At 37.5% G+C, this 115,343-nt stretch carries 109 protein-coding genes, 2 tRNA genes, 2 pseudogenes and 3 other annotated features (1 of these 116 running past the window's edge); of the genes and pseudogenes, 24 read left to right on the forward strand and 89 right to left on the reverse strand.

The genetic code is table 11. The annotated features are described in order from the left end of the window. The 4 genes from safA to nadB form a co-directional block, all read right to left on the reverse strand. The coding region (safA, locus tag CN326_RS00270) for a SafA/ExsA family spore coat assembly protein (RefSeq protein ID WP_141524941.1) at nucleotides 1-380 on the reverse strand (380 nt) is incomplete at its 3' end. Between the two features lie 279 nt (nucleotides 381-659). Beyond that, a complete protein-coding gene (gene nadA, locus CN326_RS00275) occupies nucleotides 660-1,766 on the reverse strand; it encodes a quinolinate synthase NadA (protein WP_098305036.1) in 1,107 nt (368 codons plus the stop codon). Between the two features lie 30 nt (nucleotides 1,767-1,796). After that, entirely contained in the window at nucleotides 1,797-2,630 is an 834-nt protein-coding gene (nadC, locus tag CN326_RS00280) for a carboxylating nicotinate-nucleotide diphosphorylase (RefSeq protein WP_098305038.1), read from the reverse strand. Nucleotides 2,631-2,651: 21 nt separating this feature from the next. Then, the gene (gene nadB, locus CN326_RS00285) at nucleotides 2,652-4,178 is read right to left on the reverse strand and encodes an L-aspartate oxidase (RefSeq protein WP_098305040.1); all 1,527 of its coding nucleotides are present in this window, start codon (nucleotides 4,176-4,178) and stop codon (nucleotides 2,652-2,654) included. 136 nt (nucleotides 4,179-4,314) lie between these two features. Between nadB and CN326_RS00290 the strand changes: the two genes are divergently transcribed. From CN326_RS00290 to CN326_RS00300, 3 genes are all read left to right on the forward strand, one after another. Then, a complete protein-coding gene (locus CN326_RS00290) occupies nucleotides 4,315-5,457 on the forward strand; it encodes an IscS subfamily cysteine desulfurase (protein ID WP_098305042.1) in 1,143 nt (380 codons plus the stop codon). Continuing rightward, nucleotides 5,454-5,999, forward strand: coding sequence for a transcription repressor NadR (locus CN326_RS00295; protein ID WP_098305044.1), 546 nt, complete (start codon nucleotides 5,454-5,456; stop codon nucleotides 5,997-5,999). Before CN326_RS00290 ends, CN326_RS00295 begins: the two co-directional genes overlap by 4 nt. A gap of 90 nt (nucleotides 6,000-6,089) precedes the next feature. Continuing rightward, nucleotides 6,090-6,737, forward strand: a complete 648-nt coding sequence (locus tag CN326_RS00300; protein ID WP_098305046.1) for an MOSC domain-containing protein — start codon at nucleotides 6,090-6,092, stop codon at nucleotides 6,735-6,737. 32 nt (nucleotides 6,738-6,769) lie between these two features. Here CN326_RS00300 and pheA read toward each other — a convergent pair whose 3' ends face one another. The 24 genes from pheA to CN326_RS00420 all read right to left on the reverse strand — a co-directional run bounded on the left by pheA (nucleotide 6,770) and on the right by CN326_RS00420 (nucleotide 31,612). Further along, complete coding sequence (gene pheA / locus CN326_RS00305) at nucleotides 6,770-7,624, reverse strand: prephenate dehydratase (RefSeq protein ID WP_098305048.1); 855 nt, start codon at nucleotides 7,622-7,624, stop codon at nucleotides 6,770-6,772. 96 nt (nucleotides 7,625-7,720) lie between these two features. Continuing rightward, a complete protein-coding gene (locus CN326_RS00310) occupies nucleotides 7,721-9,628 on the reverse strand; it encodes an ABC transporter permease (protein WP_098305050.1) in 1,908 nt (635 codons plus the stop codon). Between the two features lie 49 nt (nucleotides 9,629-9,677). Continuing rightward, nucleotides 9,678-11,591, reverse strand: coding sequence for an ABC transporter permease (locus CN326_RS00315; RefSeq protein ID WP_098305052.1), 1,914 nt, complete (start codon nucleotides 11,589-11,591; stop codon nucleotides 9,678-9,680). Then, the gene (locus CN326_RS00320; RefSeq protein WP_098305054.1) at nucleotides 11,566-12,342 is read right to left on the reverse strand and encodes an ABC transporter ATP-binding protein; all 777 of its coding nucleotides are present in this window, start codon (nucleotides 12,340-12,342) and stop codon (nucleotides 11,566-11,568) included. Before CN326_RS00320 ends, CN326_RS00315 begins: the two co-directional genes overlap by 26 nt. 93 nt (nucleotides 12,343-12,435) lie before the next feature. Further along, a complete protein-coding gene (locus tag CN326_RS00325) occupies nucleotides 12,436-13,518 on the reverse strand; it encodes a sensor histidine kinase (protein ID WP_098305056.1) in 1,083 nt (360 codons plus the stop codon). After that, nucleotides 13,508-14,215: a response regulator transcription factor gene (locus tag CN326_RS00330; protein ID WP_098305058.1), complete on the reverse strand. Its 708-nt coding sequence runs from the start codon at nucleotides 14,213-14,215 to the stop codon at nucleotides 13,508-13,510. The genes CN326_RS00325 and CN326_RS00330 overlap by 11 nt, the downstream gene beginning before the upstream one ends. Before the next feature lie 145 nt (nucleotides 14,216-14,360). Then, entirely contained in the window at nucleotides 14,361-15,647 is a 1,287-nt protein-coding gene (gene obgE, locus CN326_RS00335; protein WP_098305059.1) for a GTPase ObgE, read from the reverse strand. Next, a complete protein-coding gene (locus CN326_RS00340) occupies nucleotides 15,647-16,195 on the reverse strand; it encodes a sporulation initiation phosphotransferase B (RefSeq protein ID WP_098305061.1) in 549 nt (182 codons plus the stop codon). The genes obgE and CN326_RS00340 overlap by 1 nt, the downstream gene beginning before the upstream one ends. A 65-nt stretch (nucleotides 16,196-16,260) precedes the next feature. Next, entirely contained in the window at nucleotides 16,261-16,551 is a 291-nt protein-coding gene (rpmA, locus tag CN326_RS00345) for a 50S ribosomal protein L27 (protein WP_017150650.1), read from the reverse strand. A 3-nt stretch (nucleotides 16,552-16,554) separates the two neighbouring features. Next, the gene (locus tag CN326_RS00350) at nucleotides 16,555-16,899 is read right to left on the reverse strand and encodes a ribosomal-processing cysteine protease Prp (protein WP_098305063.1); all 345 of its coding nucleotides are present in this window, start codon (nucleotides 16,897-16,899) and stop codon (nucleotides 16,555-16,557) included. An 11-nt stretch (nucleotides 16,900-16,910) separates the two neighbouring features. Further along, complete coding sequence (gene rplU / locus CN326_RS00355; RefSeq protein ID WP_098305065.1) at nucleotides 16,911-17,219, reverse strand: 50S ribosomal protein L21; 309 nt, start codon at nucleotides 17,217-17,219, stop codon at nucleotides 16,911-16,913. Nucleotides 17,220-17,233: 14 nt separating this feature from the next. Beyond that, nucleotides 17,234-17,311 (reverse strand) — a sequence feature (ribosomal protein L21 leader region). Between the two features lie 77 nt (nucleotides 17,312-17,388). Beyond that, nucleotides 17,389-18,771: an Rne/Rng family ribonuclease gene (locus CN326_RS00360; protein ID WP_098305067.1), complete on the reverse strand. Its 1,383-nt coding sequence runs from the start codon at nucleotides 18,769-18,771 to the stop codon at nucleotides 17,389-17,391. 62 nt (nucleotides 18,772-18,833) lie between these two features. Continuing rightward, nucleotides 18,834-19,694, reverse strand: a complete 861-nt coding sequence (locus CN326_RS00365) for a M50 family metallopeptidase (protein WP_098305069.1) — start codon at nucleotides 19,692-19,694, stop codon at nucleotides 18,834-18,836. Continuing rightward, entirely contained in the window at nucleotides 19,687-20,427 is a 741-nt protein-coding gene (locus tag CN326_RS00370; RefSeq protein WP_098305071.1) for a M23 family metallopeptidase, read from the reverse strand. Before CN326_RS00370 ends, CN326_RS00365 begins: the two co-directional genes overlap by 8 nt. A 254-nt stretch (nucleotides 20,428-20,681) precedes the next feature. After that, nucleotides 20,682-21,479 carry a septum site-determining protein MinD gene (minD, locus tag CN326_RS00375; protein WP_098305073.1) on the reverse strand — a complete coding sequence of 266 codons (798 nt, stop codon included), beginning with the start codon at nucleotides 21,477-21,479 and terminating at the stop codon, nucleotides 20,682-20,684. A 2-nt stretch (nucleotides 21,480-21,481) separates the two neighbouring features. Beyond that, nucleotides 21,482-22,168 carry a septum site-determining protein MinC gene (minC, locus tag CN326_RS00380; RefSeq protein WP_098305075.1) on the reverse strand — a complete coding sequence of 229 codons (687 nt, stop codon included), beginning with the start codon at nucleotides 22,166-22,168 and terminating at the stop codon, nucleotides 21,482-21,484. 35 nt (nucleotides 22,169-22,203) lie between these two features. Continuing rightward, nucleotides 22,204-22,746 carry a rod shape-determining protein MreD gene (gene mreD / locus CN326_RS00385; protein WP_098305077.1) on the reverse strand — a complete coding sequence of 181 codons (543 nt, stop codon included), beginning with the start codon at nucleotides 22,744-22,746 and terminating at the stop codon, nucleotides 22,204-22,206. Nucleotides 22,747-22,758: 12 nt separating this feature from the next. Beyond that, nucleotides 22,759-23,613 carry a rod shape-determining protein MreC gene (gene mreC, locus CN326_RS00390; protein ID WP_098305079.1) on the reverse strand — a complete coding sequence of 285 codons (855 nt, stop codon included), beginning with the start codon at nucleotides 23,611-23,613 and terminating at the stop codon, nucleotides 22,759-22,761. Nucleotides 23,614-23,661: 48 nt separating this feature from the next. Beyond that, nucleotides 23,662-24,678 carry a rod shape-determining protein gene (locus tag CN326_RS00395; protein WP_098305081.1) on the reverse strand — a complete coding sequence of 339 codons (1,017 nt, stop codon included), beginning with the start codon at nucleotides 24,676-24,678 and terminating at the stop codon, nucleotides 23,662-23,664. A 171-nt stretch (nucleotides 24,679-24,849) separates the two neighbouring features. Beyond that, on the reverse strand, nucleotides 24,850-25,527 hold the full coding sequence (radC, locus tag CN326_RS00400; RefSeq protein ID WP_098305083.1) for a RadC family protein: 678 nt from the start codon (nucleotides 25,525-25,527) through the stop codon (nucleotides 24,850-24,852). 13 nt (nucleotides 25,528-25,540) lie between these two features. Continuing rightward, nucleotides 25,541-26,101 (reverse strand): Maf family protein, encoded by a 561-nt coding sequence (locus CN326_RS00405; protein ID WP_098305085.1) that lies wholly within the window; start codon nucleotides 26,099-26,101, stop codon nucleotides 25,541-25,543. A 312-nt stretch (nucleotides 26,102-26,413) separates the two neighbouring features. Further along, nucleotides 26,414-27,382 carry a stage II sporulation protein B gene (locus tag CN326_RS00410; RefSeq protein ID WP_098305087.1) on the reverse strand — a complete coding sequence of 323 codons (969 nt, stop codon included), beginning with the start codon at nucleotides 27,380-27,382 and terminating at the stop codon, nucleotides 26,414-26,416. Nucleotides 27,383-27,538: 156 nt separating this feature from the next. Continuing rightward, on the reverse strand, nucleotides 27,539-28,849 hold the full coding sequence (locus tag CN326_RS00415; protein ID WP_098305089.1) for a bifunctional folylpolyglutamate synthase/dihydrofolate synthase: 1,311 nt from the start codon (nucleotides 28,847-28,849) through the stop codon (nucleotides 27,539-27,541). A gap of 117 nt (nucleotides 28,850-28,966) precedes the next feature. Beyond that, entirely contained in the window at nucleotides 28,967-31,612 is a 2,646-nt protein-coding gene (locus CN326_RS00420; RefSeq protein WP_098305091.1) for a valine--tRNA ligase, read from the reverse strand. Between the two features lie 39 nt (nucleotides 31,613-31,651). Next, nucleotides 31,652-31,882: a binding site (T-box leader), on the reverse strand. A gap of 254 nt (nucleotides 31,883-32,136) precedes the next feature. Here CN326_RS00420 and CN326_RS00425 point away from each other — a divergent pair. Continuing rightward, on the forward strand, nucleotides 32,137-32,331 hold the full coding sequence (locus CN326_RS00425; RefSeq protein WP_098305093.1) for a hypothetical protein: 195 nt from the start codon (nucleotides 32,137-32,139) through the stop codon (nucleotides 32,329-32,331). 86 nt (nucleotides 32,332-32,417) lie between these two features. Here the strand turns inward: CN326_RS00425 and ysxE are convergent, their stop codons facing one another. The 8 genes from ysxE to hemA form a co-directional block, all read right to left on the reverse strand. After that, nucleotides 32,418-33,443: a spore coat protein YsxE gene (gene ysxE, locus CN326_RS00430; RefSeq protein WP_098305481.1), complete on the reverse strand. Its 1,026-nt coding sequence runs from the start codon at nucleotides 33,441-33,443 to the stop codon at nucleotides 32,418-32,420. Nucleotides 33,444-33,596: 153 nt separating this feature from the next. Then, nucleotides 33,597-34,586, reverse strand: a complete 990-nt coding sequence (spoVID, locus tag CN326_RS00435) for a stage VI sporulation protein D (RefSeq protein WP_098305095.1) — start codon at nucleotides 34,584-34,586, stop codon at nucleotides 33,597-33,599. A 134-nt stretch (nucleotides 34,587-34,720) separates the two neighbouring features. Further along, nucleotides 34,721-36,010 carry a glutamate-1-semialdehyde 2,1-aminomutase gene (gene hemL, locus CN326_RS00440; protein WP_098305097.1) on the reverse strand — a complete coding sequence of 430 codons (1,290 nt, stop codon included), beginning with the start codon at nucleotides 36,008-36,010 and terminating at the stop codon, nucleotides 34,721-34,723. Further along, a complete protein-coding gene (hemB, locus tag CN326_RS00445) occupies nucleotides 36,010-36,999 on the reverse strand; it encodes a porphobilinogen synthase (RefSeq protein WP_098305099.1) in 990 nt (329 codons plus the stop codon). Before hemB ends, hemL begins: the two co-directional genes overlap by 1 nt. Nucleotides 37,000-37,034: 35 nt before the next feature. Next, nucleotides 37,035-37,796: a uroporphyrinogen-III synthase gene (locus tag CN326_RS00450; protein WP_098305101.1), complete on the reverse strand. Its 762-nt coding sequence runs from the start codon at nucleotides 37,794-37,796 to the stop codon at nucleotides 37,035-37,037. Between the two features lie 4 nt (nucleotides 37,797-37,800). Beyond that, on the reverse strand, nucleotides 37,801-38,730 hold the full coding sequence (hemC, locus tag CN326_RS00455) for a hydroxymethylbilane synthase (protein ID WP_098305103.1): 930 nt from the start codon (nucleotides 38,728-38,730) through the stop codon (nucleotides 37,801-37,803). Between the two features lie 15 nt (nucleotides 38,731-38,745). Next, nucleotides 38,746-39,579, reverse strand: coding sequence for a cytochrome c biogenesis protein (locus tag CN326_RS00460; RefSeq protein ID WP_098305105.1), 834 nt, complete (start codon nucleotides 39,577-39,579; stop codon nucleotides 38,746-38,748). A gap of 16 nt (nucleotides 39,580-39,595) precedes the next feature. Continuing rightward, nucleotides 39,596-40,933, reverse strand: a complete 1,338-nt coding sequence (hemA, locus tag CN326_RS00465) for a glutamyl-tRNA reductase (protein WP_098305107.1) — start codon at nucleotides 40,931-40,933, stop codon at nucleotides 39,596-39,598. Between the two features lie 486 nt (nucleotides 40,934-41,419). On the opposite strand from hemA, the gene CN326_RS00470 reads away from it, so the two are divergent. Together CN326_RS00470 and CN326_RS00475 are read left to right on the forward strand one after the other, a co-directional pair. After that, nucleotides 41,420-41,872 carry a MarR family winged helix-turn-helix transcriptional regulator gene (locus CN326_RS00470; protein ID WP_098305109.1) on the forward strand — a complete coding sequence of 151 codons (453 nt, stop codon included), beginning with the start codon at nucleotides 41,420-41,422 and terminating at the stop codon, nucleotides 41,870-41,872. A gap of 2 nt (nucleotides 41,873-41,874) precedes the next feature. Further along, complete coding sequence (locus CN326_RS00475) at nucleotides 41,875-42,291, forward strand: organic hydroperoxide resistance protein (RefSeq protein WP_098305111.1); 417 nt, start codon at nucleotides 41,875-41,877, stop codon at nucleotides 42,289-42,291. 24 nt (nucleotides 42,292-42,315) lie between these two features. On the opposite strand, the gene ysxC is transcribed toward CN326_RS00475, so the two are convergent. From ysxC to CN326_RS00510, 7 genes are all read right to left on the reverse strand, one after another. Beyond that, nucleotides 42,316-42,912, reverse strand: a complete 597-nt coding sequence (ysxC, locus tag CN326_RS00480) for a ribosome biogenesis GTP-binding protein YsxC (protein ID WP_098305113.1) — start codon at nucleotides 42,910-42,912, stop codon at nucleotides 42,316-42,318. Beyond that, nucleotides 42,909-45,239 (reverse strand): endopeptidase La, encoded by a 2,331-nt coding sequence (gene lon, locus CN326_RS00485; protein ID WP_098305115.1) that lies wholly within the window; start codon nucleotides 45,237-45,239, stop codon nucleotides 42,909-42,911. The genes ysxC and lon overlap by 4 nt, the downstream gene beginning before the upstream one ends. A 215-nt stretch (nucleotides 45,240-45,454) precedes the next feature. Then, on the reverse strand, nucleotides 45,455-47,125 hold the full coding sequence (gene lonB / locus CN326_RS00490) for an ATP-dependent protease LonB (protein WP_098305117.1): 1,671 nt from the start codon (nucleotides 47,123-47,125) through the stop codon (nucleotides 45,455-45,457). A gap of 250 nt (nucleotides 47,126-47,375) precedes the next feature. Beyond that, on the reverse strand, nucleotides 47,376-48,641 hold the full coding sequence (gene clpX / locus CN326_RS00495) for an ATP-dependent protease ATP-binding subunit ClpX (RefSeq protein ID WP_098305119.1): 1,266 nt from the start codon (nucleotides 48,639-48,641) through the stop codon (nucleotides 47,376-47,378). A gap of 265 nt (nucleotides 48,642-48,906) precedes the next feature. Further along, entirely contained in the window at nucleotides 48,907-50,190 is a 1,284-nt protein-coding gene (gene tig, locus CN326_RS00500) for a trigger factor (RefSeq protein WP_098305121.1), read from the reverse strand. 328 nt (nucleotides 50,191-50,518) lie between these two features. Next, entirely contained in the window at nucleotides 50,519-51,523 is a 1,005-nt protein-coding gene (locus CN326_RS00505; protein ID WP_098305123.1) for a hypothetical protein, read from the reverse strand. A gap of 225 nt (nucleotides 51,524-51,748) precedes the next feature. Then, nucleotides 51,749-51,997 (reverse strand): hypothetical protein, encoded by a 249-nt coding sequence (locus CN326_RS00510; RefSeq protein ID WP_098305125.1) that lies wholly within the window; start codon nucleotides 51,995-51,997, stop codon nucleotides 51,749-51,751. A gap of 303 nt (nucleotides 51,998-52,300) precedes the next feature. On the opposite strand from CN326_RS00510, the gene CN326_RS00515 reads away from it, so the two are divergent. Continuing rightward, the gene (locus CN326_RS00515; protein ID WP_098305127.1) at nucleotides 52,301-52,915 is read left to right on the forward strand and encodes a PH domain-containing protein; all 615 of its coding nucleotides are present in this window, start codon (nucleotides 52,301-52,303) and stop codon (nucleotides 52,913-52,915) included. Between the two features lie 593 nt (nucleotides 52,916-53,508). On the opposite strand, the pseudogene CN326_RS25345 reads toward CN326_RS00515, so the two are convergent. From CN326_RS25345 to CN326_RS00550, 7 genes and pseudogenes are all read right to left on the reverse strand, one after another. Beyond that, nucleotides 53,509-54,303, reverse strand: a pseudogene (locus CN326_RS25345) (COG4705 family protein); the annotation flags it as partial. A gap of 368 nt (nucleotides 54,304-54,671) precedes the next feature. Then, nucleotides 54,672-54,745, reverse strand: a tRNA-Arg gene (locus CN326_RS00525). A gap of 1 nt (nucleotide 54,746) precedes the next feature. Continuing rightward, nucleotides 54,747-54,820, reverse strand: a tRNA-Gly gene (locus CN326_RS00530). A gap of 101 nt (nucleotides 54,821-54,921) precedes the next feature. After that, the gene (locus CN326_RS00535) at nucleotides 54,922-55,428 is read right to left on the reverse strand and encodes a metallophosphoesterase family protein (protein ID WP_098305129.1); all 507 of its coding nucleotides are present in this window, start codon (nucleotides 55,426-55,428) and stop codon (nucleotides 54,922-54,924) included. A gap of 16 nt (nucleotides 55,429-55,444) precedes the next feature. Beyond that, a complete protein-coding gene (locus CN326_RS00540; protein ID WP_098305131.1) occupies nucleotides 55,445-56,056 on the reverse strand; it encodes an XTP/dITP diphosphatase in 612 nt (203 codons plus the stop codon). Nucleotides 56,057-56,066: 10 nt separating this feature from the next. Further along, on the reverse strand, nucleotides 56,067-56,804 hold the full coding sequence (rph, locus tag CN326_RS00545; protein ID WP_098305133.1) for a ribonuclease PH: 738 nt from the start codon (nucleotides 56,802-56,804) through the stop codon (nucleotides 56,067-56,069). Between the two features lie 125 nt (nucleotides 56,805-56,929). Beyond that, nucleotides 56,930-57,967, reverse strand: a complete 1,038-nt coding sequence (locus CN326_RS00550; RefSeq protein WP_098305135.1) for a GerMN domain-containing protein — start codon at nucleotides 57,965-57,967, stop codon at nucleotides 56,930-56,932. A 608-nt stretch (nucleotides 57,968-58,575) separates the two neighbouring features. Between CN326_RS00550 and nirB the strand changes: the two genes are divergently transcribed. The 5 genes from nirB to CN326_RS00575 are packed head-to-tail and all read left to right on the forward strand — an operon-like array spanning nucleotide 58,576 to nucleotide 63,950. Continuing rightward, nucleotides 58,576-60,981, forward strand: coding sequence for a nitrite reductase large subunit NirB (gene nirB, locus CN326_RS00555; RefSeq protein WP_098305137.1), 2,406 nt, complete (start codon nucleotides 58,576-58,578; stop codon nucleotides 60,979-60,981). A gap of 12 nt (nucleotides 60,982-60,993) precedes the next feature. After that, complete coding sequence (nirD, locus tag CN326_RS00560) at nucleotides 60,994-61,311, forward strand: nitrite reductase small subunit NirD (protein ID WP_098305139.1); 318 nt, start codon at nucleotides 60,994-60,996, stop codon at nucleotides 61,309-61,311. 59 nt (nucleotides 61,312-61,370) lie between these two features. Beyond that, nucleotides 61,371-62,795: a uroporphyrin-III C-methyltransferase gene (locus CN326_RS00565; RefSeq protein WP_098305141.1), complete on the forward strand. Its 1,425-nt coding sequence runs from the start codon at nucleotides 61,371-61,373 to the stop codon at nucleotides 62,793-62,795. Continuing rightward, on the forward strand, nucleotides 62,792-63,523 hold the full coding sequence (locus CN326_RS00570; protein WP_098305143.1) for a sirohydrochlorin chelatase: 732 nt from the start codon (nucleotides 62,792-62,794) through the stop codon (nucleotides 63,521-63,523). The genes CN326_RS00565 and CN326_RS00570 overlap by 4 nt, the downstream gene beginning before the upstream one ends. Then, nucleotides 63,495-63,950, forward strand: a complete 456-nt coding sequence (locus CN326_RS00575; protein WP_098305145.1) for a precorrin-2 dehydrogenase — start codon at nucleotides 63,495-63,497, stop codon at nucleotides 63,948-63,950. The genes CN326_RS00570 and CN326_RS00575 overlap by 29 nt, the downstream gene beginning before the upstream one ends. Nucleotides 63,951-64,158: 208 nt before the next feature. On the opposite strand, the gene racE is transcribed toward CN326_RS00575, so the two are convergent. Continuing rightward, nucleotides 64,159-65,013 carry a glutamate racemase gene (gene racE, locus CN326_RS00580; protein WP_098305485.1) on the reverse strand — a complete coding sequence of 285 codons (855 nt, stop codon included), beginning with the start codon at nucleotides 65,011-65,013 and terminating at the stop codon, nucleotides 64,159-64,161. 289 nt (nucleotides 65,014-65,302) lie between these two features. Beyond that, on the reverse strand, nucleotides 65,303-65,527 hold the full coding sequence (gene gerE / locus CN326_RS00585) for a spore germination transcription factor GerE (protein WP_020060005.1): 225 nt from the start codon (nucleotides 65,525-65,527) through the stop codon (nucleotides 65,303-65,305). 297 nt (nucleotides 65,528-65,824) lie between these two features. Between gerE and CN326_RS00590 the strand changes: the two genes are divergently transcribed. The 3 genes from CN326_RS00590 (at nucleotide 65,825) to CN326_RS00600 (ending at nucleotide 69,084) form a co-directional block, all read left to right on the forward strand. After that, a complete protein-coding gene (locus CN326_RS00590) occupies nucleotides 65,825-67,648 on the forward strand; it encodes an APC family permease (protein WP_098305147.1) in 1,824 nt (607 codons plus the stop codon). A gap of 336 nt (nucleotides 67,649-67,984) precedes the next feature. Beyond that, nucleotides 67,985-68,173 carry a PspC domain-containing protein gene (locus CN326_RS00595; RefSeq protein ID WP_098305149.1) on the forward strand — a complete coding sequence of 63 codons (189 nt, stop codon included), beginning with the start codon at nucleotides 67,985-67,987 and terminating at the stop codon, nucleotides 68,171-68,173. Between the two features lie 275 nt (nucleotides 68,174-68,448). Further along, entirely contained in the window at nucleotides 68,449-69,084 is a 636-nt protein-coding gene (locus CN326_RS00600; protein ID WP_098305151.1) for an NAD(P)-dependent oxidoreductase, read from the forward strand. A 43-nt stretch (nucleotides 69,085-69,127) separates the two neighbouring features. Here CN326_RS00600 and CN326_RS00605 read toward each other — a convergent pair whose 3' ends face one another. Beyond that, nucleotides 69,128-69,559, reverse strand: coding sequence for an Rrf2 family transcriptional regulator (locus CN326_RS00605; protein WP_098305153.1), 432 nt, complete (start codon nucleotides 69,557-69,559; stop codon nucleotides 69,128-69,130). A gap of 191 nt (nucleotides 69,560-69,750) precedes the next feature. Here CN326_RS00605 and CN326_RS00610 point away from each other — a divergent pair, with 191 nt between their 5' ends. Next, entirely contained in the window at nucleotides 69,751-70,566 is an 816-nt protein-coding gene (locus CN326_RS00610; RefSeq protein ID WP_098305155.1) for a 5'-nucleotidase, lipoprotein e(P4) family, read from the forward strand. Nucleotides 70,567-70,587: 21 nt separating this feature from the next. On the opposite strand, the pseudogene motB reads toward CN326_RS00610, so the two are convergent. After that, a pseudogene (gene motB, locus CN326_RS00615) lies at nucleotides 70,588-70,761 on the reverse strand (flagellar motor protein MotB); the annotation flags it as partial. 378 nt (nucleotides 70,762-71,139) lie between these two features. Here motB and CN326_RS00620 point away from each other — a divergent pair. After that, on the forward strand, nucleotides 71,140-71,922 hold the full coding sequence (locus CN326_RS00620) for a M15 family metallopeptidase (protein WP_098305487.1): 783 nt from the start codon (nucleotides 71,140-71,142) through the stop codon (nucleotides 71,920-71,922). A gap of 17 nt (nucleotides 71,923-71,939) precedes the next feature. Here CN326_RS00620 and CN326_RS00625 read toward each other — a convergent pair whose 3' ends face one another. The 4 genes from CN326_RS00625 to CN326_RS00640 all read right to left on the reverse strand — a co-directional run bounded on the left by CN326_RS00625 (nucleotide 71,940) and on the right by CN326_RS00640 (nucleotide 75,767). Next, nucleotides 71,940-72,392 (reverse strand): acyl-CoA thioesterase, encoded by a 453-nt coding sequence (locus CN326_RS00625; protein WP_098305157.1) that lies wholly within the window; start codon nucleotides 72,390-72,392, stop codon nucleotides 71,940-71,942. Nucleotides 72,393-72,579: 187 nt separating this feature from the next. After that, nucleotides 72,580-73,341: a succinate dehydrogenase iron-sulfur subunit gene (gene sdhB, locus CN326_RS00630; RefSeq protein ID WP_098305159.1), complete on the reverse strand. Its 762-nt coding sequence runs from the start codon at nucleotides 73,339-73,341 to the stop codon at nucleotides 72,580-72,582. After that, nucleotides 73,334-75,127 (reverse strand): succinate dehydrogenase flavoprotein subunit, encoded by a 1,794-nt coding sequence (gene sdhA / locus CN326_RS00635; RefSeq protein WP_098305161.1) that lies wholly within the window; start codon nucleotides 75,125-75,127, stop codon nucleotides 73,334-73,336. Before sdhA ends, sdhB begins: the two co-directional genes overlap by 8 nt. A gap of 13 nt (nucleotides 75,128-75,140) precedes the next feature. Next, nucleotides 75,141-75,767: a succinate dehydrogenase cytochrome b558 subunit gene (locus CN326_RS00640; protein ID WP_098305163.1), complete on the reverse strand. Its 627-nt coding sequence runs from the start codon at nucleotides 75,765-75,767 to the stop codon at nucleotides 75,141-75,143. A 346-nt stretch (nucleotides 75,768-76,113) separates the two neighbouring features. Between CN326_RS00640 and CN326_RS00645 the strand changes: the two genes are divergently transcribed. Next, a complete protein-coding gene (locus CN326_RS00645; protein ID WP_301287849.1) occupies nucleotides 76,114-76,518 on the forward strand; it encodes a YslB family protein in 405 nt (134 codons plus the stop codon). 125 nt (nucleotides 76,519-76,643) lie between these two features. Here the strand turns inward: CN326_RS00645 and uvrC are convergent, their stop codons facing one another. From uvrC to CN326_RS00720, 15 genes are all read right to left on the reverse strand, one after another. Then, on the reverse strand, nucleotides 76,644-78,425 hold the full coding sequence (gene uvrC / locus CN326_RS00650; RefSeq protein ID WP_098305167.1) for an excinuclease ABC subunit UvrC: 1,782 nt from the start codon (nucleotides 78,423-78,425) through the stop codon (nucleotides 76,644-76,646). 15 nt (nucleotides 78,426-78,440) lie between these two features. After that, nucleotides 78,441-79,850, reverse strand: coding sequence for a glycosyltransferase family 39 protein (locus CN326_RS00655; RefSeq protein WP_098305169.1), 1,410 nt, complete (start codon nucleotides 79,848-79,850; stop codon nucleotides 78,441-78,443). A 47-nt stretch (nucleotides 79,851-79,897) separates the two neighbouring features. Then, the gene (locus CN326_RS00660; protein ID WP_098305171.1) at nucleotides 79,898-80,803 is read right to left on the reverse strand and encodes an FTR1 family iron permease; all 906 of its coding nucleotides are present in this window, start codon (nucleotides 80,801-80,803) and stop codon (nucleotides 79,898-79,900) included. Nucleotides 80,804-80,821: 18 nt separating this feature from the next. Then, nucleotides 80,822-81,577: a hypothetical protein gene (locus CN326_RS00665; protein WP_098305173.1), complete on the reverse strand. Its 756-nt coding sequence runs from the start codon at nucleotides 81,575-81,577 to the stop codon at nucleotides 80,822-80,824. Between the two features lie 64 nt (nucleotides 81,578-81,641). After that, nucleotides 81,642-82,388 (reverse strand): glycosyltransferase family 2 protein, encoded by a 747-nt coding sequence (locus CN326_RS00670; protein ID WP_098305175.1) that lies wholly within the window; start codon nucleotides 82,386-82,388, stop codon nucleotides 81,642-81,644. Next, nucleotides 82,385-83,860 carry an alkaline phosphatase family protein gene (locus CN326_RS00675; RefSeq protein WP_098305177.1) on the reverse strand — a complete coding sequence of 492 codons (1,476 nt, stop codon included), beginning with the start codon at nucleotides 83,858-83,860 and terminating at the stop codon, nucleotides 82,385-82,387. Before CN326_RS00675 ends, CN326_RS00670 begins: the two co-directional genes overlap by 4 nt. Next, nucleotides 83,848-84,825 (reverse strand): lysylphosphatidylglycerol synthase transmembrane domain-containing protein, encoded by a 978-nt coding sequence (locus tag CN326_RS00680; protein ID WP_309247642.1) that lies wholly within the window; start codon nucleotides 84,823-84,825, stop codon nucleotides 83,848-83,850. Before CN326_RS00680 ends, CN326_RS00675 begins: the two co-directional genes overlap by 13 nt. Then, a complete protein-coding gene (locus CN326_RS00685; protein WP_098305179.1) occupies nucleotides 84,743-85,690 on the reverse strand; it encodes an SDR family NAD(P)-dependent oxidoreductase in 948 nt (315 codons plus the stop codon). The genes CN326_RS00680 and CN326_RS00685 overlap by 83 nt, the downstream gene beginning before the upstream one ends. A gap of 86 nt (nucleotides 85,691-85,776) precedes the next feature. Further along, a complete protein-coding gene (locus tag CN326_RS00690) occupies nucleotides 85,777-86,949 on the reverse strand; it encodes a hypothetical protein (RefSeq protein WP_098305181.1) in 1,173 nt (390 codons plus the stop codon). Nucleotides 86,950-87,120: 171 nt separating this feature from the next. Beyond that, the gene (trxA, locus tag CN326_RS00695; protein ID WP_098305183.1) at nucleotides 87,121-87,435 is read right to left on the reverse strand and encodes a thioredoxin; all 315 of its coding nucleotides are present in this window, start codon (nucleotides 87,433-87,435) and stop codon (nucleotides 87,121-87,123) included. Nucleotides 87,436-87,657: 222 nt separating this feature from the next. Next, nucleotides 87,658-88,635 carry an electron transfer flavoprotein subunit alpha/FixB family protein gene (locus CN326_RS00700; protein WP_098305185.1) on the reverse strand — a complete coding sequence of 326 codons (978 nt, stop codon included), beginning with the start codon at nucleotides 88,633-88,635 and terminating at the stop codon, nucleotides 87,658-87,660. A 31-nt stretch (nucleotides 88,636-88,666) separates the two neighbouring features. After that, entirely contained in the window at nucleotides 88,667-89,440 is a 774-nt protein-coding gene (gene etfB / locus CN326_RS00705; protein WP_098305187.1) for an electron transfer flavoprotein subunit beta, read from the reverse strand. Nucleotides 89,441-89,518: 78 nt separating this feature from the next. Then, nucleotides 89,519-90,292 carry an enoyl-CoA hydratase gene (locus CN326_RS00710; protein WP_098305189.1) on the reverse strand — a complete coding sequence of 258 codons (774 nt, stop codon included), beginning with the start codon at nucleotides 90,290-90,292 and terminating at the stop codon, nucleotides 89,519-89,521. 16 nt (nucleotides 90,293-90,308) lie between these two features. Further along, the gene (locus tag CN326_RS00715) at nucleotides 90,309-90,896 is read right to left on the reverse strand and encodes a fatty acid metabolism transcriptional regulator FadR (protein ID WP_429706457.1); all 588 of its coding nucleotides are present in this window, start codon (nucleotides 90,894-90,896) and stop codon (nucleotides 90,309-90,311) included. A 108-nt stretch (nucleotides 90,897-91,004) separates the two neighbouring features. After that, a complete protein-coding gene (locus tag CN326_RS00720; protein ID WP_098305193.1) occupies nucleotides 91,005-92,690 on the reverse strand; it encodes a long-chain-fatty-acid--CoA ligase in 1,686 nt (561 codons plus the stop codon). A gap of 514 nt (nucleotides 92,691-93,204) precedes the next feature. Here CN326_RS00720 and CN326_RS00725 point away from each other — a divergent pair. Both CN326_RS00725 and CN326_RS00730 read left to right on the forward strand, forming a co-directional pair. After that, nucleotides 93,205-93,708 carry a DinB family protein gene (locus tag CN326_RS00725; RefSeq protein ID WP_098305195.1) on the forward strand — a complete coding sequence of 168 codons (504 nt, stop codon included), beginning with the start codon at nucleotides 93,205-93,207 and terminating at the stop codon, nucleotides 93,706-93,708. 127 nt (nucleotides 93,709-93,835) lie between these two features. Continuing rightward, entirely contained in the window at nucleotides 93,836-94,294 is a 459-nt protein-coding gene (locus CN326_RS00730) for an NUDIX hydrolase (protein ID WP_098305197.1), read from the forward strand. A 252-nt stretch (nucleotides 94,295-94,546) separates the two neighbouring features. On the opposite strand, the gene CN326_RS24440 is transcribed toward CN326_RS00730, so the two are convergent. The 7 genes from CN326_RS24440 to CN326_RS00765 all read right to left on the reverse strand — a co-directional run bounded on the left by CN326_RS24440 (nucleotide 94,547) and on the right by CN326_RS00765 (nucleotide 100,669). Then, nucleotides 94,547-94,705 (reverse strand): hypothetical protein, encoded by a 159-nt coding sequence (locus tag CN326_RS24440; RefSeq protein WP_098305199.1) that lies wholly within the window; start codon nucleotides 94,703-94,705, stop codon nucleotides 94,547-94,549. Between the two features lie 294 nt (nucleotides 94,706-94,999). Next, a complete protein-coding gene (locus CN326_RS00740; protein WP_098305201.1) occupies nucleotides 95,000-95,692 on the reverse strand; it encodes an ABC transporter permease in 693 nt (230 codons plus the stop codon). A gap of 32 nt (nucleotides 95,693-95,724) precedes the next feature. Next, the gene (locus CN326_RS00745; protein WP_098305203.1) at nucleotides 95,725-96,420 is read right to left on the reverse strand and encodes an ABC transporter permease; all 696 of its coding nucleotides are present in this window, start codon (nucleotides 96,418-96,420) and stop codon (nucleotides 95,725-95,727) included. After that, nucleotides 96,413-97,336, reverse strand: a complete 924-nt coding sequence (locus CN326_RS00750) for an ABC transporter ATP-binding protein (RefSeq protein WP_098305206.1) — start codon at nucleotides 97,334-97,336, stop codon at nucleotides 96,413-96,415. Before CN326_RS00750 ends, CN326_RS00745 begins: the two co-directional genes overlap by 8 nt. Before the next feature lie 124 nt (nucleotides 97,337-97,460). Beyond that, entirely contained in the window at nucleotides 97,461-98,396 is a 936-nt protein-coding gene (locus tag CN326_RS00755) for a HAMP domain-containing histidine kinase (protein WP_098305208.1), read from the reverse strand. 1 nt (nucleotide 98,397) lies between these two features. After that, on the reverse strand, nucleotides 98,398-99,093 hold the full coding sequence (locus CN326_RS00760; protein ID WP_098305210.1) for a response regulator transcription factor: 696 nt from the start codon (nucleotides 99,091-99,093) through the stop codon (nucleotides 98,398-98,400). 124 nt (nucleotides 99,094-99,217) lie between these two features. Further along, complete coding sequence (locus CN326_RS00765; protein WP_098305213.1) at nucleotides 99,218-100,669, reverse strand: RNA-guided endonuclease InsQ/TnpB family protein; 1,452 nt, start codon at nucleotides 100,667-100,669, stop codon at nucleotides 99,218-99,220. A gap of 541 nt (nucleotides 100,670-101,210) precedes the next feature. Between CN326_RS00765 and CN326_RS00775 the strand changes: the two genes are divergently transcribed. The 3 genes from CN326_RS00775 (at nucleotide 101,211) to CN326_RS00785 (ending at nucleotide 102,449) form a co-directional block, all read left to right on the forward strand. Beyond that, nucleotides 101,211-101,804 carry a hypothetical protein gene (locus tag CN326_RS00775; protein WP_098305215.1) on the forward strand — a complete coding sequence of 198 codons (594 nt, stop codon included), beginning with the start codon at nucleotides 101,211-101,213 and terminating at the stop codon, nucleotides 101,802-101,804. A 276-nt stretch (nucleotides 101,805-102,080) separates the two neighbouring features. Beyond that, nucleotides 102,081-102,254, forward strand: a complete 174-nt coding sequence (locus tag CN326_RS24445; RefSeq protein ID WP_098305217.1) for a hypothetical protein — start codon at nucleotides 102,081-102,083, stop codon at nucleotides 102,252-102,254. Then, a complete protein-coding gene (locus CN326_RS00785) occupies nucleotides 102,255-102,449 on the forward strand; it encodes a YwbE family protein (protein ID WP_098305219.1) in 195 nt (64 codons plus the stop codon). It begins immediately after the preceding gene. A 62-nt stretch (nucleotides 102,450-102,511) separates the two neighbouring features. On the opposite strand, the gene CN326_RS00790 is transcribed toward CN326_RS00785, so the two are convergent. From CN326_RS00790 to zapA, 6 genes are all read right to left on the reverse strand, one after another. Beyond that, a complete protein-coding gene (locus tag CN326_RS00790) occupies nucleotides 102,512-103,711 on the reverse strand; it encodes a class I SAM-dependent rRNA methyltransferase (RefSeq protein ID WP_098305221.1) in 1,200 nt (399 codons plus the stop codon). 271 nt (nucleotides 103,712-103,982) lie between these two features. Continuing rightward, entirely contained in the window at nucleotides 103,983-105,068 is a 1,086-nt protein-coding gene (locus CN326_RS00795) for a nitric oxide synthase oxygenase (RefSeq protein WP_098305223.1), read from the reverse strand. Nucleotides 105,069-105,308: 240 nt separating this feature from the next. Beyond that, complete coding sequence (locus tag CN326_RS00805; RefSeq protein WP_098305225.1) at nucleotides 105,309-107,669, reverse strand: endonuclease MutS2; 2,361 nt, start codon at nucleotides 107,667-107,669, stop codon at nucleotides 105,309-105,311. A gap of 20 nt (nucleotides 107,670-107,689) precedes the next feature. Then, nucleotides 107,690-109,408 (reverse strand): DNA polymerase/3'-5' exonuclease PolX, encoded by a 1,719-nt coding sequence (gene polX / locus CN326_RS00810; RefSeq protein ID WP_098305227.1) that lies wholly within the window; start codon nucleotides 109,406-109,408, stop codon nucleotides 107,690-107,692. A gap of 55 nt (nucleotides 109,409-109,463) precedes the next feature. Beyond that, nucleotides 109,464-110,003 (reverse strand): CvpA family protein, encoded by a 540-nt coding sequence (locus CN326_RS00815; RefSeq protein WP_098305229.1) that lies wholly within the window; start codon nucleotides 110,001-110,003, stop codon nucleotides 109,464-109,466. 1 nt (nucleotide 110,004) lies between these two features. Further along, the gene (gene zapA / locus CN326_RS00820; RefSeq protein ID WP_141524942.1) at nucleotides 110,005-110,274 is read right to left on the reverse strand and encodes a cell division protein ZapA; all 270 of its coding nucleotides are present in this window, start codon (nucleotides 110,272-110,274) and stop codon (nucleotides 110,005-110,007) included. Nucleotides 110,275-110,547: 273 nt separating this feature from the next. Between zapA and rnhC the strand changes: the two genes are divergently transcribed. Then, nucleotides 110,548-111,486 carry a ribonuclease HIII gene (gene rnhC / locus CN326_RS00825; RefSeq protein ID WP_098305233.1) on the forward strand — a complete coding sequence of 313 codons (939 nt, stop codon included), beginning with the start codon at nucleotides 110,548-110,550 and terminating at the stop codon, nucleotides 111,484-111,486. A 344-nt stretch (nucleotides 111,487-111,830) separates the two neighbouring features. On the opposite strand, the gene CN326_RS00830 is transcribed toward rnhC, so the two are convergent. From CN326_RS00830 to pheT, 3 genes are all read right to left on the reverse strand, one after another. Further along, nucleotides 111,831-112,298 (reverse strand): hypothetical protein, encoded by a 468-nt coding sequence (locus CN326_RS00830; RefSeq protein ID WP_098305235.1) that lies wholly within the window; start codon nucleotides 112,296-112,298, stop codon nucleotides 111,831-111,833. A 123-nt stretch (nucleotides 112,299-112,421) separates the two neighbouring features. Next, nucleotides 112,422-113,813, reverse strand: a complete 1,392-nt coding sequence (gene asnS, locus CN326_RS00835; RefSeq protein WP_098305237.1) for an asparagine--tRNA ligase — start codon at nucleotides 113,811-113,813, stop codon at nucleotides 112,422-112,424. Nucleotides 113,814-113,863: 50 nt separating this feature from the next. Next, nucleotides 113,864-114,117: a binding site (T-box leader), on the reverse strand. Between the two features lie 143 nt (nucleotides 114,118-114,260). Further along, nucleotides 114,261-115,343 carry the 3' portion of a phenylalanine--tRNA ligase subunit beta gene (pheT, locus tag CN326_RS00840; protein ID WP_098305274.1) on the reverse strand. 1,338 nt of this gene lie beyond the right edge of the window, so 1,083 of the gene's 2,421 nt are visible here — the last part of the coding sequence; its start codon lies beyond the right edge, outside the window; its stop codon occupies nucleotides 114,261-114,263.

Raw genomic sequence — 115,343 nt, forward strand, 5'->3', positions numbered from 1 at the left:
TGTATAGGCTGCTCCTTTTGAACTTCTTTTTGTGGTTTCAATTGCATTTCCTTCTGCGGTTTTTGCGCTGCTGGTTTTTCTGTAATTGGTCCAGCTTGTGGAACGGCCTCCTCCTCTTCTTCTATACCAAGAGGTTTAGGCGCAACTGGAAATTCTTTTTGCTGCACTTCTTTTACATATTCTTTTGGAGGGACTGAACCAGCACCTGGATTTTTTTTAATCGAAACACTGTTAGATGGTACTTTAATTTTCATGCCCGGCATAATTAAGTCTGGATTACTGAGCTGTGTATTCGCGTTTTTTAATGCTTCAAAATCCACCCCGTACTTTTTCGCAATTTTCCAAAGGGTATCCCCTTTTTGCACGATATGAATTTTCAAATTTTCCCCCTCCTGTATAACTTATCTATAATAAAGTGAAACTTCCATCAGTGGAGGTTTTCTTCATCCCCCACTGACGGTTAGTTGAACCAATCAGGCTTTTACGGACAGTTATCTCCACCTATCTTCTTCGCTTTTCTCTGAATCTTAAGGTGGGGGTCTTACTGTCCGTTAATGCGGGATAAAAACGGATATTAACACAATGATTGCTTCAACACAATGTATGCTCATGAAAGAAGAATTATGTACAAAAGAAAAAGCAACGGAAATCCGTTGCTTCTATGCTCGCTCTAACATTCTGTTTAGCGCAAGTACTGCTTCTTCCGTTATTTTTTTATCTACTTGAATTACATTTACATGCTCGCCGCGCTCGATTGCTTCAAGTGCCCATAGTAAATGTGGTAAATCAATGCGATTCATCGTTAAGCACGGGCACATGAATGGATTTAACGAAATAATCTCTTTATCTGGGTGCTGCTGAATAATACGATTGACTAAGTTCATTTCTGTACCGATTGCCCACTTACTTCCGGACGGAGCTTTTTCAATCATATCAATAATATATTTTGTTGAACCTGCATAATCAGAAGCTGCAACAACTTCATAACAGCATTCTGGGTGAACAATAATATTCATATCTGGATGATTTTTTCTTACACTTTCAATATTCTTCACAGTGAAATTTTGATGGACGGAACAATGCCCTTTCCATAAAATAACCTGAACGTCTTCCATATTCCCATCATATTCTAATGAATCTGTGTGCGGATCCCAAACAGCCATTTTTTCCAATGGTACACCGAGGTCATACGCTGTATTACGTCCTAAATGTTGATCTGGTAAGAATAAAATACGTTCTTTTTGTGTAAACGCCCATTTCACCATCTCTTTCGCATTAGAAGATGTAACTGTCGCGCCGCCATTTCGGCCGCAAAATGCTTTGATTGCAGCAGTTGAGTTTACATATGTTAACGGAAGCATTGTATCTCCGAATAATTGCTGCAATTCTTTCCAAGCTCGCTCTGTTTGTTCGATATCAGCCATATCGGCCATGGAACAACCAGCTCGCATATCAGGAAGAATGACAATTTGTTCATCTGTTGTTAACATATCAGCTGTTTCTGCCATAAAATGAACACCGCAAAACACAATATATTTTGCTTCTTTATTGCGCGCTGCTACTTGCGCAAGCTGCAGGGAATCTCCCGTTGAATCTGAAAATTGAACGACCTCATCTTTTTGATAATGATGCCCCGGAATGAAAAGCTTTTCCCCTAACTTTTCTTTAATCTCACGTACACGCGCTTCCATTTCTTTAATTGCCATTGTTTGATAACGCTCTGGTAACATTGTTTCAATCGGTTGCACTGTTTCTAAAATACTCATCTGTGAAGTCCCCCTCTTCCCTTCTCACAATCACACTTCAATATTGAAACTAATATCTAATGCTTTAACAGAATGAGTTAATAATCCTAACGAAATGTAATCTACACCTGTTTGACCATACTCTGCTAAATTTTCAATCGTAATTCCACCAGAAGCTTCCGTAACAATCGCACTTGGGACAAGCTTACAGTATTCACGTACTTCTTCTGGCATACGATTATCAAACATAATAATGTCCGCCCCGGCAGCAACTGCTTCTAACACTTGTTCTTTCGTTTCTGTCTCTACTTCTACTTTCACCATATGTCCAAGTCGCTCTTTCACTGCTGTTACCGCTTTTGTAATCGAACCAGCGAACGCAATATGATTATCTTTAATCATGACACCATCATATAATCCAAAGCGATGATTATAACCACCGCCGCATACAACAGCATATTTATCAAACATACGAAGTCCTGGCATTGTTTTTCTCGTATCACAAATGCGTGTATGATCGCTTCCTAGTGCAGTAACTGCTTTTCTTGTCATCGTCGCTACGCCGCTCATACGCTGAATAACATTTAACACAACACGCTCAGCTGTTAATAAAGAAGCAATCGGTCCTTGTACAGTGGCAAGGATATCTCCGTTTTTTACCATATCTCCGTCTTTTGCATGGAGTGTAACTTCAATCCGATTATCTAATAACGTAAAACCTTCCTTAATTACATCGGCCCCTGCAAAAACACCCGTATCCTTTACTAGGAACGTTCCCCGCGCTTGCAAGTCATTTGGAAAAATAAACTGCGATGTTACATCTCGCTCCCCGATATCTTCTAGAAAAAATTGTTTCAATGCCTCTTTTACTTTTAATGTATTCATAGAACCCCTCTTTTCCCTTTGCTATGCTAATTGTAACTTTTTCTTTCTCATTACAATTTCGTGCACCTCATTACTACGCTTTGGAAAATCACTGCGATAATGACCGCCAATACTCTCTTTTCTTTGCATTGCAGCTTTTGTTAGTAACTGACAAACAGTTAACATATTGATAATCGTTATATCCTCATTTGTAAGGGTTTCATATGAGAGCGGCTTGTTATATATTTCATACTGCTCCAGCCATTGCTTCGCATACAATAAGCCTTCTTCTGTACGGACAATGCCAACATATTTCATCATCATCTCTTGTATTTCTTCTTTTTGCGGTAACTGCATATGTTGTAAATCGCCTTGTATCATTACGTGGCTAGTCACTATTTGTGACCCGATATTTGCTAAAATGTGTTCCCCTACACGTTTTCCAAATACAAGGCCTTCTAATAACGAATTACTCGCAAGGCGGTTCGCACCATGTACGCCATTACATGCGACTTCACCCACTGCATATAAACGGTTGATCGATGTTTCCCCGTTACAATTTGTTTTTACACCGCCCATATGAAAATGAGCACCTGGTACAACTGGAATATACTTATTTTCCAGGTTAACGCCATTCTTTTTACATAAAAAAGAAACGGTTGGAAAACGTTCTTCAAAATTTGAAATAGATGAGATATCTACATACACCGTTTCACCAGCTAACATTTGTTCATGGATGGCACGCGCGACCACATCACGCGGTGCAAGGTCTTGTTGTTCATGAATACGCGTCATAAACCGCTCTCCTTTTGCGTTTCGAAGAATAGCTCCTTCTCCGCGCACTGCTTCTGACACAAGACCGCAACAATCCCCATTTACATATAACATCGTTGGATGAAACTGTACAAATTCTAAATCAACAAGCTCTCCCCCAGCTCTATATACCATCGCTAACCCATCACCCGTAACAGTACGATCATTAGAAGTAAACGCATATACTCCGCCAATACCGCCTGTTGCCAGCACAACACACTGTGCGTAATATTTTTGTATATTTCCTTCACTATCACGTGTAACAACACCGTGACAAGTTTGATTTTCTATCATGAAATCCAAAACCATTTCTTGTTCAACAACCGTCACATATGGAAGTACTTGCTCTGCAAGATGCTCTAGCAAATTTTTCCCGGTCGCATCTCCGCCAGCATGTAAAATACGTCGTTTTCGATGCGCACCTTCTTTTCCAAGGTGTAATCCTCGTTCATCACCGTCAAAGCGCATACCGTTATCTAATAAAGTTTTCATTTCTCTCGGCCCTTGCTCTACTAAATAACGAACAGCTTCCGGATTGTTATAATGACACCCTGCTGTAAGCGTATCTTTATAATGATCATCTGGATGATCGTATGAAGCAACTGCTGCCGCAATCCCGCCTTGCGCCAAATTTGTATTGTTATTCCGTCTCGTTTTCTTTGTGATAATCATCACATTCTTTTCGTGACAAATTGTTTGCGCAACGCGCAGCGCCGCAACCCCGCTTCCGATAATTAAGACATCTGCATTTGGCATTTTCATTGCCCCCTACTTTACACTTTTCAACTGTCTTGACACCTATATTTACATATATTTAAAATAATGACAAGAGCTTTTTATAAAATGACAATAAAAACGAAAAGAAAATCTTATAAAGAAAGGGCTATGCTCTATGATATATATGGATTATGCTGCAACAACACCTATGAGTAAAGAGGCGCTAGAGACGTATACAAAAGCCGCTGAACATTATTTTGGAAATGAACAAAGCTTACATGATATTGGCGGTACCGCCTCCTCTTTATTACAGTCTTGCCGCCAAGCATTTGCTGCTATGATTAGTGGGAAAGAACAAGGTATCTTTTTTACGAGTGGCGGATCAGAGTCCAACTATCTTGCGCTTCAATCATTACTAAATGCTCGAAACGGCAAGCATATCATTACAACACCTATGGAACATGCCTCTATCCGAAATTACTTTCACCTTCTTCAAGAGCAAGGCTATGAAATTACCGAAGTCCCTGTGGATAGCTGTGGCATGATTCAACTTGATGCACTCGAGCGTTCTATTACCGAACACACTGTGCTTGCCAGCATACAACATGGAAACTCTGAAATTGGAACGCTGCAACCAATTGCTGAAATTGGAGCCATTCTCAAAAAACATAACGTCTTATTTCATACAGATTGCGTGCAAACATTTGGGAAAATACCAATCGATGTAACTAAGATGAACATTGATAGTCTCTCTGTTTCTGCTCATAAAATTTACGGCCCGAAAGGGGTGGGAGCATGCTATATAAATCCACAAGTTCGTTGGGGGCAAGTGTTTCCTGGCACCTCTCATGAAAAAGGGTTTCGTCCCGGCACCGTGAATGTTCCTGGCATCGCTTCGTTTATTACAGCAGCGCAGCACATGTTAAAGAATCAACAACTGGAAGTAACTCGTTTACAAGAATTACGAGCATACTTTATTCAGCAATTACAAGCCATTTCACACGAAATACAAGTTGAAGGCCATTCTACTTCTTGTTTACCACATATCATTGGGGTTACAATAAAAGGAATAGAAGGACAGTATACAATGCTAGAGTGCAATCGCCGCGGTATTGCGATTTCAACAGGAAGCGCTTGTCAAATCGGGAAACAGGAGCCTTCTAAAACGATGCTTGCGATTGGAAAAAAACATGACGAAGCGAAGCAATATGTCCGCTTTTCATTCGGACATCAAACAACAACAGAACATATTGATGCAACAATTCATGCACTTATAGCAATTGGAAATCAATTTAATAGAGGGGTTAATAGGAAATGAATCAAAATGAACAAAAAAAGATTTTAGGTGAGGAAAGAAGACAGCTCATTTTACAATGGCTCCTCGCTGCAAGTAAACCGTTATCCGGCAGTGAATTAGCAAAGAAAACAAACGTAAGCCGTCAGGTTATCGTACAAGATATTTCTTTATTAAAAGCACGAAACGAACCCATTATAGCAACGGCACAAGGATATTTATATTTAAAACCGTCAGAAAAACAACATACTACATTCGAACGCACTATCGTTTCTCAGCATGAGCCATCACAAGTACGCCAAGAGCTTACGATACTCGTTGACCATGGAGTTACAATTAAAGATGTAAAAGTTGAACATCCAGTGTACGGAGATTTAACTGCCTTGATTCTGGTAAGTAACCGATTTGAACTTGAACAATATTTAAAAAAGATCGAAGAAACAAAAGCGACTTATTTATCTCAACTTACAGATGGAATTCATTTGCACACAATTGAGGCAGATTCTATTGAAAAATTAAATGCAGCTTGTGAAGCGTTAGACAGAGCTGGATTTCTTGTTTATTAAAAGACGCACAGAGAATTTTACTATCTCTGTGCATTTTTTTATTTTTATCCATGCTACAATAGAAAAAAATGATGGGAAGGGAGAGAATATATGGGAATCGAACTCATTCACTTTAGCATCGGAAAACCAAAAACAATCCAATATGCAGAAGATAAAGAAATGACAACCGGCATATGTAAACGGCTTGTTGAGGATGCTTTTTTATCAAAAGATGGATTTAAAGGAGACGGTGTTGCGGACTTACGTTTTCACGGAGGGCCCGATCGTGCCGTTTGTGTCTACCCTTATGAACATTATGAGCTGTGGGAAAACGAGTTTCATACATCACTTCCTACATCTGCATTCGGAGAAAATATAACAGTCACAAATATGTTGGAACAAGATGTTTATATTGGGGACATCTATCAGCTTGGAGATGCAATTATTCAAGTAACGCAAGGAAGAATCCCATGTAGTACAATTTCGAAAAGACTCGGCATTCCTGGTATTTTACCTCGCATTGTCGAAACTGGCTATACAGGATATTTATGCCGCGTTTTGCAAGAAGGAACGGTTCGAAAAGATTCACAAATTACATTACTCGAACGTCATCCATACCAAGTTTCTATTCTATTTGCAAATGAAGTCTATTTCCGAGGACAAAAAGATGTAGAGAGCATGGAAAAGATTATCGCGGTTCCCGAACTCGCAGAAGATTGGCGAAAATCATTAACAGCACGACTCGCAAAATTAACATAAAAAATCCCATTGCATATGCAACGGGATTTTTTCTATACCCAATAAGAAGAATAACTCCCAAGTAACGTAACCGAAAAGCCAAGTGCTTCTAACTCCATTCTTACTCCCGGAAGCAGGACATCATCATACTCTTTCTCTACATCAATTAAGAAAAAATAATTGCCAAGCCCTGTTTTCATCGGACGAGATTCAATTTTGGAAAGGTTTAATTTTCTCCACGCAAATGCGGATAACACTTGATATAATGCACCTGCATAATCTGAAGGTAACGTTACCATGAGCGTTGTTTTCTTTCCGCGTTGCTCTCCATTTCTCGGCAATTCCACTTGTTCATTCTTATGCAATACAAGAAAACGCGTATGATTATTTTTATGCGTATGAATATCACGCTGTACAATGGATAATCCATATTTTTCAGCCGCTGCCTCATTTGCAATTGCAGCAATTTTTTCTTCCGGATGTTCCATTACAAACTGCGCGGCAGCACTCGTTGATGTCATATCACGCACCGTCACACCTTTTAATTCTTGATTTAAAAACTTATGACACTGCGCAATCGCATGCGGATGAGAATGTACCGCATATACGTCTTGCCATACTTGTACGTGCTGCGGATGAACGAGCAAATGTTGTCGTACAGGCACTGTAATTTCACCAACAATTGGCAATGTTTGCTCATGTACAAGATAATCAATCGTAATATTTACGGAGCCCTCAATTGCATTTTCAAGCGGTACAACTGCAAAGTCTACAACATCATTTGCTGCTGCATCTATACAATCCGGAATGGTTCTATATGGTACATGTTCAGCCTCAGGAAAGAAGCGACTCACCGCCATATTTGTAAATGTTGCTTCTGGTCCTAAATAGCCAACTCGAATCGTCATCTTGTCTCCTCTTTTTCGTTTTCTTACTGTTATACCATAAACCCTCCTATTCTTCTACCTATTTTTTGAATATTAAAACAAAAAGACTAGCAAGAGCTAGCCTATATGTTTCATATATTCTTTTTGCGCAAAGAAGAAATATAGTATACATGCGATGAGATAAACTACAATGACCTCTAAAACGAGCCCTAATGATTTAGATATAAAAAAGGCAACGTAGTACGTATGCAAGGCAACTGCACTATGTATGCTTCCTAGTAAAACAGGGAAAAAGAATAGAATCCCTAGTTGCCAACGTGAAATCTTATATATTTCTTGCTTTGTCATCCCTATTTTTAAAAGAGCTTGATATTGCATGCGGTCATATTCAATATTATGAAACCATTTAAAATAAACTGTGCTACAAGACGCAAGAAAAAAGAGTACACTAATGAATGAACCGATAAATAATACGAGATTCCCTCCGTCTTTCGTCGTCTTATATATGAGCATATTATTGCGCGTTATCCCTTCCGTGCTTTTTGAAATGTGAGCTTGTAATTCTTCGCCTAACGCTTCTATATTCTCCCAATCTCTTAATTCATATCCGCTATATACATATTTTTCATGATCAGGAACCTGACGAGAAAGCTTCTGAAAATCTTGATTATGCATAATAAGAAACCTTCCACTACGCTGATTAGTATCTGTATTAAATACATTTCCTTCATATGCTCCGTTATATGCAAATTGATATATTTCTTCTAACACTTTAAAATTTATGTACTTCTTATGATGCCGAGGCGGAACATCATAATTACCATAATAAACAAATGTTACTGTTCCTTCTTTCGGATGCACCTGCTGCTTCGACTGCCTTTTTGCTTCTCTATTATACTCATCTTCGCTGATCACAGTTGCATAAGACTCTTTATCAGAATCTAACTGAAATGTTACCGGGATTCCAACAAACGTTACATAACGAAAATCATTGACACCGTGCTTACGGAACAGATTTTCAACCGTTTCTTTCTCCATTACTTCCTTAGAACCAATTCCTTTTTCAACATATGAGAAAGCATGAGGCTGATTGTAACGAAATTGTTCTTTCATACTTGAAAAAAATAAATAGACAGAGCCTGTAGCTGTTACTACTATCGTTGTTAACATAGATAAAATAAAGAAAAAACGTCGATTATCTTTTACTGTATGTAACAATTGATTAACAACGAATAAATAAGGATATCGATACATCACACTCTTTCTACTTTTAATCCCTTGTAATACTTGAATCGTACCATGTGTACATACAAAATACGTACCAATTGTCGTTAAAATGGAAACAGGTATAAAATACAAAGCAATATTCATCATCGTCACTTTTGTTGTTAAACCATAGCCAATTCCTATACAGACGAAACCGAACCACCAAAGCCACTTCTTACTCTTTGCGTCCTTTTTTCCTTCCTCAATTTCCTTTAATAAATGAATAATTTCGATTTTCCATATACGTAGTGCACTAAAAATTGATAAAAAAAGAAACATAGTACTGTATGCGATAATCGTTATAACAACAGCTTTTAGACTAAAAATAAACGACAATTGATTCGGCATATTAAGCAATAAACTAAAAATCATAAAAAATAGCTTTAAAAATAACAGACCAATCCCAATCCCGGCAAAGCTCGCAATGAGCCCAACTGCCATTTGCTCCATTATCATCATACATATGACATTCACTTTCGTAGCTCCCATTAATATAAATAGCCCAAATTCTTTTTTGCGAGATTGTATAAAGATCGAACTAGAATAAAGAATGAATATAATGGAAAAAGCAATTACAATCACATCACACACCATAAGGCCCGATTGTACTCCCTTATACACATCACTTATGTGAGGATGCAAAATAATAGATGTATACATAAAAAAAGCAAATACAGAAAAACAACTGCTTAAGAAAAATATTTTATAGTTGTGCCAATTCCCTCTAACATTTTGAAAAGTAAGTTGGTAAAACTTCACCTTTCCACCCCCTTTACAACCCCTTACATACGTAAAAAGCTAGGAACTCCTAGCTTTTTACATGCTTCAAATACCCTCTTTGTGCAATTGCAAAATATAATGCTGATGCTAGTACGTATGCTGTAATAATAACTGCTCCTGACTTCCATAAGTCTAAATACAACATGTTCCCTAACGTATATAATGCAAACCCACTGTGCAGAACACCTATCAAAATCGGAATAAAGAAGATTGCCCCCATTTGTCGCACTGCAATTGTACGAATTTCTTTATCTGTCATCCCGATTCTTTTTAATGAATTAAACTGGATACGGTCCTGTTCTTTATCATTAAACCATTTAAAGTACGTCATACTGCAAGCGAAAAAGAAAAACAGTATTGTTACAAAAAAGCCAATAAACATGGTGATTGAAGCATTTTCTTTTACTTCTTTATATATTAAACTAGCATTCGAAAACGCTCTTTGTTTTTCCGGAGCAATTTGATTTTTCATATCTGTCGCAAGCCCCTCTGTTGCCTTCCAATTATCGATTCCATATCCGTAATATTTCTCTTTCTCTTCATTTGGAACGAAACTCGCGTACTTTGCATAATCTTTCTCATTCAATACTAAAAAGCCAATCTCATTAAATACATTTTCTGTATAAAGTTGATTTAATTTGATGCTTTGCGGTTGATTTTGAACCGTGAATTCAAACGGTTTATTCTGACCTACTTGTATAAAGTCATTTATCATCCCTTCTATAACAAGGGTGCCAGTTCCAGTCGCATTATGGATTTCTTCCTTCTTTTGCGCCTTTGCTTCTTTATTAAACTCTTTTTCAGATATGATCGATAAGTCAAATTCTCGCTCTTGGTCCATCATATTTACTTTCATTTTCCCTGGTACGATCTCAAGCGTAGCTTTTCGCGCATCTTCAAATCCATGCTTCTGCAACAATGCTTGTACATTTTTCTCATCAATGATTTCGTTCGATCCAATGCCTTTTTCGGTATACGCAACCGCATGCGGATGTTGTGAAACCACTTTATTGGTCATATCTTCAAAAAAAACATATAGCGTACCTAACGCTGACGCCACAACTGCTGTAATAATCGAGATGACAAATAGAAAACGAGCATTATCTTTCATTTTGTAAATTAAATTACTTAATACAAACAAGTTTGGCTGCTGATAAAAAAGCGACTTTCTTTTTTGCAGCGCTTTTAGCAAAACAACACTTCCTTGTGTGAATAAAAAATATGTTCCGACAATTGTTAACCCGACAATTGGTAAAAAGTATGTAATAAAATTCATGAACGTTACGCGGAAACAAAGAACGTAAGCGACAATAATACATAGTAAACCGGCTAAGAATAGCCATGTGAAAGAAAACGGCTCCACTCTTTGTTTTCTCGCATCCCGGATTAAATCAACAATTTGTAATCTCCATATCGTCCATAACCCTAGTAGTGATAATACGAAAAAGAGAACGAGATACACACTAGCTGTAATCGTAATCGCTTTTCCATTCCATACAAATGGCAATGATGTTTCAATTCCCACCGCAACACTTACGGCTTTAAAAAAAAGCGGTAAGCCAAGCATACCAAGAGCAATACCAATGACAAGGGAAATGCATCCTAGTATCATTTGCTCTAGTATAATCATTCTTCCTAATTGCCCTTTTGTTGCACCCATTAATGTTAATAATCCTAATTCTTTTTTTCGAGCCCGTAAAAAGATAGAGTTTGAATATAAAATGAATAGGGCTGAAAAAATAACAACAATATAATTCGATGCTTCTAACCCTTTTTCTACACGCATTTTCTGACTAATGTTACCGCCTACCACATCAGGATGATAAATAAACGAAGCATACATAAAGAACACAATAATCGATAAACAGCTACTAATTAAAAACGCTTTATAATTCCGCCAATTACTTTTGACATTATTAAACGCGAGCTGCCGAAAGCTCATGGTGCTCTCCTCCTAACATCGCAAGTACATCTAATATTTCTTGGAAAAAGGCTTGCTTTGTTTCGCCTTTATGAATCTCTGAAAAGATTTCGCCGTCACGAATGAACAAAATACGTTCGCAATAGCTTGCAGCAACAGGATCATGCGTTACCATCGCAATCGTCACTTGCTTCTCTTCATGAAGTTCTTGCAGAGCACCCATTAACGATTTTGCTGATTTGGAGTCTAAGTTTCCTGTTGGTTCATCGGCTAAAATTAAAGTTGGTTGATGAATAATAGCTCGGGCCGCTGCTGCACGTTGTTGCTGACCGCCTGATACTTCATACACCCTTTTATGTAAAATTTCTTCGATATTTAGAAATTTTGCAATCTCTAATACTTTCGCATCAATTTCTTTCACAGGACGGTTTGCCATCACAAGCGGCAAAATGATATTTTCCTTAATTGATAGCGTATCAAGCAAGTTAAAATCTTGGAAGATGAATCCTAAGTGTGTACGGCGAAACGCTGCAAGCTTAGCAGCACGCATTTGACTTATTTCTTCACCGTTCATATAGACATGACCAGATGTTGGCTTATCAATGGTTGCTAGTAAGTTTAGAAGCGTTGTTTTCCCGCTTCCTGATGGCCCCATAATGCCGACAAATTCACCTTCTTCAATTTTAAAGTTAATATTATTTAGTGCTGTCGTCGTTATCGAACCTTTTGATTGATATACTTTTGTTAAACCTTTTACTTCAAGAACACTCATTTTACATCCCCCTATGTACTTTCTTCTTACTTTTACTATAGAAAAAACGAGGGAAAGTAACGAGTGATTTCCCTTACAAAACGGTTTGTTATCTTACAATTTTGTCATTTTCCTCATCATTTGATGATATCCTTTATCTTTCGAGAACTCGAACGTAAATGTTGTCCCCTCATCCTCTATCGACTGCACAGAAATTCCGTGGCTAAGATGATCACAAATTTGCTTTGTAATATATAATCCCATACCTGTCGCTTCTCTTGTTTTCCGTCCATTGACCCCTGTAAAAAATGGCTCGAAAATTCGCTTTATATCTTGTTTTGGAATCCCTATTCCGCTATCACAAATATGTAATGTAATGACACTTTCTGTTTCTTCTATCTGAAATGTAATCTCCTTTTTCTCTTTTTCTGTAATTCTTGTATACTTCAGTGCGTTCATCACAATTTGATTAATTGCAATACTGAGCCACTTTTGGTCCGAAGCTACCATATACTGCTCTTTATCCAACATGACTTTCGGATATACAGAATACTGAATAAATGTTTTTTTATGCTGGTTAATACTATCACGAACAATGTCCACCACATTGACTTCTTCTATTTTATAATCTTTCCCAAACTGCTCAAGGCGTGCCATATGAAGTGCTAAATCTAACCCCTGTAAAATACGATTATTTTCTTCACGAATACTTTCAATCGTATCTCTTGCTTCGCGGTGCGTTTGTCCAAGCTTTTGCAGCAATAATTCAATGACAGATACCGGCGTTTTCATTTGATGAATCCACTGGTTCATAAAGATCGTTTGCTGCTCTCCTTTTACCTGTTGTTCATGCACTTCATTCATATATTGTTGTCTCAAAAGAGAAAAGGCTTCCACAATCGCTTCTTGTTCGTATGAATATGACGAACTAATCGATAAAGAATGATGCAGCTCGTGTCCCTCTGCAATGTAATGTTCTACCTTTTGCAAGAAAGCTTGTCTTTTCCGGTAATCATACATAAGAAAGAAAGCAAAAACGACGATCGATAATAAAAATCCATATAGCCAAGTAGTCCAATTTATAGATTGTTTTTGCAAAGAAGCTTGCAGCTGCAAGACAAGACCAAATAGAACCACACTCATGATGTAAGAAACAAGCAATGCTGCACGGTCCATCACATACTTTTTAAGATTCATGTTCATTCACCCAGTTCGTTAGGAGCGCATATCCATAGCCCCGTTTCGTAACAATTGCATCTACAATGCCAATCTCCTCTAACTTTTTACGAACACGCTTTACATTTACAGTTAAAGTATTATCATCAACAAAAGCAATTTCATCCCATAACGCCTCTAATAATTCTTCTCTCGTTACATATTGATCCGCTTGCTTCATTAAGCATTCTAATAAATAATATTCATTTTTTGTAAGCTCCACTTGCTTTCCTTGCCACTCTACCATATGCTGTGCTGGAAATAAAAGTAACCCACTGACTCCAAAATAATCACTTTCTGTCGATGAAGCATATTCACCGTACACACGGCGCAGTGCACTTTTTACCTTTGCCATGACAATATCTAAATGAAATGGTTTCGTAATGTAATCATCTCCGCCATTTTCAATTGCCATCACTTGATCCATTTCTCCCGTACGTGCGGACACGAAAATAATCGGCGCATTGGAAATAGTACGAATTTGACGGCACCAATAAAAGCCGTCAAAGTATGGTAAATTAATATCAAGTAAAACTAAATGAGGATTCACTTTTGCAAATTCATCTTTTATATGACGAAAATCTTGCACGCGAACTGACTGATAACCGTATTTCTCTAGATGTCCTTCTAAAATATCAGCAATTTTCAGATCATCTTCTACAATTAATATTTTATACATGTAATCTCCACTCCCTTTTTAAAAGCACATGAAGACACCATTGCTACGTGTCTTACATCTACCCATTTTCCATTATAAGGGTAAATTTCCATTTGAGGAGATTTTTTTACTTTGATAAAAAAAAGACTGCCGTATTTCGGCAATCTTAATCGATAAATTCAAATTCATATTCAAGAATTTTTACAATATCGCCATCTTTTGCACCGCGCGCGCGAAGTGCTTCATCAATGCCCATACCGCGCATTTGACGAGCGAATCTGCGCACAGATTCATCACGAGTAAAGTCTGTCATCTTGAATGTTTTCTCAATGTCATAACCAGAAACGACAAATGTACCGTCGCTTTCACGTGTAATCTCAAATTTAGAACCTTCAGCCTCAAATTTGTACATTACACTTGCATCGGATTCACTGATCACTTCATGCACTGGGAATTCTGGTGTTGTTTCTATTAGATTTGCTACTTCAAATAGTAAATCTCGAACACCTTGACGCGTTACCGCAGAAATAGGGAAGATTTTAACTTCATCGCCCACTTTTTCTTTGAACGCTTGTAAATTTTCTTCTGCATCTGGCATATCCATTTTGTTTGCAACAACAACTTGTGGACGCTCTGTTAGACGCAGATTATATTCTTTTAACTCGTTATTAATCGTTACGTAATCCTCATATGGATCGCGTCCTTCTAAACCAGACATATCAATCACATGAACAATAACGCGTGTACGCTCAATATGACGTAAAAATTGGTGTCCAAGTCCAACACCTTCGTGTGCACCTTCAATCAATCCTGGAAGGTCTGCCATAACGAAGCTGCGTCCATCACCTGTTTCAACTACTCCAAGGTTTGGAACAATTGTTGTAAAGTGATATTCGGCAATTTTCGGACGTGCCGATGATACAACAGACAATAATGTTGATTTACCAACACTTGGGAAACCAACAAGTCCAACATCAGCTAACACTTTCAATTCTAGTACTACCTCGCGCTCTTGACCTGGCTCCCCGTTCTCAGCGATTTCTGGAGCTGGGTTCGTTGGCGTCGCAAAACGTGAGTTACCACGTCCACCGCGTCCACCGCGTGCGATAACTGCTGATTGCTCATGCGTTACTAAATCCGCAAGAATTTGACCAGTAGCTTCATCTTTTACAACTGTTCCCGGCGGAACCTTTACAATTAAATCATCCGCTTTACGGCCATGTTGGTTTTTACTCATTCCATGTTGACCGCGATCTGCTTTAAAATGACGCTGATAGCGGAAATCCATTAATGTACGTAATCCTTCGTCTACAACGAAAACAACATCGGCACCTTTACCACCATCACCGCCTGCTGGGCCACCTTTTGGAACATATTTCTCACGACGATATGCAACCATTCCGTTTCCACCGTCGCCGCCTTTTACATATATCTTGACCTGATCTACAAACATTATCTCACCACACTTTTTTCTAGTAGTTGTAATATAACCGAGATTTCTTCCTCTCGCACTGTATAAGAAATGGAAAACCATTTATTATGCTGATTCGCAAGCCATTCTTGTATTTCTTGTACATCTGTTAGCTTGCCACGAAAATCAAAAAAGAAACGAGCATCCTCATCTTCACATTCAACTGTGATACAAACATAATTTTCAACATAAACGTCTAAACTATGCTCAAGCATTTGGAAAAATTGAGCCGTCCATATAGAAACGCTCTCATCTAGATGTGATAAATTATGTATCTTTCCTAATACTTCGTACTCCAACAAGCACGGGTGCCGTTTCCAATTATATGTTAAAATCCATTCTGAAAACTTGGGCATAGAAAGCCCTATCAGATTCGATTCTTGTCTCGCTTCTTGGACAAAACGATTGATGAGCTCATGAATTTCTTCCACTCTTCCAAGCGAAAGATTTCCTTTAATCATCTGCATACGATTGAGCCAATCATGCCTCGAGTGACGCAGCGCATCTATAATTGTCCATTTTTCCTTCATCCATATACCCCTTTAATATAGAAAAACTCTAACCTGCACCCAGGTTAGAGCTTTCCGTGAGTTTCTTATGCCTCTTGAGCAACAGGATATACGCTCACTTGTTTGCGGTCACGGCCAAGACGCTCGAAGCGTACTACGCCGTCAACTTTCGCGTATAATGTGTCATCGCCACCACGACCAACGTTAACACCTGGATAAATTTTTGTACCGCGTTGACGGTAAAGAATTGAACCACCTGAAACCATTTGACCATCTGCGCGTTTAGCACCAAGACGTTTTGACTGAGAGTCACGACCGTTCTTTGTACTACCCACACCTTTCTTAGATGCGAAAAACTGAAGATCTAATCTTAACATACGTTACACCTCCTGCACTTTTTCTATTAATCGGATATATTTTCCGTAATCAAGTTCGATCGTTTTTAGCGAAACAACCATGCCCTCTAATAGAAAACATGCTTTTTCTCTTATAGAATCATCTAGATCACTAGGCAATTCATACATCAAGAATCCGCCATCTTTTCCAAGTTCAATAGTTGCTTGCACATTACAAAGTGATTCCACAGCATTTATCACACCAAACACAACCGCCGTTGTTCCAGCGCAGACAAGATCTTGTCCATGCGGCGCAAAATTAGCGTGTCCGGTCATTTTAAATGATTGGATACTTCCTAATTCCGTGCGATTAATCGTAATTTTAATCATGACAACCCGAATTAAGCGTTGATTGCTTCAATCACTAATTTCGTGTATGGTTGACGATGACCTTGTTTTTTACGATTGTTCTTTTTCGCTTTGTATTTGAAAACGATGATTTTCTTAGCGCGACCTTGTTTTTCAACTTTCGCAGTAACTGTTGCACCTTCTACAACTGGGCTACCAACTTTAACAGCTTCGCCACCAACGAAAAGAACTTTGTCAAAAGTAACAGTTTCACCAGCTTCTACGTCTAATTTCTCTACGTAGATTGCTTGACCAGCTTCAACTTTAATTTGTTTTCCACCTGTTTCGATAATTGCGTACATAATTGCACCTCCTCATAATTACTAAGACTCGCCAAAACGAGGTAGACATACAATGTCATTTTGTAACCTGTCCTGTGCGGTTGTAGCATATAGCCGTTTAGGTGCTATAAACTATAACATAGAGATGTTATCACGAAACACAGCCTATTGTCAATGAATGTTCTACTAACTATTTTTTCCGTGCACATATCTCTTCCTTTGTTCCAAAACGCTGAATCGTGTAACGCACGGCTGCATCATCAATAAAATAAATTTGAAACGATATATTACGGTGCAATTCTTTCTGAAAAAAGATTTGCTGCACATTAGGATGAGCAGCGATAAGAACGGCTTCGTCATCTGTTCCATTATAAGCGATCAGTTCTCTCTCTAGCTCGTATGCTACTGTTTCATGTGATAAAACATAACCGCTACTTTGACAAATCGTACAATCTGCTAATAGCACATCACGAAGCGATTGTTTTTTTCGTTTTCGTGTCATTTCTAAAATACCAAGCTCTGTAAATCCTAATACTCTCGTATAAGTATGGTCTTTTTCTAAGTGAGACTTTACGATTTCTCTTATTTTTTCTTTTTCTTCGCGGCGCTTCATATTAATAAAATCTATTAAAATCATCCCGCCAATATCGCGAAGTCGCAGTTGCCGTGCAATTTCTTTCGCTGCCATTTCATTTGTACGCAGTACTGTATCTTGTAAATTCTGTTTCCCGGTGAATTTACCCGTATTCACATCGATTACAGTCATCGTTTCCATTTGTTCAATGAGTAAATAGGCTCCATTTGGAAGCCACACAACCTTTTGCAGTGCTTTTTCAATTTCACGATCAATTCCATAGCGGGAAAATAAGGGTGTCTTCTCATTAAAAAAGGTAACTTTCTCCGCACCTATTTTCTCTTCGAATTCTTGTATCATACTGCGCTGATCTACAATCACTTCTGAAACAGTCTCTACTGGTATCTCTTGAAGGATACGATCTAAAAAACTAGAAGGAGAATGAACAAGAAGCGGTGCTTTTCCTTTTTGTTCTTGCTTTTTCACAAGTTCAAATTGAGATTGAAGATGGCGCATCTCCGCTTGTACTTCTTCTATTTGCACTTTCTCACATGCAGAACGGAAAATAAATCCTCCTTTTTCTTCAAGCGCAAGAAGTTGTTCTCGTTTCTTCGCATCTTTTATTTTCCGGGAAACGGCAAAAACTGTGTCATAGGGCATATACACGACATATTTCCCGGTAAATTCTATATTCGCTGTTATTTTTGGCCCTTTCGTATCAATTGCTTCTTTCACAACCTGCACGAGAAGCGCTTGTCCTTCATGTAACCGCGTAGATGATGGCACGTTTTCATACGACAAATAAGCCTGCTTCTCCAAACCAATATTAACAAAGGCAGCATTCATACCAGCTATCGTTCGCATAACACGCCCAATATATATATTTCCAACAATTTGTTCTTGTTCATTTCGTTGCCATAAAAGTTCTACAATCTCTTTCTCTTCTTCAACAGCAACTCGTTTTTCCGAACCGATGTAGTTTATGTATAGCTTCTTCAAAGTATATTCCTCTCTTTATCCTTTTTTTATACCATAATAAAAGGTTAGTGTTATCGTCAACACTAACCAATTAACTCTTCTACAGATGATGTTGTTCTTTTTTCTGTAAAATATGCGTAAAGTAATTCATTTTCATCTAGTGTATATTGATTTTTATGATCTCCTTGTATGATAATTGAGTGTTTATATCCTCTCCGAAACTGTGTGAAAATATGATATAGGCTCGTTTCTTTTTCAACTGTAATAGCTGTAACTTTTGCAATTTCTCGTTTTTTCCCGTAGTAGCGCTCTAATAAGAATCTCATAAATGCATAACGGCGTTGTTTCCATTCTTGAAATAAAGAGAATACTAAAAAAAGAAGTAATGTCCACATCATTACATTCTTGCTATTCCAGAAAAGTTGCAGTCCTAATACAGCACTAAAACAAGCAATTGATATTTTCATCATGATGTTATGTGCCTGTAAAAATGGAAAGCGATATGACAATATATTCAGCACAATCTTCCCTCCATCAAGAGGCCAAATCGGCAATAAATTGAAGCACAAAATAATCATGTTATTCCACATAAAAAAATGATAGAAGTCTTCTCCCATCCAACCTACTTTATACAACAAATAAGCAGCGGCTAACATCCATACATGTTGAATAGGCCCCGCTATAATGACAATCAATTCTTCTTTTAACGGCTTATTTCCATGCTCATCAAGCTCAGCCACCCCGCCAAATGGCAATAACTGAATTTGTTTAATACGCCATTTAAAATGGGCCGCCGCTATCGCATGACCTAACTCATGAATAAAGACAATGAAAAATAAAATTAACAATTCTTTAAAACGAGCTGTAAAAATCGCAATCGCCATAATTCCCCAAAACAATGGATGAATGGTAATTTTTGATAAAACCTCACTGTATTTACTCAAATGAAATCACCTGAATTGGATCAATAAATTTTTCATTCTTTTTAAAAGCAAAATAAAATTTCCCATTTTTACCAGTTGTCTCATTCGCAACTGTTCCGATTTTTTGTTTTTTCGCTACATAATCATATAACTTAACTGATGTTTCTCCTAAATTTCCATACCATGATTCCGTACCATCTGCGTGTTGAACTTGAACGATATTTCCAAATTCTTCTTTTTGGCCAACAAAAACAACAATTCCCTCATTTACTGATTCCACAATTGCATTTGCTGCTGTTTGTACAAATACACCTTGTCCGTTTGCATGAAAGTTTTGCATCACTTTCCCTGAGGTGGGAACAGCATAATCCTTTTCTTTCTGAACCGTTTTCTTTTCACTAGAAGGTAAAAAAGATAACGGCTTTCCAAATTGCGATTCATACCACTTAGAAACAGATGCAAATTGAAACTCTTTTTCCATCGCTTGTTTGACAGTTGTACGCGTTCCTTCAAGAGAACTCGTTGTATTTTTAAATAAGATTGCTACAACAAGAACAAGAATTGCAGATAGCAGTAACTTAAAGAGAAATACCTCTTTTCGAAAAAGCGGGTGTGTTTCTTCTCCTTCTTCAATAAGAAGCGGTGTATACTCTTGCTCTTCATATGAAAATAACTCATCTTCTTCTCTTTTTTCCTGCTGTGCTTTCCTCTTAGCAATACGTTTTTTAATTTCTTCTACTCGTTTATTTCTCATCCTGTCCCCTTCCTCTTTCAATCAATTTGTACATATGTATGAGTTGTCCGGGGAAGATATTCATGGGAATGAAGTGAAACTTCCATCAGTGGGGGTTTTTTCATCCCCTACTGATAGTTAGTTGAACCAATCGGGCACACAGCAGTTGTCCCCCTCTTATCTTCCTCGCTTCTCTCTAGATCTTGAGGTGGAGGTCTTACTGCCCAAAAATAGCGGGACAAAAAGAAAGCACTCCGCATATATGCGAAGTGCTCTTAACGTATTCCGAAGAATTTTTTCATTTTCGTGAAGACCGATTCTTTTTCATTTTCAAATGGCTGTAATGGTACATTTTCCCCAAGTAAACGTCTTGCAATATTTCGATAAGCAATTGATGCTTTTCCATTTGGTTGCAATGCTACAGGCTCTCCTGTATTCGTTGCTCGAATAACTGCATCATCATCTTCTACAACACCGAGTAACTCGATTGAAAGAGTACGCACAATTTCATCTACATCCAACATATCCTGTTCATGTAGCATATGACTACGCACACGGTTAATAATTAACTTCGGTGGCTCGATATCTTCTTTTTCCAATAGTCCGATAATCCGATCGGCATCACGCATTGAAGATACTTCTGGTGTTGTAACAACAATCGCTTTATCGGCACCTGCCACAGCATTTTTAAAACCTTGTTCAATGCCAGCTGGGCAGTCAATTAATATGTAATCATAGTCTTGACGTAATTGCTGTATTAATTCTTCCATTTGTTCAGGTGTTACCGCTGATTTGTCGCTCGTTTGCGCTGCAGGTAATAAATAGAGTTCATCAAAGCGCTTATCTCTAATAAGAGCTTGGGGTAAACGACAACGCCCTTCAACAACATCAACAAGATCATATATAATGCGGTTTTCCAGCCCCATTACTACGTCTAAATTTCGCAGACCGATATCTGTATCAATTAAACATATTTTTTTCCCAGATAACGCTAAGGCTGTTCCAATGTTTGCAGACGTTGTAGTTTTTCCTACTCCGCCTTTTCCAGATGTAATAACTATTGCCTCTCCCACAGCTATACAATTCCCCTTTCTAACCTTGTTAAATTAGGTCTAAGATGAGTGAGAAGTTGAATGCGATCGACAACAATGTAATTGTTCTCATTAATGTAGGCACATTCTGCCCCTTCCGCCCCGTCTTCTTTCTCTTCAGGAGCGCGCGTTGTTACGTCGCTAATCCGAAGTTGCATTGGATTCATAACAGAAGCTGTAATAACAGCTTCTGCATCCCCGTAATATCCAGCATGTGCAATACCTCGTAATGCTCCAATAATAAAAATATTTCCTCCAGCGATAACCGTCCCGCCTGGATTTACATCTCCAATTAATAATAAATCGCCTTTTACATGCAATATTTGACCTGAACGAACAATCTTTGAAACAGAAACAATCTCTGTTTCTTCTTTCCATGCCAATGCTTGTTCTTTCGTTACAACATCACTCTCAATAGAATCTACAACTAAATTCTTTTTATTGCGAATTAATGTACGCAATTCTTCCTGCTGTCCTTCTGTCACATAACGATTCCCAACTTTGACCTGTACTTCAATTAACGAGCGTCCATCCCCCTCGTAATAATGGGTTGAAAGCTTTTCGTCAAGTTCTTGCAGCAATTCGCGAAATGAACAGGAATCATCAAGATGTAATGCTAAACCATCTTTCGTTCCTTTTATAGTCACATATTGTTGCTTTTTTTCTGTCACCAATGCTCACCCCACCGATTCAATTCGACATAAAATCAGAAAATCCTTTTTTCTTTTTCTTCCATGGCTTCTGAAAGACGTAAAATATATCGTCTCAGTGGGAAACAAAACAGTAGTAAAAAAATTCCGTTTAATAACAACGTTGGAAGAAGACGATCTGTGAAAAAGATATGCGCTGGCATATGAACACGACCAATTAGTGTCAAAAATCCATACACATAATATTCCAGCGCGGTGATGCTCGCTAATACAATACAGAACACAATAAAAAGATTAAGTTGTAAAATTCGCATTGCATGATATACAAGATAAGCTAAAATCGGATAAGCAAATATATACACACCAACTAGCTCTGTATGCACCATATCAAACAAAAATCCAAATAATAGTCCATAGTAAATACCTTGTACAGAATTAAAGTAAATTGTAACAAAGCATAAAACAATCAGAAAAAAATGCGGAGCTGCAATTGTATTCTTCCAAAAAAGACTTGTTGGCACAATGGTGGAAAACATATTCTCAAGTACAAACACGAAAAGAAGTAGAAGAGGAAGAATTGCTTTTTTTATAATCTCCATCTCTTCCCCCTCCTATTTCCCTAAATCCACTGACGGCATAACTCGTTGTGCGACCATAACATTATCTACATCATTTAAATCCGCCGCAGGTTTTACATAAGCTGTTTGTGTTAATCCGTACTCATCTGATGTCACATCGACGATTTGTCCAATAACCAGTCCTTCCGGGAACACCCCGCCGTAGCCAGAAGTTACAACCATTTGATCCTTCTCTACTGGTACACCAGATGGGATTTTTGTAAAGATAAGCTGTTGCTTCTCTTTATCGTATCCTTCAATTAACCCGAAAACACGTTTATCTCCTTGTACAACAGCTGAAATACGATTTGTTCTATTTAATGAGCTTACTAACTCAACTGTTGAAGTGAATTGTGAAACGCTTTTTACTTTTCCGACTAAACCTTTTGATGTAATAACAGCCGCATCTTTTTGAATACCTTGTTGTGCCCCTTTATCAATTGCAATTAGGTCATACCATTTATCTGGATTGCGAGAAATGACAGTTGCTTGAATTGGATTATAATCACGAAGCGAATCTTTTTTTCCAACAATGTCACGAAGCTCTGCATTTTCTTTCTCTAAGTCTTTCACCTTTACGGACAATTCTGCATACTTGTCCAAGTTTGCTTTTAATTCTTTATTTTCTTCATACGTGCGCTTTACATCTTCTACGTTCTCAAAGAATCCGGCAACATAGTTCGCTGGCTTTTGAAATACACGTTCTACAACTCCTACGGTATCTTTTACAAACTGCTCTGGCCATGTTAGATTTTTCCGTTCTTTCAATGAGATTCCGATCAATGCCACGAGAAGAATAATACTAACTAACAAAACAATTAATCTTTTGTTTAAGAAAAACTGTGGCACGTTCACACCCTCTTAAATTTACTAATTTTTATGCTGAAATAATGGATTTTATCGAGCAGTTTTGAAAAGATGGATGTTGTCTAACGCTTTACCTGTTCCAATTGCTACGCAATCTAATGGATTTTCTGCAACAAGAACTGGCATATTTGTTTCTTCGCTAATTACTTTATCTATGTTACGAAGCAAAGCACCACCACCTGTTAAAACAATTCCGCGATCCATAATATCTGCCGCTAATTCTGGCGGAGTTTTTTCTAATGTATTTTTCACAGACTCAAGAATCGCATCTACTGTATCTTTTAAAGCTGATGCAATTTCTTCTGGGCGAATTGTTATCGTTTTTGGTAATCCTGTCACTAAGTCACGACCGCGAATGTCCATTGGTTCAACATCTTCTACTTCACCAGCAGAGCCGATTTCTAATTTTAATGCTTCTGCTGTTCGTTCCCCAATCATTACGTTGTAGCTTTTCTTAACATATTGAATAATTGCATCATCCATTTCATCACCAGCAACACGAACAGATTGGCTTGTTACAATACCACCTAGTGAGATAATTGCAACTTCTGTTGTACCACCACCAATATCAACAACCATACTTCCTGTTGGTTCCCAAACAGGTAAGTTCGCACCAATTGCTGCTGCAAATGGCTCTTCAATTGGATATGCATCACGTGCGCCTGCTTGACGAGTCGCATCAATTACTGCACGTTTTTCAACAGCTGTAATACCAGATGGCACACATACCATTACATAAGGCTTGCGAGAGAAGAAGCCGTTTGATTTTTGTGCTTGTTGAATATAATATTTCATCATTGTTGCTGTTGTTTCATAATCAGCGATAACACCGTCTTTCATCGGACGAAGTGCTACAACATTTCCAGGTGTACGACCAATCATTTGTTTTGCATCGTTACCAACTGCAACAATTTGTTTTGTATCTGTTTGCAAAGCCACAACAGATGGCTCGCGTACAACGACACCTTTCCCTTTTACGTATACAAGCGTATTCGCTGTTCCTAAGTCTATTCCAAGGTCACGAGTAAAACCACCAATTCCAAACATATCATGTATCTTCCTTTCTAATTTAACAAAAGTACTTTATTTGTTCTTTTAAATACTATTATATTTATATAAAACATAACGTTTTTACATGTTCTTTGTTATAGTGTAGACGAAAGCCTACAAAAAACCCATAACTCACATTATAAAACAAAATAAAGAAAAAAAATAGTCTTAAATATGACCTTTATCTTTTAAACTAACAAATTTATGGTCACCAATAATAATATGATCGAGAATTTCAATCCCGATAATCTTCCCGCATTCTACAAGTCGTTTCGTTACTTCAATATCTTCCCGGCTTGGTGCGGGATCGCCTGAAGGATGATTATGAAGGCATATAATAGAGGCAGCAGCGCGGCGGAAAGCTTCCTTGAAAACCTCGCGCGGATGCACAATTGATGCATTCAAACTTCCAATAAATACCGTTTGTCGATGCATCACTTGATTTTTCGTATTTAAATATAGACACACAAAATGTTCTTGTTGTAAAAAACGCATCTCCTCCATCATGTAGCGTGCGCAATCTTCTGGATTACGAATGCTATATCTATTCTGATACTCTAATCGTACCATTCTTCGTCCAAGTTCAAAAGCAGCAATAAGTTGGGATGCTTTTGCCATCCCAACCCCGTGAATGCTTGTCATTTCTTCGATTGTTGCATCTTTTAACATTCGTAATCCATCAAAATGATGCAAAATTCGATTCGCTAATGTTAAAACCGACTCCTCTTTTGAACCCGTTCGAAGTAATATAGCGAGAAGTTCTGTGTTTGATAAGCTGCTTGCTCCTTCTAGCAATAAACGTTCCCGTGGTTGATCTTCTTTCACAACGTCACGAATGCAGCTCATACCTCAGCCTCCTTTACATATTAAATTGTTTTAATTCACGTACAACACGTGCAATTGGCAGGCCAACAATCGCATAATAATCACCTTGTATATGATGAACAAAAATAGCGCCTTTTCCTTGTATACCATAGCTACCAGCTTTATCAAGCGGCTCTTTCGTTCGTACATATGCCTTAATTTCTTCTTCTGTTAATTCCCAAAACGTTACTTCTGCACGCTCATAAAATGTCACTGTTTTTTCTTTTGAAATAAGAGCGACTCCTGTATAGACTTCATGTGTTTTCCCTGATAAAAGCTGCAGCATTTCTTTCGCTTCATTCTCATCTACTGGTTTTCCCAAAATACGCGACTCGTACGTAACAATTGTATCAGCACCAAGTACAACACAGTCTTCGTAATTCTTTGCTACAGCAGATGCTTTTTGCAATGCAAGCGACATCACGATATCATGCGGTGATGAATATGCTCCAATTATTTCTTCTACATCGCTAACTACAACGTCAAATGGCATATCCACTAGCTCAAGCAATTCTTTGCGCCTTGGTGAACCGGACGCTAAAATAAGTTTTTTCATACGTTCTCCTTTCGTTTTCCAAATTAGCAGGAAGATACAACATAACCATACTAAATGTATATATTCTCCTCAAATTTTGAAAATATCGTTTTTCTTTAAAAAAATATAAAAGAAAGGAAAGAAGTTTAAACTCTCCTTCCCTTTCTTCAGCTTAAACAGATGATAAGAAAAAATAAAACCATCTTCTGATAAAGTGAAACTTCCATTAGTGGGGGATTTTTTCATCCCTCACCTATCTTCTTCGCTTCTCTCTGAATCTTGAGGTGAGGGTCTTACTGCCCGCAAATAGCGGGATAATGAGTTAAACCTTATCTAATTATTATACGTTTTTGTTTTTTGCGAAACTATTTTTTCATAAGAAAGAAAGCTATCTACTAAAACTTGCTGCAATTTTGTCATTGTTGTCACATCTTGTTTTCCCTCTTGTATTGTCTGCACAACCACTGATGCATACGTAAATAATTTTTTTATATCATCCCGCTTCAATGCCGTTTCCTCTTTTTTTATTGCCTTCCACTCATTTTCAATTTGTTCTATATTTGTTTTATTTATTTTATTTCCAGAATGCATCGCAGCTGCTTGTTGCAGCAATTTTCCATACAATGATTGTAGCTTTTCAAAAAACGATCCGTAGTCTTGATCCTGTTTTAGAAGTGCTTGATCCGCAATCTCCCATTTCTTTTTCATCACTGATATATCTTTTTGTTTATATTGCTCCATCATCTGCATAACAGATTGCTCGTCATGTGCCATTCCAAGAACGAGTAAATATTTATCTCCTGACTGCATAACTGCTCCAGGGATTCCTTTTTCTTGTAACTCCTTTAACGATGCCTGTCCTTTTTCTTTCGTAGAAAATACCCCGCCCTGCACAAAATATATAGTAAGCGGTGATAAAGCTGCTGATGCTGCTTTATTTTCTTCTTTTTTCTCATTTGTTGATTGTTTCGTCTCATTTTTCTCTGTAACATTTGCTACTGGGGCTGTAGTTTCACGAACTGTTTCTTGACCTGTTAACAGATGCAGCATTCCCATTCCAAATCCCGTCCCAATTACAATCGCTGTGGATACTGTCAAAATGAAAGTATTACTCCATCCCTTTTTCCCTTTTTTCATGGAAGATAATACATTTTTTTGAAACGGAACAACATTATTTGTCACTGTATTCTCTGGCAGCACCCACTCAAACTCTTCTTTCTTTTGCTCATGCTCTTTCTTTTCTACATAATTGGCTTCCGTTCCATTCACTTTAATTGAAATTGTTCGCGATTGCTTGTCCATACCCCCACTCCTTACTTCTTATCATTGCCAGCATCGTATCATACTCGTTTCAAAAAAGAACGAGATATTTGTCATAGAGATTCGTCAAATTATCCTATATTGTTATCTTATATGTATGCCTACGTCTTTATTTGTAGAACTAAAAAACTAGACAGTTTATTTCTGTCTAGTTTTTTGCATAACGTATTTACGAGCTTCTGATATGAAATAAAGAGAACCTGTTAATATGAAAACATCCTCTTCTTGCAGAGAAGCCATTGTTGTATCAATCGCTTCCTGCCAATTCTTAAAAATATGTTTCGATTCTCGTTTTGAATAAGCAGCAAGTGCCTCAGCGGAAATTGCACGATCAAACGTAAACGTCGTAAAGATCATTTCATCTGCAATTGTTTCTAGCTGTCTAACCATTTCATCCAATTGTTTATCCCCAAGCGCTGTAAATAAAACAATAATTCGCTTTTCACTATAGTGGGCACGAACAGTTTCTACAAGGCTATACACTCCTTCTGGATTGTGAGCGCCATCAATAATGACATGTGGGTGAGTAGATAGTTGTTCAAAACGTCCAATCCAATATGCCTCAGTTAATCCTTTTCGAATATGCTCCTCATCAATTAAGAACGCCTGATACACTTTTAAGTACGTAATCGCCATAAGCGCAAGTGCAGCATTTTGCACTTGATGCTGGCCTTTCATGGAAATGAAAAGGTCTTCATATGTATGGAATGGAGACGAGAATGTAAATTGTTCACCTTGCTTATCTGCAGAAAGATGTTCCACTTTAAATTGATTCCCAAGTTCATATATGTTAGAACGTTTTTCATTCGTGATAGTACGAATTACTTCTAACGCTCCACCTTGCTGCACACCTGTTATAACAGGAACACCTGATTTCACAATTCCCGCTTTTTCAAATGCGATATCTTCTAGCGTATCTCCTAAAATATGCATATGATCATGACCTATATTTGTAATAATACTCAGTACAGGATGAATGACATTTGTTGAATCAAAACGCCCTCCAAGACCTGTCTCAAATAAAACGATGTCACACGGATTTGTCTTTCCAAAATAATAAAGCGCCATAACAGTAATAATTTCAAATTCTGTCGTTTCGCCTAAATCCGTTTTATCTAACTTTTCCACAACAGGTTTGACTATATTTACGAGATCTGTAATTTCTTGATCTGTAATTGGCATTCCGTTTGTACTAATCCGTTCATTAAACGTTTCGATATACGGTGAGGTAAAGGTTCCTACTTTATACTCTGCCTCCTGTAACATATAGCGCATATATGTGAGAGTAGAACCTTTTCCATTTGTTCCCGCAAGATGAACACATTTTATATGTCGCTCTGGATTTCCAAGTTCCTCTAGCATCCATCGCATGCGTTCTAACCCTGGTTTAATCCCAAATTTTAAACGACTATGAATCCAGTCGATTGCTTCCTCATATGTATGTATCATGTATGTTATTCCCCTTTCAAATCGGCAAAAAAACGAACCAAGACAACAGAGTATCTCAGCTCTATTATACGCAAATAAAAGAGACTCACCAATATAGTGAGTCTCTTTCGAATAACTTTATTTTTGAAGATCAGCTAGACGTTGGCGAACTGCTTCACGTTTTTCTAGATAATCTTGTTCCTTCGCGCGTTCTCCCTCAATAACTGCAGCTGGAGCTTTTGCTACGAATCCTTGATTTGAAAGTTTCTTCTGTACACGCTCTACTTCTTTGTCAAACTTCTCAAGTTCTTTTTCAAGACGTGCTTTTTCTTCTTCAAGGTTAATCAAATCAGCTAATGGTAAGAATAACTCTGCACCTGATACGATTGCAGTCATCGCTTTTTCCGGTGCTTGTAAATCCGTTTGAATTGTTAATTCACTTGGATTACAGAAACGTTCGATGTAAGAGCTATTTTTCGTAAGCTGCGCTAGTACTGCTTCGTCTTTTGCTTTAATTTGCAATTGAACTTTTTTGCTCATTGGCGTATTTACTTCAGCACGAATGTTACGAACAGAGCGAATGATATCAACTAGAAGGTGCATTTCTGCTGCTGCTTCTTTGTCTTGTAAATCTTCACGAACTGTCGGCCATGCCGCTACTGTAATAGATTCGCCTTCATGAGGTAAGTGCTGCCAAATCGTTTCTGTTACGAATGGCATGAATGGATGCAATAGGCGCATCGTTTGATCAAGTACATATGCTAAAACAGAACGAGTTGTTTTCTTCGCTGCTTCATCTTCACTGTATAACGGAAGTTTCGCCATCTCAATGTACCAGTCACAGAAATCATCCCAAATGAAGTTGTATAATGAACGGCCAGCTTCACCAAACTCATATTTATCCATATTACGTGTTACACTTTCGATTGTTTCATTTAAGCGAGTTAAAATCCACTTATCTGCAACTGATTTTTCACCAGTTAAATCGATATCTTCGTATTTCATGTCATCCATGTTCATTAATACGAAGCGTGATGCATTCCAAATTTTATTAATGAAGTTCCAAGTAGATTCTACTTTCTCCATGCTGAAGCGTAAATCTTGGCCTGGTGCACTTCCTGTTGATAAGAAGAAGCGCATTGCATCTGCACCGTACTTATCAATAACATCCATTGGATCAATACCGTTACCAAGAGATTTACTCATTTTACGTCCTTGCTCATCACGAACTAAACCGTGAATTAATACATCTTTAAATGGACGCTCTCCTGTAAACTCTAAACCTTGGAAAATCATACGAGATACCCAGAAGAAGATGATATCATAACCAGTTACTAAAGCATCTGTTGAATAGTAACGTTTGAAGTCTTCTGCATCTTCATTCGGCCAACCAAGTGTTGAGAACGGCCATAATGCTGAGCTAAACCATGTATCAAGTACGTCGTTATCTTGGTTCCAGTTTTCAATATCTACTGGTGCTTCTGTACCTACGTATACTTCACCAGTCTCTTTATGATACCAAGCTGGAATGCGGTGACCCCACCATAATTGACGAGAAATACACCAGTCGTGAATGTTTTCCATCCAGCGTAAGTATGTGTTTTCAAAACGCTCTGGTACGAACGTTACTTTTTCTTCTTCTTTTTGTTGAAGTTCAATCGCTTTTTCTGCAAGTGGTGCCATTTTTACGAACCACTGTGTTGATAAGTAAGGCTCAACAACTGCACCGCTGCGCTCACTATGACCTACTGAGTGCATATGAGGCTCGATTTCTACTAATACGCCAGCTTCTTGTAAATCTTTTACTAACTCTTTACGGCATTCGAAACGATCCATACCATTATACTTACCAGCTTTTTCGTTCATCGTTCCATCTTCGTTCATTACTAAGATGCGTGGTAAGTCATGACGGTTACCTACTTCAAAGTCATTCGGGTCATGAGCTGGTGTAATTTTCACAACACCTGTTCCGAAATCTTTTTCTACGTACTCATCAGCAATAATCGGAATCTCACGGCCAACGATTGGAAGTGTAACTGTTTTTCCGATTAAATGTTTGTAACGATCATCTTCTGGATGAACTGCTACCGCTGTATCACCAAGCATCGTTTCTGGACGAGTTGTTGCAAGACGAATGTGACCAGAACCGTCTGTTAACGGATAGTTCATATGATAGAATGCACCTTGAACCTCTTTATGAATTACTTCAATATCAGAAAGAGCTGTGCGTGTTGCTGGGTCCCAGTTGATGATATACTCACCGCGGTAAATTAAACCTTTTTCGTATAATTGAACGAATACTTTATTAACAGCATCAGATAAACCTTCATCTAATGTGAAACGCTCACGAGAATAATCTAGTCCTAAACCGACTTTCCCCCATTGCTGACGAATGTGAGAAGCGTATTCTTCTTTCCATTCCCACGCTTTTTCAAGGAATTTCTCACGGCCAAGATCGTAACGTGAAATACCTTCTTCACGAAGTTTTCCTTCTACTTTCGCTTGTGTTGCAATACCAGCATGATCCATTCCTGGAAGCCATAATACATCGTAACCTTGCATACGCTTTGTACGAGTTAAAATATCTTGAAGCGTCGTATCCCAAGCATGACCTAAGTGCAGCTTACCAGTTACGTTTGGAGGCGGGATTACAATTGTATACGGTTGTTTCTTTTCATCTCCTGTTGCTTCGAAATATTTGCCTTCAAGCCACCATTGATAACGGCCTTCTTCAACGGACATATGATCATATTTAGTCGGTAAATTCTTTTCCGTGTTTGACATTATTTTCCCTCCTTCAAAATAAAAAAATGTCCCTCATCCAAAAAGGACGAGGGACATCGCGGTACCACCTTTATTTACAAACAAATTCAAAATTTGCTTATACTCTTAATTTGATAACGGACAAATCCGTCTTTTCCTAATGAGATGACTCCGTTCAGAAAAGATGCTCCAGGGCTACCTTCTAACATGACTATCTAGAGAATCTTCCAGCTAATAATTCTCCTCTCTGCAGACGTTTAATGTTATACTCTTCCCCTTCAATGCATTTATATAATTGTTATTTATTATATACAATAGTGTAAAAAACGAAACTACATTCGTCAAGATAAAAATATTTTTCGACTTACATCTACAATTATTAATTCTATTTTCAATCAGCTTAGCCAAGTTTTTTATAACATATGCAAAGAAAATGGAAAAGTGTAGCACAAGCACATTAGACGCTTATCCTGCATAATGTAATATCACATTTATTCTTCTCTTATGATTGCATCCTAGAGGAGTTTCTAATACGGAGGACCATTATGCGACGCTTTCGACGCACGTATAACTTTTCAGCCCCTTCATGGCTAAGAAATATACAAACGATGTTTTCTGACTTTGCAATCCCGCTCACGATTTTCCAAGGCATTCGCACTTTACTTCTCCCTACGTTTTTAGATTTCGTCATACTTGTTATTTTCATAGCAGTAACGGTTCGCTTACATTTTCAGCCGTAACCTCTTCTTGAGGCTACGGCTAATTTTATTCTGCTATTCGCGAACAGTAAGACCTCCACTGATGGAAGTTTCACTTTATGTTAATTTTACTGCGCTTTTTGCGCAGCAGCTTGAAGCTGTGCAACAAAATACTCAATATTACTTATAAGCCAATGCGCTTGTTGAAGCATCGTTACATCATTTAGCTCCTGTGCTCCATTGCGCACATTTCGAGCGTTTATATATGACTGCACTTGCTTTATAAATGTTTTGGGATAAGCTAAATATGCAAACATAAGTAACTTTTCTTCCTTTGTAAACGCAAAATTATTTTGATAGATTTGGTACCATTCATATCGATCATTTCTTGCAATTGGATATGTGTTAAAGGAACGTGAATAGAACTGAACGATATCTTGAACTGGGGTAGCAAACTGCGCATCTTCTAAACTAATAAAATAGCCGTTTCGCTGATAATCAAATAAAAAGTGATTCATGGAAACATTGCCATGAATAAATGAAATGCGTGTTTTTTCTTTTTCTTTCATCGCTTCATGCCATTCTGTAAACTGTTTCTTTGCAAATTCATGAGCACGCAGCGCCTGATGAAAGTACGTACAATACTGCAATTCAAACGGAGACATATACCACTTTGCTTCAGATTCAACTAAAAACTTCTCTAATAGGGCTCCATCTTCTTCCCAACGGTTTGAAATAGTATCAAAATGTTCCTGAAGCACTTCTTCCTTCACTTCTTCCTCTCGCATCGTTCTTTTGTGCATCAAAGCAAGTGTTTGAAACATTTTATGATACTGATCATTCTCTTCACCTTGTCCTTCTGCACTTCCTAGCCAAGGCATTAAATAATAACTATATTCACCATCATTGAACACATGACTTCCATCTTTTGCATGATAAATCGGCGCAAAATTCGTAAAGCCCTTTTCCCGTAAAAATTGAACATGATACATAAGATTACTTCGTTCTAATTTCCGAGATGGTAATTTTTTTAACGCATATGGACCTTGGTTCGTATAAATTTTTGTTACATTCCCATATTCCTCAATATGTTCAGGAGCTAATTGATATAGCTGCAAAATAGAAGCATAACGGTCTCGTAATTCCATGTCCATACGAACAACGACCCTTTCTCCAAGAGCATAAAGTGAAACTTCCATCAGTGGGGGGCTTCATCCTCCACTGATGATTAGTTGAACCAATCGGGATTTTACTGCCCAAAAATAGCGGGATAAAAAAGAAAAGAGGTGAGGAAGATTTCTCTTCACTCACTTTGTTTTCACTTTTGGCACTGGTATATACAAAATTTGTCCTGCTGTTAAATAAATATCATCCGTTTGATTTACACGGTGTAAATGCTGTACGGAAGTATCATAACGCTCTGCAACGGATTCAATCGTATCGCCTTCTTGCACAAAATACAATCGCAGCTTTGTAAATTCATCTTCCGGCTGCTTTGCAAATAATTTTGTTAAATATAACGCATTTTCATCTCGCTGTGAGTATGAAATTTCTTCTTGCGCCTCTTCATTGGCAGCTTCCTGTTTTACTTTCGGTTCCTTACGTCCAAAAAACAGCTGCGGTGCGACTTCTTCTTGTTTTTCCTCCTCTTCCTCGACTTCTTGCCCCTCTTCTAGATCAAGCTCTGGTTCTTGACGAGCTTCTAACTGAAATGGCTCAAAGGCATAATCTTCCCACTCATCAGTCTCTACCGCTTCTTCTTCCTCTTCTCTTATTTCTTCTCCCTCTTCCTCTTCCTCTTCTTGTATTTCTTCCTCTTCCTCTTCTTGTATTTCTTCCTCTTCGTATATTTCTTCCTCTTCACGCTCTTCATTACACAATCCGTGAATTGAAATATCTGCTAAAAGCTGCAAACAGCCATTGTCCAACAATTCATAATCAAATTCTTCAATATCCACATATAAATCTTCGACTTGCTTCACACGTCCTCTTGGAATAGAAATCTCCAATGGAAACGAATGTACTAATTCATTTATACCATCTTCACGTGTTTCCACATAATCTACAGTGCGAACTGGTGATAATTCTCGCAATGAAAAAACCTCTATTTCTTCCTTTGCAATATATTCTCCTGTTAAATCTAGCTGTCCACATACAACAATTTCATATTCACGTTCCTCTATAACAACATCAGGATCTAACGAAATAGAAAGTAACTCATTGACTTCCTGTCCTTTTTGAAACCAGACAGATTCTTTTAACGAAAACCGTAATGAAGTTTGTTGATCTGCTGCCACTTCGTATTCCCCCTCTCAAACTATATGTCATTACAGGTTTATGTGAGAAACAGAGACTTTATGAATAAAAAAATCGCCCTCACTTGAGAGCGATTTTTGTCCCACATATTTAACAAAATAAAAGAACTAACAAATTATCCTTTTAATTTAGACATAGCCATTTCTGCCGCTGCAATAGTTGCTTCAATATCAGCATCACTATGTGCAGTTGATAAGAACAACCCTTCAAATTGAGAAGGTGGTAAGAATACACCTTGTTCTACCATTTCACGGTAATATGCTGCAAAATATTCTAAATTAGACGTTTTTGCTGTTTCATAGTTAATAACCTTTTCATCTGTAAAGAAAATACCTACCATGGAACCAGCACGATTAATACAATGCGGAATATCATATTTTACAGCTACTTCATGTAAACCTTTTTCAAGCATTTCCGCTTTACGTTCAAATTCTTTATAGCTCTCCGGTGTTAATTGGACAAGCGTTTCATATCCAGCTGTCATCGCTAATGGGTTACCAGATAGTGTACCAGCTTGATAAATCGGTCCACTTGGTGCTACTTGCTTCATAATTTCAGCCTTACCACCATAAGCCCCAACAGGAAGTCCCCCGCCAATTACTTTACCTAAACATGTTAAATCAGGTGTTACACCAAAATATCCTTGTCCACAATTATAAGCTACGCGGAAGCCTGTCATAACTTCATCAAAAATAAGAAGTGCACCGTATTCTGTTGTAACATCACGAAGTCCTTGTAAAAATCCTGGGAGCGGCGGTACAACGCCCATATTTCCAGCTACCGGCTCTACAATGACACACGCAATATCATCACCGAACTGTTCAAAAGCATATTTCACACTCTCTAAATCGTTATACGCAACAGTAATCGTATTTTTCGCAACACCTTCTGGCACACCAGGGCTATCTGGTAAACCAAGCGTAGCAACGCCAGAACCAGCTTTAATTAAAAGGGAATCACCATGCCCATGATAGCAACCTTCAAATTTCAAAATTTTATTACGCCCTGTGTAACCGCGTGCTAAGCGAAGCGCACTCATTGTCGCTTCTGTTCCAGAGTTAACCATACGTACAATTTCAATAGACGGTACACGGTCGATTACAAGCTGTGCTAATTTATTTTCAATTTCTGTTGGCGCGCCGAAGCTTGTCCCTTTTTCTACTACCGCTTTTAACGCCTCAACAACCCGGTCGTTGGAATGTCCATGAATAAGCGGACCCCATGACAATACATAATCAATGTATTCATTTCCATCAATATCATAAACTTTAGAACCTTTTCCACGATCCATAAATAATGGATTCATACCGACAGATTTAAATGCACGCACTGGGCTATTTACACCGCCTGGCATTAAATCTTTTGCCGTTTCAAACGCTTCAATCGATTTATCAAAACTTTTCATTATCGTGCGCTCCCTTCTTGTAACCATCTCGCTGCATCTTTTGCATGATATGTAAGTATTAAGTCTGCTCCGGCACGTTTCATACTTAATAATTTTTCAAGAACAATGTCTTTTTCATTGATCCAGCCATTTTGTGCTGCCGCTTTAATCATTGAGTATTCACCGCTCACATTATACGCAACAACTGGAAGATTAAAGTTATTTTTCACATCACGAATAATATCTAAATAGGAAAGTGCTGGCTTCACAATTAAGAAGTCTGCCCCTTCCATCACATCTGACTCAGCTTCGCGGAACGCTTCTAGACGATTCGCTGGGTCCATTTGATATGTTTTACGATCACCAAATTGCGGCGCACCATGTGCAGCATCGCGAAACGGTCCATAAAAGGCAGACGCATATTTTACTGCGTATGACATAACTGGAATATGCGCAAAGCCGTTTTCATCTAACGCATGACGAATAGCCGCTACAAATCCATCCATCATATTAGATGGTGCAATAATATCCGCACCTGCTTTCGCTTGACTTACTGCTGTTTTTGCAAGAACCTCTAACGATTCATCATTTAAAATAATTCCGTCTTCAATTACACCGCAATGGCCATGACTCGTATATTGGCATAAACATGTATCTGCGATTACAACTAATTCTGGGAATTTCTCTTTAATTTGTGTAATTGCTCGCTGCACAATACCATGTTCACAATACGCAGAAGAACCAACTTCATCTTTTTCAGCAGGTAAACCGAATACGATAACTGAACGAATACCTAAATCGACAACTTCTTGCATTTCTGCTTGCAGATGGTCTAAAGAAATTTGATATACACCTGGCATAGAGGAAACTTCATTACGCTTGTTTTCCCCTTCTAAAACAAAAATTGGATAAATGAAATCTTCTGTATGTAAATGTGTTTCACGCACAAGAGCACGCATACTTGCACTTTGTCGTAAACGACGATGACGCTTAAATTGTAAAGGATTCATAACTTTCCATCTCCAATTCTTAAAGTTTCACTTTATTATACATTTTTATAATAATATTCTGAAATGCATTGTAACATAGCTTCAATTGTATATTCTTTCGGAATGAGAAGATTTTGAAAATGTTTACGCGCTTCTCGTTCTGTAACGGGACCTATACAAGCAATTGTACATTCTTTTATCCATTCTCTCCAGTTTTCACCCTCAAGCAATGCGATAAAACTCTGCACAGTCGATGGACTTGTGAAGGTAATCACATCGATTTCTCCTGATTGCAGTGCATCGATTAGGTGCCCCCGCTTTTGTACATAGACGGCAGTTTCATATACAACAAGCTCACGTACGATAGCACCATGACCTCGCAATGCTTCCGGTATCACATCTCTTGCAAGATTTCCTTTTGGCAGTAATACACGCGTCCCGCTTCCTATATGACTCACAAATTCTTCCGCAAATGCTTCAGCTACGAATGCTGTTGGTACAAAATGGACAGTATAGCCGCGTTTCTCTAATTCTTTCTTTGTTTTCACACCAACTGCAGCAATTTTAAGGGTATGTGGTAACGATTGCTTCATACCATCTAAAAAGAAATTCACACCATTTTTACTTGTGAAAATAATCCAGGCATACGTGATTATTTCATCACGCATTTGTTGAAATTGTTCATGCGCGGCTGCCGTTATATGCAAAAGCGGAATTTCTAATGGAATTCCGCCCTGCTTTCGCACTTCTACACTCATTTGCTTCGCCTGTTGCTTAGCTCTCGTAATTAGCACTGTTTTTCCACAAAGAGAAGGCATATTGCTAGTTTTGCCCCTGATTTGCTAAAGCAATAAGTTCCTTCGCTCCTTGCCCGATTAACAAGTCTGCTGCTTGTTCTCCAACTTCTTGGGAACTTTCACCAATAACAACTTCTTTCAATAAGACAGTTCCATCTGCAGATCCAACGAGAGCTGTTAATTCAATTTGGTCATCTTCTTTCAGCGTTGCATATCCAGCAATCGGCACTTGGCAGCCGCCTTCTAACTTATGAAGAAATACTCGTTCTGCTTCAACTGTTTTCGCAGTTACACTATCATTCAGATGACTTAGTAATTGTAATAAATCAGCATCATCCTCTCGGCATTCAATGGATAACGCACCTTGTCCAACAGCTGGTACACATGCCATTTCATCTAAGTATCCTGTAATCACATCATCCGCCCAGCCCATTCGCTTTAATCCTGCTGCTGCTAAAATAATAGCATCGTAATTTTCTTCTTTTAGCTTACGAAGTCTTGTATCAATATTTCCACGAATCCATTTTATTTGTAAATCCGGGCGCGCTGCTAACAACTGCGCACTACGACGTAAACTGCTTGTACCGATAACTGCTCCTTCTGGTAACTCATCAAATGATTCACCATTTTTAGAAATAAACGCATCACGTGGATCCACACGTTTTGGAATACATCCAATTGTTAATCCCTCAGGAAGTACTGCCGGCATATCTTTCATGCTATGAACAGCCATATCAATTTCTTTTGTAAGCAGCGCATGTTCAATCTCTTTTACGAACAATCCTTTTCCGCCTACTTTCGAAAGTGTCACATCTAAAATAACGTCACCTTTCGTTACAATTTCTTTCACTTCAAATTCATATGGCAATCCTAGTGCTTTCAATTGATCGATAAACCAATGTGTTTGCGTTAATGCCAATTTACTTTTTCTTGATCCTACAATAATTTTGCGCATATTTTTCTCTCCTCATTATAAGTACCAAAAATGGAAATTCGATAAACTACTAAATAGAAAAATATTAATTAACATGATGAGAAATGCCCCAATGTTCCAACTTGCAATTTTCTTCCCCTGCAATGTATCTGATCCACGCAAATAAATACCCGCACAGTACACAAATAAAACGACGAAAGAGCCGATTACCTTCGCGTCATACCAATGAAAATTATCTAACTTCGTATATCCCCATATACACCCAAGCAAAATGGATAAGAAAAAAAACGGGACAGAAAATAAATTCAAACCGTATGACATAGAATCAAGCTTTGGTAAATTTCCTAAACGTCTTAATCTTGCATTCCATTTTTTTTGTTTTAATAAGCGATATTGAATTAAATACATAATGGAAAAAATAAAGGAAACTGTAAATGTTGCATAGGAAATAATCGCCATACCAACATGCACATAGACAAGCTCCGATACCAATTGATTTGCCAACACCGGCGACATTTGTCCAAGCGGAGTAAAAATAGAAACAGCGCTTACACCAAATGCAATCATATTTGTAAAAAAGACTAAAAAATCAATACGCATAAATCGGTTAATAACTAATGATAATGTAATTAATAGCCACACATAAAAATAAATACCCGATAGCAACGTTAAAACAGGATTGATTTTCGCTTCTGTTGCTCGAAGTAACATAAATATAGAATATAATACCCATACAACAGAAAGTAACCAAAAGGCAATCCGATTTGCCTTTCGGTTACTTTGAAAATAATCTATGAAATATAAACTCACGCTGCAGGCATATAAAATAATGGCAATATGATAAATAATGCTATTGTTTAAAACACCCATCCATTTATCCTTTCCATTACAAAGATGGAGCGGATACTGTCCACTTCTCTGTCTGTTTCCATTCTGCTTTGTTTTCTTCTACTGCTTCTTTCGCATTTAAATCAAAAATTTTCGCAAATAGAGCAAGTTTTGCTTGTGCATCTTCTTCAGCTGCCAATTCTTTCGCAATTAAAATTGGATCTTTTAACAATTGATTAATAATACTTTTCGTATGCTTACTAATCACTTTTCGCTCACGCTCTGTTAGCGTTGGAATCTTTCGTTCAATGCTTTGCATTGTTTCACTTTGAATCGCTAATGCCTTATCACGAAGTTCCGAAATTAATGGTACGACACCAAGCGTATTCAGCCATGATTTAAATAGAATCATTTCTTCTTCAATCATAATTTGAATTTTTTCAGCTTCTTTTAATCGCTCGGCACGATTCGCTTCCACAACGCCTTGTAAATCATCAATGTCATATAAGAAAACACTTTCTAACGCATCAATTGCTGGATCAATATCCCGAGGCACCGCAATATCCACCATAAAAAGTGGACGACCAGAGCGCATACCCTCTACTTTGGACATCATTTCTTTCGTAATCACATATTCAGAAGCACCTGTTGAACTAATTACAATATCAGCTTCTAACAATGCACATTGTAACTGATTTAATGGCTTTGCACGTCCCATATATTTTTCTGCCATCGTTTCTGCTTTTGCAAACGTACGATTCATAACAGTCACTTTATGAGCACCGCTTCCGTATAAATTTTGCAGTGCTAATTCGCCCATTTTCCCCGCACCTAGAATAAGAACATGGCAATCTTTCAAATCACCAAAAATTTTCTTTCCAAGTTCAACAGCTGCATAACTTACCGACATAGCATTGCCGCCAATTGTTGTTTCAGAATGCGCGCGTTTTGCTAGTGTAACGACTTGTTTAAACAATTCATTAAATATCGTTCCTGTCGTTTTTACTTCTTGTGCTAGTAAAAAGCTATCACGAATTTGACCTAAAATTTGCGTTTCTCCAACTACCATTGAATCTAATCCACATGTTACGCGGAATAAGTGATCGGTAGCACCATCTTGTTCAAATATAGACAAATATGGTGAAATTTCTTCTATTTCAAGCTGAAACCAATCAGCCATAAATTTCTTAATATAATAGCGTCCTGTGTGTAACTGATCTACCACAGCATAGATTTCCGTTCGATTGCACGTTGATACAATGACATTTTCTAATACACTTTTTTGTTTTTGTAACGTTGTCATTGCTTGCTCTAACTCTGCTGCCTGGAACGTTAGTTTCTCACGAATTTCTACAGGGGCTGTTCGATAGTTAACACCAACAACAAGAATATGCACGCAGCATGTCCCCCTTCAACCCATTTTTCATCTTATCTACTATCATAATACAACTTTCCTCTTTTAAATCTGACAATCGTGTGAACATCATCCCATTTTATCCCTTCCTTAACTGACAATAAGACATCTACCGGAATAAGTAAAGAATGAAAGAAGAAAGGTGAGGAAAACTTTTCATAAAGACCGATGCATACAACTACCCTTCCAGGTGAAGACACTCCTGAAAAAGAAGTTTCACTTTATATTAATTATAAGATAATAACTCTATCTGTACGTTACCAAAAAAAATTGTCGGAATCAAGTAATGGAAACTATTCCATACATGCTGAAAGCTTATCTTTTACTAGCTTCTTTCAATTCAAAGAAAATATGTATGATTATACCAACTGATAGATTTTCTTTTTTGTTTGACATTTCATTTTTTATATTTTATATTAGTTTTGTAAAATTAAATTGTGCACAATTAAAAAAAAGGGGGGGATACTCATGCACAAGAATCCTTTACATCTAGATAATCAACTTTGTTTTTCTATTTACGCATGTTCTAGAGAAGTCACACGTTTTTATCGTCCTTATTTAGAAGAAATGGGCATTACGTATCCGCAGTACATTACTTTGTTAGTATTGTGGGAACAAGACGGAATAACAGTAAAAGAAATTGGTGAACGATTATTTTTAGATTCCGGAACATTAACGCCTATGTTAAAAAGAATGGAAGGGTTACAACTTGTTAAACGTGTTCGTTCAAAGGAAGATGAACGAAAAGTATGTATTGAACTAACAGAGCAAGGATCTGCTTTAAAGAAAAAAGCATGTTCATTGCCACAAACAATGGCATCACATTTAGGAATTACAACTGAAGATTATACAACTTTATTAATTCAATTAAACAAATTAATTGAAACAATGAAAACAATAAATGATAGAAAAGAGGAATAAACATGGAAACATTATACACTGCTACTGTAAAAGCAACAGGTGGACGAAACGGAAAAGTAATCTCTGAAGATGGTGTATTAAACCTTGATGTAAAAATGCCCAAAGCATTAGGCGGTATGGGCGGCGAAGCAACAAACCCTGAACAATTATTTGCAGCAGGTTATGCAGCTTGCTTTGATAGTGCATTACAGCTTGTTATTCGTACGAAACGCGTAAAAGCAGAAAGTACGGAAGTAACGGCTCACGTAGCAATTGGCAAAGATACAGATGGGGGATTCGGATTAGCTGTCACATTAGATGTACGTGTAGCTGGTGTATCTCACGAAGAAGCAACACAATTAGTAGAAGCTGCGCACGGAGTATGCCCATACTCTAAAGCAACAAGAGGAAATATGGAAGTGACATTAAACGTACTATAATACACAAAAAACGTGTGACAAATGTCACACGTTTTTTGTATTTGTAAACTTATGAATCGCTTTCCACGCTTCTTCTTTCCCAAGACCTGTTTCTGAAGAGAATAATACAACTTCATCTCCTGGTTCTACATCAAGCGTTTCTTTCACAACTTTTAAGTGCTTTTGCCATTTTCCCTTTGGAATTTTATCGGCTTTTGTTGCAATAATGATTGTTGGAATTTCATAATGCTTTAAGAAATCATACATCATCACATCGTCATTTGTCGGCTTGTGACGTAAATCAATAACAAGAACAGCTGCATCTAGCTGTTTTCTTGTTGTAAAATACGTTTCGATCATCTTACCCCATGCTGCTCGTTCTGACTTCGATACTTTCGCATATCCATAACCTGGTACATCCACAAAATGCATCATGTCATTAATAATGAAAAAGTTTAGTGTTTGCGTTTTTCCTGGTTTAGAAGAAATGCGCACTAATTTTTTTCGGTTTAAAATTTTATTAATAAAGGATGACTTTCCAACATTGGAACGACCTGCTAATGCGATTTCTGGTAAATCACCATCAGGGTATTGTTCTGGTTTGACTGCACTAATGACAATCTCCGCTTTTGTTACTTTCATTTTTTCACTCCTACTAATGCATGCTCTAGTACCTCATCTAAATGAGAGACTGGCACAAACGTAAGGTTTTCCTTTACGCTTTCTGGAATATCGTCTAAATCTCTCTCATTTTCTGCAGGTAAAATAATTTTCGTTAACCCTGCACGATGCGCACTTAACGTTTTCTCTTTCAATCCACCAATTGGTAACACACGGCCACGAAGTGTAATTTCACCCGTCATTCCTACTTCTTTACTAACAGGAATTCCTGTTAATGCTGAAATAAGAGCCGTTGCTATCGTAATGCCCGCTGATGGTCCGTCTTTCGGTACAGCACCTTCGGGAACATGAATATGGATATCATGTTTTTCATGAAAATTAGGGTCAATATGCAATTCTTCTGCACGCGAACGAATATAACTAAATGCCGCTTGTGCAGATTCCTTCATTACATCCCCAAGTTTCCCTGTTAAAATTAACTTCCCTTTACCCGGAGATACTGATACCTCTATTGCAAGCGTATCTCCTCCAGCTGATGTATACGCTAAACCTGTTGCCATACCTACTTGATCCTTCGTTTCAGCTTGACCATAACGATATACACGCTTTCCAAGCAACTCTGTAATATTCTTTTCCGTTACAACAACGCGCTTACGCTCTTCTGTTACAACAATCTTTGCTGCTTTTCGGCAAAGCTTTGCAAGCTGACGCTCTAACGTACGAACACCTGCTTCACGTGTATAGTAACGGATAATTTCAAGAAGCGCTTCATCACGTACTTGTAAATTTCCTTTTTTCAAGCCATGTTCCTTCAATTGTTTCGGAAGCAAATGCTCACGGGCAATATGTACTTTTTCAAGTTCTGTATAACCAGCAATTGAAATAATCTCCATACGATCTAGAAGTGGACCTGGAATGCTTGCCAGCGTATTAGCTGTTGCAATAAACATAACTTTCGATAAATCATATGGCTCTTCGATGTAATGATCACTAAAGTTATGATTTTGTTCTGGATCTAATACCTCTAATAATGCTGCTGAAGGATCTCCTCGAAAATCATTCGACATTTTATCAATCTCATCTAATAAAAAGACCGGATTGATTGTCTTTGCCTTTTTCATTCCTTGAATAATACGACCTGGCATCGCACCGACATACGTACGACGATGGCCACGAATCTCAGACTCATCACGGACACCGCCAAGTGAAACACGAACAAAATTACGATTTAATGAGGTCGCAATCGATTTAGCTAACGATGTTTTCCCAACCCCTGGAGGACCGACTAAACAAAGAATAGGTCCTTTTAATGAATTCGTCAGCTTTTGCACTGCTAAATATTCAAGTACTCGCTCTTTTACTTTTTCAAGCCCATAATGCTCTTCATTTAAAATTTTTTCAGCGCGCATAAGATCTATACGATCTTCTGTTGCCTCAGTCCAAGGAAGAGATAATAACCAATCAATATAATTGCGAATCACACCGCTCTCTGCTGAACTTGCCGGCAATTTCTCATAACGATCTAGCTCTTTTAAAGCTGCCTGCTGCGTTTCTTCTGGCATTCCTGATTCTTCAATCTTTTCACGAAGCTCTTCTACTTCGCCGCCTTTTCCTTCTTTATCACCAAGTTCTTTTTGAATAGCTTTCATTTGCTCACGTAAGAAGTACTCTTTTTGTGTACGCTCCATAGAACGCTTCACTTGCTGACCAATTTTCTTTTCTAAGTTCAATAACTCTTTTTCATCTTGAATAAAAGAAATAAGTGTATGTAATCGTTCTTTCACCGCAGTGATTTCTAAAATCTGTTGCTTTTGCTTCATTTTGAGAGGCAAATGAGATGATACGAGATCAGCTAATCGACCTGGTTCATCAACATCAACAACTGTTGCAAAAGTTTCATCTGAAACCTTCTTAGACAGCTTAATATATTGCTCAAAATACTCAATTAATGTACGCATGAGTGCTTTTTCTTCTAAATCGCCCTCTTCTTCTTCCATTAATGTACGGACATTAGCTGTAATTACATCATCTTCTTCGATGAACTCTGTCATTTCTACTCTATGTAAACCTTCTACAAGGATACGCATCGTCCCGTTTGGCAATTTGAGCATTTGCTTTATTTTTGCTAACGTACCTACTTTATAAATATCATCTTCTTTCGGATCATCGATATTCACGTCTTTTTGCATCGCTAAAAAAATTATATTTTCATCTACAGCCGCCTGCTCGAGCGCTTGTATCGATTTATCACGTCCTACATCAAGATGCAGAACCATCGTCGGATATACGAGAACGCCTCTTAATGGTAGGAGGGGCACGATTCTTTCGTTCGCATTCATATTAGACATAGCACCTCCATAAATATCTTTGTTTCCCTATTTTATATTACAATAAAGCCTTATGCAATCTCAGAGACTCGATGCTCTATTGCTCGTTAAAGAAAAAGGGACTTCGCTTAAGCATATAACAACTTAAACGAAGCCTAGGATATTCTGCTCTAACAGGCAGTAAAGTTAGCGTCCCTCCCATATGAGCCCCATTGGTTCACCTAACCCTTTACCCTTTACATCGATTGCACGTCACCTTCATCTAAAGAAAGCAATGTATCGCCTGTTGGCTCAATTTTCTCTTTTACAAATGCTAATGCAAATACTTCTTTTAATTTTCGCACAGGAACGATTTCAATACCTTTGATTGTGTAAAGAAAAGGCTGCATATTTTCTGCTGGGATTAGCACTTTCTTTGCCCCAGCTTTTTTCGCTGCTTTTACTTTTGCGTAAACGCCACCAACTGGTTTTACTTCTCCGTGAATACTAATTTCTCCAGTCATGGCTACTTCATTATTGATATACATGCGATGAACGGCAGAATATACGCCTGTTGCAATTGCAATGCCGGCAGATGGTCCATCAATTGGAATACCGCCTGGAAAGTTAATATGTATATCATATCCTTCAGGTAACAAATCCAGCGAACGAAGGACAGTTACAACATTATCAACAGAACCTTTTGCCATACTTTTACGGCGAATTGATTTCGTTTGATTACCGATACTTTCTTCTTCAACAATCCCTGTTACCACAACGGATCCATTCTCTTTTGCTGGAATTGCTGTTACTTCTATTTCAAGTAGTGCTCCTGTATTTGGTCCATATACAGCCAGGCCATTTACAAGACCAATTTTCGGAATTGGATATACCCGCTTTTCGTATTTCGGCGTCAGTTGGCTTGAATGAATGACCCATTCAATATCCTCATCCTTTATAAAAGATCGCCCTTCATTAATTGCCATTCCAGCAGAAATTTGCACAAGATTAATGGCTTCTCTTCCATTCCGTGCGTACATTCCAATCATTTCTATACCCTGTTCACCTAGCTCCATATCCACCTTTTCAGCAGCATTTTTCGCTACTGCTTCGATTTCTCCTGTATCTAGTTCACGAAAAAAGACTTCTAAACAGCGTGACCGAATAGCCGGAGGAATTTCATCCGGAGAACGTGTTGTTGCGCCAACAAGGCGAAAATCAGCTGGTAATCCCTTTTGGAAAATATCGTGAATATACGTTGGAATGAGAGAATTCTCTTCACTATAATATGCACTTTCCAAAAATACTTTGCGATCCTCCAGCACTTTTAACATTTTATTCATTTGAATTGGATGCAACTCCCCAATCTCATCAATAAATAAAATACCTCCATGCGCATCTGTGACCGCCCCTTTTTTCGGTTGCGGAATACCTGCTTGCCCCATCGCTCCAGCACCTTGATAAATCGGATCATGAACAGAACCAATTAACGGATCAGCAATCCCCCGCTCATCAAACCGAGCCGTTGTGGCATCCAGCTCAATAAATGTTGCAGTGATTCGAAATGGAGATTTCGAGTTTTTCTTTGCTTCTTCTAATACGAGCCGAGCCGCTGCTGTTTTTCCAACTCCTGGCGGTCCATATATAATGACATGTTGCGGATTTGGGCCGCATAGCGCAGCTTTTAATGATTTAATACCGTCTTCTTGTCCAACAATATCAGCAAAAGACGCTGGACGAACTTTTTCAGCAAGGGGTTCTGTTAAAGAAATTTCCCGCATTTTTCGAAGTTGCTCTAGCTCTTTCTTTGATTCTCTATCAATTGAAACTTTTTGTGTTCGCTGGTTTTTGAGTAAATGCCAAAAATATAATCCGACAATTACACCAAAGACAAGTTGAACGATTAAAAAAATATTTGTCCAGCTCATACTCATTTCCTCCCGCTATGTTTTACTTATCAGTATCCCCTGGGAGGAAACACGCTAAACATAATAAGAAACAGCAATTATACAATTGCTGTTTCTTATCGTTTATACTGCTATTCACCGACAGTAATATCCCCACCTCGAAATTCAGCAAAAAGCAAAAAAGTTAGGTGGGGATCAATTACTGGTATATATCCGATTCGTTCTACTCATAATCAGCAGGGATGAAATCCCCGCTGATTAAGGTTTCACTTTATGCAGATGTTTTTGTATCTTGTTCAAGTATAGTACCATCTTGAAGCACTAATTTTGGCGTAGCATTCTCTGCTACTGTTTCTTTTGAAATCACACATTTCTCAATATCCTTACGAGATGGGAGTTCGAACATCACATCAAGCATAAGACCCTCAATGATTGAACGAAGTCCACGCGCACCCGTTTTACGTTCAATTGCTTTTTTCGCAATTTCGACAAGGGCACCCTCTTCAAACTCTAATTCAACATCATCAAGTTCCAATAACTTTTGGAACTGTTTCACAAGTGCATTTTTCGGTTTTGTTAAGATATCAACAAGAGCACCTTCATCAAGCGGCTCTAAATTCGCAATAACCGGAAGACGACCAATAAATTCTGGAATTAATCCAAATTTTAATAAATCTTCTGGCAATACATGCGATAAAACATGCTTTTCTGTTACATCAGCATTTTTCTTCTCAGAACCGAAACCAATCACTTTTTCACCAAGACGGCGTTTAATAATTGGTTCAATGCCATCAAAGGCACCGCCACAAATGAATAAAATGTTTGTTGTATCAATTTGAATAAACTCTTGATGTGGATGCTTACGACCACCCTGCGGAGGAACGCTTGCTACAGTACCTTCTAAAATTTTAAGAAGTGCCTGTTGCACACCCTCACCAGATACGTCACGTGTAATTGACGGATTTTCTGACTTACGTGCCACTTTATCAATCTCGTCAATGTAAATGATCCCTTTTTCCGCTTTCTCTACATCATAATCAGCTGCTTGAATAAGTTTTAGTAGGATGTTTTCTACATCTTCCCCAACGTATCCCGCTTCTGTTAAAGATGTTGCGTCAGCAATTGCAAATGGAACATTTAAAATACGTGCTAACGTTTGTGCCAGTAACGTTTTACCGCTACCAGTTGGTCCAATTAAAGCAATATTACTTTTCGCTAATTCTACATCATCAATTTTGCTGTTAGAATTAATGCGCTTGTAATGGTTATATACCGCTACCGCTAAAGCCTTCTTCGCTTGATCTTGTCCGATTACATATTCATCCAAAATTTCACGAATCTCTACTGGTTTCGGTACATCTTTGAATTCTACTTCTTCATCTTTTGCAAGCTCCTCTTGCACGATTTCTGTGCAAAGTTCTATACATTCATCACAAATGTAGACACCAGGACCTGCAACAAGCTTTCGAACTTGCGTCTGTGTTTTACCACAGAAAGAACATTTTAATTGCCCTTTTTCATCATTAAATTTAAACATATTTTCACACCCCTTACAAAGTGCTAATACCTTGCCTTCGTATGTACACGATAAATGTATCGTATGTAAATACATATTATGTCACTACGTGGCGAGAAATACAAATAATATGGTTAGTTATGTACAATTAAAAAAATTTTGAAACTTTTGAAATATGTATATTCGACTTTCGAAGAATCTTTTCCTTCTTCATAATAAAAATGGTTTACAAATATATTTATATTTATAAAACAAGGCACGAGCAATGTCGCGCCTTGTTATTTTATTATGCAGTCTTGCTGTTATCTACTAAGAAATCTACTGCTTTACGAACTTGAAGGTCTTCTTTTACACCCTCAACGTTACCAAGAGCTTGTTTCACAGCGTCTACTGGCATGTTGTACATTTCAGCCATTTTTTCAACTTCTGCATTTACTTCTTCTTCTGTTACTTCAATGTTTTCAGCTTTGATGATTGCTTCAAGAACAAGGTTAGTTGTTACGCGTTTTGCTGCGTCTTCTTGCATTTGTTCTTTTAATTTTGCTTCATCAGTACCTGTGAATTGGTAGTAAAGCTCTAAGTTCATGCCTTGGTAGCTTAAGCGTTGCTCGAATTCGCGAACCATGCGATCTAACTCAGTTTCGATCATTGCTTCTGGAATGTCAATTTCTGCATTTGCAGCAGCTTTTTCTACTACTTCGTCACGAAGTTTGTTATCAGCTTCTTGTTTTTTGTTCTCTTCTAAGTTTTCACGAAGTTTTGCTTTTAACTCGTCAAGAGTTGCTACTTCTTCGTTTGCATCTTTCGCGAACTCATCATCTAAAGCAGGAAGTTCTTTCACCTTAATTTCATGAACTGTTACTTTAAATGTTGCTGGTTTACCAGCTAGTTCTGCTGCATGGTATTCTTCTGGGAATGATACTTCCACTTCTTTTTGTTCGCCAGCTTTTAGACCAACTAATTGCTCTTCAAATCCTGGGATGAATGTATTAGAGCCGATTGCTAAAGAGTAGTTCTCGCCTTTTCCACCTTCGAATGCTTCGCCATCAACGAAACCTTCGAAGTCGATTACAGCTGTATCACCGTTTTCTACAGTGCCATCTTCTTTAACTGCAAGCTCAGCTTGACGCTCTTGTAAAGATTTTAATTCATTCTCTACATCTTCATCAGTTACAGTAGTATCAACTTTTTCTACTGTTAAACCTTTGTACTCGCCTAATTTCACTTCAGGTTTTACAGTAACTTTTGCAGTGAAAATTAAGTTTTCGCCTTTTTCGAATTTCTCGATGTCGATTTCAGGGTGAGCAACTGGGAAGATACCAGTTTCATCAATTGCTTCTCCGTATGCTTTTGGTAAGATGATATCTAAAGCATCTTGGTATAAAGATTCTACACCGAAGCGTTGTTCGAATAGAGGACGAGGCATTTTTCCTTTACGGAAGCCCGGTACATTAATTGTTTTTACAACTTTTTTGAACGCAGCGTCTAAAGAGTTGTTTACTTCTTTAGCATCAACTTCGATTGTTAAAACGCCAGCGTTACCTTCTAATTTTTCCCATTTTGCAGCCATTTATTCTTTCCCTCCAACTATAATAATGTATGCACATACCTTTAAAGATCGAGGCATTTTTCGTTTCTGATAAAGAAACAACAAACACTCTGTAAAGCTGATGTATTCAGCTTTACCATCCGTTATGAAAACTTCGGACGTATCATTCTCAATCTACTATTTGCCAAAAAGACAAATACGGTATATTTTGTTCGAGAATAATATGAAACATATAAGTAAGAGAATATTTGTTTCTATTCTCTTATAAAAAGGCAGATTTCAGCCCTTTGCAACCCTTACATTATAACATAGAATACTCTCGTTTCAATAACCGAAACATTCTTTTTCATTATACTGGCATAAATCCTTCTTTCTCAATACGTAAAAACCACTGATATGCAACATGATATTCTTCAAGTGTAATATCATACTCTCGAAGAAGCTCATCCTCATGAATCTGCATTCCAAATCGTTTTCTTCCAACTCTCTCTAAAACAGCTGCCCATAACTTGTCTTTCTCTATTAAGAAAGGAAACGGAAAGATGCTTGTTTGCATTTCTTTCCAATATGCAACAATCGCCTCATACATCGTTGGATTATCATGCTCTAAGCGATCAGACAATATATGTAACACTTCTTCTGTATCATATGGATTATAAGATAAATTAGCCGGTATGACCGTTATTGTCTCACCGAATTTCTCCACATCTATGCTTTCTTGTATTCGATTTTCCATTAATATGTATAAGATAGAAGTTTTAATATACGGGTGTTTCGTTTCATCTAGTAAAAATGTACGCAGCGCCGGCAACGCGCTTTCGATATTTCTATTCGCAAGCTCATTTATCGCCCGCAATTGCTTCCCATAATCACCTTTAAGCAAAGCGTCGGCAAACGCAGGTTCATCAAAAAATACGTCATTGTCTATTTCTACTACTTCTTCACCATCTAGCATGCTCTTTGCAAACAATGCAAGTTGTGCTAATTTCTCTTTTTGCTCTTCTGTTATTTCTTTCGTTTGTAAAACGGACTGTACCGTTTCAATAATGCCCTCATAATCATTTATTTGCACTAAAATTGTAACATATGTCTCGAGAATATCTTGAAATAAGAGTTCCCCTGTTTCAAGCAATTCCTCGCATCGCTCTTTCGCTTCTTTCGTTTCCTTTAATTCTAGTAAACAAATAACTGAAGCCAATTCTGATTGTTCTGTCTGTGCCCCGTACTGGCGCAACATTTCGAAGCATGTTAACGCTTCTTCAAACCGACGTTCACGCAATGCAATAAATCCTTCGTCGATAAATCGCGCTGACAACTGCGGAAACAATACGACCGTACTTTCTTTTTTATCCATACGCTCGCCTCTTTTTTTAGATTTTCAATACACTTCAAAGTTAATATAACAAATGATAGTTCAGAACACAATCTTTGGAATCTGTTCGTTTTTACTGAGAAAATACCGATTTTTGCTATATAAAAATCGAATATATTGCCTAGAAATACGAAAATAGAACTTTTATAGCACATGAGGATTCTACGAGAGAAAATAAAAAACTCTCAGCTACCGGCGCGAAGAGTTTTAATGGAAAGCTTTTATAATAGTAGGATATACAAAGAGGGTTATCATTTGAAGAACAATAATTGTCATCACGATAATGCTAAAAAAGAAAATAGACTTACTACGTTTCATTAATACTATAATAATCATTATCGTACTGATGATTAAACACATAAAAAATACACTTATGCTTGAACTTAATAATCCAATTGGAAACATAAATAATAAAACAACACTACAAATTCCAATAATACCAAGTAACCATTCCATCCCTTATCCCCTTAAATCTTTATTTATGCAATTAATTGTTTTATCACATTAATCATATTCATCAATTTATCATAGGCAACAACTCCAAAAGCAATTGATAAGGCTGTTATAGCTAAACCTTTCACTATTTCTTCCCCTCACTTCGTCTATGTTGCCTTTATTATAAAATTTTTAGAAATAGTTACCATCGAATTTTCTTACATATACCTTACAGAATTGTAAGATTCCTCAAAAAAACACTTCTCTCATGTTATAATAAACTCGAAATGATTCAGAAATTTCAAAACGAAAGGGCGATATACAATGTTTAAAAAAGTAGCAGCTGATATGCTTGGTTTAAGTGATATTGGGTCCGTTATTACCCCTGCTGATTACGATAAAGTAGATGCTGATGATTATGTCATGCATGAAGAAAACGAAAAAATTTATTTTTTAATCAAATCAAAAACAGATGAGTATTGCTTTACAAATACAGCTCTTATTCATGTTGACGGAACAAGTGCGGTAAGTAAGAAACGTACACTTCGCCGTTATAATTACAACACTCATAAAATTTCTAACGTTCTACTTGAAACAGCAGGGACAGTAGACTTAGATATTGAGATTAAATTTAATATGGGCGGAGAGCATTACTCCATCGACATACATAAAAAACATATTGAAGAAGTAAAAGATTTATATAAGGCACTTCTGAAGATCGCAGAAATCACTTACGAAAATGATATCGCAACGCAATACGCACATAAGAGCCTAGAAATGGCATCTTCTACATTAGGCAACGTAAGAAATGCCGAAGTAGATCTAGCAGCACAATTTAAAGAAATTAATCAAATTGCGTTCAATTGGCTTGTTGATACAAAAAAACAATATAATGTAAAAGATTTTGGCTTTGTATTTGAGAAGTTTATTAACAATTAACCTAAACTAATTTTGCTTTTAATTCTTTTTCTAATAACTATAGTTTTTCTTTAAAATTCATTGAAAACATAAAAAACTGCACCCCAATTGTTAGTTGTGTCTAACAATTGGGATGCAGTTCAAATTTGCGATTCCTAAAATTTTTATTTATTCGCTCCGTTTATGACACTAAGCGAATTGTTAAGTGCAGATTTGCACTTGTTGACATCAGGGTTTGATGAACGAACGGCTGCTAATACACTGTCAATAGTTCCATCAATTTTAGTCCATGTTGTGCCATCTATTTTTCTAAGTTTAGGCTCCGCTGCGTCCCATTCATGTTCCAAATCGTCAGCCCCTTTTTTCGCCGTAGTAAAATCATTTGAGTTTACATGGTTTAGCATATCACTTTCAATTTTAACAAAATCCGTTAATTGTCCAGCTAATGTAGTTTGTGCAGAGCCGGCTTGCGGCGCTATATTATTACTGCGCCAAACATAACCGCCTATGCCAACAACTAAGAAAATGCACAGTACCACAATGGTTTGTGTCAAAACATTTTTCTTGTTTCCATTCGCTTGGTTTGTTTCTGCTGTATCACTTTTTGCCTTTGTATCAACTTTTGTAACAGCAAGAAAAATGATTATCGCTAAAATAGCTATAAGAAAAATTACACTAGTAACTGTTGTCCCCAAACCTAACCCGCCATTATTTTTTGGTTGAGATAGGTAATCCCCTAATGATGCTCCGAGTGGACGAGTAAGAATATACGCAATCCAAAACGCTAATACTCCATCAAGTTTCAAAAATTTCCATGCTAAAAATACACAACCAATTATAATAATGACTATTATTCCTGTGTAAAGATAACCAAGACCGAGTTGTTCGGAATATAAGTCTCCGACTGCTGTTCCAAGTGCAAATGTGAAAAGAATGGTAAGCCAATAGAAAACTTCTCTTTTTCTTGTATAAACCGAGTGTATCGAGAGTGTTTTTTCACTGAGATACCAAAAAAGAAAAGTTAAACCTAGCAGCACGGAGAAAACTACCGTACTAACCTCAAGAGGTACTCCCATATTGTCTGTCAAATTATCAGTTACCAACGTTCCAAATACGCTTATAAGAACAACAGTGAGCCAATAAATGCCTGGAACATATTTAGTTGCTCTGAATTGAAGGTACAATACAACGAAAAATGCTATTCCCATAATTATGGTAGTGAGAGTTAAACCAAATCCAAGGTTGAAATTTAAGAAATCAGCAAATGTTTCACCGACAGTTGTACATAAAATTTTGATGATCCAGAAGAAGATCGTGACTTCTGGAACCTTACTCAACATCTGCCGGCCTAGTGACGGGGCGGCAGCGACTTCATCAGAAACGGAAAATTTTTTTGCCAATGAACTCATCTCCTTTTTATTGTATTTAAGCCGATAATCAATGTCTCAAACCATTTCATGATTCTCGTTTATTCATTTGATGGCTATTATAAGATCTAGTCCCAACTTTAATATCTTTTAATGAAATTCGTCTGAAAATCAAATTAAATCTAAATGAGAAATTTATTAAAAATTACTGTAGCATCATGAAAAAGGAAAGCATTCTTCATAACAAGTTCTCTTCTAAAGGACAAAAGTTAAAAAACAAATAAAATAACAATTATTAACACTAAAAAAAGCATCNNGATGCTTTTTTTAGTGTTAAATAGCACAATTACTATTTCTTATTTAAACCAAACAAAAAACCTTGTCATCAAAAGATAACAAGGTTTTTTTAGCGTCCCAGGAGAGATTCGAACTCCCGACCGACGGCTTAGAAGGCCGTTGCTCTATCCTGCTGAGCTACTGGGACATGGAGCGGGTGAAGAGAATCGAACTCTCGACCAGAGCTTGGAAGGCTCTTGTTTTACCACTAAACTACACCCGCATGATATGAAATTTTTGCTAATGTCTCATCGACAGTTTTTATTATATTATTATCAATAATCAAAGTCAACATTTTTTTAAAATAGGGTGAAGAAAAGTTTTTCACCCTATTTTAAACGTTTTTTCCGCTACAGTTGCACCATCTAATGTAAGAAAACGAATATCTATTTCGCTTTCTTGTATTTCGAGTAAAGCAAATGTTTTTTCTCTTCGCGAGCGCGGCAAGAGAATACTTCCTGGATTGATAAACAATATATCATCTATGATTTCTACTCCCAATATATGCGAATGACCGAAGCAAACAATATTTGCCTCAGCTTCTTTCGCACGATATAAAAGTGTTTGCAGCGTCATTTTAATATTGTATAAATGGCCATGCGTTACAAGAAAACGTGTGCTTTGCACATCTGTGATGATGTCATTTGGAAAATCACCAACAAAATCACAATTTCCTTTCACCACATGAAACCCTTCTAGTTCAGAATGATGAGATGTTAATTCAGAATCACCGCAATGAATCATCACATCTACGTTTCCCTCATACCGCTCTTTTAATTGCTTTAGCTCTTTCACAGAACCGTGACTATCGCTCACAATTAACGCCTTCATCGGTTTCGCTCCCTTATTATTCTTCTCCTAAAAACCATACTGGAATTTTTTCTTCTAATTTACGAAGAGCACGCCCGCGATGACTAATTTTATTTTTCTCATCGGATGACAATTCTGCCATTGCGCTTTTGTATTCTTCTACATAAAAGATTGGATCATAACCAAAGCCATTTTCCCCGCGCTGTTGTTCTAAAATCTTCCCTTCACACGTTCCGTTTACAATCAATGGTTTTTTATCTTCTTGTGGAAACGCAACGGCTAATGCGCAATAAAAACGCGCTGTCCGTTTCTCCATTGAAATATCCTTTAATTCTTCTAGAACCTTTTGAATGTTAGCTTGATCATCCTTTTCCTCTCCTGCATAACGAGCCGAACGAACCCCTGGTTTCCCCTGCAAGGCATCTACAATTAAACCTGAATCATCTGCAATGACAATTTCATCTAGCTGTTTACACAGATGTTCCGCTTTTAAAATGGCATTCTCTTCAAACGTTTCACCAGTTTCTTCTACTTCTTCAATATGAGGAAAATCATAAAGTGATTTTACTTCTAAATCAAACTTTTCAAATAGCTCCGCAAATTCACGTACTTTCCCAGCATTCTTTGTCGCTACTACAACTTGTTTCATATTTTTACCTCTATTCCATATGAGTTACAATATCGCCTAACGCTTCTTTTTGCATTTCAATAAGCTGTAAAATTCCATATTCTGCTGCATCAAGCAATTCATTCAATTCACCGCGGCTAAATGTCGCTTCTTCTCCTGTACCTTGCACTTCAACAAAATGCCCTTTGCCTGTCATAATGACATTCATATCGACATTTGCCTTAGAATCTTCTGCATAATTTAAATCTAACACAACACCATGTTCATCAACGATTCCAACAGACGTTGCTGCCAAGTAATCCTTCACTGGAATTTTTGATACTTTTCCTGCTGTTACAAGCTTCTCAAACGCTAATACCATCGCAACATACGCACCGGTAATAGAAGCAGTTCTCGTTCCACCATCAGCTTGAATGACATCACAGTCAATCCAAACCGTCTTTTCACCGAGCGCTTCTAAATCAACCACAGCACGTAATGCTCGTCCTATTAAACGTTGAATTTCCATTGTGCGCCCTGTTACTTTTCCTTTACTCGATTCACGAATGGTACGCTGTTCTGTTGCACGAGGAAGCATGGAATACTCAGCTGTAACCCATCCCTTTCCTTCGCCCCTCATAAACGGCGGAACCCTTTCTTCAATCGTTGCTGTACAAATAACTTTCGTATCACCAACTTCAATCAATACTGATCCTTCTGGATGTTTTAAATAATTCGTATGAATATGTACACGGCGCAAATCTGATGCTTGTCTACCATCTACTCGCATAAAAATAACCCCCTTATAACTGCTACATGTTAGTATAGCCAATTTAAAAATTATGTTATGTATGACAATAAAAGAAGGGGAGTTCCCCTTCTTTTCATAAATTAAGTATATCAAATTATTTCTGTTTAAAAACTACCTGTGTTCACGTTTTGCGGACGAGCGACTGGTTTTATTAATTTATCACCTTTCTCTGTAACAAGATTCGCTTTTCCATTCACTTGAATTAACACATTTTCTACTCCTTGTTTTTCCGTTAAAGTTAATACAAGAGACTGGAGTACATAGTCAGAAATCATACTTTTACCTTTATTCCCATAAATATTTTCATTAAAGTTTAGCGTCACCGTTCCTTTTTCAAGTTTCGGCTCATTGATTAGCTTCACATCTGGATTAAAGTCGTATGTTAACGCCGATTGATGCGCTGGTCCTTTTACAAGTTCATTTACAATTGTCGCGACTTCATTTTCTTTTCCTTCTGCAACGCGGCGCGTTACTGGTACATAATAATTTTGTTTATTATTTTGCGCCAAGAAATACAACGTAACTGGTTTTGTGTTTGTAATATCAGCCACTTGCTCATCATCAAAGTTAATGCCATTTGCCCGGCTTAATCCATTACCAATCGGCGTACCAGCAACAGGCATCTTCGCTAAATCTTGCCCATTCATACGAAACTTCACATTCTTCACTTCTTTAAACTGCGTTAATGTCCAAGTAACTGCTTCTACAATACGGCGTTCTTCTTCTTTTTTATAATTTTTCAGTTCTTTAGAAAAATCAACAACCGCTGTCCCGTTTTTCACATCAACTGTCATTTCAGTATCTGCGGGAAGTACAGCTTGAAATCCATTTGGCAATAAATTTGTTACTGGTCCATCTTTCACTAAATATTGTAATGATTGCTTAATGACCGCATTATTTTTCGGAGCAGGTAACTGCACCGTTTGCGGCACAACATAACCATTTTTATCTACGAGATATAAATCTTGTTTTATCGTTTCCCCTTGCTTCGCTGTTTCTTTCTTCTCACCGTCTGTATAGGTAACTTTCTTAGGTGGATCAATTTGCTCTGTTTCTTTTTCCTTACCAAACAATCCGCATCCTGCTAATAAAACTGTACTTAATGTAGCACAAACAAGCCATTTGAAAGTCGATTTAGGCATACGCTTTCCTCCTAAAAATCTAAGTTTGTACTACATGTATACGAGCTCAACTTTCACTTTAGAACAAGCGATGACAACTTATCTCTTCTAAAAAATACCTGCGCAAAGTTTTATATCATGGTCAAAAACTTACTCCTTACCTCTATTGGAATATTTTCAGTCTCTTTACTAACGTCTCCGTATTATTCTTTCGCGATAAAGTGAAACTTCCATCAGTGGGGCTTTATCCCTCACTGATGGTTAGTTGTACCAATCGGGCTTTTACGGGCAGTTCCCCCACCTATCTTCTTTGCTTCTCTCTGAATCTTGAGGTGGGGGTCTCACTGCCCGTTAATGCGGGATAAAGTGAAATTTTCATTAGTTGAGGCTTCATCCCCCATCCATCTTTTTTAGTTTCTCTGAATCTTGAAGTGTGGTCTTACTACCTACAACTAGTAAGATAAAATTATCAAATGTAAAAGGAGATTACAGCAAATTATGTGCAAATTTGAACAATTTATGAATCCTCCAAAACTGTGATAAATATCACATCTCCTTATTTTCTAAAACTTTTATAATACAAGTATCAAAGTTTGTTAAATATTTCACATATAAGAAGGGACATGAATATGAAAACACGTTTAGTCATGATTGGGAATGGTATGGCTGGAATACGCTGCATCGAAGAAATTTTAAAACAAAACAATACGTTATACGACATTACCATTTTTGGAGATGAACCGCACCCGAACTACAATCGTATTATGCTCTCCCACGTCCTACAAGGAAAAACAAATATGCAAGATATCATTATGAACGAATACAGTTGGTACGAAGAAAATGATATTACGTTGTATACAAATGAAAAAGTACTTCATATTGATCGGGAAGAACAAGTCATTGTTACAGAAAAGAATCGTCTTGTTATGTACGACAAGCTCATTATCGCAACAGGCTCCAGTGCTTTTATCTTACCTGTGGAAGGTTCAAATCTCCCTGGTGTAACAGGATTTCGCACAATCGAAGATACACAATTTATGATGGATACGGCTAAGCAATATAAAAAAGCAGTTGTCATTGGCGGCGGATTACTTGGTTTAGAAGCCGCACGAGGGCTTATTGATTTAGGAATGGACGTGCATGTTGTTCATTTAATGCCACACTTAATGGAGCAACAACTTGATGCTAAGGCAGCTTCATTACTGCGTGAAGACTTAGAATCACAAGGTATGAAGTTCCTTATGGAAAAGAAAACGGTAAAAATTCTTGGTACAGACCACGTTGAGGGCATTCAATTTGCAGATGGCGATATTGTAAATTGTGATTTAATCGTCATGGCTGTTGGAATACGCCCAAATACACAGTTAGCAAAAGACGTTGGTTTACTTGTGAACCGCGGCATTATAGTCAATGACTATATGCAAACAAATGACCAATTCATCTATGCGGTTGGTGAATGTGCAGAGCATAAAGGGATTGCCTACGGTCTTGTTGCACCGCTCTATGAGCAAAGTGCTGTATTAGCAAAACAGATTACAAATACACAAACAGATGGATATACAGGCAGCATCGTCGGTACACAACTGAAAGTTGCGGGATGCGATTTATTCTCCGCTGGTCAAATTTATGAAGATGAGGTAACAAAAGCAATCTCCATATTTGACGAATGTACACGTTCCTATAAAAAAGTACTAATCCGAGACAATAAAGTTGTTGGTGTTGTTTTATATGGTGATACAGCTGACGGCACACGCCTCTTCAGCATGTTAAAAAAAGAAGAAGATATACAAGAATATACATCAGCTTCTCTTCTTCACAAAGCTGGTGAAGATAGCGGGCTTGATATTGCAAGTATGAGTGCTGATGAAACTGTTTGCGGATGCAACGGTGTCACAAAAGGAGCCATTGTTCACGCTATTTTAGAACAAGACCTAACGACATTTGAAGAAGTAAAAGGATGCACAAAAGCTGCAGGATCCTGCGGTAAATGTCGCCCAGTTGTTGAACAAATTCTATCTCATACACTTGGAGATAATTTTGATGCTTCTACTCAGGCTGCAGGTATGTGTGGGTGCACAACATTATCTCGCGATGAAGTTGTAGCAGCAATTCATGAGAAAGGTTTAAAATCACCGAAAGAAGTGCGAAACGTCCTTGACTTCGCGCACGAAGAAGGCTGTTCAAAATGCCGGCCTGCATTAAATTATTATTTACGTATGGCCTGCCCAGAAGAGTATGCCGATGATAAAGCATCCCGCTTCGTTAACGAAAGAATGAATGGAAATATTCAACATGACGGAACATTTTCTGTTATTCCACGTATGTACGGCGGCGTTACAACAGCAGATGATTTAATGAAAATTGCAGAAGTTGCGAAGAAGTACGACGTTCCACTCGTGAAAATAACAGGCGCAAGCCGCATCGGTTTATATGGGGTTAAAAAAGAAGATTTACCAAAAGTGTGGGCCGACCTTGGTATGAACTCTGGCTATGCCTACTCGAAGTCCCTTCGCAATGTAAAATCCTGCGTTGGATCTCGTTTCTGCCGCTTCGGTACAAAAGATTCATTAGGACTTGGCATGTTACTTGAACAGTCATTAGAAATGGTAGATACACCACATAAAATGAAAATGGGTGTAACAGGTTGCCCGCGTAACTGTGCGGAAGCATTAACGAAAGACTTCGGTGTCGTTTGTGTTGAAAATGGCTTCCAACTTTATATCGGTGGTAATGGCGGTACAGAAGTGCGTGAAGCTGATTTTGTAATGATTGTCCCTTCGGAGGAAGATGTACTTCGCATTGCCACAGCTTACGTACAATACTATCGTGAAACTGGTATTTACGGCGAACGTACAGCTCCTTGGGTAGAGCGAATGGGCTTACACCACATAAAAGAAGTACTGCAAGATGAAAATATGGTCGCTATGCTATATGAACGTTTCCAAAAAGCACGTAGCACATATGAAGAGGCTTGGGGACAAGCACTAGAAACGCAATCATTAAAAACGATGTATGAAGTAGAGATTGTAAAGTAAGGAGCGATTCGTATGTTACAAACGAAAGAAAAAATAAAAATCATGCATGCTGTAGATCTTCCCGTACAAATTGGTAAGGAAGTGCGAATAAAGGATATGTCTATTGCTTTATTCCGCCTTGCAAACGGCGACATTCGTGCTGTAGAAAATCGGTGCCCTCATAAAAATGGACCTTTAGCGGAAGGAATTGTTTCTGGTGAATTTGTCTTTTGTCCACTGCACGATTGGAAAATTTCATTACTAACAGGTGAAGTACAAAAACCTGATGATGGTTGCATTCAAACGTATGAAGTACAAGTTATTGATGGCGATATTTATATATACATGTAGCTTATATAAGGAAGCCTCTTCTCGGCTTCCTTTCCAGTAAAAACAGATGAGGTGTAGAGATGAACGGATACGTATATTTAGTCGGTGCAGGACCTGGTGATGAAGGGCTTATTACAAAAAAAGCGATGGAGTGTTTACAAAAAGCAGATATTGTTTTATATGACCGCTTATTGAATCAAAATTTACTGCGCTATACGAAGTCAACATGTGAGCTTGTCTATTGCGGAAAAATGCCAACAAATCATATTATGCGCCAAGAAATGATTAACGCTCATTTACTTCAATCTGCCAAAGAAGGTAAGACCGTTGTTCGCTTAAAAGGCGGAGATCCCTCTATCTTTGGCAGAGTTGGTGAAGAAGCAGCCGCTTTAGCAGCAGAAAACATTCCATATGAGATTGTACCAGGTATTACATCTAGCATCGCCGCTAGCGCGTATGCCGGCATCCCTCTCACCCATCGCGATTACAGTAATAGTGTGACATTACTAACTGGTCATACAAAGGGACCGATTCAGGATCATGTAAACTACAACTCACTCTTAAATAGTGATACTGTTGCCTTTTACATGGGCATTAAAAATTTACCAATCATTTGTGAAAACTTATTACAAACAGGAAAGAAAAAAAATACACCAGTAGCAGTCATTGAATGGGGTACAACAGGAAGACAGCGAGTCGTTACAGGTACTCTATCCACAATTGTTGACAGAGTCAAAAAAGAACACATTTCAAATCCTTCCATGACAATTGTTGGAGATGTCGTATCCTTGCGAAAACAAATTGCTTGGAAAGAACATAAGCCACTACACGGAAAAAAAGTTTTGCTCGCCTCTTCATCAAATAAAATAAGTAAAGCAGAGCAAAAGTTACAAGAAGCCGGAGCAGAGACATATCAGATTCCAACTTTCAAAAAACAAGAATACACATTAACACAGGAACAACTCCGTGAAATATTTGACGCTAAACGTCTTGTTTTTTGTTCAGCCGAAAGCGTAGCAATTTTGTTGCAATCATGTGCACAACATCGTAAAGATGTTCGTTCCTTGCAGGGGGAACTGCAGTATATGAATAGCGGCACTCAAGAGGCACTTATGCAATATGGACTCTTCGGTGAACCAGCAAAATTTTCTACAGAATCAACTGTGTATTTAGGGCGAAACATCAATCGAATTGCCGTTATTCAAGAAAAAACTGGCCCCGGTTCTTATATAATGACACATGAATATAAAATAGATCATCGTTTTGATGAAATTCATACACGTATGCTCTCTGAATTTACATGGGATAGCATTGTATTTGAAGGACGCGCCGCAATTGATACATTTATAGCAGAAGCTAAACGCCTTGGTTTCACGCATATTTTCAATTTACCATTCTCGTATACAGATGAACTCACTTTGCAGTATGCAAATAAAGTCGGATTACAGAACATTGATTATGAATTACAAGCTATTTTTAATGAGAAAGAAGTGGCGGCACAATGAAAGGGATTGTTTATATCGGGCACGGTAGCCGATTACAAGAAGGAAATGAACAATTCATTCACTTTGTCCAGTCCGTTATAAAGGAGCGGAGTGAAAATATCCAAAAAATTGGCTTTCTTGAACTCACAACACCAACTGTCCAGGATGCGATTACAGAAGCGGTTCTAGACGGGGCAACTGAAGTTTTACTTGTCCCTGTTTTATTATTTGCAGCTGCTCATTATAAACGTGACATTCCTTTTGAAATTGAGCAAATACAAAAGCGCTATCCGCATATTACATTTTCAGTTGTCCCACCTTTTAGTACACACCCGTTCATGATTGAACTTGTAATCAAAAGAATACAGGAAGCCATGCACACACAAGGTAGCGAAATTCTACTCGTCGGCCGAGGTAGTAGTGATCCTCAGCCTATACATGAATTGCAGCAAATCGGAGCAGCAGTTGAGCGAAAAATCGGCATGCCCGTTTCCTGCTCTTTTTTAACAAAAGGAGCACCTTCTTTTACCGAAGAACTCAATGGCATAGCATCATCAGCTCAACATGTATATGTCATGCCATACCTTCTCTTTACTGGATTACTACTTCGGAAAATTGAGCGCCATGCACACACATATACGAACGTTACAACATGCAACTGCCTTCAATTTGATCCCTATATGAAGTCCGCATTATTAGAACGAATGGAGGAATATATACATGTGCAACCTATATCCTCTTATATTTAATCTACAAGGTAAAATCGTTGTCATCATCGGCGGTGGCAAAATCGCATACCGAAAAGCGGTTGGATTAAAGGATACAGGAGCCATTGTCACTGTTGTGAGTCCAGACATTTGTGAGGAAATGGAGAAGCTCTCCTATATTACATGGAAACAAAAAGCATTTACAGAGGAAGATATAAAAGATGCTCATCTCATTTATGCTGCAACAAATCATCACGATGTAAATATGATGGTCAAACAAGCAGCACATGATTTTCAGTGGGTTAATATCGTAAGTGATGGTACGCAATCATCTTTTCACACACCCGCAATTATTCGAAATAACGAGTATATTGTAAGTATATCTACTTCAGGTAAAGATCCAGCATTTGCAAAACAAATCAAACAAAAACTAACAGCTGTTCTTTCACAACTTATAAAGTTCAACTAATCAGACTCTTACGAGCAGTAACTTTCATTCACCCTTGAACTACACTACAACCCAAATAATGAACTTTCCCTCAAAGTGGCTACTATTCGGGGTACAATTCAGTAAAACCAAAGACCATCCTTTCATTTTCAGATACACACTGAATAAGGATGGTCTTTTTGTCTTTTTATATTATTCTCTTAATTTGATAGCTATGAAAACAGCCTCTTTATAAAATGATATGCTTCACATTCTCAATTGGTTGCCCAAACCATTTGGAAGCAATTTCTTTAAACACATCAATTTCTCCTGTTGTTAAAAAAAGATGATCACTTTGCTCTTCTCTGTCATGCAGCATCTTACTATGATATAAAATGGTGCTCACTTCACGAGCTGTTTCATCACCTGAACTAATCAATTGCACAAAATCACCCATGACCCGTTTAATAACTGGCCCTAAAATTGGATAATGCGTACATCCTAAAATCAGCGTATCGATTTCAGTTTGCTTCAATGGTTGTAGCGTTTCTCTTACCACTTCATACGTCATTTCACTCTCAAAATTCCCGCTTTCTACAAGCTCAACGAACGGTGGGCAAGCTAAACTCTCTACTAATACGCGGTTGTTAATTGATTTTAGTGCCTCTTCATACGCACCACTTTTCACTGTTCCAATCGTACCTATTACACCAACATGGTACGTATTTGTCATTTTAAGTGCAGTGCGCGCACCGGGGTGGATTACCCCTACCACTGGGATAGACAATTTTTTTTGCATTTCTTCAAGTACAACTGCTGTCGCAGTATTACAAGCAATGACAAGCATTTTAATATCCTGCGCCAATAAATACTCTGTCATTTCCCATGTGAATTGTCTCACTTCTTCACGCGATCGCGGACCGTACGGGCAACGTGCTGTATCTCCTAAATATATAATTCGCTCTTTCGGTAATTGCCGAATTAACTCTTTCGCTACTGTTAATCCACCAACACCTGAATCAATTACACCAATCGCTCTATTCAAAACAATCGCCCCGTTTTCTCTTTCATCATCTAAGCGTACATTCCCAAATCGTGCACTCATCATCAGTACAACATACATAGACTAATAGAAGGTTCACTTCATCCCATTCTAACAGGCAGTAAAACTTCCAATTCAAGATTCCGAGAAATCAAAGAAGGGAGGAAGAAGATAACTGCCCATAAGAGCCCGATTGGTAAGAGCTTTCCATCAGTTTGGAAATAAAGATCCCCCACTGATAGAAGCTTCACTTTATGTACATGTTAGACCTTTTTATTCTCCTCCTTTTTCTAGTAATTTGCAAGATACAAAAATAACCGGCTTTTCCTTATATAAAAGCCGGCTTCATCCCTTATAATTCAAGCTCTCCCATACGAAGGAGCTCAACAACCGCTTGTGAACGTCCCTTAACCCCTAGCTTTTGCATTGCATTTGATATATGGTTACGTACGGTTTTTTCACTAATAAAAAGTTCACTTGCAATTTCTTTTGTTGTTTTATCTTGAACAAGTAACTCAAACACTTCTCTTTCTCTTTTTGTGAGCAACGGTTTGGATTGATATTCTTTTTCCTTCAATTGGTATAACCCTCCTTGCTTAAGCCAGAGCTGTATATGTGTAAGTTGGGTGTTTATTTAGTCATGATATTGTATGAATAGAGGTAAGTGGTGGTGAATAAAAACAAAGAGAAATTCCATATTTTAATTATAAAAAAGTTGTTTGTATTTCATTTTTATTCTTCTCTGTTTTATACAATGTCCCATTAAATAAAAACTCCCCATTTATTACCTCTTTCCTTACTAAATATTTGGCTACAAGACGCTCATACTACATAGTATCTATTCATGGAAATTTTGCATATTGGTGGTGTAAATATGTTTTCTACAGTCAAAAGATTTTTAATTGGGAGACCGTTAAAATCAACAGCATTAGGAGAGCAGAAGTTAAATAAATTAAAAGCGCTGGCTATCCTGTCTTCTGATGCGCTTTCCTCAGTTGCATATGGAACAGAACAAATATTAATTGTTCTTGTAACAATTGGAGCAGTTGCATTTTGGTACTCCATTCCTATCGCTGTCGGTGTTTTAGTTCTATTGGCAGCACTTATTTTATCATACCGACAGATTATCTATTCTTACCCACACGGGGGCGGAGCTTATGTAGTTTCTAAAAGAAATCTAGGCGTAAATGCAGGCCTCATCGCCGGTGGGTCATTGTTGGTAGATTATATCCTTACCGTAGCAGTAAGTGTATCAGCAGGAACAGATGCCATTACATCTGCGTTTCCGACTTTACATCGGTACACCATTCCTATCGCTGTTATACTCGTTATTCTTATTACAATTCTCAATCTTAGAGGGGTAACGGAATCTGCCTCTGTATTAGCTTATCCTGTCTATCTCTTTGTGCTAGCGCTCGTTATTTTAATTATTGTTGGGATGTTTAAAATTACATCTGGACAAGCACCGGCCACTTTGCACACACCTATTGGTACGGCAGTACCTGGAATTACATTATTCTTCTTATTAAAGGCATTCTCATCCGGGTGTTCTGCATTAACGGGTGTTGAAGCAATTTCCAACGCCATTCCAAACTTTAAAGAACCCGCTGCTAAAAATGCTGCCAATACATTAGTCATGATGGGAGCGATTCTTGCCGTTTTATTCACTGGCATTACCTTTTTAGCATATTGGTACGGCATTGCTCCTAAACATACTGAAACTGTTGTTTCTCAAATCGCTTCCAATGTATTTGGAAGAAACTTTGTTTACTACTTTATTCAAGGAGCAACTGCTCTTATTTTAGTGTTAGCTGCCAATACCGGATTCTCAGCATTTCCATTGTTAGCTTACAACTTAGCATCAGATAAATATATGCCTCGCATGTATTTGATGCGTGGTGATCGCTTAGGGTATTCAAACGGTATTATCACACTCAGTTTTGCTTCCGTTATTTTAATTATTACGTTTCATGGGAAAACCGAACATTTAATTCCATTGTATGCAGTGGGTGTATTTCTCCCTTTCACCTTGTCACAAACAGGTATGATTATAAAATGGATTCGGGAAAAACCAGAAGGGTGGTTACCAAAATTACTCACTAACTTATTAGGAGCACTCATTTCCTTAACCGTACTGCTCATTTTCTTTGTTACAAAATTTATGCAAGTTTGGGCCATTTTCATATTTTTACCCATTATTGTATTTACCTTCCATCGTATTTATAAACATTATGACGCGGTAGGTGAACAACTACGTATAAACCCTAATGAATCACCTCAAAAAATCGAGGGCAACGTCGTCATCGTACCTATTGCTGGAATTACAAAGGTAGTGGAACAATCGCTCAATTACGCTGAATCTATTGGAGATACTGTCATCGCTGTTTACGTGGCCTTCGACAAAGAAAGCGAGATTAAAATGCAGGAGAAATGGAAGGCGTGGCAACCCAATATTCGTCTTGTTACAGTGGTTTCTTCTTACCGAAGCTTAATGAGACCCATAAAAAAATTAGTAACTACAATTCAAGATAAAGCAAACGAGGAACATTATGCAGTTACCGTTCTCATCCCACAATTTATTACGAAAAAAAATTGGCATAACTTTTTGCATAACCAATCGAGTGTTTTACTAAGGATATATCTTTTGTACAAAAAGAATGTTATTGTTTCAACTGTCCCGTATCGATTTAAAAAATAAAGATGCTTTATCCTTATAGAAAACCAAAAGCAATGATTAAAAATAGATCATTGCTTTTGGTTTATTATTTTCCCATGCAAACATACAAAATAAGAAAAAACAGTAACCATATAAAGCGAATCTTCCATCAGTTCTCCATCACCTATCTTCCTTACCCCTCTCTGAATCTTGAGGTAGTGGTCTTACTGCCTACAAGTAGCGGGATAAAACTGTAATCTTCCCCTAAAAACCATAATATAATTCGATAGCCCCTACTTTTTCCATATAGGATAAAAACATAAAACATTCACTTCTACATAAAAAAATGATGAATAATGAAAAGGAGAGGATTTCATTATGGATAAAAAACTATGCAAATCTTCAACAGATAAAGTGTTTATCGGTGTTTGTGGTGGCTTAGGAGAATATTTCGGTGTGGACACAAATATGATCCGTATTCTGTGGCTGATCGCAATCTTATTTTTCGGAACAGGCTTTTTAGCTTATTTCATTCTTATGTTGCTTATGCCACAATCTCATGAATAAAGTGACCGGTATCTTTTATGTATTTTAAGGTGAATCTTTCATTGTTAAATGTAGAACTGCTATTTCATTCCTATTCTTATAAAACGAAAGAAAACAGCATAATTATCTTTTCCGCAAGTTGCTTTTTACTCAATATAAAAGCAACTTGTTTTTATGTTGACAAAGAATAATAGTTGTAACTATAATAGTTACATAAAGTTGTAACCAAATTAATTACAACTAAATTAAAAATAAATGCATTTTTATATAAAACAAAGTGGAAAAGGAGAATGATTATGAAACTTGCAGTAGTAGGCGCAACTGGTAACATCGGAAAGCAAATTATTGAAGAAGCTTTAACACGTGGACACGAGGTAACAGCGATTGTTCGCGATGCATCTCGCGTAGAAACAGCACATGAAAATTTACATGTTGTAACAGGTGATATTTTCAATGCAGACAGTATTGCAAAAGAAGCAGTAAATCACGATATTTTAATTAGCGCATTTGGCCCTAAACATGGTGAAGATGAGAAACTTGTAGAAGCAACGCACTCTTTATTAGAAGCAGCAAAACAAGCTGGTGTTTCTCGTCTTGTAGCTGTTGGAGGCGCAGGCAGCTTAGAAGTAGCGCCTGGTTTACAAGTTGTTGATACACCAGACTTCCCAGCAGAGTGGAAACCAATCGCATTAGCACACCGCGATGCTCTAGAAGTATATAAACAATCCGATTTCAACTGGACGAATTTAAGTCCTGCTGCGATGATTGAACCTGGTGAGCGTACAGGCAAATATGTCACAGGAACAGATCAACTATTAACAGACGAAAACGGTGAGAGCCGAATTACAATTCCAAACTACTCTGTTGCTTTATTAGACGAAGTAGAAAACCCACAATTTTCTCGTCAACGTTTTACAGTACGTAACGCATAATGAAAAAGAACCTAGCCTTCCATCAATACAAGGCTAGGTTCTTTTATTGTTGTATCTTCTCTTCTAAATTTGTAACGAGCTGTTTTACCTTTACATTTGCAAGGACATTTTCCATCGCGTCTTGCGCTTGCAACAATATAATTTCTAACACAGTTTGAATATTAGCTCCAACTGGGCATTCCACATTTGGATTATCGTGAAAAGAAAATAAATGCCCTTCTTCTACAACTTCAACCGCTTTATATACATCAAGTAACGTAACTTCATTTAAATCACGAGCTAAGGAAGTACCACCTTTTCCAGCTTGTACATCAACTAATCCCGCTTTTTTTAACATTCCTGTAATTCGGCGAATAACGACTGGGTTTGTATTGACACTGCCAGCAATCCATTCAGATGTACATCGAGATTTTTTATCGACTTCTAGCAATGTTAACATATGAACAGCTACTGTAAAACGACTACTAATCCCCACTTGTATCCCCCTCCTTTATGTTCATTCTCTCTCATCTATTTAAAAATAACGTATCCTTTATTATATACTATTTTCCTTCATCATATAAAGTAAAAAACATTATACATACTATGTATAGACTCATAATTGTAACAGAAAAATATATTGGAAGTCCCTTGAAAATATTCACATACACACCTAGGAGGATACGTATGCAAAACAAACGAAAGTTTGCAACTCTACTATCTGTTGCATTATTATCAACATCCTTGACAACTTACGAGGTTACAGCAAAAAAAGCAACAGTCAAACTAACAGATCAACAAATAATGGCCAATTTATGGTATCAAACAGCTGGTGAAGCAAAAGCATTATACCATCAAGGCTACAACATCGGCACACTTAAGCTAGATGCTGCTCTTGCAAAAGGGACAAGCAAGAAACCAGCTGTTGTACTAGACTTAGACGAAACCGTTTTAGATAATAGTCCATACCAAGCAATGACAATAAAAACAGGAAAAGGCTATCCTTATAAATGGGATGAATGGGTTAATCAAGCAGATGCAGCAGCTCTTCCTGGTGCACTTGATTTCTTAAAATATGCAGAATCAAAAGGTGTAGACATTTATTACATTTCAAATCGTAAAACAAATCAACTAGATGCAACCGTTAAAAATTTAGAACGCATTGGTGCCCCGCAAGCAAAGACAGAGCATATTTTACTACAAGAACCGAAAGAACAAGGAAAAGAAAAGCGTAGAGAACTCGTTTCAACAACGCATGATATCGTCTTATTATTTGGTGACAATTTATCAGATTTCAGTGGATTTGATGCAAAATCTGTACAAGATCGTAATAAAGCAGTAGAAGAAACGAAAGACCAATTTGGCGAGAAATTCATTATTTTCCCAAATCCAATGTACGGCGATTGGGAAGGCGCTTTATATAACTATGACTTAAAAAAATCAGATGCAGAAAAAGATAAAATTCGCAGGGACAACTTGAAATTATTCGAAGTAAAAGAATAAGGGACGGCACTACGCCACCCTTTATTTTTTATCTTTTATAAGAGGTAAAATAAATAATTCTACTCGTCTATTTTTCACTCTTCCTTCCGGTATATCATTCGGTGCGACAGGACGATATTCTCCGTAGCCAATTGCACTAAATTTTTCCGGAAGCAGTTGTTTATTTTGGAGCAATACTTGCATAAAATTAACAGCGCATTAAGTGCAGCTTCTTTCAAAAACATTTCTAATACAACGGCAACTATCCCAAGGATAATTCCAATGATTGATGCCAAATTCATCGTTGTTCCCTCCTAGATTATTCGATACAATAAGAAGCTACATATCATAACATAATCGTTACATCTATCTATATATATTATACATGAAATAGAATTCATAAAAAGTTGCAATGTGTCATTTTAAACAAAATCATGAAGAAATCGACTTTTTTTTACAAATTTTTTTCAATTTTGTTACATGAGGGCTCCTTTATTCCTTTTTATATACGATAGACTTATAATATAAAAAGATAATAAAGTACAAGTATTTTAGAAAGGAATAAATCGGTTAAAAATTATGAAAAAAACAATTATGAAAAGAACAATCTTAATTTCAATTATGATTCTCATTGTTATTTCTTTAATAAATTTTGGTTCCAAAGCTTTTACAGGAAATATACATAATCAAGCAGAAGCAGTTGAAACAAATCAGCATGCTGAACATCCAAAAGAGAAGATTCCTCCATTCCCAAAAGCAAGCGCAACAGCTAAAAAAACCGATGATCAATATTCACTTGTAACTAACACTGATTCATTACTCGTTTTAGTAAACAAACATCGCAAACTCCCAGATTCCTACACACCACGCGATTTAACAAAACCAAATGTTCCATTTCTCAGTCTGGAAGATAAGGAAAAAACATTACTCCGCAAACCGGCAGCGGATGCCCTAGAAGAAATGTTTAAAGCAGCAAAACAGCAAGGGATTGAACTTACTGCAGTATCTGGATTTCGTTCTTACAAACGACAACAGTCATTGCATAATACGTATGTAAAGCGTCAAGGAAAAAAAGCTGCTGATGCATTAAGCGCCATTCCAGGGACAAGCGAACATCAAACTGGACTTGCCATGGATATTAGCTCTAAATCAGCAAAATTTCAATTGGAGCCGATATTTGGAGAAACACCTGAAGGAAAGTGGGTAGCAGAGCATGCTCACGAATTCGGATTTATCATTCGTTATCCAGAAGATAAAACAGACATTACAGAATATGATTATGAACCATGGCATCTTCGTTTTGTCGGCAACCCGCAGGCTACATATTTATATGAACATCATCTGACATTAGAAGAAGCAATGGGAGACAAAAAATAAGAGGGCGACGCGCCCTCTTATTTTTTGTCTAATAACCGTTGTTTCCATTCCGCTGGCCAAGGTACTCCTTTCCCTGTTTTTTTAGAAGCTTGCACCAGTGCGCCTCGCCCCATCAAACAAATCTCTCCTGCTTCGTTCCTTACCATATAATGCAAATCCAAAGAAGAATTTCCGACGTTCTCAGCTTTTACATACACTTTTAAGTTCTCATCAAAGAACACTTGTTTCAAAAAATTACATTGTAAATCCGCCACTACAATCATTGTTTCCGATGCTTCATGTACCCACTCTTGCATAAAGCCAAGCTCTTTAAAAAACTCAATACGAGCTTCTTCAAAATAAGTAAACGCAACACCGTTATTCATATGTCCAAACATATCTGTTTCACTAAAACGAACCTTTATAGGGATGTAAAATGAAAATGTACTTTCCCATTGCTCAAAGTGTTCAATATAATGAATCTTCTTCATAATTATTCATCTCCTTTAAAATTTCTCTCATTTTATATTATTTGATTTTTCTGAATTAAAAACCTATAAAATTACGATCTATTAAGGTAAGAATAAGTATACTCAGATGTAAACATATAATTAAGTAACTTAAATAAGAATGATATAAATATTGCCTCTTCAAACTGAAGAGGCAATATAGATTAGATTAATAGTTATTGTCACTACCAAAGAAATCTTTAAATGATTGAATCGTTGTATCACGGTTTAAAGCCGCAATCGATGTCGTTAATGGAATTCCTTTTGGACAAGATTGTACACAGTTTTGTGAGTTACCGCAGTTTGCAAGTCCTCCATCACCCATGATTGCACGTAAACGGTCCGCTTTATGCATTTCACCTGTTGGATGTGCATTAAATAAACGTGCTTGTGAAAGCGGTGCTGGACCGATAAAATCAGATTTGCTATTTACGTTTGGACATGATTCTAAACATACACCACAAGTCATACATTTTGATAATTCATATGCCCACTGACGCTTTTTCTCTGGCATTCTTGGCCCTGGACCTAAGTCATACGTACCATCAATCGGAATCCATGCTTTAACGCGCTTTAACGCATTAAACATACGGCTGCGATCCACTTGCAGGTCGCGAACAACCGGGAATGTTTTCATCGGTTTTAAGCGAATTGGTTGTTCAAGTTGATCAATAAGCGCTGTACATGATTGACGTGGTTTTCCGTTGATCACCATAGAACATGCTCCGCACACTTCTTCTAAACAGTTCATATCCCAAGCAATAGGTGTTGTATGATTCCCTTTTGCATCAACAGGGTTACGACGAATTTCCATTAATGCCGAAATGATATTCATATTTGGGCGATATGGAATTTCAAATTCTTGATCATACTCCTGTGAGTTCGGACCATCTTGTCTTGTAATAATAAGGCGGATTGTTTTCTCAGACATGTTGCTTATCCCCCTTCTCTTCTTTCTTATCAGCTACTTCATGTTTTGAAGAATAATCACGCTTACGTGGTTTGATTAATGAAATATCAACGTCTGCGTAATGGAATGCTGGTGCATTTCCTTCTCCCTCAAACTTCGCCATTGTTGTTTTTAAGAAGTTCTCATCATCACGATCTGGGAATTCTGGTTTATAATGTGCACCGCGACTTTCATTACGGTTATATGCACCAATTGTAATAACACGAGCTAATTCAAGCATATTTGCCAGCTGACGTGTAAATGAAGCACCTTGGTTACTCCATTTCGCCGTATCGTTAATGTTAATGCGTTTATAACGCTCCATTAACTCTACGATTTTCGCATCTGTTTCTAATAATTTTTTATTTTCACGAACTACTGTTACGTTATCTGTCATCCATTCTCCAAGCTCTTTATGAAGAACATACGCATTTTCATTACCATCTAACGTTAAAATATTATTGAATTTTTCTGTTTCGATTAATTCATTTTGCTCGTATAAAGCAGATGAAACAGCATCTGATGATTTTGAAAGACCTTTCATATATTCAATTGCATTTGGTCCCGCTACCATACCGCCGTAAATCGCTGATAATAATGAGTTAGCACCTAGTCGGTTACCACCGTGCATAGAGTAATCACACTCACCTGCTGCAAACAATCCTGGAATATTTGTCATTTGTTTATAATCAACCCATAGTCCACCCATTGAATAGTGAACAGCAGGGAAGATTTTCATCGGTACTTTACGTGGATCATCACCCATGAATTTTTCATAGATTTCAATAATACCACCTAGTTTTATATCAAGCTCTTTCGGATCTTTATGAGAAAGATCAAGATATACCATGTTTTCACCGTTAATACCAAGCTTTTGCTCAACGCACACATCAAAAATTTCACGCGTTGCAATATCACGAGGTACAAGGTTTCCGTATGCTGGATATTTCTCTTCAAGGAAATACCATGGTTTACCGTCTTTATATGTCCAAACGCGGCCACCTTCACCACGTGCAGATTCACTCATTAGACGTAATTTATCATCACCTGGAATTGCTGTTGGATGAATTTGAATAAACTCACCATTTGCATAATATGCACCTTGCTGATACACAGCAGATGCTGCTGTACCTGTATTAATAATGGAGTTAGTAGATTTTCCAAAGATGATACCAGGGCCCCCTGTTGCCATAATTACAGCATCAGCTGGAAAACTTTTAATCTCCATAGATTGTAAGTCTTGCGCTACGATTCCGCGGCATACGCCTTCGTCATCCACAACAGCGCGTAAGAAATCCCAGCCCTCATATTTCGTAACAAGACCTGCTACTTCATGACGGCGCACTTGCTCATCTAATGCATATAATAATTGTTGTCCTGTTGTCGCACCAGCAAATGCTGTGCGGTGATGCTGTGTTCCACCAAAGCGACGGAAATCTAGTAAACCTTCTTCCGTACGGTTAAACATAACACCCATGCGATCCATTAAATGAATAATACCAGGCGCTGCATCGCACATCGCTTTTACAGGAGGTTGGTTCGCTAAGAAGTCCCCTCCATAAATTGTATCGTCAAAGTGAATCCATGGAGAATCCCCTTCACCTTTTGTATTTACAGCACCGTTAATGCCGCCTTGTGCACATACAGAGTGAGAACGTTTCACCGGTACTAAAGAGAATAGTTCTACATTCACGCCTGCTTCCGCTGCTTTAATCGTTGCCATTAAGCCGGCTAATCCACCGCCAACTACAATAAGTTTCCCTTTCATGCTCTCCCACTCCTTACATGTTTGCTAGATTCGGATTAATGAACGCAAGTAATGCGCTCACCCCTACGTAAGATAACGCTAAGAAAATTGCTAATGTTACATACGTAGAAATACGCTGCGAACGTGGTGATACCGTGATACCCCAGCTAATACAGAATGTCCATAATCCATTTGCAAAGTGGAAAATAGCCGATACAACCCCTACTAAATAGAAACCAAACATAAACGGATTGCTTAAAATACTTGCCATCATATCATAGTCTACTGTTTGTCCCATTGCAGCTTGAAGGCGCGTTTGCCAAACGTGCCAAGCTAAGAAAATTAGCGTAAACACCCCTGTGAATCGTTGCAGAGCGAACATCCAGTTACGGAAATAGCTATAAGATGTTGTATTGTTCGTCGCCGTAAAAGCAATATATAAACCGTATACAGCATGATACAACAACGGCAAGAAAATCACGAAGATTTCCAATGCATACCGAAATGGAAGCATTTCCATAAAATGAGCAGCGCTATTGAAAGCCTCTGCCCCTTGTGTTGCAAAGTGGTTTACTACTAAGTGTTGTGTCACAAAGACACCAATCGGAATGACACCCATTAACGAATGCCACTTGCGAAACGTATACTCGCGGCCTTTCATGTCCCCATTACCCCCTCGAATGTTTGACTACTGTTTGTCACGTTACTTTATAACAATAGCATTTTTTCACTATTGCTATAAGAAAAACTGAAAAAATTATTCGCAATATTTCAGCATAATTTGATACCAAGTTCATTTTACTCCTATTTTTGTCGAAGCGTCAAGAAAACGTATACATAATCTGTATATAATTTTTATATTCTTTTTTCATTCTCTAAATCAGATTTTTTGCCAAGAAATAGCTGGGTTTATATATATAAAATGGTATATAATATTGGCAGTATAGAAAGTGGGGAATATTGTGAGTACAAAAAAAATCGAAAGCGAATCTTTACAAAATATTTCAATGAGTGCTTTTGCCTACGAATTGCTGCGTGAAGAATTACTCCCAGACTTAATAGGGAAAGAATTAGATGCTATTCTATATTGGGCTGGCAGAAACTTAGCACGAAAATATCCTTTAGAAACAATTGATGAAGTGATTCAATTTTTCGTAAAAGCTGGATGGGGTGACTTAACCATCATTGAACATAAACGCCGTGAAATGGAATTTAAACTAACAGGTGCTCTTATTAAGGAACGCCAACAACAAAATAGACACTCTTCTTATCAATTAGAAGCCGGGTTTATTGCAGAGCAAATTCAAAAACAGCGTGGTGTAGTTGCTGAATCCTACGAAGAACAAAAGAAGCGTTCTGACTCTATTATGTTTCTCGTAAAATGGGATGTAAAAGATCCTGTCGAAGTGTAATGTTTATTTTATAAGTCAACTAGGCATAAAAATGTCCAGTTGACTTTTTTATTTATGTATAAACATTCGTTTTTTATTATTTTCAATCTTCTGAAATTATAACAAAAAAGAAAAGACACTGTAAACTACAATGTCTTCCCTGTTAAATACGAATGAATCGTCTCTGCTATTTTTTGCGGCATTCCTGCTTCTATAATGTCTGTAACAGACGCTTCTTTCATTTTCTTGAGAGAACCAAAATGTTTTAAAAGTGTTTTCTTCCGTTTTTCTCCGACTCCTGGTATATCATCCAATGCCGATTGAATGACAGATTTCCCATGAATTTGACGATGGAACGTAATCGCAAAGCGGTGCACCTCATCTTGAATACGCTGCAATAAGTAAAACTCTTGACTATTACGCTCTAACATAACAGGTTCAGGAGGTTCACCGATAATTAAATGTGACGTACGGTGCTTATCATCTTTAACAAGTCCTGCTGTTGGAATAGAAAGACCGAGTTCATTTTCTAACACATCACATACTGCAGCTAAATGACCTTTTCCGCCATCGATTACAATTAAATCGGGAAGAGGCAAATTTTCTTTTAAAGCACGTGTATAACGGCGGCGCACAACTTCGCGCATCGATTCATAATCATCCGGTCCTTGCACCGTTTTAATTTTATATTTTCGATACTCTTTTTTCGCAGGTTTTCCATCAATAAAGACAATCATGGCGGAAACCGGATTTACCCCTTGAATGTTAGAGTTATCAAATGCTTCAATTCTGTGCGGTGTTTCAATCCCAAGATGTTCTCCTAAGTTTTCTACAGCCTTAATTGAACGTTCTTCGTCGCGTTCAATTAAATAAAATTTTTCATTCAGCGCAATTTTAGCATTCTTACCCGCTAAATCAACGAGTTCTTTTTTCTTACCGCGTTTTGGCTGCGTTGCTTCTACTTCTAAAAATTTTTCAATCAGTTCATTATCAATGCTGCTTGGTACAACAATTTCTTTCGGCTTAAAGTGATTATTTTGTTCATAAAATTGCCCGATAAATGTCAGGAAACCTTCTTCTGGATCATCATAAATGGGAAACATCGAAACATCTCGCTCGATTAACTTTCCTTTTCGAACAAAGAAAACTTGCACACACATCCAGCCTTTATCTACCGCATAACCGAAAATATCACGGTCAACTAGATCGCTCATAATCATCTTCTGCTTTTCCATAATCGCATCCATATGAGCAATTTGATCTCGCAATTCTTTCGCTCGTTCGAACTCTAATTTTTCCGATGCTTCATACATTTTCGCTTCCAATTCTGAACGAACTTCTTTATGTCCACCATTTAAAAACTTAATAATGTCATCTACAATTTCTTTATTTTGTTCATCTGTTATCTCTTGCACACAAGGCGCTAAGCATTGTCCCATATGATAATATAGACAAACTTTATCTGGTATATTTGTACATTTCCGCAGCGGATACATTCGATCTAACAATTTTTTTGTTTCATGAGCTGACTGTGAATTTGGATACGGGCCAAAATACTTTCCTTTATCCTTTTTCACATTTCTCGTAATAAGCAAACGCGGCTGTTTTTCAGCCGTAATTTTAATAAATGGGTATGTTTTATCATCTTTTAATTGGATATTATATTTTGGATCATATTTTTTAATTAAATTTAATTCTAAAATAAGAGCCTCCAGATTCGAGGAGGTCACAATATACTCAAAGTCAACAATTTCTCCGACAAGACGTAGTGTTTTCCCATCGTGTGAACCAGTGAAGTACGAGCGCACACGATTTTTTAATACCTTTGCCTTCCCAACATATATAACTGTTCCTTGCTTATCTTTCATTAAATAACAGCCCGGTTGATCCGGTAAAATCGCTAGTTTTTCTTTTAAATATTCGTGCACTCGCTTTCTCCTCTCTTACTTTTTCCACTTATATAAAACTATTTTAGAATAAACAGGATCAAATAATGGATTAGAACGAAAGACAGCAACCTGTTCCACCTGTCCTTTTATATCAATCCCTTGTTTTTGAAATCCTTCAATAAGATGATTCGTAACGTATATTGTATCATTCTTATGATATTTTTTATCTTGTAAAAAATAGTCATATGTGTAAAAACGTTTATGTTCATATGGTACATGTAAGTATTCCATAACGCGTGTCTCTTCCCATGTATATACGATAAACGGCTGCTGTTTTTCTTCTAAATATGACGCTAGCTGATACGTTGCGGGCACAGCTTCTTTTTGTTCTTGCATAAGCGGTATGCTGACAACAAGTTGAAGTGTTGCAAATAACAGCAGTAAGATTCCGCTATATTTTTTTAACCATGAAATAGCAAGTACGAAAAGTACTATTGCTACAATTGGATAAGAATGACGTGGCTTATCGATATTTTGTCCAAGTAAATTCCAAAGAAAATATACACTGCCAAGCGCTATAAATAATTTCGGATAGCAACGTATGTTCTTCCATTGTAAAACAAAAAGAAACAAAAAGAAAAGAAAGAAACCTACAAGAACGTACGAATGAACACCGATCCCTGCAAATACAATATTCTCGGAAAGTAAACGAAACAGACGTGATATAAGCGGTTCACTCGTTTCTGTAACCGCACCGCCCCATTCTGTAAAATGCCCTTTTACAAATCCGAAAGAAATTTTCCATAATCCCGCTAAGCCGCCGATATTCCAAATAAGCGCCCCGATCCATACGAGCTGCGAAAGAACAGCTGTGCAGCATATAATAATAAACCGCCATTTTTCTTCATGCCACTGCTGCCATACTAATAAAATAAGCGCTATCCCAAACGGCGCATACGATAAACGGATTCCCATTAATAGAGCAAATAAGATCACCGGCAAAAACTGAGCACGAAATTCATTTGTGCGAAATGCTCGATCTACGCTCCACATATACCACCACAGTACAGCTATCGCTGCTCCCTCTGACATCGGCTGCGTCACTAAAATAGAAAAATAACCGCTCGTTTGCAATACAGCTACAACAATAAGAGCACTCGTTTTACTTACATAACGGCGTGCAATCCAATACATCGGAAAAGCAGCAGTAAGTGCCATAATTGCATTAAAAATCCCTAACGATTGCACAGGATTTTCTATAAAAAGATGTGTCATCATTCCCCCTAAAATAAAAAAAGGATAACCCGGGAAATGAGGCTGCATCGCTAATATGTCATATTGCTTTAGCGCAAGCGAAAAATCTACTTCATCCCACGTTGCCGCAAACGGACTTGCATAAAAAAAACGAATGAGAATCGCACTAGAAAAAAGAATGATTGCCCATATACGTAATACTTGTTTCATCTGATTTCCTTTCTGTAAAAAAAGTACAAGGAATATCCCTTGTACTTTTAGCTTACTGATTTATTTTCTTCAGTTACGGTTTGCTTTTTTTTCGCAGGTTTTTTAAAGATAATTAACATATAAAGGACAACAAAATAACCGATATATGCAAGCACTTCTTCAAGCGATGGCATAGAAGAATATCCTAAAAACGATTTTAAGAATAGACCGACCTGACCGGAAAAAACTGGTGCAGTTCCATGATCACGCAAGTAGTGTTCATAATCAATCGGGTGCTCTGGGAGCAGCCATGTAATATCGTATACGTGCGGCATCACGCTACCGATTATTTTTAAGTCTTGCAGCATGGAAATACCTTGTACAAGAAGCCCAGCTGCGATGAAGACAATAAATACTCCCGTTACTCTAAAGAATACTTTTAGTGAAATACGCATCGTTCTTTTAAAGAATAAGTAGGCGACAAGAGCTGCAACAAGAACTCCCGCAATTGCTCCCCAGCCTTTCATTGCCGCTTCAATATTTCCACCTGTAATTGCAGCAAAGAAGAACACTGTTTCAACGCCTTCTCGCAGCACAACAAGAAAGGAGTGTACGACCATTCCAATTACGTTTCCAGTCGTAATATAATGACTCATTTTACTTTCCATATTGCCTTGTATATTTTTGCTATGTTCCGCCATCCAAAATACCATTTGTGTAAGCAAAATAACGGAAATGAACATAATCGATATCTTTAAATACATCTCACTTCCCATTGCGGCAAAGCCAGTAAACACAACTTGAAAGACAAGAGCGACAAGATAGCTTGCTACAACCGCAAGGCCTGCTCCTATCCAAACGTATTTCACAAATTGCTTATTATCCGTACGCTTTAAATACGTAGTAATAATTCCAACAATGAGCAATGCTTCTAATACTTCACGAAATGTAATGAGAAATGCCTGCAGTTGCATCGCTCTTCCTCCTCATCTTTACTTACGTTTTCTTACTGCATATACAATGACTCCAACAAGTACAAGTACAATTATCACAATTGGAGCCCAGTTTTTTAAGTTGCTTAAATCTGTCCACTCTGTTTGGCCTTTGTTTGCTGAAGCCGCTTCTTGTCCACTAACATCAAAATGACCAACCCTAAAATCTTTAATTTTTAATTCTTTTTGCAAACTTGTTAAAATGACATCTTTACTTTGCTTGAAAGCATCATGATTTGGTTCCTTTTGTCCTACTCCAAATAATCCAGGGTTCCCAAGTGATTCTAACGCCTTGTTAAACTCATCTTTTAATTTTGCATCTAATTCTTTATTATGTTCTGCAATAACTGGTGATAATGCATCATATGTTGCAAATGCTTTTGCTAATAGACGTTTACTTGTATCATAGTCATTAAATTGTTCATCGACATTCGTTAAACGACGATTAATATTAAGGGCAAGAATTTTTTGCATATCTGTAATAATAGCTTCTTTATTTTTCTTATCAAAGTCTTTCATAATTGCTTTAGAAGGTTCTTTTCCCATGTGCTGATCAATTTCTTCTTGCACATTTTCATATGCTTTCTTTGCTTCTGTAAAGTTTGCTGGATTTTCATCTAGCTTTGCGACCATTTGCTTATACGCCTCTGCAACCTTTTCTTCGTTCGGATTTCCGTACGAATAAGCAAATGCGCTCGTATGTATCGAGAATATTAAAAAAAGACTAACAAATAATGAAGTAATTATTTTTTTCATAAACGCTCCTCCTAAACAAAATGATAATAATTATCACTTTCATTGTCAAGATAAGAAATGCTCGCTACGAGCATTTCTTATCTTCTACTACTACATGCGCATCATAATCAATCGTAACTTTCTCCACCGGACGTTTCATCTCTTTCCAAATTGCAGGAAGAACACGCATCATATATTTACGGAATGAAATGAAAGACTCCCCTGTTTCACGCACTTTATACGTAATGGGTATTTCCAGAACTCGAAAGCCTTTTCGTACTAAATTTAATGTAATTACTTGTGCATAATTGTAATCATGAATAATTTCTCCATGTTCCATCGCTTGTCTCGAAAAAGCACGCATCCCTGATTGCCCGTCACGAATCCATTTACGTAGCAATATACATTGCAGCATTGTAAAACAATAGTTCCCAAGGCGTCTGTACAGCTTCATGCCGCTAATGGTTCCGCGAAAACGAGACCCCATTGTATAATCAGCCTTCCCTTCCAAAATTGGCTGTACTACATTTGGAATTTCATCTGCTGGATATTCATCATCTGCATCAATCATTACACTAATATCTGCCCCAAGGTGATAGCTCTCCTTTAGTCCTGCTCGAACGGCTGCACCAAGACCACTATTTTTTGAAAATGAAACGATATGATCCGCCCCAGCCTCTTTTGCAACTTCCACCGTTCTGTCTGTTGAACCGTCATCAATCACAAGAACCTCTACCGTTACACTCGGATGAAAATGACGCGGCACTTTTCGAATAACATGTGCAATGGAGTCTTCTTCATTTAGGGCTGGTATAAACACAATTACTTTCATTTCTTTTCCTGCTCCTTTAACGCTTCCACTAACACAGGACCACGGCTATGAGATGGATACGGTGCACCTAGTAAATAAGCAAGTGTCGGTGCCATAGAGACAAGGCTTTTCTTTTCTTCTACCTTAACACCTTGTTTAATATGAGGGCCGTACATAAAGAATGGTACGAATCGTTCTCCTTCATCTAAATGGCCATGACCGCCAATCCCATCTGCCTGTCCATGATCAGCACAAATGATAAACGTCGTATTCTCTGTTTTTCCTGTTTTCTCTAAATGCTCGATAAAATGTTTTACATGCTGGTCTGCCTCATGAATTTTTTGTAAATACTCATCATATAACACACCACGACTATGTCCCGTTTGATCTGTTGAAATGAGCTGTACAATAAAGAGATCTGGGTCTTGTTCATCCATTATTTGTTTCGCTTTCTCCATAATCTTCCCATCCACAACATCATTTTTCATAACAGCTGTAAATGTTTCTACATCTTCACCAAACGCGTCAACTAAATGCGCAACGGCTAGCATTTTTCCTGTTTTGTCTACTTTTCGAAGCGAATCAAAAATACTTTCTACATTCACGCCGTGCTTCCAAACCATGTTCGATTTAATGCCGTGCTCAAATGAATATGTTCCTGTAAACATAGAAGAGAAACATACAACGGTTCGAGCTGGATATACCGTTTCCATATTTAAAAACTCCGTCCCTTTTTTTCGAAGAGAATCCAAATACGGTGTATGTGCTGTTTCAAAGCGATCTTTACGCATACCATCAATAACAATTACAACTACTTTTTCATTCAGTGCCTCTTTATTTTCTGGCATATTATTCGTATAAGTTGAAATTGCTTTTGGCTGCCAGTCAAATAAATTACGATGTAAGATGATTGTGTATAGTGCAAGAGCACCATAAAACATAAGCAGTGTTTTCCAATCTACTGCACCGAGCGTACCACCTTCTTGGAAGAAATGGTAGTAATAATACCAAAGTGATAACAACAGTAAAAACTTCGGCATTTGCTCCTGTGCATTTCCGCTTGTAGAATCACTGTTCTTTAGCACGAGTTTCCAAAAACGTGTAAAGTTTAACCAAGACGTTCCAATACGCAAATGATAATATAACGTTCCCCAAAATAGGATCGTAAAGAAAAAATATAATCCTAATGCAAATAATAATAACGGTACATGCACCGTTTTAAATACGATTAAATAGGCAACGAACGGCAGCCATAAATAATTTCGCAAAAACAATGGAAAATCAAACAAATAATATAAAACGAGTAGCGGAACAATGAATAAAAAGCTACTAAAAAAAGCAGACACAAAATTTGGATTCCCAAATTGTGAAATAGAAAACAACAAAAATGTACCGAATACAAAAATCGGTGTAAATGGTTTCCCTTCATTTAGTAGATTCCAACAGCGCGCCGCTACTTTTTCAAATTTCGACGCTTTCTTTACTTCTTCCAACGGATGCCTTCTCCCTTCTGACTGAAAAATGAGCGTAATTCCATAGGATACACCAATAATAGTATCACGCCCACACCATAAGAAAATATAAATTTAAAACCATGACTCATTAATGACCATTGATAGGCATCAGATTGCACAGCTCCTACTGCTTGCAATGCAAATGTCATAACGGTCTCATACGTACCGATCCCACCTGGTGTTAGTTGAAACACTTGTCCAGCAATGGTCACACTATTTACCCAAACTGCTTGTACAAATGAGAGCGGCGTAGCAATTTCATAAATGACAAATGCTTCACAAATCCAACTCAGCGCAATCAGGAGCAGAATGATTCCGCCTTTTGCTGTAAATAGCGCCCCTTTCAATTGCTTCCACTGCTTATCTACAAATTGCGGTGCTTTCTTGTAGATAAGCAATCCCATCACGCTTCCTATACATATACAAGTAAAAATGACCGGAACATTAAGTAAAATATTTCTCCATAATAGAAACATACCCACTGCTCCAAACATACCGAGAATAAGTAAGTCTAATATACGAAGAACGATGACAGATTGCGTTGCTTCTCCTAATGTTACTTTCTTCTCTTTTGTAATCACAGCAATGCGTACAGCATCTCCAACCTTTAGCGGAGAAACATGGTTAATGAACAAACTATACAACAGTCCATATAACGCCTCTTTTATTGTAATACGATGATGAAGGTATATTCTCCATGCATATGCACGCAACAAAAAAGCAATCCCGTACATCATAATGAGAAACATAACCGTGTATGGTTGTTTCCATAAGGTTTGAAGATGTTTCAGTAATGAAGATGCTTCAAACGACCGCCATGACAAAAGAAAAAAGATGCATAACAAGAAAATACCGAAAACATTAAACAATATTCGGATATTGTTTCGCCCAAGCAATGGTTCGCTCCAACCCTTCTGCAAAAGATATATGCGGCATGTACCCAAGCTGTTCTTTCGCTTTTGAAATATCCGCCCAAGTTGATGTTACATCACCTTTTCGGTGTGCTTCTTTCCTTACACGCATAAGCGGGAAATGTTTTTCTAACTGTGCCAGTAATTCTGTCATTAAAACAGGAGCATTGGATCCAAGATTATATACATCACTGTGATTGGATTGCAATGTAAGGGAGATTCCTTCTGTAATATCATCGATGTACGTATAATCACGCCCCGTTCCTGTTCCGTACACGACAATTTCCTCCTCTTTTAATAGCTTTCGAATGAAGCTTGCAATTGCCATATCGGGACGTCCCCACGGTCCGTATACAGTAAAGAACCGTAAAATATTCATTTGGAATCCGTACATATATTGATACGCATGACACAGAGATTCTGCTCCGTATTTTGATGCAGCATACGGTGAAAGAACGCGGCCGTTTGCCATGTTTTCTTGCAGAGGCATCCCTGCCTGCTCTCCGTATACAGAAGAGGACGATGCAAAAATAACATGTTTCACATTTTCTTCTCCGGCACATGTTAATACGTTACTTGTCCCTTTTATATTAATATCAACGTAAGCACCTGGTATTTCAAGCGATGGTCTTACACCTGGAAAGCCCGCTAAATGAATAACCGCATCGACTTTTTCTTGCTGCATAACAGCTTTCACATTATCTTTTTGCAAAATATCACATTCATAAAATGGAATCTTTCCAGCTTCCTGTACTTGCTCTAATTGAAAAAGCTTTCTAGACTTTGCATAATAAGAATGAAAATTATCAAGAAGCACAACTTGTTTACCTTGCTCTAATAATTTCAACGCAAGATGACTTCCGATAAAACCCGCTCCGCCAGTAATTAATACTTTCATTTCTTTCACCACCTTCTACAACCCTATGCAAAAGAAGAAACCTTGTCAAGACAAGGTTTCTTCCAAAGAATATAGACGTTTCAGTTTTATTTCGCTGTTTCAACCACTTTATTTAATGTGGATTCAATTTGTGGTAATAACTTGTCTGCCTCTTCTTTGTTCTTCGCTTTTACTGCATCTAAATAAGATTGTGCTGTTTTTGTTAAATCTGCTGTTTGCTGCTCGCCAAGTACTGTTTTTAAATCATTTTCAATCATGTTAATGAATAGAGCACCTTCTAATGCTGTAACAGGACCTTTATCTTTCCCGAAGTTTTCTTGGCTTTCTTTATACTCACCTAATGCAACTTTTGAAAATCCACGTACAAACGCTTGATTTACAGCTTTTGGATCAACTGTTTTCACATCTGTTTTTAAATCAAATTGCTTCAAAATAAAGTCTGCTTCTTCAGGAGCTGCTTTTTTCAGATATGGATAGATAGCTTGGTAAAATGCCCAGCCTTCAGCTTGCTCAACTTTTGCATTTTTCTCATCTTTCTTTGCTTCTTCTACCATTTTTGTAGCATAACCGTTTGGCGTAGCTCCTGTTGCAAAGTAGAATGTTTTCATTAACGTTTTATCTACAACTTGCTTGCCAAGAGAAAATGCTTGTTTGTCGCCTTTATCAATTGCTGCATTCATTTCATCAAAGCCGCCTTTAATTGTAGAGGCCATTTGTGTACCGTATGCCGTATCACGCTTTCCAACTGTACCTTCTAAACCTTTATAAAACGCAAGTGCTTCTTCCATTTCTTCTTTCACTTCATCTTTGTTGCCCCATTTTTCATCTACTTCTTTAAAATCATGGCGCATAGATTGGAAGAATTCTTTTTGCATTAATTTATCAAATAGTTGCTTTACAACCATTGGTTCCATTTCTTTATTTTTACCTGCTTCTAATGCAGCTGTAATAGTTGGATCAATTTGCTCGCTAAATTCACCATCGCGTTGTTGAACAAGAGGTTGTAATTTTTCTTTGTATAACTTTGTTACTTTCTCAAAGTCAACCTCTTTACCGTCTTTCGCTTTTTCAAGCTCAGCTACTCCATCTTTGTAAGCTTGTACATAATCTACTTCTTGTTGTTTTGTTTCTTCTTTTTTAGCAGTTTGTTCTGTCTTTTTCTCTTGTGCTTCAGACTTTTTCGGTTCCTCTTTCGCACAACCTGCAAAAAGTAAAGATGCTACCGCTGCTGCAGATAATACTTTTAACTTTACTGTCATGAACTGCGTCCCCCTACAACCAACTGATATTGATTTTCATTATTGATAATTTGATTATAAAAGTAGGAGCGATAAGTGTCAACATCATTTTTGTATCCGGTGTCACATTAATACAAGGAAATTATAACCAAAATAAAAAGGTCCAGCATCGTATGCTGGACCTTTTATCAATTAGAAGTGTTTAGATACTAATTCAACTAATGCTTCTTTCGGCTTATAACCTAATGCTTGATCAACCACTTGACCATCTTTTACTACGAAAAGAGATGGAATGCTCATTACTTCGAATTTACGAGCTGTTTCTTGGTTTTCATCAACATCTACTTTTACTACCTTTACTTTATCGCCTAATTCTGCATCGATTTCTTCTAATACAGGAGCGATCATTTTACAAGGGCCACACCAAGGTGCCCAGAAATCTACTAATACAACACCTTCGCTTGTTTCAGCTGCGAAAGTTTGGTCAGTTGCGTTTACAATTGCCATTTTATTTCCTCCTTTATGAACTTTCTAACCAAAGTATATCATTATCTTATATACGTGGCGAATAATATGTATCGTTAAGTATTGTATCAAATAATCATGCCTTTATACTATAAGAAAGTATTACTTTTCGTACGAAAAAGCGAGAAGCAGGGGACCTCTCGCCTTCCTTTATTTATATAGGGGTAATTACTTAATGGGAACCCATTATGCGTAACTTCATGTTTAAGAATGTACTTTTAACTTTTTGAATTCTTCTGTTAGAAGCGGTAACACTTCAAATAAGTCGCCAACGATGCCATAGTCAGCTACTTTAAAAATGTTTGCTTCAGGATCTTTATTAATTGCTACAATGATCTTTGAGTTAGACATACCAGCTAAATGTTGAATCGCACCAGAAATACCACATGCAATATATAAATCTGGTGTTACAACCTTACCTGTTTGTCCAATTTGCAGTGAATAATCGCAGTATTCTGCATCACATGCTCCGCGAGAAGCGCCAACTGCTCCGCCAAGCACATCTGCCAATTCTTTTAACGGCTTAAAACCTTCTTCACTCTTCACACCGCGTCCGCCTGCGATAATGACTTTTGCTTCAGAAAGGTCTACACCTTCTGCTGTTTTGCGAACAACTTCTTTGATAACTGTACGCAAATCTTTTACATCGACTGTCATAGAAGAAACATCGCCTTCACGTGCTTCATCTTTCTCAAGCGGCGCAATGTTATTTGGACGAATTGTCGCAAATAATACACCATCTGTTACAATCTTTTTCTCAAATGCTTTACCAGAGTAAATTGGGCGTGTGAACACAACGTTTCCACCAGCCACTTCTAACGCTGTCACGTCAGAGACAAGACCTGCATGTAATTTCGCTGCAAGTTTTGGTGATAAATCTTTCCCAAGCGCCGTATGTCCAAAGACAATTCCTTCTGGCTTTTCTTCTTCATACACCGCTAGAAATGCTTGTGCATATCCATCAGATGTATATGAGCTTAACTTATCGCTTTCAACTGTCACAACGCGATCTGCACCGTAATGAATCAGTTCTTTCGCAAATGAAGCGACGCTTTCACCTAGTAAAAGACCGACAACTTCACCGCCTTCTGCAATTGTTTTTGCTGCTGCTACTGCTTCAAATGAAACGTTACGTAAAGATCCGTCACGAACTTCTCCCATTATTAATACTTTACGAGCCATATGTTTTCCCTCCTGGATATCCTAGTATTTTTTAAACTACTTTCGCTTCTGTATGCAACAACGATACAAGTTCTTTTACTTGCTCTTGCAGTTCGCCTTGTAACACTTTTCCAGCATCTTTCTTAGGAGGTAAATAGATTTCAATTGTTTTTGTTTTCGCTTCTACATCATCTTCCTCTAAATCTAAATCATCTAATTCCAATGTTTCCAGCGGCTTTTTCTTCGCTTTCATAATACCTGGAAGCGATGGATAACGCGGTTCATTTAACCCTTGCTGCGCTGTTACTAAAAGTGGCAATGTCGTTTCAATTACTTCTGTATCCCCTTCTACATCACGCTCGATTTTTACGTTTGTACCGTCAATTTCAAGCTTTGTAATTGTTGTTACATATGGGATATTAAGCGCTTCAGCGACACGTGGTCCAACTTGTCCAGATGCGCCGTCAATCGCTACGTTACCAGCTAAAATTAAATCGACATCCTTCTCTTTTAAGTATTCAGTAAGTACTTTTGCTGTTGTATATTGATCGCCATTTTCAACATCATCTTCAATATTAATCAATACTGCTTTATCACAGCCCATCGCTAGTGCCGTGCGAAGTTCTTTTTCACTATCTTCACCGCCAACTGTAACGACTGTAATTTCACCGCCTTGTGCATCTCTTACTTGAATTGCTTCTTCAATCGCATATTCATCGTAAGGGTTGATGATGAATTCCGCTTCGCCATCGTAAATTGCACCATTCTTAATTGCGATTTTTTCTTCAGTATCAAATGTTCGTTTCATGAGTACGTAGATGTTCATTCTATTTACCCCCTTGTTTTTTTATAAAAATTTTGTTAATTATAATATTCTGCTAATTTATGTTAAAAAAATATAGAACTACCTACCACTAAAAGAAGGTTTACGTTTTTCTAAGAAAGCAGCAACGCCTTCTCTCCCATCTCCACTTGTAAACACTTCACCAAATAACTGTGCCTCGCGTTGCACTCCTTCATAATAAGAAGAAGATTTTGTTGTTTGTAATAACTCTAACACAGCGCGAGTAGATGCTGAGCTTTTTCCTGCAATCTTTTTCGCTAGTTTTAGCGTCTCTTCCAGCAATGCTTCTTCAGGGAATGCTCGGTTTGCAAGTCCATATTCAACTGCTTCCACACCTGAAACCGGATCGCTTGTTAGCATCATTTCACACGCTTTTGCTTTCCCCACATAACGCGGTAAGCGCTGCGTCCCCGCAAAACCCGGGATTAATCCTAGCGTTAGCTCCGGCAAACCGATTTTTGCAGTTTCACTTACAAAACGCATATGGCAAGACATTGCAAATTCTAATCCGCCGCCAAGCGCTGCACCGTGAATAGCCGCAATAATTGGCTTTGAAAACTTTTCAACACGTTCAAAAATGACTTGCCCATGTTGTGATAATGTCGTCGCCTCTTTTGCTTCTTCAACAGAAGTGAATTCTTTAATATCCGCTCCCGCTGAAAAAAAGCGACCTTCTCCATGAACAAGTACAACGCGCACATTTTCGTCCGTTTCCACTACATCAAGAAGTTCACCAACTTCACTAATGACTTGTGAAGACATCGCATTTGCCGGCGGATGATTGATCTTTACAATTGCTACGTAATCTTCCACCGTTAAAGATAGGAAATTCAAATGTACTCCCTCCCCATTAATTGCGGTAACCACAAGCTGCTACTAATAGCTCATGCACCGTTTTTGAAATTGCGACCAAATCATATTTATGATCGCTCATTACCCAGTTGGTTACAACTTCATCTACTGTTCCGAAAATCATTTGTCTTGCCACGCGTACATTTAGATCCGTGCGAAATTCTCCCTGTTGTATGCCGGTTTCTAAAATTTCATCCATGACTTGCAAATACCCTTTCAGCACTTCATTAATTTTGAGGCGTAATTCTTGGTTGGATTGGCGAAGTTCTAGTTGCGTAACGATAGCAAGAGGATCATTTTTCGACAGTAAAGAGAAGTGCGTTTCTACCAACATAAATAACTTCTCTACAGCGCTTTCAATTCCTGCTGTTTTTTGCCGAATTGTTTCAATAAATTCTCCCATCTTCTCCTGAAATAGAGATATCAATATATCTTCTTTATTTTTGAAATATAAATAAATAGTTCCATCAGCAACACCAGCTTGCTTTGCAATTTTGGAAACTTGCGCTTGATGATATCCATTTTCTGCGATGACAATCACCGCTGCATCAATAATTTGGTTATATTTTGGTCGATTCTTTTTCACAGTACTATCCCCTTCAAGAAGATGACTGAATGATGATTCATTCACATTTCAATAATACTGATTATTTAAAATATTGTCAATACTACTCATCCAAAAAAGAAAGGGCGTTTAGCCCGTCTGCTCATCTTCTTGTTTTCGCAGCTCTTCTTCAACAAGCACACGACGTAAAATTTTCCCAACAGTTGTTTTCGGCAAATCTTTCCGAAACTCATATATTTTAGGAACTTTATACGCTGCTAAATATTTACGAGCAAACTCATTTAATTCTTCTTCTGAACATGTTGCACCATCTTTAATAACAACGAAAGCCTTCACTGTTTCACCGCGGTACGGATCAGGCACACCAAGAACGACAACCTCTTGCACTTTTTCGTGCTCATACAATACTTCTTCTACTTCGCGTGGATATACGTTAAATCCACTGGCAACAATCATATCTTTCTTACGATCTTTCACATAAAAAAAGCCGTTTTCGTCCATATATCCAACATCACCCGTATAAAGCCAGTCATCTTGCAAAACTGCTGCTGTTTCCTCTGGTTTATTCCAATACCCCTTCATCACTTGCGGACCCTTCACAACAATTTCTCCAACCTCTCCTATTGGCAATGCTTCACCTGTCTCTAACGAAATAATGCGCGCATCCGTATCAGGCCACGGCACCCCTATACTTCCCGGCACCCGTCTTGCCCATAAAAAGTTACCATGTGTAACCGGGGATGATTCCGTTAAGCCATATCCTTCTACAAGCTTTCCTCCCGTTACACTTTCAAATTGTTCTTGCACTTCAACCGGAAGCGGGGCGGAACCACTAATACATGCGCTAATGGAAGAAATATCATATTTATGAAGCTCAGGATAGTTTAATAGAGCAATATACATGGTCGGGGCTCCAGGAAATAACGTCACACGATGTTTTTTAATCGCCTCTAGCATCATTTTAATATCAAATTTCGGAACGAGCACCATCTTATACGCTTGCATAATTGATAAATTCATTACTGCCGTCATACCATATACATGAAAAAATGGAAGTACACCAAGAATAACTTCTTCTCCTTTTCTGCAATTATACAGCCAATGCATGCCCATAATTGTATTGGATACAAGATTTTTATGGGTAAGCATTACACCCTTTGGAAATCCTGTCGTCCCGCCTGTATATTGCAGAAGTGCTATATCTTCCTCGGGATCACACGAAACGTCTACCGCTTCATCCCCTGCACGTTCAATGGACCTCCAAACGTGGATATTTTCACTTTCTCTTACATTCACCACAAGGTTCGTTTGTTTCTTTTGCACAAATGGATATAATAAATTTTTCGGAAATGGTAAAAAATCTGCGATGCGTGTTACGATGACATGCTCAATATTAGTTGAGGACTGCACATTGCTGACTTTCGGAAACACTAAATCGAGGCAAAGAATGACTTTCGCTCCTGAATCATGAAGCTGATATTCAAGCTCTCTTTCTGTATAAAGCGGATTCGTTTGCACAACAATACCGCCAGCTAATAGTGTTCCATAATAACCGATAACACCTTGCGGGCAGTTTGGCAGCATAATGGCAACTCGATCCCCTTTTTCTATCCCCAGTTTGCGAAGATAGTTGGCGAATTGCCTAACTTTACGATTTAGTTCTGAGAATGTAATATCTTTCCCAAGAAAATGAAGCGCTTTCTTATCTGGATATTGTGAAGCTGTTTGCTGTAAATACACATGAAGAGGCTGCATATCGTAGGAAATTGTATGCGGAATTTCCTTTGGATAACTTTTTAGCCAGGGCCTTTCCATTTTAAAACTCCCCCTTCTTTAAGTTACAAAAATATGATTCTCTCGTACTACTAGCCCATCTTGCTCTAACACAAGTGAAACTGAATGTGTATTCATGTTGACTATTTTCATTATAGTATAGGGATTATTTCGTTACAATCATAATATTCAGACTATTTTATAACTATTACCATCCTACAAGCACTCTCCAACAAACAAGTGTAATCACTCCCGTTAATAACGGAAAACACAACTTGCCTTTTCCATACTCCTATACAAAATGCCACAATTCCCGCAACGATATACTCAGAACTCCAGCTCCCTCCTTACCATTAAACTCTACACATATAAAATCTTACAGCTATACGAGGCAAAATGTTCTGAGTTATTCTTTTTTACTGTTATAATGTTGCGAGAAAGGATTGACATAGTAATCTAGTAACAATGCAACTCCTTTATTTTTCTTCATACTAGAAGGAAACTATAAAACTTTCACGAATTTACCATTTGAATCCAATCATAGGAGGTTTTTTCTATGTTCCAAACAATTGAAGGCTTTTTAACATCATGGAAATACGAAGCGGAGTCAACACAAAAGGTATTAGATGCTCTTACTGATGAATCGTTAAAACAAGCAATCACGCCGGAAAACTGGACGTTAGGGCGCATTGCATGGCATATTGTCACTGCTATTCCTGTCATTACATCCCGTACAGGATTAAAGTTTGAAGGAGAAACAAAGGATTATCCTGTACCAACGTCAGCTAAGTATATCGCAGATAGCTATCGTCAAATGAATAAGGCATTTACTGAAGCATTACAAACACAATGGACAGATAAAGATTTAGCAACGATAAATGATTTCTTTGGAAAACCAATGCCAAATTCAATATTTATAATGACTGTTATCAACCATCAAAACCATCATCGTGGGCAAATGACGGTACTCATGCGTCAAGCTGGATTAAAGGTTCCTGGTATTTACGGCCCTGCAAAAGAAGAATGGGCTCTAGCTGGAATGACAGCGCCGCAAATGTAATATTTGCTTACTAAATAAAAATAAGGTTCCTCTTTTTTGAGGAACCTTATTTTTATTCTATAAGAACAAAACAAATTTCTCTGGAATTATTTATAATGGATGTAAATGAATATTGGAGCTGAAACGTATGGATTATATAAGTTATTTAAGAAATATGGTTGGACATGAAAAAGTAATTATGGTGGCCGCAGGTTGTTTTGTATTTAATGAAAAAAATGAAGTGCTTCTACAATTACGATCCGATAACGGAAAGTGGGGACAGCCTGGCGGATTTATGGAAATGGGGGAGACAGTTGAAGATACAGTAAGGAGAGAAGTGTTAGAAGAAACTGGTTTAAAATTGGGTAAACTTGAATTCTTTAATGTGTATTCTGGAAAAGATTACGAAAGAACACTATCTAACGGCGATCAAGTTGCCTTAGTGAAGTTAGCTTATATTTGTAGAGATTTTCACGGAACATTACATACTCATAACGAAGAAAGCTTACAGCTAAAATTTTTCCCCTTAAATAACTTGCCTGAACTATGGCGTGATCAACAAGCAGCTTTTGAAGATTTGTTACAGTTTATAAAAATAAAGAATTAATTCCTATTAAAATTAGAGTCATACAAATCCAGTTTGAATAATAAAAAGACAAGATTGATAATGAGTATGCCCCTATCAAGTAGACAGTAAAGAAAAGACCTATATGGTTACGCACTTTTTCATCACCTGAGTTCGATATTCTATCGGACTCAGGTGATTTGGTTTTTCTTGAAATCGTTCTGTGTTATAAAGTGAAACTTCCGTCAGTGGGGGTCTTACTGCCCGTTAATGCGGGATAAAAATAAATCATCACTATATTAAAAGCATTCTAACTCCATTTATCATTACGGTTACTATCCCTATCACCATGAAAAGTAAAAAAAACTTCTGCTCTGGATTTCTGTAATATAAGATTACCCCTATTAAAAGTGCTATAAGCCCACCTACTAGATTAAGTACCAGTAAATCCATAATCGTTCCTCCCTAATTAACTTTTATTATGCTGAATACTAGTGCCATTCCTATCAAAACAACACTTCGTATTTTAATCCCCTTTCGCTCCCGCTTTATATTTATATAATAAGAAATGAAATTCTCTTTTTTCTTACGAATTTCTTAAGTTAAAAAGGCTTATAGAATTGCTCTTTCTACAAGCTAAAAATTCCTATTAGAATTAGAGTCATACAAATCCAATTTCAATGATAAAAAGACAAGATTGATAAAAATCTTGTCTTTTTACTACACTTTGCAATACTATCTGAAAAACTAAATCGCATCCTCTTTCTCAATGTCCCGAATTGCTAAGTAGGCAATTATAATTCCAACAGCTGCAAGGACGAACTGAATGGGAATAGTGGTGACTATTGAGAACGCTGGATTATAAGAACAAGCGAATGAAACGACAAGAAATGATGATACAATTGTGGTAGGAACAGAATACTTACGCATCCCGAAATATAGTGGGATTAGACTTGTACCTGCCGCAGCGATTGCAAATGGAATCATATTGATAGCTTGCTGCATCCATTCAGTAAATGTTATAGAGTATGATATAAACGAGAAGTATCCTTGTAAAAGAAAGACAGCACCTGTAATAACTATATTAGATAACCAAATTGTTATAAATGTCAGTATAGCAATAATAGCTAATTTACTAGCAATGATTTTCTTCCGCTTGATCGGATAAGAGAACATGAGCATTATTGTCTTATTTTTATATTCTTCAATAACTAATTGCGCAAGTAATACTGCTGCAAAGACAATAAATGTTGCCCGTACCATTGCTCCTATCAATAAAAAAGCCTCCTCAGAATTCGTCATAATTACATCATTTTCTATTTCCTGGATATAGTTTATGGAAATGAATAAGGCCGTAATAATGATGTTGGCAATTAATGCTCCTTTTACATACCAACCAAATTTAAACTTTTTCATTTCTAGCTTCATGAGGTGTAGCATAATGGTCTCTCCTCCTAGTTCATCTACTTTGCTTATTTAAATAAGTCCGCCTGCTCAACTTTTCGCACTGTCATATAAGCAATCACTACTCCAATACAAGCTAATATAATTGGAATGATAATAATATCACTTAATGAAGTTCCACCATTATTCGAGCATACGAGAGACACGATTATAATAGAAGATATAATAGTCGTACGAACGGAATACTTTCTCATTCCAAAGAAAAGCGGGATTAAGCTCATGCCCGTTGCTGCGATTGCATTCATTACTAATTTCGCTGCATTATGTGTAACAATCGGTAATGTTAATGCTTCCGAAAGCACTGGATTATAAGCATTAGCAACATAAAACAAACTAAACACAATCATTTCCGAAATAATCATTGAGAAAAAAGTAAATACAATCACAATGAGTAATTTGGCGATAATAAGTTTTTGTCGATTGACTGGATACATGAATAGCAATGTTATCGTCTTATCTGTAAATTCTTGAACAATTATTTTTGCTAGTAAACTCGCTCCAAAAATAATAAACGTTGCACGTACCAAAGTATCTATGACAGAAAATAATTCATTGTAATTTGAAAAAGCAATGTCTCCTTCTGATTTTGAAGCATATCCAATTAGTAGAAGAAAACCAAAAATTATAAACGCCGCAATGAATGCCCCTCTGATCGAAGAACCAACTTTAAATTTTATCAGTTCTAATCTCATCAAATTAAGCATGGATGCCGCCTCCGTTCATAAGGTTTAAGAAATAATCTTCCAGTGAGCTATGCTTCTTATTAATTCCTTCAATTACGATATCATTCATAATGAGCGTTTTTGAAATCTCTTGCTGTGCTATTCTTGCTTCATAAATTCGAATCGTATTTTCATTCATTACTTTAAAGTTTGTAAGGCGTAGTTTATTCTCTAAAACATAGGCTGCTTGTTTTACATCCTGAACCGTAACCTCAATATACTCTGTTTGTTTACCGTTAATACTTTTCATCGAAACTTCTTTTATTAGCTTCCCACTTTGAATGACACCAATTGTATCTGCCATTTGCTCCATTTCCGCTAAAATGTGGCTGGAAACTAATAGAGTAATCCCATATTCTTTACAAAGCATTTTAAATAATTCTCGTAATTCTTTAATGCCGATTGGATCTAAACCGTTAATTGGTTCATCTAAAATTAACAGCTCTGGTTTTGTTGTAATCGCTCTTGCAATTCCTAGCCGCTGTTTCATCCCAAGTGAAAAGTCTTTTACCTTCTTGTCGTCTACATTGTGTAAGTTTACAAGGTCTAACGCTTGATCAATTGCTTTCTTGTCATAATAGCCCATGTACTCACAATGTAAATACAAATTCTCTCTCGCTGTTAGTTTTTCATAAAAGATTGGGTATTCAATAATCGTTCCCATTCGCTTTAACACTTCATATGATGTATCTGTTAATTTCTCACCGAAAATCTCAATTTCACCGCTTGTTGGTTTAATTAAATTCGTTATCATTTTCATAATTGTTGTTTTACCAGCACCGTTTGGTCCTAAGAATCCATATATTTCACCTTGTTTCACATGCATATTTACATTAGAAATAACTTCTTTGCCATGAAACACTTTCGTTAATTGATTCGTTTTCAATACATATGTCATTTTCATTCCCCTTTCGCACTTGCTCTATATTTGCATTGTAAGCAACGAAGTTCTCTTTTTTCTTACTACATTCTTACAAATTTCTTAAGTTGAAAAAAGCTTGTAGAATTGCTCTTTCTACAAGCTAAAAGTTGATTCTTCTTAACATAACCGTAAACACTGTTTTCTCATATGGCGTACTAGACAGATGGATTTCTCCCCCTAATGCTTCTACAAGGCGCTTCGTAATCGTCAGCCCCAGTCCGCTGCCTTGATACAAACGATTTCGTGAATCTTCCAATGTGTACATACGTTCAAATACTTTATCGATGTGAGATTCAGAAATTCCTTTTCCTTTATCCCATATGTCCACATACACAAACTTATCATCATTTCGTAGTGTAATCCCTAATATTTTTCCGTCTCCCCCATAAGCAATTGCGTTTGAAATTAAGTTATTCATAATCCTTCCGATGACTTCTGTATTTCCGTGCGCATATATTGGCATTTCTGGTATATCAATATGAACATCAAATCCTTGTGTTGTTAATAAATCATAAAACGATAACATATGTTCCTGACAAATTTCATTCATATGAATCCGCGTCATTGCAATATCTTTATCGCCGGATTCTAGTTTTGCTAGATCGAAAAACTTATGAATAAGATCTAACACTTCTAACGTTTTCATATGAATTTTTTCTAGTAATATCTTTCTCTCTTCTTCGCCTATCGTTTCATCTACATTTAAAATTTCAACATAACCGAGAATCACAGTAAGCGGCGTCTTTAAATCATGTGATATGTTGGAAAGCATTTTCCTCATCGATATTTCTAGTTTCGAATGTTTCGCAATTGTTTTTTTCTTTTCATCTAGCAAATCATTAATTGCCACTAATAATGATTTCAATTCTTTATCATCTGTTACTACTAATAAATTTTCACTCGTTTGCTTCTCTACAATAGCCTGCAACTTTTCATATGTATAACGTAAATTCGCACTTCGATTTTTCCCCGTGCGATATTGAAAATAAATAACACCAATTAATATAAAAATAATAGCCGTTAAAAATAAAACCATTCTATATCACTTCCAGCTTATAACCGATGCCCCATAGTGTCTTAATGTACTGCGGCTGAGATGGATCGTCCTCAATTTTCTCTCGCAGCCTTCTCATATGAACATTAATGACATTCTCATCACCGTAATATTCTTCATTCCAAATCAAGTTATAAATTTGCGCCTTTGTAAACACACGATTTCGATTTGTCGCAAATAGCTTTAAAAGCTCAAATTCTTTAGAAGTAAGTTTAATATCTTTGTTGTTTTTCTGAATAGTAAAATTCGTCGTATCAATTTTCAAATCACCTATTACAATCATTTCATCTTCTCTCTTTTGCGGAGCGGAATATTTCGTCGAACGACGAATACCTGCCTTCACCCGTGCAGACAATTCAATCATAGAAAACGGCTTACAAATATAATCATCTGCGCCAAGTCCAAGCCCTAATGCTTTATCAACATCCGTGTCTTTTGCTGACATAATTAAAATTGGTACAGAACTCTTTTTTCGAATCATATTCATCACTTCTAAGCCATCTATTTTAGGCATCATAATATCAAGAATAACTAAATCAAACTGATCTTCTAAAAACTTCGCTATTCCTTCCTCTCCGTCCGAGGCTACCGCTACAACAAACCCCTCTTTTGTTAAATACCCATTGACCATTTCTTGAATCGATATATCGTCTTCTACCAATAAAATTTTATGTTGCACACCATCACCCGTTTTCTTGAAAATTTATAATTATATTGTAATACGATGGTTGAATTTGGTAAATGAAAACTCCCGCCACTTATCTCCTTCGGATCTTGAAGTGGGGGTTTCTTGTGTATCATCTTCAAGAGATGCTTAACACAAGCGGAGTTGACACAGCTGCCTGATGGCACAACCCCTCTATTCCATCGGCAAATGCCTTTGGAACTACTTTTTTTAAGATGTTATAGGCACCATTCACATCAGCATTCAGTAATTTGTTCTCTTTCGTACGATACAAGCCACGTTTGATACGTTTTCCACTGAATACAGGGATGTCTTCCTCATCGTAAGTAGGAATCGCATCATTGTCTAGAAAGGATGCTTTGCTTGTATACGACTCTTCCACAACTTGTACCATTATGCCTTGCCTTTTCGCCTTGTAGTGGATCATTTCAATGAGTAGATTATGCGGGATATGGCAGAAGGATTGATTCTGTTGTTTCCCCATATCACTGTTTTGTTTCCATGATGTATTTTTCCCAATCATAATCGTTGAAATCTCGTGTTGAATCGCAAACTGAACAATATGGTAACTCATTTTGTGAAAGAGATCTTTTATTTTTAGAAACCGTTTTTCATGAAGCCTCTCTAAACGCTTGGATGTATGTGGTCCTTCTTTGGGTTCTTTTCCATGACGAAGAATGCCCAGTAAATGCGCCTTTTGTTTGTTGTAGTATTGATTGATACTTTTAATCACATTGCCCTTTACTAACACAGGAGTAGCCCCGGTATTCGTTGCGATGGTTGCAATGTTATTGACTCCTAAATCAATACTCATATAACAGTTGTTATCAATGTGCTTAGGTGGCGGCTCAGACTGTTGTGTTACAATTTCTACCTTAAATTTCCCGTAAGCAGGAGAAACACGTACTTCTTTTAGATTTTCGATCTCTCCGAACAATTTACCGATATTTAGTTTGATACTTGTTTTGGGAAAACGGATATACTTACCTTGGAGTTTACATACTTGATTCGTGAATACAACTTCTCTCATAGATAATTTGATGTAGTTTGGAATACGAGGTTTACCAGTAAAAGTGGAAGGATGTTTTTTGTATTTTTTTATGGACTCAAAAAATGAATCCCAGTTTTTGAAAAGCTTTCTCATAACTGCTTGATTCACTTGTGATGGCAGGTTTATATAATCTTGTTGCCTCATTGTTTTAAACAAACAATCCAGGAAGTTATAGGATAGGAATGATTTTTCTTTTGTCGGTAGAGTAAACAAATTACACTTGATTTCTTTCCGTTCTTCTGCTGGCTTTTCTTTCTGCTTTTGTAAGTTTTTTTGATACGTACGAAGTTGATTTTCATTCATAATTCCAATATACGCTTGTAATGTATGAAGAACTTCTTGTTGAAGTGGCTGTGATGGTTTCTCAGCACGTAAGGCCGTATATACTTGGCGAATGTAAAAGTTTGTTGTGTTATAGAGATTTTTTGCATTTTGACACATTTCTAGGAAGTAAGGGTATAACTTATGACCTTTCTTAATCGAAATTTGGTAGGTTACATATTCTTTTTCTTTCGTCATCAATTTCACCTCCTTCTTTCTTTTATGATACTACAAAACACCTAAAAAGAACATAAGTTCGCATTGATGAGAAAATATTTTTTATGAGCACGACAGCAATTCAGCCCCACCTTAAACTTGGCTATGTCTTGCATGTTTTGAAGGTGGGGTTTCCTTGCCCATTTCCCGATAAATATAACCATGTTCCTACCATTCTTTTATCCCGCATTAACGGGCAGTAATACTCCCACCTCAAAATTCGGTGAAAGCAAAGAAGTTAGGAGGGAGATAAACTGCCCGTAAAAGCCCGATTGCTTCAACTAATAATCAGTGGGGATGAAGAAACCCCCCACTGATTAAAGTTTCACTTTATCCCGACTAGCATGTAGCATAGTTCCTCACTTTAATTCCTCATATATAAATACAATTACATTCAAACGGCTTTTATTTACAAAAAAAACGAAATATTCAATAAGTTTATCCGTCGGACAAGTATACAAGCAAAAGCGATACAATTCCATATAATTGAATTATATTTTAAAAGAAAGGAGTTTTATTATTCTTGTCAGACAAACACTTTAATTCTTATTGGTGCCCGGCTCCAAAATGTCCAGGAGAATCCGCTGTATTTACGACAGGATCTATATGTAGAAACCCCAATACCGAGATCGTGATCGTCACGCTTTCAAATGAGCATTACAACATGCCCCAAACCGTCACCGTATCCGTGTTAGATTGGCAAAATATGTGTAATCCAGCCGAGGTAGCCAAGTTTGTATTTTTTTGTGGGCAAGTCGTCAATCCACCTTTAAACACCGCACAAGCGATTCAACCTCAGCAAAGCAACATCGTTCCGCCTGACAACGTTCAACCGATTCTCACACCGCTTACATTTACAATTCCTCCTCGCAATCTTCTCGTGATTCACGCATTTCTCCCAAATCCTTTTCAGCAACCAAATACTTGCTACGAAGTACTTGTGACTCCTCAATATGGACCTGCCAAATGTATCATCACGAACACATTTGGAGTCAATACTGCGGGTATTCCGCAAGATGGAAATACAATCTTGCATCATCAATTTTTACCTACTCCTGCCATTTCACATCTTCTCCCAAATTATCCTTACGCTCCGCTTAGTTTTATCACTCCATAAGAGAACAGATTATTATATCATCCACAATTTAGGAAATATGAGTAAAAGCCCCTTCAGTTCATACACTGGAGGGGCTTTTTGTTAAGTAAATCGATACATGAACTATCGATTCGTTTTAACGCATTTCCAAAAGAAGTCCTTTACGACAACTTTTCCACTCTCATATCCCAAGCTTCTTATTTCTCCATAATCCAGCTTCATTTCTTCCCTCAACAATGATATGATGGAGTTCACTATGAATGTTTACAATTCACTGTATATAAAAGGAGATTTAATATGTCAGAAAATAAAAAAGTAAGCCTAGCGGATTTAATGCGTGAGCAACTTGCGAAGAAACAGCAAGGAAATGCAAATGGATCAAATGCTAAAAATCAAAGTCAAGCAACAAAGAAATTGCAAAATCAACAAACGAAGAAGCCAAACAATCAACGCAGACGCACAGGTGTATAAATGAACGGACAGAAGCGAACAAATATTTCACCTGGGCTTGAGGTTGATATTGTATTAAAGCAAGATCAGCGTACGGGGAAACTAACTAGAGGTATTGTGAAGGATATTTTAACAAATTCTCCTTCACATCCACACGGTATTAAAGTCCGCCTTCAAGATGGACAAGTTGGTCGTGTAAAAAATATTATTTCATAAGAAAAGGAGCTCATTATTGAATAATGAGCTCCTTTTCGTTGAATAGTCGATATATTGTACATTTAGCCTTTGATTTTTTTGATGAATACAACTTTTAAGTAATCCCCTTCTGGAAACTGTGAAATTGTACGGAAGTCCTCTGGTAATGAATGTTCTTCTAATACTTTATACTTGCCATCCATCTCTTTAAATGCTGTATCAATAAAACCTTTAAACTTTTTCATACCGAAGGCACTGCAGTTTGTAGAAGCTACGATAATACCGTTATTTTCTGTAATCGCAATTGCTTCTTTTAATAAATTTTTATAATCTTTCGCAGCACTAAATGTATATTTTTTTGAACGTGCAAAGCTTGGCGGATCTAGAATCACCATATCAAATTTCAGTGCTTTCTTTACTGCATATTTGAAATAGTGAAATACATCTTCTACAATAATATCTTGCGCTTCGTAATCAACACCGTTCACGCTAAATTGTTCAATTGTTTTACTTAAGCTGCGGTTCGCAAGGTCAACACTTGTCGTTTTTGCCGCTCCACCTAGTGCTGCAAAGACAGAAAACGCACCTGTATAGGAGAACATATTCAAGACTGTTTTACCGTCTGCATACTTGTCACGAATTTGCTTTCTTACATTACGTTGATCTAAAAACACCCCGACCATTGCCCCGTCGTTTAAATACACCGCAAAGTTTACACCATTCTCTTTGACAATAATCGGAAACTCTCCGCGTTCTCCTGCTACGAAATCGTCTTCTTCAATATACTGCCCCTTTGTATCAAAGCGCTTCTTCTGATAGATCGCTTTAAATTCTGTAACATTTTGCAATGACTCGATAATCTCTTTACTAAATTGATAAATTCCCTCGCTATACCAGCTAATTACGTAATACCCATTATAATAATCAATAATTAAGCCGCCGATTCCATCGCCTTCACCATTGAACACGCGAAATGCTGTTGTATCTGAAGCTTCATAGAAGTTTTTTCGTTTACTTAAAGCGGATTTAATCTTCTTTTCAAAGAAGGATTGGTCGATTTGTTCTTGTTCTTTTCTTGTTAGAATCCATCCATATCCTTTATTTTGCTTCCCGTAATATCCTTTACCGATAAAATTTTTTTTTTCGTCCACAAGCTTTACGATTGTACCTTCTGCATTTACATCATGTAAATTGATAATCGCTTCTTTCGAAATAAGTGGATAACCACTTTTTAATTCATTTACGTATTTCGTCTTAACTTTTAAAATAACTTCTGTTTTCATCACATATCCTACCTTTCAATTCCAATGCTTTCTAGCTATTCAGAAAGGCTTATACGAAGTCAGAAGCTTAATCACAACTTATCTTATGTATGAAACCACTCTATATTAGAAGCACATATATTCACAAAATGAAATAGGGCTGTTTATATAAGTATCCCCCATAAACAGTCCCTTCTAACTATACCACGTTATTCTTTTATCCCGCTATTCGTGGATAGTGAAACTCACACTGATGGAAGTTTCACTTTATCCACACAGCAAGCTCAAATCTTTACAAGTTCTTACCCTTTTTATGAAAAAAATTAGGTGTAAGTATTTGATTTGGATAAGGCTTATGATAAATATGCGTTGCTGCAGGAGATACAGGCGGAATTAACCATACCCAGTTCCCTGTTACAAGACGGCCGCACGCTGCTTCTTGTTTCTCAAATTGACTAAACTGCTGAGCCGCCGTATGGTGATCTACAATAGTTACTCCTTGTTTTTTGAAAGAATATAAAACAGCTACATTTAATTCTATTAATGCTTTATCTTTCCAGAGTGTACTATTTCTTGACGTATCTAATCCCATCATCTCAGCAACAGCGGGAAGAAGGTTATAACGATCTTGATCAGCTAAATTGCGAGCACCTATTTCTGTTCCCATATACCAGCCGTTAAAGGGTGCGGCTGTGTAAGAAATACCGCCAATTTCTAAACGCATATCCGAGATCATCGGAACCCCGTACCACTTTGCTTCCAATGAGGAGAATGGATACTCCGGATGTTCTAACGGCACTTCTTTTACATATTCTTTTGGAATTGGCATATACACTGGTTCATTTCCATCAATCGAGAATACAAGCGGCAACACATCAAAATGTGTCCCCTGCCCTTGCCAACCAAGGCTCTTACAAAACGCTGAAAATGACAGTGAATGAGAGTCACCGATAACTCCGTTTTCTGTTTCATATCCAGCGTAGCGAATCAATTGGTGATTATAAATCTGAATTTGATTATGCTCACCTTGATATTGTTTAAAAATAGTAATTGTAGGTAGGATTTTCCCGTCATTTGTAGCATATTGAATATGATGAAGCAATGCCTCATATATACCTTCTGCATCATTTACATCGCGTGCATCTAATACATGCAGCTTATTCCAAAAGAGACGACCGATGCAGCGGTTACTATTTCTCCACGCCATTCGTGCCCCGTGAACAAGCTCCTCAAAAGTATGTTCATACGTTCCTGTGTTCTGTATTTCAGCTTCAATTTGTGATAATCTATCTTGTATTTCATGAGATTTTTCTAGTTCATTGTAGCAATCTGTAATAAAATTAGTTGCTTCCTCTAACAGTTTTTTCGTTTTAATCATAACGTCACCTTCTATTCCTGTATAACATCTTCTATTATACATAACAACTTCTACTCATGCCCATACTCTAATACCTAGAAAACAGGCAATGAAAAAGAACACCAAAAACGGTGTTCTCTCCCTTATTTCGCAAAAAACAGCAAATATATAACCCCAATAATAAAGAACGTTCCACAACAAGCTAACAATACTTTTGCAAGTTTGTCCATAAACATAGCCGTTTCCCCTTTGCTTGTTTTCCTACTTCAATTCTACAACAGTAACACCAAGGCCTCCCTCGCCCATATCACCATATCGGAAGCTTTTCACGCCGCGATGGTTTTTCAAGTAATCTTGTACACCTTGGCGCAGTGCTCCTGTTCCTTTTCCATGAATAATCGAAACGCGTGGATAGCTTGCGAGCTGTGCATCATCTAAATATTTTTCAACACGTGCCATCGCATCTTCAAAGCGCTCACCGCGAAGGTCAAGTTCTAAAGAAACATGATAGTCTCTACCTTTTACCGCTGTCACTGCTTTTTTCTCAACAGGAGCTGGCGTGTTAATATATTCCATATCGGACTCTTTTACTTTCATTTTCAAAATTCCAATTTGGACGTTCCATTCATTGTCACTTACTTTTTTAAGAAGCTGACCTTTTTGACCAAACGTTAATACTTTTACTTCATCGCCTGGCTGCAACACTTGTTTTGGCGCTGTGTTTTTCACTTTTGTCTTTTGTTTTTTCACAAGCTCCGGTGCTGCTCCTGCTAAACGGCTTTTTGCCTCAATTAGCTCGTGATCTTTAATATCAGCAAGCTTTGCTTTTCGCAATTGACGCAGTTCACGAATAATTTCTTCTGCTTCTTTCTTCGCAGCTTCAACTTTTTCTTCGCCTTCTTTTTGTGCTTTTAATAATCTTTCATCACGTTCTTCGTTAAATTCAATAATTTGACGCTGCAATTCTTTATGAAGCTTATCAGATTGCTTACGAAGCTCTTCTGCTTCATTCCATTCACGCTCAGCATTCTTTTGGCTTTCTTCCAGCTTAGCAATCATATTTTCTACTTTATTTGATTCTGTACTAATATGACCACGAGCACGGTCAATTACGCGGTCAGATAAACCAAGGCGTTTTGAAATTTCAAAAGCGTTACTTCGTCCTGGTACACCAATTAACAATTTGTAAGTTGGGCTTAATGTATTTACATCAAACTCAACACTTGCGTTAATCACTTGTTCACGATTATATCCGTATGCTTTTAGCTCTGGATAGTGCGTCGTTGCGACAACGCGCGCACCGCGGTTATACACTTCATCTAAAATTGAAATTGCAAGCGCAGCTCCTTCTTGCGGATCTGTTCCTGCTCCTAATTCATCAAACAGTACTAAGCTTTCAAAATCAGCTTGCTCTAAAATATCAACAATGTTTACCATGTGAGATGAGAATGTACTTAAACTTTGTTCAATAGATTGCTCATCACCGATGTCGGCAAAAACATGTTTAAACACACAAATTTCCGATTCATCAAGAACAGGAATTTGCAGACCGGACTGCGCCATCAATATACAAATCCCTACCGTTTTTAATGTAACAGTTTTACCACCTGTATTTGGTCCTGTAATAACGATTGTTGTAAAGTCTTTTCCAAGCACAATATCGTTTGGCACAACGACTTTAGGATCAATAAGCGGATGACGGGCTTGGCGTAAATTCATATAACGTTCATTGTTCAAAATTGGTTTCGTTGCTTTTAATCGTTTCGCATAGAAAGCTTTTGCGAAAATGAAATCTAGCTCTGCCACAACATCAACGTTCTCTAAAATAATATCAGCCTCGGCAGCGACTTCTTCTGTTAACATCATTAAAATGTGTTCTACTTCTTGTTTTTCTTTTACCCGTGCTTCTTGCAGTGTGTTATTCAATTCAACAATGACTTGCGGCTCGATAAATAACGTTTGTCCTGAAGCAGACTGATCATGAACGATACCACCGTATACACCGCGATATTCTTGTTTCACAGGAATTACATAGCGATCGTTACGAATCGTTACAATTGCATCTGATAACATCTTCTGTGCGTTAGAAGAACGCGTCATATTTTCAAGTTTCTCACGAATTCGGCTTTCCGCTGTACGAATTTGCTGACGAATACCGCGTAGTTTTTCACTTGCACTATCAACTACTTCTCCGCCATCACTAATGCAATTTGTAATTTTCTTTTCTAAATCATATAAAGATATAATGCGTGCTACATACGTGTCTAAAATCGGCAGTTCAACGCCGTTTTCAACCATATCTTCAATAAATCGTTTTATTTGACGGCTTCCATACATCGTACTAGCAATGTCGAGCAGTTCATGCGGACTTAGCATACTGCCAATTTTCGCACGTTTTACATTTGGACGAATATCAAAAATCCCGCCAAGCGGCACATGTCCTTTTAAACGGATCACTTTCGCTGCTTCATCTGTTGTTTCTTGAAGTTCTACAACTTCTTCATAATTCGTGCTCGGCATAAGCCCTTTCACTTTATCGCGGCCAAGTGAAGAAGCAACGTGCTCAAGCAATTGTTCTTTTATTTTGTCATATTCTAATACCCGCAACGTTCGTTCTAACATAGTTGCTTGTCCCCCTTGTGTTACTTATTACGCTTAATATAATCTAATAAACGTTCAATATCCCATGTGTTAATAACTGTATCTTTTTGAATCCAACCTTTTCGCGCTGCAGCAACACCAATTTCCATATCCTCTAGCATTTCAAGCGTATGGGCATCTGTGTTAATCGCGATTTTCACACCTGCATCTTGCGCTTGTTTTAACAGTTTCGCACTTAAATCTAAACGATTTGGATTTGCATTTAATTCAAGTACAGTATTTGTTTCTTTCGCAAGCTCAATTAATAAATCTGTATCGACATCATATCCTTCGCGTCGACCAATTAAGCGGCCCGTTGGATGCGCAATCATTGTCACATGATGATTTTCAATTGCCGTGCGAAGGCGCTTCATAATTGTTTCACGATCTTGTGAGAAACTAGAATGAATCGCACCAATGACATAATCAAGCTCCGCTAATACTTCATCATCAAAATCAAGCGTTGCATCCGGTAAAATGTCCATTTCAATACCACGTAAAATGGTGATATCCGGATACTTTTCATTAATGCGTTCAATTTCTTTTCCTTGCTCACGAAGACGTTCTTTCGTTAAACCATTCGCCACTTTTAAGTATTGTGAATGGTCGGTAATTGCCATATATTTATATCCACGAGCGCGACATGCTTGTACCATTTCCTCAATAGAAAAAGCACCGTCACTCCACGTCGTATGCATATGTAAATCACCTTGAATATGAGAGAACTGAATTAAATTCGGATACTGCCCAATCAAGTCAATTTCTTTCCCATCTTCACGCACTTCTGGCGGAATAAATGGAAGTCCAAAGTGTGCAAAAAACGCTTCTTCTGTTTCAAATGTCTTCACTTCACCCGTTTCTAAGTTTTCAACACCGTATTCACTAATTTTCTCACCTTTATCTTTCGCAATTTGGCGCATTCTTACATTATGGTCTTTTGAACCTGTGAAATGGTGAAGAGTGGTAATAAATTCTTCCGGCTTAACAAGACGGAAATCAATAGAAATATCGTACTCATACTGAAGGCGTACAGAAACTTTTGTATCTCCGCTTGCAATGACCTCAATCATATTTTCAAACTGCAATAAATGCTCGCGCACCTTTTCTGGTTCTGTTGTTGCAATGATAAAATCTAAATCTTTCACTGTTTCGCGAACACGGCGCAAACTACCAGCACGGGAATACCGAATAATTTCTGGTACATTCGACAATTTCCGTTCTATTTCCCCGGCAATAGGAAGCACCATCGCCACCGGAAGACGTTCTGGACGAGAACCAACTTGAGCAATTGCTTCTAATATTTTCTCTTCCGTTTTCTTACCGAATCCCGCAAGCGCTTGAATTTTCTTCTCCTCACAAGCTTTCTTTAATGTTTCCATATCTACAACGCCAAGTTCTTTATATAACTTCGCTACTTTTTTTCCGCCAAGGCCTGGTAATTTTAAAAGCGGCAATAAGCTGCTCGGTACTTCTTTTTCCAACTCCGCAAGCACTTCTGACGTTCCAACTTCAATGTATTCTGCAATAACGGCTGCGGTTCCTTTTCCGATGCCTGGTATTTTCGTAAAATCTTCAATCTCTGAAAGGCTGCGATCATCACTTTCTAACGCTGCTGCCGCTTTACGAAATGCTGATATTTTAAAGGGATTTTCACCTTTTAGCTCCATGAAAAGTGCAATCGTCTCAAGTAGTTGAATCACTTGTTTTTTATTTACTTTCATTCCTCTCCCACCTTTCCATCATAGAAAAAAACTTCTCTTTCAAAAAAAAGAGAAGTTATACCTTGTTACCTGTCTGCCATAATTCCTTAACTTTTTCAGAAAGAATTGGTGTATCATTTACAATTGCTTTGCTTATTGTTGATGTATTAAGCGACGTTTGTACTTGTTCAACTGGAAGTATCGTACCGATTACAATTAATACGAACAATATAATATACACTTCTAAAAAACCTAAGATTGCTCCGCCTAATGCGTTAACCTGTTTCAAAACAGGGATTTCTGTAAACATATTCAAAAGCTGTCCCAGTAACGTTAACGCGATTTTTGTAATGATAAATAATGCGATAAACGCAATTGCTTGGTAAAAAATTGTTTCCATACTATTTGCATCGATCCAATTTGGCACATTTGTTTCTGGCTTAAATGGATACGGAATAATCTTTTGCAGTACCGGTGCTAAATCTTTGCAATACCAGTATGCCACAAGATAGGCAATAATAAAGCTTGCTAACTTTACAAGCTGCAGTACCAGTCCTCTTCTTAGTCCAAGGAGAAAACCCATAACAAGCAATACAATGATTATAATATCAACCATGTTATTCAATTCCTTTTTGTTTCATTCTTTCTTTCAATTTTTCATTTTCTTCTTTTAATTTTATGTAATCATGCACGACATTGACTGCCGTCAACACCGCCAATCGATTTGTGTCAAGCGAAGGATTCTTAGCATTCAGTTCGCGCATTTTATCATCCACAATCGCCGCGACTATGCGTATATGACTTGTACTTTCATCGCCAACAACTGAATATTGTTGACCATAAATTTCTACATTAATTTTACTTCGATTTCCTTTTTGTTGTGACAACTTACTGTCCTCCAATCCCGTACAGAATCCTACAGATTATCATACCATGAAAAAACATGATATGGAAACAGAAACAACAATTCGATATGATAAAAATATAAAGTGAAACTTCCAACGGTGTGAATGCTTTATCCCCACTGTTGGAAAGCTCTCATCAATCGGGCTCTTAGGAGCAATTACCTCCCACCTATCTTCTTTGATTTCTCAAAATTTTGAGGCGGGAGTCTTACTGCCCGTTAGCGCGAGGGAAATAATGAAAAAGGAGCGACCATTTTGTCAAATTCTATTGTCATTCAAGTAAGTTCTGCTGTTATAGAGGACATGAAAACAAAATACGCACAAGCATTGCAACCAAAAATCCCCCAAGGCGGTATCTTCATGGCAAAGGTTCCATCTTGCACAATTACAGCCTATAAATCAGGAAAGGTAATGTTTCAAGGTGGACGTGCAGCTGAAGAATCTAGTCATTGGCAAGCAAATGCTGCAGCGCCAAAAGCTTCTGTAAAGAAAAGTGTAAATGACCATTCCTATGCACCGCCAGCTTCCATCGCTACTATGTCTATTCTCGGTTCGGATGAAGTCGGAACAGGAGATTATTTTGGACCGATGACAGTTGTGGCAGTATACGTCGATGCAGCGCAAATTCCATTATTAAAAGAACTCGGCGTTAAAGACTCAAAAAACTTAAATGATGCACAAATTTGTGAAATTGCAAAACAATTACTGGCGGTTGTCCCTTACAGTTCCCTTGTTCTTCACAACGAAAAATATAACGAAATGTTTGAGAAAGGCTACAATCAAGGACAACTAAAAGCGATGCTTCATAATAAAGCCATTACAAACTTATTAGCTAAGATGGCGCCAACAAAACCAGAAGGCATATTAATTGATCAGTTCACACAACCGGCTACATATTATAAATATTTAGCAAAGCAGAAAAACGTACAACGTGAAAACGTATATTTCGCTACAAAAGGTGAAAGTGTACATATCGCTGTTGCAGCAGCTTCCATTTTAGCTCGTTATTCATTTGTAAGACAGTTTGATGAACTGAGCAAAAAAGCGGGTATGACGCTTCCGAAAGGCGCCGGGAAGCAAGTCGATATTGCAGCAGCAAAATTGATTCAAAAGCTTGGGAAAGATAGATTACCTGAGTTTGTGAAATTACATTTTGCGAATACGGAAAAGGCGTTTCGATTGTTAAAGAAATAGCTATTTTTCAGTATGGGCAGGATACGTATAGACTAAACAAAGAGCTGACCCAAAAGGCACATAGGTGCCTTTTGAAGTCAGTCCTTTTTCCGTGTCCACCGATATATCGATCGTTCTTTGCAATTATCGGCGCTTTTCTCACTGATGGAAGGCTCTCACCAATTGGGCTTTTACGGGCAGTTTTCTCCTTAGCTCTTCTCCATCCTTTACTGCCCGTTAATGCGGGATAAAGACCTTACGACGATATTCGACATGCGAGTAGTCGAGCCGCTGAACTGGATCATGCCGAAAAGTGAAAGGAGCTGACTAAAAAGTGGATTTTTTAGTCAGCTCCTTTGTTTTTACTACTCTGTTTTAAACGTCTCTGCAACTTTTTTTGAGACTTCTTTTAAATCATAAAACTCAACACGTTCTTTCTCTGGTGTATCTTTATGCCCAATTACAACTTCCCCGTCATCTTCTACCCAAACAAAGTAATTTTCAACCGAACCATCATTATAATCCATAGTCATATTGTAGCGAATAGCGGATTTAGCTTCTTCATCTAGCAATAGTGTTTTAGGTTCATCCCCGTTTTCCGCCAATCCAACCTGCTCCATCGCGGATACAAGTTGTTTTATATCATTTTCTTTTTTCAATACTTTCGTACCTTTCGTTTTCGTAGATGTAAGCTGAATCTCCTTTATTTCTTTCCCTTGAAACGTAACAACCTCTGCCTCTTGTGATGTAGGAACTACTTTTTCTTTTCCATTTCCGCATGCACTTAAGCTGATTAGCATCACCGCTAAGAAACATACCATTCTTTTTTTCACAAGTTCAGCTCCTTTCTCTTTCTCATAATTGTTTCTCCTTATCTCACATCTCCCCCTGCTCAAAAGAAAAATAAAAAGAGGTATATCAGACAGCAAGATTGCTGTTGATATACCTCTTTTTTATTAAAACTCTGCAGAACCTGGTGTTCTTGGGAATGGAATCACGTCACGAATGTTCGCCATACCAGTGATGTACATTAAGAAACGTTCGAAACCTAGGCCAAATCCAGCGTGTTTTGTACCACCGTATTTTCTAAGCTCTAAGTACCACCAGTAGTCTTCTTCGTCCATGCCTAATTCTTTAATTCTGTCTACTAAAACATCCATTCTTTCTTCACGTTGACTTCCGCCGATTAATTCCCCGATGCCAGGAACAAGTAAGTCTGTTGCAGCTACTGTTTTACCGTCATCGTTTAAGCGCATGTAGAATGCTTTAATATCTTTTGGATAGTCTGTTACGAATACAGGACGTTTGAATACTTGTTCAGATAAGTATCTTTCATGCTCTGTTTGTAAGTCAATTCCCCATTCTACTGGGTATTTGAAGTCTGCACCTGATTTTTGAAGCACCTCAATTGCTTCTGTGTATGTGATGCGTCCAAAGTCAGAGTTGATTACGTTGTTCATGCGCTCTAGAACTGTTTTATCAACAAAGCTATTGAAGAATTCCATTTCTTCTGGTGCGTGCTCTAACACATATTTCATTGCATATTTCAGCATGTCTTCTGTTAAATCCATTACATTTTCTAATTCAGCGAATGCAATCTCAGGCTCAACCATCCAGAACTCAGCTGCATGGCGAGTTGTGTTTGAGTTTTCAGCACGGAATGTTGGACCAAATGTATATACATCGCGGAACGCTAATGCATAAGCTTCAGCATTCAATTGTCCACTTACTGTTAAGTTTGTTTCTTTGCCGAAGAAGTCTTTTGAATCATCTACTTGTCCGTCTTCACCTTTTGGTACGTTGTTCATATCATGCGTTGTTACGCGGAACATTTCACCTGCACCTTCAGTGTCGCTTCCTGTAATAATTGGTGTATGAACGTGTACAAAGCCGCGCTCTTGGAAGAACTGATGGATCGCAAACGCTGCGATAGAACGCACGCGGAATGTCGCTGAGAATGCATTTGTTCTTGGACGTAAATGAGCGATTGTACGTAAGTATTCAAACGTATGACGCTTCTTTTGCAATGGATAATCAGAATCTGATAATCCCTCAACTTCGATTTTGTCCGCTTTAATTTCAAACGGTTGCTTTGCAGTTGGCGTTGCGATTAGCGTACCTTCTACTTTAATAGAAGAGCTTAACGGAAGCTTCGCAATTTCGTTAAAGTTATCTAGTTCTGTATCAAAAACGATTTGAACGCTTTTAAAGAAGCTACCATCGTTTAATTCGATAAAACCAAATACTTTTGAATCACGTAAGTTACGGATCCAACCTGATACTTGTATTTTTTGATCTACATACTTATCAGTTTCTCTATACAGACTTTTTACTAATGTGTTTTCCATATTAAAATTCTCCTTTACTTATATTTAAATACAAAAAAACCTTCCATCCATAAAGGGACGAAAGGTTAAACTTCGCGGTACCACCCAATTTGTCATAAAGACCAGCTCCAACTCGTATGTATTACACATACTTCCCGGTTTGTAACAGGCCGGATTCCCGTCTAAGTCTACTCTTGAACACACAGTTCAATTTCGGTTAGCAACTCCAAGGTGTTCTTCACATATACCGCCTCATCAGGCTTGCACCGTCCCTGACTCGCTTTGGATTATAGTATATACTACTTTTCCTTATCATCGTCTTTCATTTTGTTAAACTAAAATTAATGTACTACATTCGAGGCAAAGATGCAAGTTATCGTTCTATATATCGACTCTTCTACAACATACGACATGAATTCTCCCTATAAAAAAATAGCTGCCGGAATTTTTTCCGACAGCTGTTTTTTATTATTTACGTAACTCCGCACCAAATTTCTCTTCTACCGCTGCTAATACACGGCTATGTGCTTCTGTTACTTCTTCATCTGTTAATGTACGTTCTGGGTCGAAGTAGTTCATAGAGAATGCAAGTGATTTTTTGCCTTCTTCCATTTTTTCGCCTTCATATAAGTCGAATAATGTTACTTCTTTTAAAAGTGCTCCGCCTGCTTCAGCAATTGTTTGCTTCATTTCGCCAGCTTTTACTTCAGTAGCTACAACAACAGCCATATCACGTGTCATAGATGGGAAACGTGGAATTGTAGTGTAGTATGTTTCTTCTACATCTGCACCAAATACTTTTACAAGAGACAATTCGAATACGTACGTTTCTTTTACATCTAATTGTTTTTGTGCTTCTGGATGTAATTGACCGATGAAGCCAATAACTTCACCGTCTAGTAAAATGTCAGCTGTACGGCCTGGGTGCATGCCTTCACGTTTTGCTGGTACATACGTGATGTTCTTAGCAACGCCAAGTACGTCAAATAATCCTTCTAATACACCTTTCATAACGAAGAAGTCAACAACCTTCTTCTCACCTTGCCATTGATGATGAAGAGTAAGCCCTGTCATAACCCCAGCAATATGTTGTTCTTCTTTCGGAAGTTCACCTTCTACTGTTGGTAAGAATACAGAACCTACTTCGTATAATGCAACGTTATCTACTTTACGAGCATTGTTATAAGCTACTGCTTCTAATAATTGCGGTACTAGGCTTAAACGAAGCTGACTGCGCTCTTCACTCATTGGAAGTGCAAGGTTCACAGGTGTCTTTTCGTTTGACTCAACCATATATTGTTTTGCTTTTTCAGCACTTGTTAATGAATACGTAATCGCTTCATATAACCCAGCGCCTTCTAAATAACGGCGTACTTTACGACGCTTTGTTTGCGCTGCTGTTAATTTACCACGTGTAATTGTACCAGTTGGTAATGTTGAAGGAATATGGTCGTATCCGTATAAACGACCTACTTCTTCTACTAAATCTTCTGGAATTGTAATATCAGGACGACGTGCTGGTACGTCCACATGGAATGTTCCTTCTACTTC

The organism is Bacillus sp. AFS018417 (genome assembly GCF_002560985.1).
GTDB lineage: Bacteria > Bacillota > Bacilli > Bacillales > Bacillaceae_G > Bacillus_A > Bacillus_A rhizoplanae.

Bases quoted from the DNA above. Each gene is read 5' to 3' on its own strand.
- nadA (WP_098305036.1), bottom strand. From the start codon at position 1,766: ATGAGTATTTTAGAAACAGTGCAACCGATTGAAACAATGTTACCAGAG.
- nadC (WP_098305038.1), bottom strand. From the start codon at position 2,630: ATGAATACATTAAAAGTAAAAGAGGCATTGAAACAATTTTTTCTAGAA.
- nadB (WP_098305040.1), bottom strand. From the start codon at position 4,178: ATGCCAAATGCAGATGTCTTAATTATCGGAAGCGGGGTTGCGGCGCTG.
- CN326_RS00290 (WP_098305042.1), top strand. From the start codon at position 4,315: ATGATATATATGGATTATGCTGCAACAACACCTATGAGTAAAGAGGCG.
- CN326_RS00295 (WP_098305044.1), top strand. From the start codon at position 5,454: ATGAATCAAAATGAACAAAAAAAGATTTTAGGTGAGGAAAGAAGACAG.
- CN326_RS00300 (WP_098305046.1), top strand. From the start codon at position 6,090: ATGGGAATCGAACTCATTCACTTTAGCATCGGAAAACCAAAAACAATC.
- pheA (WP_098305048.1), bottom strand. From the start codon at position 7,624: ATGACGATTCGAGTTGGCTATTTAGGACCAGAAGCAACATTTACAAAT.
- CN326_RS00315 (WP_098305052.1), bottom strand. From the start codon at position 11,591: ATGAGCTTTCGGCAGCTCGCGTTTAATAATGTCAAAAGTAATTGGCGG.
- CN326_RS00320 (WP_098305054.1), bottom strand. From the start codon at position 12,342: ATGAGTGTTCTTGAAGTAAAAGGTTTAACAAAAGTATATCAATCAAAA.
- CN326_RS00325 (WP_098305056.1), bottom strand. From the start codon at position 13,518: ATGAATCTTAAAAAGTATGTGATGGACCGTGCAGCATTGCTTGTTTCT.
- CN326_RS00330 (WP_098305058.1), bottom strand. From the start codon at position 14,215: ATGTATAAAATATTAATTGTAGAAGATGATCTGAAAATTGCTGATATT.
- obgE (WP_098305059.1), bottom strand. From the start codon at position 15,647: ATGTTTGTAGATCAGGTCAAGATATATGTAAAAGGCGGCGACGGTGGA.
- CN326_RS00340 (WP_098305061.1), bottom strand. From the start codon at position 16,195: ATGAAGGAAAAATGGACAATTATAGATGCGCTGCGTCACTCGAGGCAT.
- rpmA (WP_017150650.1), bottom strand. From the start codon at position 16,551: ATGTTAAGATTAGATCTTCAGTTTTTCGCATCTAAGAAAGGTGTGGGT.
- CN326_RS00350 (WP_098305063.1), bottom strand. From the start codon at position 16,899: ATGATTAAAATTACGATTAATCGCACGGAATTAGGAAGTATCCAATCA.
- rplU (WP_098305065.1), bottom strand. From the start codon at position 17,219: ATGTACGCAATTATCGAAACAGGTGGAAAACAAATTAAAGTTGAAGCT.
- CN326_RS00370 (WP_098305071.1), bottom strand. From the start codon at position 20,427: ATGAGAAATAAACGAGTAGAAGAAATTAAAAAACGTATTGCTAAGAGG.
- mreD (WP_098305077.1), bottom strand. From the start codon at position 22,746: ATGGAGATTATAAAAAAAGCAATTCTTCCTCTTCTACTTCTTTTCGTG.
- CN326_RS00395 (WP_098305081.1), bottom strand. From the start codon at position 24,678: ATGTTTGGAATTGGTGGTTTTACTCGTGACCTTGGAATAGACTTAGGA.
- radC (WP_098305083.1), bottom strand. From the start codon at position 25,527: ATGAGCTGCATTCGTGACGTTGTGAAAGAAGATCAACCACGGGAACGT.
- CN326_RS00405 (WP_098305085.1), bottom strand. From the start codon at position 26,101: ATGAAAAAACTTATTTTAGCGTCCGGTTCACCAAGGCGCAAAGAATTG.
- CN326_RS00410 (WP_098305087.1), bottom strand. From the start codon at position 27,382: ATGGACAAGCAATCGCGAACAATTTCAATTAAAGTGAATGGAACGGAA.
- CN326_RS00415 (WP_098305089.1), bottom strand. From the start codon at position 28,849: ATGATACATACATATGAGGAAGCAATCGACTGGATTCATAGTCGTTTA.
- CN326_RS00420 (WP_098305091.1), bottom strand. From the start codon at position 31,612: ATGTCAAACACGGAAAAGAATTTACCGACTAAATATGATCATATGTCC.
- CN326_RS00425 (WP_098305093.1), top strand. From the start codon at position 32,137: ATGCGACGCTTTCGACGCACGTATAACTTTTCAGCCCCTTCATGGCTA.
- ysxE (WP_098305481.1), bottom strand. From the start codon at position 33,443: ATGGACATGGAATTACGAGACCGTTATGCTTCTATTTTGCAGCTATAT.
- hemL (WP_098305097.1), bottom strand. From the start codon at position 36,010: ATGAAAAGTTTTGATAAATCGATTGAAGCGTTTGAAACGGCAAAAGAT.
- hemB (WP_098305099.1), bottom strand. From the start codon at position 36,999: ATGAATCCTTTACAATTTAAGCGTCATCGTCGTTTACGACAAAGTGCA.
- CN326_RS00450 (WP_098305101.1), bottom strand. From the start codon at position 37,796: ATGCCTTCTCTTTGTGGAAAAACAGTGCTAATTACGAGAGCTAAGCAA.
- hemC (WP_098305103.1), bottom strand. From the start codon at position 38,730: ATGCGCAAAATTATTGTAGGATCAAGAAAAAGTAAATTGGCATTAACG.
- CN326_RS00460 (WP_098305105.1), bottom strand. From the start codon at position 39,579: ATGGGTGTTTTAAACAATAGCATTATTTATCATATTGCCATTATTTTA.
- CN326_RS00470 (WP_098305109.1), top strand. From the start codon at position 41,420: ATGCACAAGAATCCTTTACATCTAGATAATCAACTTTGTTTTTCTATT.
- CN326_RS00475 (WP_098305111.1), top strand. From the start codon at position 41,875: ATGGAAACATTATACACTGCTACTGTAAAAGCAACAGGTGGACGAAAC.
- ysxC (WP_098305113.1), bottom strand. From the start codon at position 42,912: ATGAAAGTAACAAAAGCGGAGATTGTCATTAGTGCAGTCAAACCAGAA.
- lon (WP_098305115.1), bottom strand. From the start codon at position 45,239: ATGTCTAATATGAATGCGAACGAAAGAATCGTGCCCCTCCTACCATTA.
- lonB (WP_098305117.1), bottom strand. From the start codon at position 47,125: ATGAGCTGGACAAATATTTTTTTAATCGTTCAACTTGTCTTTGGTGTA.
- clpX (WP_098305119.1), bottom strand. From the start codon at position 48,641: ATGTTTAAATTTAATGATGAAAAAGGGCAATTAAAATGTTCTTTCTGT.
- tig (WP_098305121.1), bottom strand. From the start codon at position 50,190: ATGGCTGCAAAATGGGAAAAATTAGAAGGTAACGCTGGCGTTTTAACA.
- CN326_RS00505 (WP_098305123.1), bottom strand. From the start codon at position 51,523: ATGGATAAAAAAGAAAGTACGGTCGTATTGTTTCCGCAGTTGTCAGCG.
- CN326_RS00510 (WP_098305125.1), bottom strand. From the start codon at position 51,997: ATGGAATGGTTACTTGGTATTATTGGAATTTGTAGTGTTGTTTTATTA.
- CN326_RS00515 (WP_098305127.1), top strand. From the start codon at position 52,301: ATGTTTAAAAAAGTAGCAGCTGATATGCTTGGTTTAAGTGATATTGGG.
- CN326_RS00535 (WP_098305129.1), bottom strand. From the start codon at position 55,428: ATGAAGGCGTTAATTGTGAGCGATAGTCACGGTTCTGTGAAAGAGCTA.
- CN326_RS00540 (WP_098305131.1), bottom strand. From the start codon at position 56,056: ATGAAACAAGTTGTAGTAGCGACAAAGAATGCTGGGAAAGTACGTGAA.
- rph (WP_098305133.1), bottom strand. From the start codon at position 56,804: ATGCGAGTAGATGGTAGACAAGCATCAGATTTGCGCCGTGTACATATT.
- CN326_RS00550 (WP_098305135.1), bottom strand. From the start codon at position 57,967: ATGCCTAAATCGACTTTCAAATGGCTTGTTTGTGCTACATTAAGTACA.
- nirB (WP_098305137.1), top strand. From the start codon at position 58,576: ATGAAAACACGTTTAGTCATGATTGGGAATGGTATGGCTGGAATACGC.
- nirD (WP_098305139.1), top strand. From the start codon at position 60,994: ATGTTACAAACGAAAGAAAAAATAAAAATCATGCATGCTGTAGATCTT.
- CN326_RS00565 (WP_098305141.1), top strand. From the start codon at position 61,371: ATGAACGGATACGTATATTTAGTCGGTGCAGGACCTGGTGATGAAGGG.
- CN326_RS00570 (WP_098305143.1), top strand. From the start codon at position 62,792: ATGAAAGGGATTGTTTATATCGGGCACGGTAGCCGATTACAAGAAGGA.
- CN326_RS00575 (WP_098305145.1), top strand. From the start codon at position 63,495: ATGTGCAACCTATATCCTCTTATATTTAATCTACAAGGTAAAATCGTT.
- racE (WP_098305485.1), bottom strand. From the start codon at position 65,013: ATGAGTGCACGATTTGGGAATGTACGCTTAGATGATGAAAGAGAAAAC.
- CN326_RS00590 (WP_098305147.1), top strand. From the start codon at position 65,825: ATGTTTTCTACAGTCAAAAGATTTTTAATTGGGAGACCGTTAAAATCA.
- CN326_RS00595 (WP_098305149.1), top strand. From the start codon at position 67,985: ATGGATAAAAAACTATGCAAATCTTCAACAGATAAAGTGTTTATCGGT.
- CN326_RS00600 (WP_098305151.1), top strand. From the start codon at position 68,449: ATGAAACTTGCAGTAGTAGGCGCAACTGGTAACATCGGAAAGCAAATT.
- CN326_RS00610 (WP_098305155.1), top strand. From the start codon at position 69,751: ATGCAAAACAAACGAAAGTTTGCAACTCTACTATCTGTTGCATTATTA.
- CN326_RS00620 (WP_098305487.1), top strand. From the start codon at position 71,140: ATGAAAAGAACAATCTTAATTTCAATTATGATTCTCATTGTTATTTCT.
- CN326_RS00625 (WP_098305157.1), bottom strand. From the start codon at position 72,392: ATGAAGAAGATTCATTATATTGAACACTTTGAGCAATGGGAAAGTACA.
- sdhB (WP_098305159.1), bottom strand. From the start codon at position 73,341: ATGTCTGAGAAAACAATCCGCCTTATTATTACAAGACAAGATGGTCCG.
- sdhA (WP_098305161.1), bottom strand. From the start codon at position 75,127: ATGAAAGGGAAACTTATTGTAGTTGGCGGTGGATTAGCCGGCTTAATG.
- CN326_RS00640 (WP_098305163.1), bottom strand. From the start codon at position 75,767: ATGAAAGGCCGCGAGTATACGTTTCGCAAGTGGCATTCGTTAATGGGT.
- CN326_RS00645 (WP_301287849.1), top strand. From the start codon at position 76,114: ATGAGTGCTTTTGCCTACGAATTGCTGCGTGAAGAATTACTCCCAGAC.
- CN326_RS00655 (WP_098305169.1), bottom strand. From the start codon at position 79,850: ATGAAACAAGTATTACGTATATGGGCAATCATTCTTTTTTCTAGTGCG.
- CN326_RS00660 (WP_098305171.1), bottom strand. From the start codon at position 80,803: ATGCAACTGCAGGCATTTCTCATTACATTTCGTGAAGTATTAGAAGCA.
- CN326_RS00665 (WP_098305173.1), bottom strand. From the start codon at position 81,577: ATGAAAAAAATAATTACTTCATTATTTGTTAGTCTTTTTTTAATATTC.
- CN326_RS00670 (WP_098305175.1), bottom strand. From the start codon at position 82,388: ATGAAAGTAATTGTGTTTATACCAGCCCTAAATGAAGAAGACTCCATT.
- CN326_RS00685 (WP_098305179.1), bottom strand. From the start codon at position 85,690: ATGAAAGTATTAATTACTGGCGGAGCGGGTTTTATCGGAAGTCATCTT.
- CN326_RS00690 (WP_098305181.1), bottom strand. From the start codon at position 86,949: ATGACAGTAAAGTTAAAAGTATTATCTGCAGCAGCGGTAGCATCTTTA.
- trxA (WP_098305183.1), bottom strand. From the start codon at position 87,435: ATGGCAATTGTAAACGCAACTGACCAAACTTTCGCAGCTGAAACAAGC.
- CN326_RS00700 (WP_098305185.1), bottom strand. From the start codon at position 88,635: ATGGCTCGTAAAGTATTAATAATGGGAGAAGTTCGTGACGGATCTTTA.
- etfB (WP_098305187.1), bottom strand. From the start codon at position 89,440: ATGAACATCTACGTACTCATGAAACGAACATTTGATACTGAAGAAAAA.
- CN326_RS00720 (WP_098305193.1), bottom strand. From the start codon at position 92,690: ATGGAAAGGCCCTGGCTAAAAAGTTATCCAAAGGAAATTCCGCATACA.
- CN326_RS00725 (WP_098305195.1), top strand. From the start codon at position 93,205: ATGTTCCAAACAATTGAAGGCTTTTTAACATCATGGAAATACGAAGCG.
- CN326_RS00730 (WP_098305197.1), top strand. From the start codon at position 93,836: ATGGATTATATAAGTTATTTAAGAAATATGGTTGGACATGAAAAAGTA.
- CN326_RS24440 (WP_098305199.1), bottom strand. From the start codon at position 94,705: ATGGATTTACTGGTACTTAATCTAGTAGGTGGGCTTATAGCACTTTTA.
- CN326_RS00740 (WP_098305201.1), bottom strand. From the start codon at position 95,692: ATGCTACACCTCATGAAGCTAGAAATGAAAAAGTTTAAATTTGGTTGG.
- CN326_RS00745 (WP_098305203.1), bottom strand. From the start codon at position 96,420: ATGCTTAATTTGATGAGATTAGAACTGATAAAATTTAAAGTTGGTTCT.
- CN326_RS00750 (WP_098305206.1), bottom strand. From the start codon at position 97,336: ATGACATATGTATTGAAAACGAATCAATTAACGAAAGTGTTTCATGGC.
- CN326_RS00755 (WP_098305208.1), bottom strand. From the start codon at position 98,396: ATGGTTTTATTTTTAACGGCTATTATTTTTATATTAATTGGTGTTATT.
- CN326_RS00765 (WP_098305213.1), bottom strand. From the start codon at position 100,669: ATGACGAAAGAAAAAGAATATGTAACCTACCAAATTTCGATTAAGAAA.
- CN326_RS24445 (WP_098305217.1), top strand. From the start codon at position 102,081: ATGTCAGAAAATAAAAAAGTAAGCCTAGCGGATTTAATGCGTGAGCAA.
- CN326_RS00785 (WP_098305219.1), top strand. From the start codon at position 102,255: ATGAACGGACAGAAGCGAACAAATATTTCACCTGGGCTTGAGGTTGAT.
- CN326_RS00790 (WP_098305221.1), bottom strand. From the start codon at position 103,711: ATGAAAACAGAAGTTATTTTAAAAGTTAAGACGAAATACGTAAATGAA.
- CN326_RS00795 (WP_098305223.1), bottom strand. From the start codon at position 105,068: ATGATTAAAACGAAAAAACTGTTAGAGGAAGCAACTAATTTTATTACA.
- CN326_RS00805 (WP_098305225.1), bottom strand. From the start codon at position 107,669: ATGTTAGAACGAACGTTGCGGGTATTAGAATATGACAAAATAAAAGAA.
- polX (WP_098305227.1), bottom strand. From the start codon at position 109,408: ATGAAAGTAAATAAAAAACAAGTGATTCAACTACTTGAGACGATTGCA.
- CN326_RS00815 (WP_098305229.1), bottom strand. From the start codon at position 110,003: ATGGTTGATATTATAATCATTGTATTGCTTGTTATGGGTTTTCTCCTT.
- asnS (WP_098305237.1), bottom strand. From the start codon at position 113,813: ATGGAAAACACATTAGTAAAAAGTCTGTATAGAGAAACTGATAAGTAT.